Annotated in this window: 111 protein-coding genes, 3 tRNA genes and 1 other RNA gene (2 of these 115 cut by a window edge); 44 read left to right on the plus strand and 71 right to left on the minus strand. The window is 75.4% G+C overall.

The genetic code is table 11. From position 1 onward, the window contains the following. Together topA and ACI790_RS04610 are read right to left on the minus strand one after the other, a co-directional pair. On the minus strand, positions 1-1,533 hold the 5' portion of the coding sequence (topA, locus tag ACI790_RS04605; protein WP_456568613.1) for a type I DNA topoisomerase. It extends 1,335 nt beyond the left edge of the window; the window shows 1,533 of its 2,868 coding nt (coding positions 1-1,533); its start codon is at positions 1,531-1,533; its stop codon lies off the left edge, out of view. Between the two features lie 255 nt (positions 1,534-1,788). Then, positions 1,789-4,053 carry a sodium-translocating pyrophosphatase gene (locus ACI790_RS04610; protein ID WP_456568614.1) on the minus strand — a complete coding sequence of 755 codons (2,265 nt, stop codon included), beginning with the start codon at positions 4,051-4,053 and terminating at the stop codon, positions 1,789-1,791. Between the two features lie 278 nt (positions 4,054-4,331). On the opposite strand from ACI790_RS04610, the gene ACI790_RS04615 reads away from it, so the two are divergent. Next, positions 4,332-6,851 carry a DEAD/DEAH box helicase gene (locus tag ACI790_RS04615; RefSeq protein ID WP_456568615.1) on the plus strand — a complete coding sequence of 840 codons (2,520 nt, stop codon included), beginning with the start codon at positions 4,332-4,334 and terminating at the stop codon, positions 6,849-6,851. An 11-nt stretch (positions 6,852-6,862) separates the two neighbouring features. Here the strand turns inward: ACI790_RS04615 and ACI790_RS04620 are convergent, their stop codons facing one another. The 7 genes from ACI790_RS04620 to ssd form a co-directional block, all read right to left on the minus strand. Further along, entirely contained in the window at positions 6,863-7,216 is a 354-nt protein-coding gene (locus ACI790_RS04620) for an Rv3654c family TadE-like protein (RefSeq protein WP_456568616.1), read from the minus strand. After that, positions 7,213-7,551 carry a TadE family type IV pilus minor pilin gene (locus ACI790_RS04625; RefSeq protein ID WP_456568617.1) on the minus strand — a complete coding sequence of 113 codons (339 nt, stop codon included), beginning with the start codon at positions 7,549-7,551 and terminating at the stop codon, positions 7,213-7,215. The genes ACI790_RS04620 and ACI790_RS04625 overlap by 4 nt, the downstream gene beginning before the upstream one ends. A gap of 45 nt (positions 7,552-7,596) precedes the next feature. Beyond that, positions 7,597-7,758 carry a DUF4244 domain-containing protein gene (locus tag ACI790_RS04630; protein ID WP_456568913.1) on the minus strand — a complete coding sequence of 54 codons (162 nt, stop codon included), beginning with the start codon at positions 7,756-7,758 and terminating at the stop codon, positions 7,597-7,599. Between the two features lie 305 nt (positions 7,759-8,063). Continuing rightward, a complete protein-coding gene (locus ACI790_RS04635; protein ID WP_456568618.1) occupies positions 8,064-8,795 on the minus strand; it encodes a type II secretion system F family protein in 732 nt (243 codons plus the stop codon). After that, positions 8,792-9,580: a type II secretion system F family protein gene (locus ACI790_RS04640; protein WP_456568619.1), complete on the minus strand. Its 789-nt coding sequence runs from the start codon at positions 9,578-9,580 to the stop codon at positions 8,792-8,794. Before ACI790_RS04640 ends, ACI790_RS04635 begins: the two co-directional genes overlap by 4 nt. Continuing rightward, positions 9,577-10,716, minus strand: a complete 1,140-nt coding sequence (locus ACI790_RS04645) for a TadA family conjugal transfer-associated ATPase (RefSeq protein WP_456568620.1) — start codon at positions 10,714-10,716, stop codon at positions 9,577-9,579. The genes ACI790_RS04640 and ACI790_RS04645 overlap by 4 nt, the downstream gene beginning before the upstream one ends. Next, entirely contained in the window at positions 10,713-11,798 is a 1,086-nt protein-coding gene (gene ssd / locus ACI790_RS04650) for a septum site-determining protein Ssd (protein ID WP_456568621.1), read from the minus strand. Before ssd ends, ACI790_RS04645 begins: the two co-directional genes overlap by 4 nt. Positions 11,799-11,924: 126 nt before the next feature. Here ssd and ACI790_RS04655 point away from each other — a divergent pair, with 126 nt between their 5' ends. After that, complete coding sequence (locus ACI790_RS04655) at positions 11,925-12,767, plus strand: HAD family hydrolase (protein WP_456568622.1); 843 nt, start codon at positions 11,925-11,927, stop codon at positions 12,765-12,767. Between the two features lie 7 nt (positions 12,768-12,774). Here the strand turns inward: ACI790_RS04655 and ACI790_RS04660 are convergent, their stop codons facing one another. Next, entirely contained in the window at positions 12,775-13,743 is a 969-nt protein-coding gene (locus ACI790_RS04660; protein WP_456568623.1) for an aldo/keto reductase, read from the minus strand. 38 nt (positions 13,744-13,781) lie between these two features. Continuing rightward, on the minus strand, positions 13,782-14,570 hold the full coding sequence (locus ACI790_RS04665; protein WP_456568624.1) for an oxidoreductase: 789 nt from the start codon (positions 14,568-14,570) through the stop codon (positions 13,782-13,784). Between the two features lie 63 nt (positions 14,571-14,633). On the opposite strand from ACI790_RS04665, the gene ACI790_RS04670 reads away from it, so the two are divergent. Next, positions 14,634-15,185, plus strand: a complete 552-nt coding sequence (locus tag ACI790_RS04670; protein ID WP_456568625.1) for a histidine phosphatase family protein — start codon at positions 14,634-14,636, stop codon at positions 15,183-15,185. Between the two features lie 358 nt (positions 15,186-15,543). Here the strand turns inward: ACI790_RS04670 and ACI790_RS04675 are convergent, their stop codons facing one another. From ACI790_RS04675 to def, 5 genes are all read right to left on the minus strand, one after another. Continuing rightward, on the minus strand, positions 15,544-16,056 hold the full coding sequence (locus tag ACI790_RS04675; protein WP_456568626.1) for an FKBP-type peptidyl-prolyl cis-trans isomerase: 513 nt from the start codon (positions 16,054-16,056) through the stop codon (positions 15,544-15,546). 234 nt (positions 16,057-16,290) lie between these two features. Continuing rightward, positions 16,291-16,620, minus strand: coding sequence for a tetratricopeptide repeat protein (locus tag ACI790_RS04680; RefSeq protein WP_456568627.1), 330 nt, complete (start codon positions 16,618-16,620; stop codon positions 16,291-16,293). 41 nt (positions 16,621-16,661) lie between these two features. Further along, positions 16,662-17,840, minus strand: a complete 1,179-nt coding sequence (locus ACI790_RS04685; protein WP_456568628.1) for a glucose-1-phosphate adenylyltransferase family protein — start codon at positions 17,838-17,840, stop codon at positions 16,662-16,664. 72 nt (positions 17,841-17,912) lie between these two features. After that, positions 17,913-18,404: an FBP domain-containing protein gene (locus ACI790_RS04690; RefSeq protein ID WP_456568629.1), complete on the minus strand. Its 492-nt coding sequence runs from the start codon at positions 18,402-18,404 to the stop codon at positions 17,913-17,915. 94 nt (positions 18,405-18,498) lie between these two features. Further along, complete coding sequence (def, locus tag ACI790_RS04695; protein ID WP_456568630.1) at positions 18,499-19,056, minus strand: peptide deformylase; 558 nt, start codon at positions 19,054-19,056, stop codon at positions 18,499-18,501. A gap of 68 nt (positions 19,057-19,124) precedes the next feature. On the opposite strand from def, the gene ACI790_RS04700 reads away from it, so the two are divergent. The 4 genes from ACI790_RS04700 to ACI790_RS04715 all read left to right on the plus strand — a co-directional run bounded on the left by ACI790_RS04700 (position 19,125) and on the right by ACI790_RS04715 (position 23,504). Next, complete coding sequence (locus ACI790_RS04700) at positions 19,125-20,198, plus strand: cobalamin biosynthesis protein (protein WP_456568631.1); 1,074 nt, start codon at positions 19,125-19,127, stop codon at positions 20,196-20,198. 298 nt (positions 20,199-20,496) lie between these two features. After that, positions 20,497-21,204, plus strand: a complete 708-nt coding sequence (locus ACI790_RS04705; protein WP_456568632.1) for an ANTAR domain-containing protein — start codon at positions 20,497-20,499, stop codon at positions 21,202-21,204. A gap of 135 nt (positions 21,205-21,339) precedes the next feature. Continuing rightward, on the plus strand, positions 21,340-22,005 hold the full coding sequence (locus ACI790_RS04710; RefSeq protein WP_456568633.1) for a lysophospholipid acyltransferase family protein: 666 nt from the start codon (positions 21,340-21,342) through the stop codon (positions 22,003-22,005). Then, on the plus strand, positions 22,002-23,504 hold the full coding sequence (locus tag ACI790_RS04715) for a cobyric acid synthase (protein ID WP_456568634.1): 1,503 nt from the start codon (positions 22,002-22,004) through the stop codon (positions 23,502-23,504). Before ACI790_RS04710 ends, ACI790_RS04715 begins: the two co-directional genes overlap by 4 nt. Here ACI790_RS04715 and ACI790_RS04720 read toward each other — a convergent pair. Further along, entirely contained in the window at positions 23,491-23,880 is a 390-nt protein-coding gene (locus ACI790_RS04720; protein ID WP_456568635.1) for an acyl-CoA thioesterase, read from the minus strand. The genes ACI790_RS04715 and ACI790_RS04720 overlap by 14 nt on opposite strands. Positions 23,881-23,920: 40 nt before the next feature. On the opposite strand from ACI790_RS04720, the gene ACI790_RS04725 reads away from it, so the two are divergent. Further along, the gene (locus ACI790_RS04725; RefSeq protein WP_456568636.1) at positions 23,921-24,544 is read left to right on the plus strand and encodes an MSMEG_1061 family FMN-dependent PPOX-type flavoprotein; all 624 of its coding nucleotides are present in this window, start codon (positions 23,921-23,923) and stop codon (positions 24,542-24,544) included. Positions 24,545-24,583: 39 nt separating this feature from the next. Next, on the plus strand, positions 24,584-25,009 hold the full coding sequence (locus ACI790_RS04730) for a VOC family protein (RefSeq protein WP_456568637.1): 426 nt from the start codon (positions 24,584-24,586) through the stop codon (positions 25,007-25,009). Positions 25,010-25,037: 28 nt separating this feature from the next. Here ACI790_RS04730 and ACI790_RS04735 read toward each other — a convergent pair whose 3' ends face one another. Then, positions 25,038-25,235 (minus strand): hypothetical protein, encoded by a 198-nt coding sequence (locus tag ACI790_RS04735; protein WP_456568638.1) that lies wholly within the window; start codon positions 25,233-25,235, stop codon positions 25,038-25,040. A 169-nt stretch (positions 25,236-25,404) separates the two neighbouring features. On the opposite strand from ACI790_RS04735, the gene ACI790_RS04740 reads away from it, so the two are divergent. After that, positions 25,405-25,935 carry a type II toxin-antitoxin system PemK/MazF family toxin gene (locus ACI790_RS04740; protein WP_456568639.1) on the plus strand — a complete coding sequence of 177 codons (531 nt, stop codon included), beginning with the start codon at positions 25,405-25,407 and terminating at the stop codon, positions 25,933-25,935. A gap of 9 nt (positions 25,936-25,944) precedes the next feature. Here ACI790_RS04740 and ACI790_RS04745 read toward each other — a convergent pair whose 3' ends face one another. Continuing rightward, positions 25,945-26,304: a hypothetical protein gene (locus ACI790_RS04745; protein WP_456568640.1), complete on the minus strand. Its 360-nt coding sequence runs from the start codon at positions 26,302-26,304 to the stop codon at positions 25,945-25,947. Then, positions 26,301-27,362, minus strand: a complete 1,062-nt coding sequence (locus ACI790_RS04750) for an AbrB family transcriptional regulator (RefSeq protein WP_456568641.1) — start codon at positions 27,360-27,362, stop codon at positions 26,301-26,303. The genes ACI790_RS04745 and ACI790_RS04750 overlap by 4 nt, the downstream gene beginning before the upstream one ends. A 131-nt stretch (positions 27,363-27,493) precedes the next feature. Between ACI790_RS04750 and cobC the strand changes: the two genes are divergently transcribed. Together cobC and cobA are read left to right on the plus strand one after the other, a co-directional pair. Then, a complete protein-coding gene (gene cobC / locus ACI790_RS04755) occupies positions 27,494-28,612 on the plus strand; it encodes an Rv2231c family pyridoxal phosphate-dependent protein CobC (RefSeq protein ID WP_456568642.1) in 1,119 nt (372 codons plus the stop codon). Between the two features lie 11 nt (positions 28,613-28,623). Then, entirely contained in the window at positions 28,624-29,847 is a 1,224-nt protein-coding gene (gene cobA / locus ACI790_RS04760; protein ID WP_456568643.1) for a uroporphyrinogen-III C-methyltransferase, read from the plus strand. A 15-nt stretch (positions 29,848-29,862) separates the two neighbouring features. Here the strand turns inward: cobA and ACI790_RS04765 are convergent, their stop codons facing one another. The 4 genes from ACI790_RS04765 to ACI790_RS04780 form a co-directional block, all read right to left on the minus strand. Further along, positions 29,863-30,513 carry a class F sortase gene (locus ACI790_RS04765; protein ID WP_456568644.1) on the minus strand — a complete coding sequence of 217 codons (651 nt, stop codon included), beginning with the start codon at positions 30,511-30,513 and terminating at the stop codon, positions 29,863-29,865. Then, positions 30,491-31,384: a hypothetical protein gene (locus tag ACI790_RS04770; protein WP_456568645.1), complete on the minus strand. Its 894-nt coding sequence runs from the start codon at positions 31,382-31,384 to the stop codon at positions 30,491-30,493. The genes ACI790_RS04765 and ACI790_RS04770 overlap by 23 nt, the downstream gene beginning before the upstream one ends. Before the next feature lie 171 nt (positions 31,385-31,555). Continuing rightward, positions 31,556-32,407, minus strand: coding sequence for a 4,5-DOPA-extradiol-dioxygenase (ygiD, locus tag ACI790_RS04775; RefSeq protein WP_456568646.1), 852 nt, complete (start codon positions 32,405-32,407; stop codon positions 31,556-31,558). Between the two features lie 79 nt (positions 32,408-32,486). Further along, positions 32,487-33,197, minus strand: a complete 711-nt coding sequence (locus tag ACI790_RS04780; protein ID WP_456568647.1) for a (2Fe-2S)-binding protein — start codon at positions 33,195-33,197, stop codon at positions 32,487-32,489. A gap of 132 nt (positions 33,198-33,329) precedes the next feature. On the opposite strand from ACI790_RS04780, the gene acs reads away from it, so the two are divergent. The 3 genes from acs (at position 33,330) to ACI790_RS04795 (ending at position 36,878) form a co-directional block, all read left to right on the plus strand. Beyond that, a complete protein-coding gene (acs, locus tag ACI790_RS04785) occupies positions 33,330-35,279 on the plus strand; it encodes an acetate--CoA ligase (protein WP_456568648.1) in 1,950 nt (649 codons plus the stop codon). Between the two features lie 163 nt (positions 35,280-35,442). Next, positions 35,443-35,943, plus strand: a complete 501-nt coding sequence (locus ACI790_RS04790; protein WP_456568649.1) for a phage holin family protein — start codon at positions 35,443-35,445, stop codon at positions 35,941-35,943. 5 nt (positions 35,944-35,948) lie between these two features. After that, the gene (locus tag ACI790_RS04795; protein WP_456568650.1) at positions 35,949-36,878 is read left to right on the plus strand and encodes an alpha/beta fold hydrolase; all 930 of its coding nucleotides are present in this window, start codon (positions 35,949-35,951) and stop codon (positions 36,876-36,878) included. Positions 36,879-36,902: 24 nt separating this feature from the next. Here the strand turns inward: ACI790_RS04795 and ACI790_RS04800 are convergent, their stop codons facing one another. The 5 genes from ACI790_RS04800 to nth are packed head-to-tail and all read right to left on the minus strand — an operon-like array spanning position 36,903 to position 40,685. After that, positions 36,903-38,084, minus strand: a complete 1,182-nt coding sequence (locus ACI790_RS04800; protein WP_456568651.1) for a MarP family serine protease — start codon at positions 38,082-38,084, stop codon at positions 36,903-36,905. Positions 38,085-38,090: 6 nt separating this feature from the next. Continuing rightward, positions 38,091-38,552 (minus strand): cupredoxin domain-containing protein, encoded by a 462-nt coding sequence (locus ACI790_RS04805; protein WP_456568652.1) that lies wholly within the window; start codon positions 38,550-38,552, stop codon positions 38,091-38,093. Next, on the minus strand, positions 38,549-39,310 hold the full coding sequence (locus ACI790_RS04810; protein WP_456568653.1) for an NUDIX hydrolase: 762 nt from the start codon (positions 39,308-39,310) through the stop codon (positions 38,549-38,551). Before ACI790_RS04810 ends, ACI790_RS04805 begins: the two co-directional genes overlap by 4 nt. Next, complete coding sequence (locus ACI790_RS04815) at positions 39,307-39,885, minus strand: TlpA family protein disulfide reductase (protein ID WP_456568654.1); 579 nt, start codon at positions 39,883-39,885, stop codon at positions 39,307-39,309. Before ACI790_RS04815 ends, ACI790_RS04810 begins: the two co-directional genes overlap by 4 nt. Continuing rightward, positions 39,885-40,685: an endonuclease III gene (gene nth / locus ACI790_RS04820; RefSeq protein WP_456568655.1), complete on the minus strand. Its 801-nt coding sequence runs from the start codon at positions 40,683-40,685 to the stop codon at positions 39,885-39,887. Before nth ends, ACI790_RS04815 begins: the two co-directional genes overlap by 1 nt. Before the next feature lie 101 nt (positions 40,686-40,786). On the opposite strand from nth, the gene ACI790_RS04825 reads away from it, so the two are divergent. Further along, positions 40,787-41,029 carry a hypothetical protein gene (locus ACI790_RS04825; RefSeq protein WP_269191750.1) on the plus strand — a complete coding sequence of 81 codons (243 nt, stop codon included), beginning with the start codon at positions 40,787-40,789 and terminating at the stop codon, positions 41,027-41,029. A 141-nt stretch (positions 41,030-41,170) separates the two neighbouring features. After that, entirely contained in the window at positions 41,171-41,845 is a 675-nt protein-coding gene (locus ACI790_RS04830; protein WP_104526541.1) for a Crp/Fnr family transcriptional regulator, read from the plus strand. 204 nt (positions 41,846-42,049) lie between these two features. On the opposite strand, the gene ACI790_RS04835 is transcribed toward ACI790_RS04830, so the two are convergent. The 3 genes from ACI790_RS04835 to ACI790_RS04845 are packed head-to-tail and all read right to left on the minus strand — an operon-like array spanning position 42,050 to position 43,484. Then, the gene (locus tag ACI790_RS04835) at positions 42,050-42,841 is read right to left on the minus strand and encodes an NUDIX hydrolase (RefSeq protein WP_456568656.1); all 792 of its coding nucleotides are present in this window, start codon (positions 42,839-42,841) and stop codon (positions 42,050-42,052) included. Next, entirely contained in the window at positions 42,838-43,317 is a 480-nt protein-coding gene (locus ACI790_RS04840) for a RidA family protein (protein ID WP_456568657.1), read from the minus strand. Before ACI790_RS04840 ends, ACI790_RS04835 begins: the two co-directional genes overlap by 4 nt. Next, positions 43,314-43,484 (minus strand): hypothetical protein, encoded by a 171-nt coding sequence (locus ACI790_RS04845; protein ID WP_456568658.1) that lies wholly within the window; start codon positions 43,482-43,484, stop codon positions 43,314-43,316. The genes ACI790_RS04840 and ACI790_RS04845 overlap by 4 nt, the downstream gene beginning before the upstream one ends. A 103-nt stretch (positions 43,485-43,587) precedes the next feature. Between ACI790_RS04845 and ACI790_RS04850 the strand changes: the two genes are divergently transcribed. Genes ACI790_RS04850 through ACI790_RS04860 form a run of 3 tightly spaced genes read left to right on the plus strand, consistent with a single transcriptional unit; the run spans position 43,588 to position 48,089 of the window. After that, a complete protein-coding gene (locus ACI790_RS04850; RefSeq protein WP_456568659.1) occupies positions 43,588-44,580 on the plus strand; it encodes an ArsA-related P-loop ATPase in 993 nt (330 codons plus the stop codon). Further along, positions 44,580-45,797 (plus strand): ArsA family ATPase, encoded by a 1,218-nt coding sequence (locus ACI790_RS04855; RefSeq protein ID WP_456568660.1) that lies wholly within the window; start codon positions 44,580-44,582, stop codon positions 45,795-45,797. Before ACI790_RS04850 ends, ACI790_RS04855 begins: the two co-directional genes overlap by 1 nt. 42 nt (positions 45,798-45,839) lie before the next feature. Next, a complete protein-coding gene (locus tag ACI790_RS04860) occupies positions 45,840-48,089 on the plus strand; it encodes a transglycosylase domain-containing protein (RefSeq protein WP_456568661.1) in 2,250 nt (749 codons plus the stop codon). A gap of 16 nt (positions 48,090-48,105) precedes the next feature. Here the strand turns inward: ACI790_RS04860 and ACI790_RS04865 are convergent, their stop codons facing one another. Then, positions 48,106-48,558: a GatB/YqeY domain-containing protein gene (locus tag ACI790_RS04865; RefSeq protein WP_456568662.1), complete on the minus strand. Its 453-nt coding sequence runs from the start codon at positions 48,556-48,558 to the stop codon at positions 48,106-48,108. A gap of 52 nt (positions 48,559-48,610) precedes the next feature. Here ACI790_RS04865 and ACI790_RS04870 point away from each other — a divergent pair, with 52 nt between their 5' ends. The 5 genes from ACI790_RS04870 (at position 48,611) to ACI790_RS04890 (ending at position 54,016) form a co-directional block, all read left to right on the plus strand. Then, positions 48,611-49,522: a metallophosphoesterase gene (locus ACI790_RS04870; protein ID WP_456568663.1), complete on the plus strand. Its 912-nt coding sequence runs from the start codon at positions 48,611-48,613 to the stop codon at positions 49,520-49,522. Between the two features lie 59 nt (positions 49,523-49,581). Continuing rightward, positions 49,582-49,655 (plus strand) — tRNA-Pro (locus ACI790_RS04875). A gap of 92 nt (positions 49,656-49,747) precedes the next feature. Then, the gene (locus ACI790_RS04880; protein ID WP_456568664.1) at positions 49,748-51,112 is read left to right on the plus strand and encodes a hemolysin family protein; all 1,365 of its coding nucleotides are present in this window, start codon (positions 49,748-49,750) and stop codon (positions 51,110-51,112) included. Further along, a complete protein-coding gene (locus ACI790_RS04885; RefSeq protein ID WP_456568665.1) occupies positions 51,109-52,218 on the plus strand; it encodes a hemolysin family protein in 1,110 nt (369 codons plus the stop codon). Before ACI790_RS04880 ends, ACI790_RS04885 begins: the two co-directional genes overlap by 4 nt. Before the next feature lie 4 nt (positions 52,219-52,222). Then, positions 52,223-54,016: a prolyl oligopeptidase family serine peptidase gene (locus ACI790_RS04890; RefSeq protein ID WP_456568666.1), complete on the plus strand. Its 1,794-nt coding sequence runs from the start codon at positions 52,223-52,225 to the stop codon at positions 54,014-54,016. 21 nt (positions 54,017-54,037) lie between these two features. On the opposite strand, the gene ACI790_RS04895 is transcribed toward ACI790_RS04890, so the two are convergent. Genes ACI790_RS04895 through ACI790_RS04905 form a run of 3 tightly spaced genes read right to left on the minus strand, consistent with a single transcriptional unit; the run spans position 54,038 to position 56,885 of the window. Next, a complete protein-coding gene (locus ACI790_RS04895) occupies positions 54,038-54,529 on the minus strand; it encodes a hypothetical protein (protein ID WP_456568667.1) in 492 nt (163 codons plus the stop codon). 38 nt (positions 54,530-54,567) lie between these two features. Next, a complete protein-coding gene (locus tag ACI790_RS04900) occupies positions 54,568-55,623 on the minus strand; it encodes an aspartate-semialdehyde dehydrogenase (RefSeq protein ID WP_456568668.1) in 1,056 nt (351 codons plus the stop codon). Further along, the gene (locus tag ACI790_RS04905) at positions 55,620-56,885 is read right to left on the minus strand and encodes an aspartate kinase (RefSeq protein ID WP_456568669.1); all 1,266 of its coding nucleotides are present in this window, start codon (positions 56,883-56,885) and stop codon (positions 55,620-55,622) included. Before ACI790_RS04905 ends, ACI790_RS04900 begins: the two co-directional genes overlap by 4 nt. Before the next feature lie 75 nt (positions 56,886-56,960). Here ACI790_RS04905 and ACI790_RS04910 point away from each other — a divergent pair, with 75 nt between their 5' ends. From ACI790_RS04910 to leuA, 3 genes are all read left to right on the plus strand, one after another. Then, the gene (locus ACI790_RS04910) at positions 56,961-58,553 is read left to right on the plus strand and encodes a phospholipase D-like domain-containing protein (RefSeq protein WP_456568670.1); all 1,593 of its coding nucleotides are present in this window, start codon (positions 56,961-56,963) and stop codon (positions 58,551-58,553) included. A 337-nt stretch (positions 58,554-58,890) separates the two neighbouring features. Beyond that, positions 58,891-59,544 (plus strand): helix-turn-helix domain-containing protein, encoded by a 654-nt coding sequence (locus ACI790_RS04915; RefSeq protein ID WP_456568671.1) that lies wholly within the window; start codon positions 58,891-58,893, stop codon positions 59,542-59,544. 171 nt (positions 59,545-59,715) lie between these two features. After that, on the plus strand, positions 59,716-61,449 hold the full coding sequence (leuA, locus tag ACI790_RS04920; protein ID WP_456568672.1) for a 2-isopropylmalate synthase: 1,734 nt from the start codon (positions 59,716-59,718) through the stop codon (positions 61,447-61,449). Between the two features lie 25 nt (positions 61,450-61,474). On the opposite strand, the gene mnhG is transcribed toward leuA, so the two are convergent. The 8 genes from mnhG to ACI790_RS04960 all read right to left on the minus strand — a co-directional run bounded on the left by mnhG (position 61,475) and on the right by ACI790_RS04960 (position 69,697). Then, complete coding sequence (mnhG, locus tag ACI790_RS04925) at positions 61,475-62,005, minus strand: monovalent cation/H(+) antiporter subunit G (protein ID WP_456568673.1); 531 nt, start codon at positions 62,003-62,005, stop codon at positions 61,475-61,477. Next, the gene (locus ACI790_RS04930; protein WP_456568674.1) at positions 62,002-62,313 is read right to left on the minus strand and encodes a monovalent cation/H+ antiporter complex subunit F; all 312 of its coding nucleotides are present in this window, start codon (positions 62,311-62,313) and stop codon (positions 62,002-62,004) included. Before ACI790_RS04930 ends, mnhG begins: the two co-directional genes overlap by 4 nt. Continuing rightward, positions 62,310-62,897, minus strand: a complete 588-nt coding sequence (locus ACI790_RS04935; RefSeq protein ID WP_456568675.1) for a Na+/H+ antiporter subunit E — start codon at positions 62,895-62,897, stop codon at positions 62,310-62,312. The genes ACI790_RS04930 and ACI790_RS04935 overlap by 4 nt, the downstream gene beginning before the upstream one ends. Further along, positions 62,894-64,657, minus strand: a complete 1,764-nt coding sequence (locus tag ACI790_RS04940) for a Na+/H+ antiporter subunit D (protein ID WP_456568676.1) — start codon at positions 64,655-64,657, stop codon at positions 62,894-62,896. Before ACI790_RS04940 ends, ACI790_RS04935 begins: the two co-directional genes overlap by 4 nt. After that, positions 64,654-65,181, minus strand: coding sequence for a Na(+)/H(+) antiporter subunit C (locus ACI790_RS04945; protein ID WP_456568677.1), 528 nt, complete (start codon positions 65,179-65,181; stop codon positions 64,654-64,656). Before ACI790_RS04945 ends, ACI790_RS04940 begins: the two co-directional genes overlap by 4 nt. Further along, a complete protein-coding gene (locus tag ACI790_RS04950; RefSeq protein ID WP_456568678.1) occupies positions 65,178-68,063 on the minus strand; it encodes a Na+/H+ antiporter subunit A in 2,886 nt (961 codons plus the stop codon). Before ACI790_RS04950 ends, ACI790_RS04945 begins: the two co-directional genes overlap by 4 nt. An 87-nt stretch (positions 68,064-68,150) precedes the next feature. Further along, a complete protein-coding gene (locus ACI790_RS04955) occupies positions 68,151-68,810 on the minus strand; it encodes a response regulator (RefSeq protein ID WP_456568679.1) in 660 nt (219 codons plus the stop codon). Continuing rightward, positions 68,807-69,697, minus strand: coding sequence for a sensor histidine kinase (locus ACI790_RS04960; protein WP_456568680.1), 891 nt, complete (start codon positions 69,695-69,697; stop codon positions 68,807-68,809). Before ACI790_RS04960 ends, ACI790_RS04955 begins: the two co-directional genes overlap by 4 nt. On the opposite strand from ACI790_RS04960, the gene ACI790_RS04965 reads away from it, so the two are divergent. Next, entirely contained in the window at positions 69,651-70,376 is a 726-nt protein-coding gene (locus ACI790_RS04965; RefSeq protein ID WP_456568681.1) for a hypothetical protein, read from the plus strand. The two genes, ACI790_RS04960 and ACI790_RS04965, sit on opposite strands and share 47 nt — an antisense overlap. A 96-nt stretch (positions 70,377-70,472) precedes the next feature. On the opposite strand, the gene ACI790_RS04970 is transcribed toward ACI790_RS04965, so the two are convergent. The 3 genes from ACI790_RS04970 to ACI790_RS04980 are packed head-to-tail and all read right to left on the minus strand — an operon-like array spanning position 70,473 to position 74,256. Beyond that, entirely contained in the window at positions 70,473-72,293 is a 1,821-nt protein-coding gene (locus ACI790_RS04970) for an ABC-F family ATP-binding cassette domain-containing protein (RefSeq protein WP_456568682.1), read from the minus strand. Positions 72,294-72,319: 26 nt separating this feature from the next. Then, positions 72,320-73,612 carry an MFS transporter gene (locus ACI790_RS04975; protein WP_456568683.1) on the minus strand — a complete coding sequence of 431 codons (1,293 nt, stop codon included), beginning with the start codon at positions 73,610-73,612 and terminating at the stop codon, positions 72,320-72,322. Next, a complete protein-coding gene (locus tag ACI790_RS04980) occupies positions 73,609-74,256 on the minus strand; it encodes a helix-turn-helix domain-containing protein (RefSeq protein ID WP_456568684.1) in 648 nt (215 codons plus the stop codon). The genes ACI790_RS04975 and ACI790_RS04980 overlap by 4 nt, the downstream gene beginning before the upstream one ends. A gap of 130 nt (positions 74,257-74,386) precedes the next feature. On the opposite strand from ACI790_RS04980, the gene ACI790_RS04985 reads away from it, so the two are divergent. The 3 genes from ACI790_RS04985 to ACI790_RS04995 are packed head-to-tail and all read left to right on the plus strand — an operon-like array spanning position 74,387 to position 76,842. Beyond that, positions 74,387-75,421: a pirin family protein gene (locus tag ACI790_RS04985; protein WP_456568685.1), complete on the plus strand. Its 1,035-nt coding sequence runs from the start codon at positions 74,387-74,389 to the stop codon at positions 75,419-75,421. Between the two features lie 30 nt (positions 75,422-75,451). Then, positions 75,452-76,420, plus strand: coding sequence for a pirin family protein (locus tag ACI790_RS04990; RefSeq protein ID WP_456568686.1), 969 nt, complete (start codon positions 75,452-75,454; stop codon positions 76,418-76,420). Continuing rightward, positions 76,420-76,842 carry a PPOX class F420-dependent oxidoreductase gene (locus tag ACI790_RS04995; protein WP_456568687.1) on the plus strand — a complete coding sequence of 141 codons (423 nt, stop codon included), beginning with the start codon at positions 76,420-76,422 and terminating at the stop codon, positions 76,840-76,842. Before ACI790_RS04990 ends, ACI790_RS04995 begins: the two co-directional genes overlap by 1 nt. 48 nt (positions 76,843-76,890) lie before the next feature. Here the strand turns inward: ACI790_RS04995 and ACI790_RS05000 are convergent, their stop codons facing one another. Beyond that, complete coding sequence (locus ACI790_RS05000; protein ID WP_456568688.1) at positions 76,891-77,649, minus strand: VOC family protein; 759 nt, start codon at positions 77,647-77,649, stop codon at positions 76,891-76,893. A gap of 76 nt (positions 77,650-77,725) precedes the next feature. After that, complete coding sequence (locus ACI790_RS05005; RefSeq protein ID WP_456568689.1) at positions 77,726-79,801, minus strand: TPM domain-containing protein; 2,076 nt, start codon at positions 79,799-79,801, stop codon at positions 77,726-77,728. 145 nt (positions 79,802-79,946) lie between these two features. Between ACI790_RS05005 and ACI790_RS05010 the strand changes: the two genes are divergently transcribed. Beyond that, the gene (locus tag ACI790_RS05010; protein ID WP_456568690.1) at positions 79,947-80,321 is read left to right on the plus strand and encodes a Rieske (2Fe-2S) protein; all 375 of its coding nucleotides are present in this window, start codon (positions 79,947-79,949) and stop codon (positions 80,319-80,321) included. Positions 80,322-80,328: 7 nt separating this feature from the next. Here ACI790_RS05010 and ACI790_RS05015 read toward each other — a convergent pair whose 3' ends face one another. The 9 genes from ACI790_RS05015 to ACI790_RS05055 form a co-directional block, all read right to left on the minus strand. Then, the gene (locus ACI790_RS05015) at positions 80,329-82,014 is read right to left on the minus strand and encodes a dipeptide ABC transporter ATP-binding protein (protein ID WP_456568691.1); all 1,686 of its coding nucleotides are present in this window, start codon (positions 82,012-82,014) and stop codon (positions 80,329-80,331) included. Further along, positions 82,011-83,093 (minus strand): ABC transporter permease, encoded by a 1,083-nt coding sequence (locus ACI790_RS05020; RefSeq protein ID WP_456568692.1) that lies wholly within the window; start codon positions 83,091-83,093, stop codon positions 82,011-82,013. The genes ACI790_RS05015 and ACI790_RS05020 overlap by 4 nt, the downstream gene beginning before the upstream one ends. A gap of 1 nt (position 83,094) precedes the next feature. Next, positions 83,095-84,198, minus strand: a complete 1,104-nt coding sequence (locus tag ACI790_RS05025; RefSeq protein WP_456568693.1) for an ABC transporter permease — start codon at positions 84,196-84,198, stop codon at positions 83,095-83,097. Positions 84,199-84,300: 102 nt separating this feature from the next. Continuing rightward, positions 84,301-85,944, minus strand: coding sequence for an ABC transporter substrate-binding protein (locus ACI790_RS05030; RefSeq protein WP_456568694.1), 1,644 nt, complete (start codon positions 85,942-85,944; stop codon positions 84,301-84,303). 349 nt (positions 85,945-86,293) lie between these two features. Beyond that, positions 86,294-86,893 (minus strand): recombination mediator RecR, encoded by a 600-nt coding sequence (recR, locus tag ACI790_RS05035; RefSeq protein ID WP_456568695.1) that lies wholly within the window; start codon positions 86,891-86,893, stop codon positions 86,294-86,296. 43 nt (positions 86,894-86,936) lie between these two features. Next, positions 86,937-87,275, minus strand: a complete 339-nt coding sequence (locus ACI790_RS05040) for a YbaB/EbfC family nucleoid-associated protein (RefSeq protein ID WP_166533398.1) — start codon at positions 87,273-87,275, stop codon at positions 86,937-86,939. 52 nt (positions 87,276-87,327) lie between these two features. Next, positions 87,328-89,718, minus strand: coding sequence for a DNA polymerase III subunit gamma and tau (locus ACI790_RS05045; RefSeq protein ID WP_456568696.1), 2,391 nt, complete (start codon positions 89,716-89,718; stop codon positions 87,328-87,330). A gap of 78 nt (positions 89,719-89,796) precedes the next feature. Then, an RNA gene (ffs, locus tag ACI790_RS05050) (signal recognition particle sRNA small type) lies at positions 89,797-89,892 on the minus strand. 184 nt (positions 89,893-90,076) lie between these two features. Further along, positions 90,077-90,161: transfer RNA gene (locus tag ACI790_RS05055), tRNA-Ser, on the minus strand. A gap of 165 nt (positions 90,162-90,326) precedes the next feature. On the opposite strand from ACI790_RS05055, the gene ACI790_RS05060 reads away from it, so the two are divergent. Next, positions 90,327-90,674 (plus strand): hypothetical protein, encoded by a 348-nt coding sequence (locus ACI790_RS05060; RefSeq protein WP_456568697.1) that lies wholly within the window; start codon positions 90,327-90,329, stop codon positions 90,672-90,674. Between the two features lie 19 nt (positions 90,675-90,693). After that, a complete protein-coding gene (locus ACI790_RS05065) occupies positions 90,694-92,421 on the plus strand; it encodes a serine/threonine-protein kinase (RefSeq protein WP_456568698.1) in 1,728 nt (575 codons plus the stop codon). A gap of 61 nt (positions 92,422-92,482) precedes the next feature. Here the strand turns inward: ACI790_RS05065 and ACI790_RS05070 are convergent. The 5 genes from ACI790_RS05070 to ACI790_RS05090 all read right to left on the minus strand — a co-directional run bounded on the left by ACI790_RS05070 (position 92,483) and on the right by ACI790_RS05090 (position 95,300). Next, positions 92,483-92,570 (minus strand) — tRNA-Ser (locus ACI790_RS05070). 10 nt (positions 92,571-92,580) lie between these two features. Further along, on the minus strand, positions 92,581-93,045 hold the full coding sequence (locus ACI790_RS05075; protein ID WP_456568699.1) for a nucleoside deaminase: 465 nt from the start codon (positions 93,043-93,045) through the stop codon (positions 92,581-92,583). A 397-nt stretch (positions 93,046-93,442) separates the two neighbouring features. Beyond that, entirely contained in the window at positions 93,443-94,090 is a 648-nt protein-coding gene (locus ACI790_RS05080) for an HAD-IA family hydrolase (RefSeq protein ID WP_456568700.1), read from the minus strand. Beyond that, entirely contained in the window at positions 94,087-94,590 is a 504-nt protein-coding gene (locus ACI790_RS05085) for a tRNA adenosine deaminase-associated protein (protein WP_456568701.1), read from the minus strand. Before ACI790_RS05085 ends, ACI790_RS05080 begins: the two co-directional genes overlap by 4 nt. Then, positions 94,587-95,300 carry an O-methyltransferase gene (locus ACI790_RS05090; RefSeq protein ID WP_456568702.1) on the minus strand — a complete coding sequence of 238 codons (714 nt, stop codon included), beginning with the start codon at positions 95,298-95,300 and terminating at the stop codon, positions 94,587-94,589. The genes ACI790_RS05085 and ACI790_RS05090 overlap by 4 nt, the downstream gene beginning before the upstream one ends. A 64-nt stretch (positions 95,301-95,364) precedes the next feature. Between ACI790_RS05090 and ACI790_RS05095 the strand changes: the two genes are divergently transcribed. After that, positions 95,365-96,258: a prephenate dehydrogenase gene (locus ACI790_RS05095; RefSeq protein ID WP_456568703.1), complete on the plus strand. Its 894-nt coding sequence runs from the start codon at positions 95,365-95,367 to the stop codon at positions 96,256-96,258. Between the two features lie 46 nt (positions 96,259-96,304). Continuing rightward, positions 96,305-96,538, plus strand: coding sequence for a DUF2630 family protein (locus ACI790_RS05100; RefSeq protein ID WP_456568704.1), 234 nt, complete (start codon positions 96,305-96,307; stop codon positions 96,536-96,538). 28 nt (positions 96,539-96,566) lie between these two features. Here ACI790_RS05100 and ACI790_RS05105 read toward each other — a convergent pair whose 3' ends face one another. Continuing rightward, complete coding sequence (locus ACI790_RS05105) at positions 96,567-97,787, minus strand: PucR family transcriptional regulator (RefSeq protein WP_456568705.1); 1,221 nt, start codon at positions 97,785-97,787, stop codon at positions 96,567-96,569. 460 nt (positions 97,788-98,247) lie between these two features. On the opposite strand from ACI790_RS05105, the gene ACI790_RS05110 reads away from it, so the two are divergent. From ACI790_RS05110 to ACI790_RS05140, 7 genes are all read left to right on the plus strand, one after another. Further along, complete coding sequence (locus ACI790_RS05110; protein ID WP_456568706.1) at positions 98,248-99,048, plus strand: ABC transporter ATP-binding protein; 801 nt, start codon at positions 98,248-98,250, stop codon at positions 99,046-99,048. Then, positions 99,041-99,805 (plus strand): ABC transporter ATP-binding protein, encoded by a 765-nt coding sequence (locus ACI790_RS05115; protein ID WP_456568707.1) that lies wholly within the window; start codon positions 99,041-99,043, stop codon positions 99,803-99,805. The genes ACI790_RS05110 and ACI790_RS05115 overlap by 8 nt, the downstream gene beginning before the upstream one ends. Positions 99,806-99,839: 34 nt before the next feature. Further along, positions 99,840-100,724, plus strand: a complete 885-nt coding sequence (locus tag ACI790_RS05120; RefSeq protein WP_456568708.1) for a branched-chain amino acid ABC transporter permease — start codon at positions 99,840-99,842, stop codon at positions 100,722-100,724. A gap of 2 nt (positions 100,725-100,726) precedes the next feature. Then, positions 100,727-101,914 (plus strand): branched-chain amino acid ABC transporter permease, encoded by a 1,188-nt coding sequence (locus tag ACI790_RS05125; protein ID WP_456568709.1) that lies wholly within the window; start codon positions 100,727-100,729, stop codon positions 101,912-101,914. 89 nt (positions 101,915-102,003) lie between these two features. Further along, positions 102,004-103,356, plus strand: coding sequence for an ABC transporter substrate-binding protein (locus ACI790_RS05130; RefSeq protein ID WP_456568710.1), 1,353 nt, complete (start codon positions 102,004-102,006; stop codon positions 103,354-103,356). Positions 103,357-103,580: 224 nt separating this feature from the next. Continuing rightward, positions 103,581-104,570, plus strand: a complete 990-nt coding sequence (locus ACI790_RS05135; protein ID WP_456568711.1) for a UDP-glucuronic acid decarboxylase family protein — start codon at positions 103,581-103,583, stop codon at positions 104,568-104,570. A 119-nt stretch (positions 104,571-104,689) separates the two neighbouring features. Beyond that, on the plus strand, positions 104,690-106,321 hold the full coding sequence (locus tag ACI790_RS05140; protein ID WP_456568712.1) for a substrate-binding domain-containing protein: 1,632 nt from the start codon (positions 104,690-104,692) through the stop codon (positions 106,319-106,321). A gap of 42 nt (positions 106,322-106,363) precedes the next feature. On the opposite strand, the gene ACI790_RS05145 is transcribed toward ACI790_RS05140, so the two are convergent. The 7 genes in view from ACI790_RS05145 to ACI790_RS05175 are tightly spaced (at most 11 nt apart) and all read right to left on the minus strand, a layout consistent with a single transcriptional unit that may run on beyond the window. Beyond that, positions 106,364-107,293 (minus strand): glycosyltransferase family 9 protein, encoded by a 930-nt coding sequence (locus ACI790_RS05145; protein WP_456568713.1) that lies wholly within the window; start codon positions 107,291-107,293, stop codon positions 106,364-106,366. Beyond that, positions 107,290-108,687, minus strand: coding sequence for a D-glycero-beta-D-manno-heptose 1-phosphate adenylyltransferase (gene rfaE2, locus ACI790_RS05150; protein WP_456568714.1), 1,398 nt, complete (start codon positions 108,685-108,687; stop codon positions 107,290-107,292). The genes ACI790_RS05145 and rfaE2 overlap by 4 nt, the downstream gene beginning before the upstream one ends. Then, positions 108,684-109,352, minus strand: a complete 669-nt coding sequence (locus tag ACI790_RS05155) for a D-sedoheptulose-7-phosphate isomerase (protein ID WP_456568715.1) — start codon at positions 109,350-109,352, stop codon at positions 108,684-108,686. The genes rfaE2 and ACI790_RS05155 overlap by 4 nt, the downstream gene beginning before the upstream one ends. A gap of 11 nt (positions 109,353-109,363) precedes the next feature. Next, complete coding sequence (locus ACI790_RS05160; protein ID WP_456568716.1) at positions 109,364-110,608, minus strand: glycosyltransferase; 1,245 nt, start codon at positions 110,606-110,608, stop codon at positions 109,364-109,366. Beyond that, the gene (locus tag ACI790_RS05165; protein WP_456568717.1) at positions 110,605-111,585 is read right to left on the minus strand and encodes a glycosyltransferase; all 981 of its coding nucleotides are present in this window, start codon (positions 111,583-111,585) and stop codon (positions 110,605-110,607) included. The genes ACI790_RS05160 and ACI790_RS05165 overlap by 4 nt, the downstream gene beginning before the upstream one ends. Further along, positions 111,582-112,652, minus strand: a complete 1,071-nt coding sequence (locus ACI790_RS05170; protein ID WP_456568718.1) for a glycosyltransferase family 9 protein — start codon at positions 112,650-112,652, stop codon at positions 111,582-111,584. Before ACI790_RS05170 ends, ACI790_RS05165 begins: the two co-directional genes overlap by 4 nt. Further along, positions 112,649-112,721, minus strand: partial view of an HAD-IIIA family hydrolase gene (locus ACI790_RS05175; protein ID WP_456568719.1) — the final stretch only. It continues 1,448 nt past the right edge of the window; only the last 73 of its 1,521 coding nucleotides appear in the window; its start codon lies beyond the right edge, outside the window; its stop codon occupies positions 112,649-112,651. The genes ACI790_RS05170 and ACI790_RS05175 overlap by 4 nt, the downstream gene beginning before the upstream one ends.

Consider the following 112,721-nt stretch of genomic DNA (forward strand, 5'->3'; position numbering starts at 1 on the left):
CCGGCGCTCGGCGTCGTCGCTGCCGTGGTCCTCGTCGCCGTCCTTCTGCGCGCCCTCGTCGCGGGACTCCACGTAGGCGCGCAGGAAGCCGGGGAAGGTGATCGTGCGGCCGCTGGCGGTGAACTCGACCGCCTCGTCGGTGCTGCTGCGGCCGGCCAGCCGGACGCTGACGGTCTGGCCGACGGCGTCGGCCATCTGCGAGGCGACGGTGCGCTGCCAGATCAGCTCGTAGAGCCGGAACTCGTCGCGCGCCAGCCCGGCGGCCAGCTGACCCGGGGTCCGGAAGCTGTCGCCGGCCGGGCGGATGGCCTCGTGCGCCTCCTGCGCACCCTTGGACTTCTTGCTGTACACCCGCGCCTCCGGCGGCACGTACGCGTCGCCGTACAGCTCCCTGGCCTGGGTGCGGGCGGCGTTGACCGCCTCGGCCGACAGGTTGGTCGAGTCGGTCCGCATGTAGGTGATGTGGCCGTTCTCGTACAGCCGCTGGGCCACCCGCATGACCTGCGCCGAGGACCAGCCGAGCTTGCGGCCGGCCTCCATCTGCAGCGTGGAGGTGGTGAACGGCGCGTACGGGCGACGGCGGTAGGGCTTCTCGTCGACCCGGCTGACGCTCACCTGCCGGCCCTCGAGCCGGGCGGCCAGGCCGCGGGCGCCGGCCTCGTCGAGGTGCACGACGTCGCCGGTGACGCGGCCGGTGGCGGCGTCGAAGTCCTTGCCCGTGGCGACCCGGCTGTCGTCGACGCTGACCAGCTTCGCGCGGACGGTGGTGGGCTCCCCCGCGTCGGCGCCGTCGGCCTTGCCGGGGACGGCGAAGGTGCCCTCCAGCGACCAGTAGTCGGCGGCGTGGAAGGCCATCCGCTCGCGCTCGCGCTCCACGACGATGCGGGTGGCCACGGACTGGACGCGGCCGGCCGAGAGCTTCGGCAGGACCTTCTTCCACAGGACCGGGCTGACCTCGTAGCCGTAGAGCCGGTCGAGGATGCGGCGGGTCTCCTGGGCGTCGACGAGCGCGGCGTCGAGCTCGCGCGGGTTGGCGACGGCGCGGGCGATCGCCTCGGGGGTGATCTCGTGGAAGACCATCCGGCGCACCGGGACGCGCGGCTTGAGGGTGTCGATCAGGTGCCAGGCGATGGCCTCGCCCTCGCGGTCCTCGTCTGTCGCGAGGTAGATCTCGCTGGCGTCCTTGACCAGCTGCTTGAGCCGGCTCACCTGCTGCTTGCGGTCCGGGCTGACCACGTAGAGCGGCTCGAAGGAGTTGTCGACGTCGACGCCGAGCCGGGCCCATGCCGCGCCCTTGTGCTCGGCCGGCACGTCGGCGGCGTTGCGCGGCAGGTCGCGGATGTGCCCGACGCTCGCCTCGACCACGTAGCCGCTGCCGAGGTAGCCGGCGATCTTGTTGGCCTTGGTCGGCGACTCCACGATGACCAGCGGCCGGCCGCCGGACGCGGCCGAGCCCCGGCGGGCAGGCTTCTTGGCCGCCCCGTCGGTCGTCGGGTCGCTGTCGGCCGCGGGCTTCGTGGTCTTCGTGGGCACGGGACTCCTGTCGGTGGTGCTGAGGTGGTGCGGGCGCGGCGTGCCGTCCGGACCAGGTGGCCTCGGTGCGCCGGCCCCGGGGTGCGGGGCCGGACGGGCGCCACCGCGCCACGCCCCTCGGCGGGCCACGGTAAGCCACCCCGCGGCCGGGCCGCCGGGCGCGACCCTCCGTGGGCGTGCCGCCACCCCGACCAACGAGCAGGCTGCGGCGGTGTTCCCGGCCCGGGGACGGCGGCGCCGGCCGGGGGCGAGCGGTCAGGGGGCGGTGGTGGTGAGCCGGGTGTCGTCGGGCTCGGACGCCGTCTCGCCGACGACGACCGAGCGGCGCTTGGAGATCACCACCGCGACCACGACGACGACCACCGCGCCGAGCGCGATCGCCAGCCGGACCGGGGTGTTGGCGTCCTCCCCCACCGACAGGGCGACCACCGCGGGCGCGATGAGCAGCGCGACCAGGTTCATCACCTTGATCAGCGGGTTGATCGCCGGGCCGGCGGTGTCCTTGAACGGGTCGCCGACGGTGTCGCCGATGACGGTGGCCGCGTGGGCCTCGCTGCCCTTCCCGCCGTAGCTCCCGTCCTCCACCATCTTCTTCGCGTTGTCCCAGGCGCCGCCGGAGTTGGCGAGGAACACCGCCATGAGCGTGCCGGCGGCGATGGCGCCCACCAGGTAGGCGGCCAGCGGGCCGATGCCGAGCCCGAAGCCCACGGCCACCGGGGCGAGCACGGCCAGGAGGCCGGGCGTGGCCAGCTCGCGCAGCGAGTCCCTGGTGCAGATGTCGACGACGGCGCCGTAGTCCGGCCGCTCGGTGTAGGTCATGATCCCGGGGTGCGTGCGGAACTGCTCGCGCACCTCGAACACCACCCGCCCGGCCGCCCGCGACACGGCGCTGATGGCCAGCCCGGAGAAGAAGAAGACCACCGCGGCGCCGAGCACCGCGCCGACGACGTTGTCCGGGTTGACCAGGCTGAAGGCGTCGTCCAGGGAGGTGCCGGCGTCCTCCAGCGCGACGAGCACCTGCGCGTTGTAGGAACCGAAGAGCGCCGTGGCCGCGAGGACGGCGGTGGCGATGGCGATGCCCTTGGTGATCGCCTTGGTGGTGTTGCCGACGGCGTCGAGGTCGGTGAGCACCTGGGCGCCGTCGGCGTCGATGTCGCCGGACATCTCGGCGATGCCCTGGGCGTTGTCGCTCACCGGCCCGAAGGTGTCCATCGAGACGATGACGCCGGCCGTGGTGAGCAGCCCGCAGCCGGCGAGGGCGACCGCGTAGAGGGCCGCTCCGCCGCCGATGAGGAAGGCGCCGTAGACCGCCCCGCCGATGAGCAGTGCGGCGTAGACGGCCGACTCCAGCCCGAGCGAGATGCCGGAGAGGATCACGGTGGCCGGCCCGGTCAGGGAGCTGCGGCCGACGTCCTTGACCGGCTTGCGGCTGGTCTCGGTGAAGTAGCCGGTGAGCTGCTGGATGGCCGCGGCCAGGACGACGCCGACGAGCACGGCGACGAAGCCGAGCACCTGCGGGCTGACCGGCAGGTCGGTGCCGCCGCCGGTGCCGGGGAGGACGGTGAACGAGGCGACGGCGACCAGCAGCAGCGACACCGCGGCGGAGACGAAGAAGCCCCGGTTGATCGGGGCCAGGCCGTTGCGGTCGTTCTTGGCCGGATTGGTGGCCAGGACGCCCACGACCGAGGCGATGACGCCGATCGCGGCGACCACGAGCGGGAAGACCATGCCCACCGAGCCGAAGAAGACCTGCCCCAGGATGAGCGCGGCCACCAGGGTGACGGCGTAGGACTCGAAGAGGTCGGCGGCCATGCCGGCGCAGTCCCCGACGTTGTCCCCCACGTTGTCGGCGATGGTCGCGGCGTTGCGCGGGTCGTCCTCCGGGATGCCGGCCTCCACCTTGCCGACCAGGTCGGCGCCGACGTCGGCGGCCTTGGTGAAGATGCCGCCGCCCACGCGCATGAACATCGCCAGCAGCGCACCGCCGAACCCGAAGCCCTCGAGGACCACCGGTGCGGTCTCGTCGAAGAGCAGCAGGACCAGGGCCGCGCCGAACAGGCCCAGCCCGATGGTGATCATCCCGCAGACGCCGCCGGTGCGGTACGCGATGCGGAAGGCGGGCCGGTAGCCGCCGCCGCGCGCCGCCGCGGCCATCCGGACGTTGCCGCGGGTGGCCAGGGTCATCCCGATGAAGCCCACCAGCGCGGAGAACAGGGCGCCGACGAGGAAGAACACCGCCCGGCCCAGCCGCGTGCCCAGCCCGCCGTCGGCCACCGGGAGGATCAGCAGCACCGCGAAGACGATCACGGCGAAGACGGCGAGCGTGCGGAACTGCCGGCGCAGGTAGGCCGCCGCGCCCTCCTGCACCGCCCGCGCTATCTCCCGCATCTTCTCCGTGCCCTGGTCGGCGGCGAGGACCGCGCGGACCAGGTAGGCGGCGAAGACGAGGGCGGCCAGGGCGATGGCGAGGATGACGGCGACCAGCGCCGTCTCCCCGCCGGAGAGCGAATCGTCGAGCATGTGTCCCCCAAGCATCGGCGGCCGCCCGGGAGGCGCCGTGCTCCCCGGGATCGGCGGAGGTCGGCGTCCTGCGTCCCGGCCGGACCGGCCGGGGCGAGAACGCGGGAAGTGTAAGGGAAATCACACTTGGTGAGACCGTCTCGGCCCCCGCTTCCTCGATGGCCGTGCCGCGCGCTTGCGGCGGGGTGTGAGAGTGGATGGGTGACCGAGCGTGCGAGGTCACTCGAGGAGACAGCACCCGTGGGCACGCGGACGACGAGCGCCAGCGAGGAGGATGCGTGACCACGCTCCACCCGGTCCGGTCGGCTCCCCCTCCCGGCGCGGACGACGACCTCGCGCGCGAGGACGGGGCGGGCGGGGCCCGGCCGGCCGCGGGCGCGGTGCCGCCCGGCGGCGAGCTGCTGGCCGCCGTCCTGGCCGCGACCGCCGAGGACGAGCAGCCGGTCACGCACGTGCACCACGTCCCGGTGCGGGAGAGCCGCACCCTCGACTGGCCGGCGTGGACCGAGCCCGGGCTCCGCGATCGGGTGCAGGCCCGGGGCGTGCAGGCGCCGTGGCAGCACCAGGTGGCGGCCGCGGAGCTGGCCCGGGAGGGGCGGCACGTCGTCGTCGCGACCGGCACCGCGTCGGGGAAGTCGCTGGCCTACCAGCTGCCGGCGCTCACCCGGCTGGCCGAGGACCCGCGGGCCTGTGTGCTCTACCTGGCGCCGACCAAGGCGCTGGCCCGCGACCAGCTGGCGTCGGTGGCCGCGCTGGCCGACCCCTCGGTGCGGCCGGCCGCCTACGACGGCGACACCCCCGCCGAGGAGCGCGACTGGGTCCGGCGGCACTCCCGCTGGATCGTCACCAACCCCGACATGCTGCACCGCGGGATCCTGCCGGCCCACCAGCGCTGGTCGAGCACGCTGCGGCGGGTGGCCTACGTGGTCATCGACGAGTGCCACGCCTACCGGGGCGTCTTCGGCTCGCACGTCGGCCACGTGCTGCGCCGGCTGCGGCGGATCTGCCGGCGGTACGGCGCCGAGCCGGTGTTCGTGCTGGCCTCGGCCACGGTCGCCGACCCCGCGGCCGCCGCCACGCGGCTGGTCGGCGAGGACGTGGTGGCAGTGACCGACGACGGCTCCCCGCGCCCGGGAGCCACCTTCGCGCTGTGGGAGCCGCCGCTGACCGAGCGCACCGGCGAGCACGGGGCACCGCTGCGCCGGTCGGCCGCGGCCGACGCCGCCGGCCTGCTCGCCGACCTGGTCGAGCGGGGCGCGCGGACCCTGGCGTTCGTGCGGTCGCGGCGCAGCGCCGAGTCGGTGGCCGAGCAGGCCCGCCGGATCCTGGCCGACCGCGGCCGCGGCGACCTGGTGCGCCGGGTCGACTCCTACCGCGGCGGGTACCTGCCCGAGGAGCGGCGCGAGCTCGAGCGCGCGCTGTCGGCCGGTGACCTGCTCGGCGTCGCCACCACCAACGCCCTGGAGCTCGGCATCGACATCGCCGGGCTGGACGCCGTCGTGCTCGCCGGCTACCCGGGCACGCTGGCCTCGCTGTGGCAGCAGGCCGGCCGCGCCGGCCGGGCGCAGCGCGAGTCGCTGGTCGTCTTCGTCGCCCGCGACGATCCGCTGGACCACTACCTGGCCCACCACCCGCGGGCGGTCTTCGGCCGGCCGATCGAGGCCACCGTGACCGACCCCGCCAACCCCTACGTGCTCGGCCCGCAGCTGTGCTGCGCCGCCGCCGAGCTCCCGCTGACACCGGCGGACCTGGCCGACTTCGGCGGGCCGGTGGCCGAGGCGCAGCTCGACGAGCTGGTCGCCGCCGGTCAGCTCCGGCGCCGGCCCACCGGTTGGTACTGGGCCGGGCGCGGCCGCCCCGACGTCGACATCCGCGGCAGCGGGGACCAGCCGGTCGCGATCATCGAGGGGGGCACCGGGCGGCTGCTCGGCACCGTGGACGGGGGTGCGGCGCACTCGACCGTGCACGAGGGCGCGCTCTACGTGCACCGGGGCGACACCTTCGTCGTGGACGAGTTCGACGTCGACGACGCCTGCGCCGTCGTGCACCCGGAGAGCCCGGAGTGGACCACCGTGGCGCGGGACGTCACCGACCTCGCCATCGTCTCGATCGAGCAGACCCGGCGGCTGGGTGCGGTGACCGCGCACACCGGCGTCGTCGACGTGACCAACCAGGTGGTCGCCTACCAGCGCCGGCGGCTGGGCACCGGCGAGGTGCTCGCCGAGTTCCCGCTCGACCTCCCCGCCCGCCAGCTGCGCACCAAGGCGGTGTGGCTGACCCTGGACGAGCGGGCGGTGCAGCACGCGGAAGTCGACGACGCGGCGCTGCCCGGCTCGCTGCACGCCGCCGAGCACGCGGCGATCGGCATCCTGCCGCTGCTGGCCACCTGCGACCGCTGGGACCTCGGTGGCCTGTCCACCGCGCTGCACCCGGACACCGGCACCGCGGCGGTCTTCGTCTACGACGGCCACCCGGGCGGGGCCGGCTTCGCCGAGCGCGGGTACGCGGCGCTGCGCCGGTGGCTGCAGGCGACGCGGGCCACGGTGGCCAGCTGCGAGTGCGAGAGCGGCTGCCCGTCGTGCGTGCAGTCGCCCAAGTGCGGCAACGGCAACGATCCCCTGGACAAGGCCGGCGCGGTGCGGGTGCTCGACGTCGTCCTCGACGAGCTGGCCGCCGCCGACGAGCGCGGTGAGGCCGAACCCGACGACGGCGTGCAGGACGCGGCCGACGACGCTCCCACCGACGCGACCGGCGAGGCGGCGGACGAGGCGGCGGACGAGGACGACCTGGTCTTCTGAGCCCGGGGCCCTCACGCCGGCGCCTCCGGCCCGGCGCGGGCGCGGCCGTGCGCCCTGTGGTCCCCGAGCCGGCCCAGCCGCACGGGCACCGCGACCGCGACCTCGACGACGCCGCCCGCTGCCACCCGGCAGCCGGTCAGCTCGGCGCCGTTGGCGGCGGCGACGTCGGCGGCCGCGGTGCAGGCCGCCGGATCGCCGAGGACCGCCCGCCCGGCCGCGGCCAAGGCGGCGAGGTCCGCCGCCGCCCCGGCCCGGTGCCGGGCGACCGCCGCCACCCCGACCAGGACGGCGGCCGTGGCCAGCAGCGCCAGCACCGCCGCCAGCGCGAGCACCCAGATCGTCGCCGACCCCCGCTCGCCGCTCATCCGGGCGGCTCCGCGCCGGGCTCCCACCGCGCGGCCGCCTCGGCGGTCACGGTGATCCGCCAGGGCAGCGGCCCCAGCGGGGCGACCGCCGCACTCACCCGGACCCGGACCTCGTCCGCCGCGGTGGTGACGGTGGTGCGCGCGCCCTGCGGTGCGGCCCGGCCGGCCCAGCCGGTCACCGTGGCGAGGTCCTCGCCCCGCGACGCCGCCCGCACGCCCTCCCGGGCCGCGTCGACGCAGCGCAGCTGGGCGCCCACCACGGTGACCGCGGCGAGGGCGCCGACGAGCACCAGGAGCAGCACCGGCAGGACGACGGCGGTCTCGGCGGTGACCATGCCGGCCTCCGCACCCCGGCCCCGCCGGCGACGACCGCGCACGGCTCAGGAGAGCGTCGCGAGCGCGGCATCGACGAGGCCGGTCAGGCCCGAGACGATCGAGTCGCCGGTGACCACCCGGTAGAGCACCGCGGCGAAGGCGCACGCCGCCACGGTGCCGACGGCGTACTCGGCGGTGCTCATGCCGGCCTCCGCGGCCAGCTGCAGCCGCGCCCACCGGCGGGCCGGCCCGCCGCGCCGGCGGAGCGTGGCGGGGTTCCGCTACGCCGGGGGGGCCACGGCCCGGTGCGGGGCATACGGGTGCGTGGGGTCCGGGTGCGCGGGGTCCGGGTGCGCGGGGTCGAGCTGGGGCGAGTCGGCGTCGGGCAGGCGTGCGGTCACGGAGTTCCTCCTCGGTCGGGGCCCCGGCGGGGCCGTGGGACCGAGCCTCGGCGCTGCACCGGCCCCGGCCGAGGGCCGCGCGGCATCTGTGGAGAGCGCCGCCGGCTGTGGACGGCGCCCGCAGGACCGCGTCAGCCGAAGACGTCGCCGGCGATGCCGAGCACGAGCGGGACGACGCCCAGGCAGACGAAGGCCGGCAGGAAGCAGACGCCCAGCGGGGCCAGCACCCACACCCCGGCCCGCTGGACGGCTGCCTCCGCACCGGCCCGGGCCGCCGCCCGGGTCTCCGCCGCGAGGGCGGCCAGCGCGGGCACCGCGGCCGCGCCCGACTCCCCCGCCCGCACCAGGGCCCGCCCCAGCCCGCCGAGCTCGGCGGGGACGTCCGCCCACGCCTGCCGGGGCGCCGCGCCCAGCCGGTACAGGGCGGCGGCCGCGCGCAGGTGCGGCCCGAGCGGCGCAGGCACCGCGTCGCCCACCGCGGCGAGGGCCCCGGCGACCGGCAGGCCCGCGGCCAGGCAGGCGGCGAGCAGGTCGCAGGCCGCGGGCAGGTCCCGCGCCAGGGCCGCCCGCGCCTCGCCGTCCGGATCGGGACCCCGGCGGAGCAGCCGCTCGCTGGCCACCCCCACCCCGATCGCGGCGAGCACCCCGGGGACGCCCCCGACGAGCAGGCCGGCCGCGAGCCCCGCGCCCCCGGCCAGCGCCCACCGCCGTCGCCGCGCCCCGGCGTCACCAGCCCCGGCCTGCGCCGGGCCCCCCGGGCGGACCAGCCGGCGCACCCGCGCACCGGCGAGCGCCGCCCCCGGGACCCAGAGCGCGCACGCCACCGCGAGCAGCAGCACCGGCAGCTCGGGGGCCGGCGTCATCGGCCGATCCGGCGCACCAGCCGGCCGGTCCAGGCGATCCCGGCGACCTCCAGCAGCACGCCCGCGACCAGCAGGAGCTGCCCCGGGCCGGTGGCGGTGAGCACGTGCCACGGGTCGGCGCCGACACCGCTGCCCATGGCCAGCCCCAGCACCGGCAGACCGGCCAGCAGCCGGGCGCTGGACCGGGGGCCGGCGGTGGCGACCAGCAGCGCCCGCCGGTGCCGGAGCCTGGCCCGCAGGTCGTCCTCCACCGCGGCGACCACCGTGGCCAGCGAGCACCCGGTGCGGACGCTGAGCGCCACGGCCGCCGACAGCCGGGCGAGCTCCGCGGCGAGCCCGTCGCCGCCGGGCTCGCCCGCCGCCGCCACCGGGATGCCCGGAGCACGCACCGCCCCGACGAGGCCGGCGCCGGACCGCTGGTCGGGGCAGGCCGCGGCCGCCGTGCGGACCGCGACCTCCAGGGACCGGCCGGCGCGCAGCTCGCCGGAGAGCGCGCCGAGCGCCTCGGCCAGCGCCGCCACCCGCGCCTCTCCCGCCGCGGCGGCGCGGCGGGACGTCCAGGCGCGGGCGCCCAGGGCCGCGCAGCCACCGGCGAGCAGGGCCACCAGCGGGGTGCTCAGCACGGCCGCGAGTCCCCCGGCGCCGACGGCGGCCACCAGGGGCAGGGAGAGGCGGCCGGACGCGGGGGCCCGACCGGCGACCGCGCGCAGCCGTTCCCGCAGCTCGGCCCGCCCGTCCGGCCAGAGCAGGGCGGCGCCGGCCGCGGCGAGCAAGGCCGCGGTCACCGGCCGGACAGCCGGGCGCGCAGCGCGTCACCGGCCGGGCAGGGCCCGCCGTCGGCCCGCCAGCCCGGCTCGACCGTGACCAGCTCGCCCGCCCGGCGGAGCAGCCCGATCTCGTCCAGCCGCCGTCCTCCGGCGGTCCGCCGCAGGTGCAGCACGACCTCGAGCCCGGCGGCGGCCTGGCTGTGCACGGCCGCGCGCCCGAGGCCGGCCGCGACGCCGAGCGCCTCCAGCCGGGCCGGCACCTCGGCGGAGCGGTTGGCGTGCAGGGTGCCGCACCCGCCGTCGTGCCCGGTGTTGAGCGCGGCGAGCAGGTCGACCACCTCCGCGCCGCGGACCTCCCCCACGACCAGCCGGTCGGGGCGCATGCGCAGCGCCTGCCGCACCAGGTCGCGCAGGCCCACCGCACCGGCGCCCTCCACGTTCGGCGGTCGGGTCAGCAGCCGCACCACGTGCGGGTGCGGCGGGGTCAGCTCGGCGGCGTCCTCGCACAGCACCAGGCGCTCGGCCGGGTCGACCTCGCCCAGCAGGGCGGAGAGCAGGGTCGTCTTCCCCGATCCGGTGCCGCCGGTGACCAGGAAGGCCGACCGGCGCGCGAGCACCGCCCGCACCAGCGCCGCGCTCTCCCCGGGCAGCGTGCCCCGGTCCCGGAGGTCGGCCAGCGTCTGCGCGCACCGGCGCAGCACCCGCAGCGACAGGCAGGTGCTCCCACCCGACACCGGCGGCAGGACGGCGTGCAACCGGGTGCCGTCGGCGAGGCCGACGTCCACCCAGGGCGCCGCGTCGTCGAGCCGGCGCCCGCCCGAGGCGGCCAGCCGGACGGCCAGCCGGCGCACGGCCTCCTCGTCGGCGAACCGGACCCCGGCGGCCCGCTCCAGCCCGGCGCCGCGGTCCAGCCACACCTCGTCGGGCCCGTTGACCAGCACGTCGGTGACGCCGGGCAGCCGCAGCAGCGGCTCCAGCGGGCCCGCGCCGGCCAGCTCGTCGACGGCGTCGCGCACCGCGCGCAGGACCTCGCCGTCGCCCAGCAGGCCGCCGGCCTCCTGGCGCACCAGCGCGGCCACCCCGGCCCGCGACGGCGCCTGCTCCTCCACGGCCAGCCGCGCCCGCACCCGGTCCAGCAGCGACGGCGCGCTCACCGGCCGCCCTCCCCGTCCAGGCTCGCGAGCACCCGGCGGGCCAGCCCGGCCAGGGGTGACCGGGCCGCGGCGCCCGGGGGCTGCCCGCGCTCGCCCCGGGCCACCGCGCCGCGGTCGTGCGCCAGCTCGGCCAGCACGGGGCGGCCCACCACCTCCGCGACGTCCTCGGGGGCCAGGCCGCCCGGGAGGGTGCGCACCACCAGCCGGGCCGACGACCACGGGGCGTCGTCGGCGTCGACCAGCTGGCGGGCGGCCGTCGCCGCCCGGAGCCGGGCGGGCACCACCAGCAGCGCGAGGTCGGCGTCGGCGAGCACGTCCTGCGGCCCGCGCCCGACGCCGTCCGGCCCGGGCCGGGGCAGGTCCACGACGACCGGGCGGCCGGTCGCCCGCGCGGCGTCGACCACCGCCGTCAGCGCCTCGCCGGGGATCGGCGTGGCACAGCCCCGGTCGGCCGAGAGCAGGTGCACCCCGCCGACCTCGGGCAGCGCGGCGAGCAGCGCCTCGCCCGCCACTCCCCCGCGCAGCCCGGTCAGCCCCGGCCAGCGCAAGCCCTCGGCGAGCTCGGCCCCCAGCAGGAGGTCCAGCCCGCCGCCCCAGGGATCGGCGTCGAGCAGCACCGCGCCCCGCGGGGCGGCGACGGCCAGCGCGGCCGCCACCGTGCTCGCTCCCGCGCCACCGCAGGCGCCGCCCACCGCGACCAGCGGACCCCGCTCGGCCGGGGCGCGGACCGCGGCCGCGCAGCGGGTGAGCAGCCACGTCTCGTCGGCCGGCAGCACGGCGACCCTCTCCGCGCCGACCTCCACCGCGGCCGCCCACTCCGTCGGGGGCAGCTCCCTCGGGGCGACCACGACGACGCCGGCGCGGCGGGGCAGCGCGCGGACGGCGCCGGCGGTCAGCGCGTCGGCCCCCAGCAGCACCAGCGGCGCCGCCCGGTGCGCCCGCCGCAGCGCCGGGCCGCCGGTGGCCAGCTCCGGCTCGGCCCCGGCGGCCGCGAGCAGCCGGAGCAGCTCGTCGAGCAGCTCCTCGTCGCAGCTGACGACCAGGGGGCGGGGAGGCCGGGGCACCGGCGGCAGGACGGGCACGGCGCCGACTCCACCGTGCAGTGGGCAGACACTGCCAGAACGGGAGCGGAACTGTGGATGACTCCATCGGGTGTGGACGGAGTGCGCGCTCCGTTCCACCCTGCCGATCGACCTACAGTGACTTCCGTGTCCCGCGCCGCGGCGTTCTTCGATCTCGACAAGACGGTCATCGCCAAGTCCAGCACCCTGGCCTTCGGCCGGCCGTTCTTCCACGGCGGGCTGATCAACCGGCGCGCCGTCCTGAAGACCGCCTACGCCCAGTTCGTCTTCTCCGTCGCGGGCGCCGACGCCCAGCAGATGGACCGGCTGCGCGCCCAGCTCACCGCCATGGTCACCGGCTGGGACGCCGCCACGGTGCACGAGATCGTCCACGAGACCCTGCACGAGATCGTCGATCCGCTGGTCTACGCCGAGGCGGCCGACCTGATCGAGGAGCACCGCGCCGCCGGCCGGGAGATCGTCATCGTCTCCAGCAGCGGGGCGGAGATGGTCGAGCCGATCGGGGAGATGCTCGGCGTCGACCGCGTCGTCGCCACCCGGATGGTCACCGTCGAGGGCCGCTACACCGGCGAGATCGAGTTCTACGCCTACGGCGAGCACAAGGCCGAGGCCATCCGCGCCCTGGCCGCCGAGGGCGGCTACGACCTGGCCGACTGCTACGCCTACAGCGACTCGATCACCGACCTGCCGATGCTGGAGGCCGTCGGCCACCCCACCGCGGTCAACCCCGACCGCGGGCTGCGCAAGGCCGCTCTGCAGCACGGCTGGCCCGTGCGGCGCTTCGAGCGCCCGGTGAGCATGCGCGCCCGTTTCTCCGTGCCGCCGGCACCGGTGGTGACCGGCGCGGCCATGGGCGTCGGCGCGGCCGTCGTCGGTCTGGCCTGGTACGCCCGCCACCGGGCGGTGCGCGCCGGGCTCCTGCCCGCCGAGGGGCCGGCGCCGGGGCGCCGTCGGCGCCCCGGCGCCTGACCGCAGGTCAGCGCCCGAACCGCTCCCGCACCCCGTCCAGGAGCGAGCGGACCCCCGAGACCGGGGAGAACGCCCGGGCCGCCGTCGTCAGCGCGGCCACCTCGTCGTCGGCCAGCCGCAGGTCGTCGGCCGCGGCGTTGAACTCCAGCTGCTCCACGCTCGACGCCCCGGGGATCACCACCACCCGCGGCTGCGCGATCAGCCACGCCAGCGCCACCTGGGCGGGGGTGGCGTCGTGGGTCGCGGCGACCTCCCGCAGCACCCCGAGCAGCGGCTCGACCCGCCGGAGGTTCTCCGTGCCGAACAGCGGGTTGACCGCCCGCACCCCGCCCGGCCGGTTCGCCACCGAGTACCGCCCGCCCAGCAGGCCCTGCGCGAGCGGGCTGTAGGCGATGACCAGCCGGTCCTCGCGCTCGGCGAAGGGGACCAGGTCCTCCAGCGGGGCGGCGTGCGCCAGGGAGAACTGCACCTGGTTGGCCAGCACCGGCACACCGAGCGCGCCGTCGGCGGCGCGCCAGCGGTCCAGCGAGTAGTTGGAGACGCCGGCCGCACCGATCCGCCCCTCGTCCAGCAGCGCCCGCATCCCCGGCATCGTCACGCTGTCGGGCACCACCGGGTTGGGCTGGTGCACCTGGTAGAGCGGGATGCGGTTCAGCCCCAGGCGGCGGGCGCTGCCGGCCCAGCGCTGCCGCACGACCCGCGGGAACGGGGCGACCGGGAAGATCTTGCTGGCGACGACGACCTGGTGGCGATCCTCGCCCAGCGCCTCGCCCAGGATCGTCTCGCTCCGCCCGAAGCCGTAGATCTCGGCGGTGTCGAACAGGGTGATGCCCAGCTCGCGCGCCCGGCGGACGATGTCCCCGGCCGCCCGGTCGGCGTAGGCGTCGCCGTAGCCCCACTCGCGGGAGCCGAACTGCCAGGTGCCCAGGCCGATGCGGCTGACGGGCCCGAGCCCGGGGACGTCGAGGGTGCGCATGCCCCCAGTGTCCCGTCCCGGCGCGCCCGGCGCCGGGTTCAGCCCCGGAGCAGGCTCTCGCAGATGGCCAGGCCCTCCAGGGCGCCGTGCTCGGTGGCCCGGCAGCAGTGCACCAGCCAGGCGGCGACGCCCTCGGGCGTGCCGGCGGCGTAGCCGGCCAGCGCCTCGCCGTAGGCCTCGCGGCCCAGCTCGACGAAGCCCACCTCGGGCACCGACACGGCCTTGGGGTCCAGGCCCCGTGCGATGCCGGTCAGCCGGGCGGCCCCGCGGGCGAGGACGCCGTCGGCCACCCCGAAGGGCGCCAGCGCGGCCAGCTCGCCGTGCACCAGGCCGGCGACGACGACGGCCGGCGCGGCGGTGGCGCCGGTGATGATCGAGAACAGCCCGGACAGCCGGGCCCCCGCGTGGGCGGCCGGGCGGCCCAGGTCGGCCGGCGCGGCCAGGTCGGCGGCCGCCAGCACGTGCAGGCGGGCGAGCACCTGCCCGGGCGCCCTGGCCCAGGTCTCGACCATCGACCCGAGCGCCGCGGACACCCGCAGCGAGCCCTGCACCACCGGGTCCTCGACCGAGCCGGCCCGCAGCTCCGCGAGCGGCACGTCCACGCCGGCCAGTGCCGCCGAGGCGCGGGCCCCGCGCAGGGCGGACTCGGTGCTGACGCCGGCCGACTCCCGGCGCAGCACGCGGTGGCCCAGCAGCCGGTCGATGCCGGCGCGGGCGGCGTCGGCGGCCTCCCGCACCCCCGGCAGTTCGAGCAGGGGGGCCAGCGGGTCGGGGGCACCCGGGCGGGCGGCCGGGCGCGCGGCACCGGAGCGGACGGGGATGGTCACGGCACGACGGTACGAGGCGGGCCGGAACGTCCGCCCACCCCCTGCCCTACGCTGCCTCCTGCCATGGCCCGCCCCATCACCCTCCTGCTCGTGCGCCACGGGCAGAGCGAGTGGAACGCCGCCGGCCTCATGCAGGGGCAGATCGCGCACGTGCCGCTGACGCCGCTCGGGCACACGCAGGCCGAGGCAGCCGCCGCGGAGCTGGCCGCGCTCCGGCCGGGCGTCCTGCTGTCCAGCGACCTGCTCCGCGCGGTGCAGACCGCCGAGCACTGCTCCCGGGCCACGGGGCTGCCGTTCCGCACGACCCCCGCGCTGCGCGAGCAGGGCTACGGGGTGCTCGAGGGGCGGCCGTCGCACGAGCTGTGGGACGTCGTCGACTGGTCCGACGCGCACTGGTCCGCCGAGGGCGGCGAGAGCCTGGCCGAGCTGCACGCGCGGGTGGCGGCGTTCCTGGCGCAGCTGTGCGCCGAGCCACCGGCCGACGTGGTCGCCCTCGTCACGCACGGGGACACCATCCGCGCGGCCCAGGCCGTGGCGGCCGGGCTCGGGCCGGATGCGATGCCCGCGATCACCCCGCACAACGGCTCGGTGACCCGGCTCGAGGTCTGCGAGTGACGACGACCCGGCCGCGAGGACCGGGTCGTCGTGCCGCTCATCGCCGGCGGAGGAAGCTCTGCACCATGCGGCCGATGCCGCCGCCGGAGCTCGCGGGAGCCCCGCGCCCGCGTCCCGTGCCCCGGCCCATGCTGCCGCGCGTGGTGGCGCGGCCCATGCCACGCCCCGGCCGTGCGGCGCCCCGTCCACCCCGGGCCGCACCCCGGGTCGCGCTCTGCGCCGTGCCCATCAGCTTTCCGAGAATGCTCATGGAGGGCACGTGCCCACGGCTCTCCAGACCGACGCGGCGACGGCGCGTCAGCCCGGCGTGACGCGGCGTGCCGTCACTGCGGGCACGCCGGCGCGCACCGTAAGCCGATCAGCCGCTGACCTCCACCAGGTCGATGACGAAGACCAGCGTCGAGCCGGCCGGGATGGGCCCGCGGGGCTGGTCGCCGTAGCCGAGGTCGCTGGGGATGGTGACCACCCGGCGTCCGCCGACCTGCATGCCGGTGATGCCCTGCTCGAAGCCGGCGATGACCTGGCCCGCGCCGAGGGTGACCGGCAGCGTCTCGTCGGCCCCGCGGCTCCAGGACGAGTCGAACTCCTCGCCGGTCTCGTAGAACGCACCGACGTACTTCACCGCGACGGTGGTGCCCTCGACGGCCTCGGCGCCGTCCCCGACGACGACGTCCTCGACGACGAGCTCCGTCGGCGGCTCGGCGTCGGACGCCGGCACCTCGGGGGCGACCGAGAGGTCGGTGGAGACCTCCTCCGCCACGGCCGCCGTCGACCCGCCGGACGACTCCGCTCCGTCCTCGCCGCCGCAGGCGGTCAGGACGACGGAGAGGAGCAGGGCGAGCAGCGCCCCGGGAACGGTGCGGCGGGTCATGGGAACTCCTGGACGAGCGCGTGCTCGGATCGGGGTCGGGACGGCGGGCAGCGCGGCCCGGGCGACTGCGGAGGGGGCGTCACGGCCCCGTCCGGCCCATCGTCCCAGAACCGCCGGATGCCCCCTGGCCCGGCATGATCACCGCATGCCGCGCACCGGTTCGCCGTCCCCGTCCGCCCGGCCCGTCGGGTGAAGGTCGTGGTGGCCGGTGGGTCCGGTGCGCTGGGCCGCCGGTCAGGCGGCGCCGAGGGCGTCGGCCATCCGGTGGTGGACGACGGCCTCGGCCGCCCGGCTCTGCCGCTCGAGCGTGCGGGCCAGGGCCCGGCGGGCCCAGCCGTTGCTCGGCGCCAGGTCGACCAGCCGGGTCAGGGACTCCTCGGCCGGGCCCAGCTGCGCCGAGCCGTAGTAGGCGCGGGCCAGCAGCTCCAGGGCCGCCTCGTTGCGCGGCTCGGCGTCGACGACCGGCTGCAGGAGGCGCGCGGCCTCGGTGGGCTGACCCATGTTCAGGCAGAGGTCCGCCCGGAGGAACTCCGAGTGCAGGTCGAACTCGTTCGGCTGGGACATGCCCCGGCCAACGCGCCCGGCACCCGGCCGCTTCCCCGCGCTCACTCCTCCGGTTCCGGGAACCGGGCGCCCGCGGCCAGCTCGGTGCCGTCGGCCACCCGCGCCGCACGGCCGACCAGGGTGATGTCGCCGTCGCCGCCGACCGACGCCCCGCTGCCGATGTCGACGCCGTCGTCGAGCACCGCCCGGGTCACGGTCGCGCCCGCGCGCACCCGGACGCCGGGCAGCAGCACCGAGTCGACGACGGTCGCCCCCCGCTCGATCACCACCCCCGGCGAGACGACGGAGCCGCGCACCTCACCGCCGACTCGGGTGCCACCGGAGATCAGGCTGTCCTCGACGACGGCCCCGCCGAGCACGCGGGCGGCGCTGTGCCGGCCGCCGCGGGTGCGCACCGGCCACCGCGGCGCGTCGAGGTCCAGCGGCGGCTCCTCGGCGATGAACTCGCGGTGCGCCTCCCAGTAGGCCGGGATGGTGCCGACGTCGCGCCAGTAGCCCTGCAGCGGGTAGGCGCGGGCCAGCCCCTCGGCCGTCTGGGCCGGCAGCAGGTGCGAGCCCAGGTCCTCCAGGCCCTGCTCCCCGACGTCCGCGTTGAGCGCCTCGAGCCGGTCGAGCGTGGGGGTCGGGGAGAACACGAAGACCTCGTTGGTGGCGGTCGTCGTCGCCGGCTCGTCCGGCTTGTAGGCGTACCCGCTGACCGTGCCGCCGTCGCCCACCTCGACGATGCCGTAGCGGGAGGCGTCGTCGGGCGCGACCTCGGTGGTGACCATCGTGACCTCGGCGCCGGAGCCCAGGTGCGCCTCGACGACCTCCCGGTAGTCGAGCTTGTAGACGGCGTCGGCGCTGACGACGACGAGCGCGTCGGCGCCGAAGGCGCGGATGAGCTCGGCGTGCCGCCACAGCGAGTCGGCGGTGCCGGTGTTCCAGCCGCCGCGCTCGGTGCCCTTGTACGGGGGCAGGGTCAGCAGCCCGCCGGCCGTCCGGTCGAGGTCCCAGGGCCGGCCGTTGGACAGGTGGTCGTGCAGCGAGGTGGGGTGGAACTGGATGGACACCCACACGTCGGCGATCTGGGAGTTCTGGCAGTTGCTCAGCGGGAAGTCGATGAGCCGGTAGACCCCGGCGAACGGGACGGCCGGCTTCGCCCGCTGCTCGGTGAGCAGTTCGAGGCGGCCTCCGGCGCCACCGGCGAGGACGAGGACGAGGATCCGCGGGAGCGCCATGCCCCCCTCGCTACCCCGCCGCGGGCCGGCACACCCACGCCGTGCGGACCGGACGGAAGGCGCCCGGCCGGGTCAGCGCCGGACGGAGGCGACGAAGCCCCGGACCCGGTCCTGGAGCTCCCGCGCCCGCTCGGCGACCACCTCCGCGGGATCCCGCTGCTGCAGCCACGGCGGGATCTCCGTCCGCACCCGCTCGGAGCACCGCAGATCGGCGCAGATGTAGGTGCCCACCGTGTTGCCGTTGCGCCCGGCCGCGCCGCTGCGGCGGGCGGTGAACAGCGAGACGCCGTCGCCGGACCGCGCCGTCTGGCAGAGCAGGCACATCGCCGCCGTCCGGCTGGACATGCTCGTGTCGGCGGCCCGCACCGCGATGCCGACGGTCTCGCCGTCGACCTCGGTGACCAGGTAGCCGCGCAGGGGCGCCTTCGGGTCACGCCAGCCGAGCACCTCCTGCTCCGCCCACTCCAGCGAGCCGAACTCCTCGGGCAGCGTGAGGACCGTGGCCTCGCCGCGGGAACAGTTGATGAACGAACGCCGGACCTGGGTCTCGGACAGGGGTCTCACCGGAGTGCCTCTTCCTGGGGTGGTGCATGCGGCCGGCGACGATCATCGGTGATCGGCCCGCCCCGCTCACCCGGTTTTCCGGGCGCCGCCCTCATCAGGCGGGCAGCTCGCCGCCCGGTCCGGCGGCCTCGGCGAGCAGCCGCTCGCGGTGCTCCTCGGGCAGCAGGTCGACGTAGACGGTGCCGTCGAGGTGGTCGACCTCGTGCTGGAGGCAGCGGGCGGCCATCCCGGTCGCCTCGATGGTCACCGGGTCACCGTGCAGGTCGACGCCGTCCACCCGGGCCCGGAAACTGCGCGGGAGCACGGCGTACGGGCCGGGCACCGACAGGCAGCCCTCCTCGGTGACCTCCTCCGCGGGCTCCTCCCCGACCGGCGGCAGCAGGGTGAGCAGCGGGTTCACGACGTAGCCGACGACGTCCTCGCCGTCGGCGTCCGGGCAGTCGATGACGAAGACCCGGGCGTCCACCCCGATCTGGTTGGCGGCCAGCCCCACCCCGTCGGCGGCTTCCATGCTGGCGAACATGTCGAGCACCAGCCGGCGCAGCGCGTCGTCGAAGGCGGTCACCTCGGCGCACCGGCGGTGCAGGACCGGGTTGCTGCCGTAGGTGACGATCGGCCGGGCGACGCCGTCGTAACGGCCGAACAGGCGCATGCCGATCGATCCTAGGGACGGGCGTCCCGGCCGGCGGACGGCCCCGGCGCACTTGGCAGCATGACGCGGTGCCCCGCCCCGCCCCCGATCCCGCGACGACCCTGGGCCTCGCCCTGGGCGCGCTCGCCGACCTCGCCCTGGCCGATCCCCGCCGGGGCCACCCCGTCGCCGGGTTCGGCACGCTCGCCGCCGCGCTGGAGCGGCGGACCTGGCGCGACTCGCGTGCCGCGGGGGCCGCCCACTGGGCCGTGCTGGTCACCGGCACGACCGCCCTCGGCGTCGCGGCCGACCGCGCCACCCGGCGCCGTCCGGTCCTGCGCACGGCGGTCACCGCGGCGGCGACCTGGGCGGTGCTGGGCGGGACGTCGCTGGGCCGGGCGGCCGGCCGGATGCACGGCGCCCTGGCCGCCGGCGACCTCGCGGCGGCCCGGGCCACGCTGCCGAGCCTGGCCGGGCGCGACCCGAGCGCCCTGCACGAGCCCGGCCTGGCCCGCGCGACGGTGGAGTCGGTCGCGGAGAACACCTCCGACGCCGCCGTCGCCCCGCTGTTCTGGGGTGCCGTGGCCGGGCTGCCCGGCCTCCTCGGGTACCGGGCGGTCAACACGCTGGACGCGATGGTGGGCCACCGCTCCGCCCGGTACCGGCGCTTCGGCTGGGCGGCGGCCCGCGCCGACGACGTCGCCAACTGGGTGCCCGCCCGGCTGACCGCAGCCCTCACCGTGGCCTGCGCGCCGCTGGTCGGCGGCTCCGCCGGCGGGGCGTGGCGGGTGTGGCGCCGGGACGGCGCCGCCCACCCCAGCCCCAACTCGGGGCGGTGCGAGGCGTCGCTGGCCGGCGCGCTCGACCTCCGACTGGGCGGCCGCAACGTCTACGGCAGCCGGGTGGAGGACCGGCCGGCACTGGGGCACGGCCGGGCCCCGGCTCCCGGCGACATCCCCCGGGCGGTCGCGCTCTCCCGCGCGGTGTGGACGGCGGCGGCGATCGCGGCGGTCCTGGCGCGCCGTCCGCGCTTGTGCACCACGCCGCGGGGCTGCGGGACCACCGGGAAGCCGGCCGGATCCACCCGCGGGTGGCTGGCCGGCGGGTCGGCCGGTCCGCTGCCACCCCGCAGCCTGACCAGGACCGTGGCCACCGACAGGTAGCCCAGCCCGAGCAGCACCAACACCGTCACCGCGACGCCACCTGTCTCCATGGCGCGCTCACCGTCGTCTGAGCGTCGGGGCCCGGCTCCGCCGCGTCGCGACACCCCGGGCAACGGCACGCGGGCTCACCGGCCCCGGTCCCGGTGAGCCCGCGTGCTGCTGCGACCACCCCGGTGGCGGCATACCGTCGCGGCATCGGACGGGCCGCCCCCGCGGGGCCGGAGCACCGCGGGGTCGAGCAGCCGGCGCGCGGAGCCTGCCGGGACACCGGCACGCCCTCCACCGAGGAGGCCGACAGATGTCGACACCCGCACCGCCCGGCACCCGCTCGGCGGCCTCCTCCGGCCGGGGCTCCGGGTCCGCCCGCACCGTCACCCGGCCCCCCGCCGCCCCGTCCGCCGCGGCGGGTCGCTACCGCTTCGACCGGCGCACCGGGAGCTGGTGGTGGTCGCCGGAGATGCACGAGGTCCTCGGTCTCGACGCCACCGTGACCGAACCCGGCACCGCGGCGCTGTTGAGCGTGCAGCACCCCGACGACGGCAGCCGGTTCCTCGCCGCCCTCACCGCCTGCGGGGCGGGGCGCCCGTTCGTGCTCGAGACCCGGGTCGTCCACCCGGCACGGGCCCAGCGCTCGGTGGTGCTGCTGGGCGAGCCGGCCCGCGACGACACCGGAGACGTGCGCGCGGTCGAGGGGATCTGCGTCGACATCACCGACTGCCGTCCGCCGGTGCGCGCGCCGGAGGGGGCCGACGAACTGCGGGCGGAGATCGCCCAGCTGCGGACGGCCATGGCCAGCCGGGCGGTGATCGAGCAGGCCAAGGGCGTCCTCATGGTGCTCACCGGCTGCACGGAGCAGGTCGCGTTCGACCTGCTGGCCCACATCTCCAGCCACACCCACCGCAAGGTGCGCGAGGTCGCCGAGGTGCTCACCGGCTCGGCGGCGCGGCACGGCGGGCTGCCCGAGGACGTGCGCGCCATCCTCCGCGACGCCTGCCCGCCGGCGTAACCGCCGACGGGCGCACGCCCGCCGGGGCCCGCCGCCGGAGCCGCCGCCCCGTCGCCGGGTGGGTTCCGGCAGGATCGCCGGCAACCCGTGGTGTCCGGGGTCGCGGCTACCGGAGCCGCCGAGGAGGGAGCCCCGATGTTCTACGTCCTGGCCACGTTCGTGCTGCGACCGCTGCTCTTCCTCCTGTGCCGGCCGCAGATCACCGGCCGCGAGAACGTGCCGCTCGACCGCCCGGTGATCCTCGCCAGCAACCACTTGTCCTTCATCGACAGCATCGTCATCCCGCTGGCCGCCCCGCGCCGGGTCGCCTACCTGGCGAAGGCCGAGTACTTCACCGGCCGGGGGGTCAGCGGGTGGCTCACCCGCACGCTGTTCACCGCGCTGGGCGCGTACCCGGTCGAACGGGAGACCCACCGGGCCGCGCAGGCGGCGCTGGACACCGCCCTGGGGATCCTGCGGGGCGGCACCGCCTTCGGCCTCTACCCGGAGGGCACCCGCTCCAAGGACGGCCGGCTGGCCCGCGGCAAGACCGGGGTCGCCTGGCTCGCGCTGACCGCCGACTGCCCCGTCGTCCCGGTGGCGGTGCACGGCACCGACAAGGTGCAGCCGGTGGGCGCCCGCTGGCCGCGGCCGCACCGCATCGCCATCACCTTCGGCGAGCCGCTGACCTTCCCCGAGCTGGCGGGGCAGGCCAACCGCAACCGGGCCCGCCGCGAGGTGACCGATCGGATCATGGTGGCGATCGCGGAGCTGTCCGGTCAGGAGACGGCCGGCTGGGACCTCCCCCGCGACGCCGCGTGAGCGGCGCGCTCCTCGTCGCCGGCACCACCTCGGACGCCGGGAAGTCCGTCGTCACCGCCGGCATCTGCCGGTGGCTGGCGCGCCAGGGCGTGTCGGTGGCGCCGTTCAAGGCGCAGAACATGAGCAACAACTCCGTGGTCACCCCGGACGGCGCCGAGATCGGCCGGGCGCAGGTGATGCAGGCGGCCGCGGCGGGGGTGCCGCCGGAGGCGGCCATGAACCCGGTGCTGCTCAAGCCGGGCGGCGAGAACTCCAGCCAGGTGGTGGTGCTCGGTCGCGCCGTCGCCGACGTGACCGCGCTGTCCTACCGGCCGATGAAGGCGGCGCTGCTGGAGCAGGTGCTCGAGTCGCTGGCGGACCTGCGGTCGCGGTTCGACGTCGTCGTCTGCGAGGGCGCGGGCTCCCCCACCGAGATCAACCTGCGGGCCGACGACATCGCCAACATGGGCCTGGCCACCGCGGCGGAGCTCCCGGTGGTGGTCGTCGGGGACATCGACCGGGGCGGGGTCTTCGCCGCCCTGCACGGCACGGTGGCGCTCATGCCGCCGGCCGACCAGCGGCTGGTCGCCGGCTTCCTGGTCAACAAGTTCCGCGGTGACGTGCGGCTGCTGCGCCCCGGGCTGGACCAGCTGGCCGCGCTCACCGGCCGGCCGGCCCTCGGGGTGCTCCCCTGGCTCGGCGGCCTGGAGCTGGACGTCGAGGACTCGCTGAGCGCGCCGCCGGCGTCGTCGGGGGCCCCTCCGGTCGGGGACGACGTCCTGCGGATCTCGGTCGCCCGGCTCCCCCGGCTGTCGAACGTGACCGACCTCGACGCGCTGGCCGCCGAGCCCGGGGTGCTGGTGCGGTACGCCACCCGCCCCGAGGAGCTCGCCGACGCCGACCTGGTCGTGCTCCCCGGCACCCGCGCGACGGTGGCCGACCTGGCGTGGCTGCGCAGCACCGGCCTGGCCGACGCCGTGCTGCGCCGGGCCGCGGACGGAACGCCGGTGCTCGGCATCTGCGGAGGGCACCAGATGCTGGCCCGGACGATCACCGACGAGGTGGAGTCGCGGGCGGGCACCGTGCCCGGGCTGGGGCTGCTGCCGGCCGAGGTCCGCTTCGCCCCGGAGAAGACCCTCGCCCGCCCGGTGGGCTCCGCGCTGGGCGAGCCGGTGCGGGGCTACGAGATCCACCACGGCGTGGTGACCGTCGACGGCGACGCCGTGCCCTTCCTCGACGGCGCCCGCGCCGGCGCCGTCTTCGGGACGACCTGGCACGGCGCGCTGGAGAACGACGGCTTCCGCCGGGCCTTCCTCACCGAGGTCGCCCGCATCACCGGCCGCCGGTTCGTGCCGGCTCCGGGCACCGACTTCGCGGCCGTGCGCGAGGCCCGGCTGGACCGGCTCGGCGACCTGATCGCCGAGCACGCCGACACCGAGGCCCTGTGGCGGCTGATCGAGTCGGGGCCGCCGGCCGGCCTGCCGCTGCTGCCGCCAGGGGCCGACTTCAGCCCTCGGTGAGCCGCGCTCGCACGTCGTCCGGCCAGGGGGTGGCGCGGCCGTCGGTCACGGAGACGTAGGTGGTTCGGACGACGCAGCAGATCCGCTCGCCCACGCGCACGGTGAAGCGCACCGTCGCGCTGGTGCGGCCGACCTTCTCCGTCTCGGCGTCCACGGCGACGGTGTCGCCCCAGCGGGCGGACGACGCCCACTCCAGCGAGCTGGCCTTGACCACCGGGTCGATCCCGCGGGTGACCAGCTCGTCCCAGGCGAACCCCTGCGCGGCCCACCACCCGTTGGAGGCCTCGTCGGCCCACGTCAGGTAGTGGGCGTTGAAGACGACGCCCTGCTGGTCGCACTCGACGTATCGGACGGGGGAGCTCCACACCTGCGGCACGAGGCGCCACGCTAGCCCGGGCACCGTCTACGGTCGTCGCGTGCCCGCCGCTCCCCCGCCTCCGCCCCCCGCCGACGAACCCGCGCTCGCCGGCTACCGGACGCCGGGCGGTCTGGTGCTGGACAAGGTGATCGACCACCTGGACGCGCACTGCCGGGAGTTCATCGCGCACTCCCCCTTCGCCACGCTGGCCACCGCGGACGCCGAGGGCTGGCCCGACGTCTCACCGCGCGGGGGCGACCCGGGCTTCGTGCACGTCCTCGACGAGCGCCGGCTCCTGCTCCCCGACCGGCCGGGCAACAACCGCGTCGACAGCCTGCGGAACGTGGCCGCGAACCCGCGCGCCGCGCTGATGTTCCTCGTCCCCGGCGTCGAGCAGACCCTCCGCGTGTACGGCACGACGACGCTGGTCGCCCCGGCCGACCTGCCCGTGGACCTCACCGAGTTCGGCCGCGCCCCGCTGTCGGTGCTCGTCCTCGAGGTGCGGCGGGCTTACTTCCAGTGCCCGAAGTCGGTCATGCGCTCGGGCCTGTGGGACCCGGCGAAGCGGATCGACCCGAAGGCGCTGACCCCCTTCGGCCGGGTGCTCCGGGACCACTGCGCGCTGGCGGACGACCTGCCCGACGACGCGACGATCCGGGCGGGGCTGGCCGAGGAGCTGTAACCCGCCCCCGATGTCGGCCCCTGGCCCTAGCCTCCGGCCATGGCGTTCGACGTCCAGATCACGATCGACTGCTCCGCGCCCCACGAGCTCGCCGACTGGTGGGCCGAGGTCCTCGGGTGGCAGGTGGAACCGCAGGACGAGGCGTTCATCCGCCGGATGGTCGAGACGGGGGCCGCGGCGGAGGAGGAGACCACCCGGCACCGCGGCGCCCTGGTGTGGCGGGTCGGGGCGGCGGTCCGGTCACCGGATCCCGATCGTCCCCGGCTGCTCTTCCAGCGGGTGCCGGAGCCCAAGGCGGGGAAGAACCGGCTGCACCTGGACGTGCGCGTGGGCCCCGAGCGGCGGGAGGCGGAACTCACCCGGCTGCTGGGCCTGGGCGCCACCGAGCTGTGGCGCGCGTCGCAGGGGCCGTTCGACTGGGTCACGCTGGCCGATCCCGAGGGGAACGAGTTCTGCCTGGCCTGAGCCTCCGGACGGGGCCCGACGGTCGGTCTCAGCCGGCGCGCAGGTCGCGGGCGAGCTTGCGGTCGGCCACCGCCCGCTCGGCGAGGGCGCGCACGCGCAGCCGCCGGCGTCTGCGGCTGGAGCCGAAGTAGCGGGCATCCTCGACCAGCTGGAAGGCCGCGAGGACGCTCGCCTGCACCTCGCGTGCCCGCGGGACGGCGGGTCGGGCCGGCTCGGCCGAAGTCATGGAGACCCCCTTCTCCGGGGCCCGCCAGCACGCGCCCCGCGTCCATGGTGCCCCCCTGCCGGCCCCGCCAACCCCGACCGTCACCGATTGGTGCCGATGTGTCACGTGTGACACCTCGTGACCTCGCCGTGCTCCGGCCCGTCCGGCGGCGCTCCGTACGGTGCTGCGCATGGCAGCTGCGGCACGACCGGTCCGGACGGTGGTGCGCGCGGTCGGCCGCGTGCTGGGCACGCTGCGCCGCGCTCCCCGGGCTGCCCGGGCCCCCCGGGCCCGCCGGGCCCGCGCCACCGGGCGCGGGACGTCGTCCGCCCGGCCGGCGCCCGACGTCAGCTACGCGCCGCACGACGACGACCGCCCCGACCCCGGGGAGGTGGTGTGGGCCTGGGTGCCGTTCGAGGAGGACGACGGCCGGGGCAAGGACCGCCCGGTGCTGGTCATCGGCCGGCGCGGCGACGAGTTGCTGGGGTTGATGCTCAGCAGCCAGGACCACGACCGGGACGCCGAGGAGGAGGCGCGCCACGGCCGGCGGTGGATTGACGTGGGCACGGGCGCCTGGGACCCCCGCGGGCGCCCCAGCGAGGTGCGGCTCGACCGGCTGCTGGTGCTGGACCCGGCGATGGTCCGCCGGGAGGGCGCGGCGCTGGACCGCGTCCGGTTCGAGCGCGTCGTCGGCGAGGCGCGCCGCGTGCAGGGCTGGTGACCCGCTCGGTCAGTCGGCGGCCGACTCGTCGCGGGCGGGCCGGCGCGCCTGCGGGCGCAGGTTGTAGACGCCGACCCCGTCGCTGAGCGGCTCCAGGTCGTAGCGGTGCACGACCTTGGGCCCACCGTGCAGGTGGACGTGGGTCACCGTCGGCAGCGGGTCGCCGTGCCGCGCCGCGCGGATCTCGACCCGCCCGTCGAGGGGGCCGCCGACGAACAGCAGCACCGCGTCGTCGGTGCCGGCCTCCGCAGCGGCTGGCTTCTGCTCGGACAGCTGGGTCTCCTCCCCCTCGTGCGCCGACCCACGAGGGTAGGCGCGGACCGGCCGCTCGTCAGGGCCGGCCGCGCACCCGTGCCGACGGGGCGTCACCCGGACGGCGACCGCCGGAGCCAGCGGGCCACCAGCGGCGCGCTGAAGAGCATGACGAACAACCGCAGCACCTGGACCGACAGGACGAACGTGGTGTCGGCGCCGGAGCCGCGTGCGGTGGCCAGCACCGCGTACAGGCCGCCCGGGGTGGTGGCGAGGTAGCCGTCGAGCGCGGTCGCCCCGGTGGCCGCGGCGAGCAGGCCGCCGAGGCCCGCGCAGGCGAGCACCAGGAGCAGGATGATCGCCAGCGCGAGCGGCAGGGCGCGGCCGATCGCGCCGAGGCTGTCCCGGGTGAAGCTGACGCCGACCTGCACCCCGATCACCAGGAAGGCGGCGCTCTCGACGAGGCCGGGCACCTCGGCGCCGCGGGAGAGCCCGGTCAGGTCGGCGACCGCGGCGACGACGAGCGGGCCCAGCAGCGCCGCGACCGGCACCCGCAGCAGCCGGCCCGCGACCAGCCCGACCACCGAGCAGCCGACCGTGAAGGCCAGACCGGCGGGCCAGCCGGGGCCACCGGCGCCGGTTGCCGGCCCGGCACCCGCGGTGGCGCCGTAGGCGGTCGTGGCGACGACGGGCATCAGCAGCACGATGAGCAGCACCCGGAGGTACTGCAGGACGGCGACCATCCGCTCGTCCGCGCCGAGGTCGCGGGCCATCACCACGATCCCGGAGGCGCCGCCGGCGATCATCGCGAACGCACCGGTCACCGGGCTGATGCCGCGGTGCAGCCGCAGCGCCGCCCCGGCCAGCAGGCTCAGCAGGAGGGTGCCGACGGTGACCAGCAGGACCGGCAGCCAGTTGGCGGCCACCGCCCGCAGCGTGCCGAGGTCGACGAGCGCACCCAGTGCCACCCCGATGACCGCCTGCCCGGCCGTGGCGGCGGTCCCCGGCACGCGCGCCGGGGACCGCACGGCCAGCGCCCGGACCAGGCCGGCCACCAGCCCGCCGAACAGCGCGGGCGAGGGCAGCCCGGCGAGATCCAGCAGCAGGGCCAGGCCCGCGGCGCCGGCGACGACGGCGGCCGCGTCCAGCAGCCTCGCGCCCCACCTGTCCCGCACCCGTCCCCCGCTCCACCGCCGGTCCGCCGGCGATCACTCTGCCGGGTGCACCCACCTCGTCGCTTCCCCGCCGAGGAGGCAGAGGTCCCCGTCCGGTCGGTCGGGTCACGCCACACTCCCGTTACACGCCCGTGCTCTCATGGCGGTCCGCCCCACGACCGCGAAGAGGAGCCGTGACCGATCTGCGCCACCACGGGGACGCCGAGCTGGCACCCGGCCTGATCGACCTCGCCGTCAACGTGCGGGCCGGCACGCCGCCGGTGTGGTTGCGGACCGTGCTGCACGACGCGCTGGACCGCAGCGCCGGCTACCCCGATGCCGGCCCCGCCCGGTCGGCCGTCGCCGCGGCGCACGGCCGCGACCCGGCGGAGGTGCTGCTCACCGCGGGCGCCGCCGAGGCGTTCGTGCTGCTGGCCCGCGCGCTGCGGCCCCGGAAGGCCGTCGTCGTCCACCCCTCCTTCACCGAGCCGGAGGCCGCGCTGCGGGCCGCCGGGCACCCGGTCACCCGGCTGCTCCTCTCCCCCGCCGACGGCTACCGGCTCGACCCCGCCGCCGTCCCCGAGGACGCCGACCTCGTCGTCGTCGGCAACCCGACGAATCCGACGTCGGTGCTGCACCCGGCCGCCCGGGTGGCCGCGCTGGCCCGCCCGGGCCGGGTGGTGCTGGTCGACGAGGCGTTCGCCGACACCGTTCCCGGCGAGCCCGAGTCGCTCGCCGGCCGGGCCGACGTGCCCGGGCTGCTCGTCGTGCGCAGCCTGACCAAGACGTGGGGCCTGGCCGGGCTGCGGGTGGGGTACGCCCTCGGCCCGCGCGAGCTGATCGCGGCGATGGCCGCCCAGCAGCCGCCGTGGCCGGTCAGCACCCCCGCGCTCGCCGCACTGGTGGCCTGCAGCACCCCGGCCGCCCGCGCCGAGGCGCACGCGGCCGCCGTCGCGCTGACCGGGCACCGGGCGGCGCTGCTGGCCGCCCTCCCGCCCGGCGTGGCGGTGCTCGGCGAGCCGCGCTCGTCGTTCGTCCTGCTCCACCTCCCGGACGGCGCGGGGGTGCGCGCCGCGCTGCGGGACGCCGGCTGGGCGGTGCGCCGCGGCGACACCTTCCCGGGCCTGACGACCGACCACCTCCGGGTCGCGGTGCGGGATCCGCGGACCTCGCGTGCGTTCGCCGGAACCCTCGCTGGGATCCTGGCGGGGACGCACGGGCCCGGATCCGCACCGGGAACCGCCCCCGGCATCCCCGAGGAGATCCGCTGAACGCCACCCCGGTGCCCCCCGAGTCGGGCACGGTCTACCCGGTCGGCCTGCGCCTGCGCGACCGGCTGGTCGTGGTCGTGGGCGGCGGCCGGGTGGCCCACCGGCGGGTCGCCGGCCTGCTCGAGGCTCGGGCCCGCGTCACCGTGGTCAGCCCGGAGGTGACGCCGGCGCTCGAGTCGCTCGCCACCGCCGGGGGCACGACCTGGCACCGGCGGACCTACCGGCCCGGCGACCTCGACGGCGCCTGGTACGCCGTCGCCGCGACCGACGACCCCGCGGTCAACGCCGCCGTGGCCGCGGAGGCCGAGCGGGCGCGCATCTTCTGCGCCCGGGCCGACGACCGCGCGGCGTCCAGCGTCTGGACGCCGGCCATCGGGCGGCAGGGCGACCTGGTCATCGGCGTGCACGGCGGCGGCGACCCGCAGCGGGCCATCGGCGTCCGGGACGCGATCGTCGCCGGGCTGACCGACGGCAGCGTCGGCGACCGGGCGGCCCGCCCGGCCCCCGGCGGCAGCGTGGTCCTCGTCGGCGGCGGCCCCGGCGACCCCGGGCTGATCACGGTGCGCGGCCGGCAGGCGCTGGCGCACGCCGACGTCGTCGTCGCCGACCACCTGGGCCCCCAGTCGCTGCTCGCCTCGCTGCCGCCCGAGGTGGAGGTCATCGACGCCTCGAAGCTGCCGCGCGGCCGGTCGATGGCCCAGGAGCGGATCAACCAGCTGCTCGTCGAGCACGCCCGCGCCGGCCGGCGGGTGGTCCGGCTCAAGGGCGGCGACCCGTTCGTCTTCGGCCGCGGCTTCGAGGAGCTGCAGGCCTGCGCCGCGGCCGGCATCCCGGTCGAGGTCGTCCCCGGCATCACCAGCGCCGTCGCGGTGCCCGCCCTCGCCGGCATCCCGGTCACCCACCGCGGGCTGACCCACGAGTTCGTCGTCGTCTCCGGCCACCTGCCGCCCGGCCACCCGCAGTCGCTGGTCGACTGGGCGGCGCTGGGCCGGCTTCGCGGCACGCTCGTCGTCCTCATGGGCGTCGACACGGCCCCGGCGATCGCCGCGGCGCTGGTCGAGCACGGCCGGGCACCCGGGACGCCGGTGGCGGTGGTCAGCGACGGCTCCACGGCCACCCAGCGCACGGTGCGCACCACGCTGGCCGAGCTGCCCCGCACCATCGCGACGGAGGCCGTCCGTCCCCCGGCGGTCTGGGTCGTCGGCGAGGTGGTCGGCCTGGGCACCGACGGCTGACCAGCCGCTCCCCCGTCAGCCGGCGGCGGCCACGGTCGCGAAGACGACGGTGTTGTCGGTGCTGGTGCCCGCGGCGTCGTCGAACTCGCCGCCACAGGTCACCAGGGCGACGTCGGCCCCCTCGGGGTGCCCGTTGAGGGCGTCGGCGAGCGCGCTGGTCGACTTGTCCAGGCCGGTCAGCGGCTCCCCCAGCACCGCCAGCCGCAGCACCGCGCCGCTGCCGTCGCGCAGCAGCACCTCGTCGCCGGGACGCAGCTCGTGCAGCCGGTCGAACACCCCCGGCCCGTCCTCCTGCTGGTGGCCGAGGACGACCGCCATGCGCCCGGAACCGGGGGGCGGCCCGTCGGACCACCACGACGTCGTCTCCATCGACTCCGGCACGCCGTAGCCCGCGACGGTCTGCCCGGTGAAGGGGTTCTCGTAGGTCACCGTGCCGCGCGATTCCACGACGGTGTCCACGCCGATCGCGGGGATCGCCAGCCCGGCGGGGACGATCGGCCCTGCGGCCGCCACCTCGGAGACGGCGGGGGCGGGGCCGGCTGCGCCCGGGCCGGCACCGGCCGGGCCCGGGCGGGCGGTCACGACCCAGAGCACCGCGAGGCCGGCCGCCAGGACGACGAGGAAGGCCCCGGCGGTGCGCAGGTCAGCGCTGCGGATCGGCCGCACGCCACTGCCTCCGGTACGCGGCCACGCCGGCGCCGGTGCCGGCCGCGAGCAGCAGCGCGCTCCCCAACGCGACCGGGAGCACGTCGGCACCGTCGTCCCCGGCTCCCGTCGGCGCGTAGCCGGGGTAGACCACGGGGTGCGCCACCGGCTCGGCCACCGGCGGGGCCGGTGCGGCCGGGACGTGCGGCTCGGGGGTGTCCGCGGGGGGCTGCTCCGCGGGGAGCGCGGGCACGCAGCCGGGGAGCGTCTCCGCCAGCAGCGTCAGGCCCTCGACGATCGACGACTCCTGGAGCGTCGCCGGGTCGAGGACCTCCTGCAGCTGCTCGCCCAGCCCCAGCAGGCCGTCCGGACCGCCGGCGGCCAGCCCCTCGAGCGCGCCCTGCAGCTCCCCGACCAGCGCCTCGAGCTCGGCGGGGAGCTCGGCCAGGCCGCCGGCGAGGAGCTCCAGGCTCTGCGTGACACCGTCCACGCACTCCTCCGGGAGGTGCAGCGCCGCCGCCAGCTCCCGCAGCGCCGACTCGAACTCGGCGGGCAGCTCCAGTGGGACCTCCGGGCCCGCCCCGGGGTCCGCCGCCCCGTCGCCGCCGGCGTCCCCACCGGGGAGCGGACCGGCGTCCCCACCGGGCAGCCCGGGCAGCGGACCGGCGTCCCCACCGGGCAGTCCCGGCAGCCCGCCGGCGTCCCCGGCACCGCCGGCACCGCCGGTCAGGCCGCCGAGCAGGTCGGTCACCGGCGGCAGCGGACCGGGCGGGGCGGCCTCGTCGGCCCACGCGAGGCCGGGGACGACGACGAGCGCCGCGGCCATGCCGGAGACGGCCAGCGCCCGGCGGCCGCGCGGCCTCGGGGAGCGGGTGGGGAACTGCGGCGACATGGCGGACCTCCGGCGACGAGACGTGCGTGGCATCACTGCGCAGCGCAACGACGACCGGACGGACCGGTCACGCCGCTCCTCGGCGCCACCCGAGTGTCATCACCAGCCGTTACCCGTCGGTCACTGATACCGGACGTACACACCCATCTCTCGCCCGGGTGACCGCCCCGCTCAGATGTTGGCGCCGTCCGGTGGCGGCCCGTCGGGGAGCTTCGCGGCGACCCCGGACCCGGACAGCTCCGGGGCGTCCATGCCGACGGTGTACGCCGTCATCGACAGCGAGCCGTAGGCGTAGCCGTCGACGAGCACGTCGACGGAGGCGTCGGTCGCCCCGGCGATGCCGGCGACGTAGAGCAGCGGCAGGAAGTGGTCCGGGGTCGGGACGGCGAGGTCGAAGTCGCGGTGCCCGTCGAGGCGGCCGGCGTCGGTCGGGTCGGTGAGCATGCACTCCTTCGCCGCCTCGTCGAACCGCTGCGCCCAGTCGAACCCGGCGTCGGGCAGCGCCCGGCTCACCCCGCCGAGGTTGTGCACCACGTTCCCGCTGCCGATCACCAGCACGCCGTCCTCGCGCAGCGGGGCCAGCGCCGCGCCCAGCTGCAGGTGGTAGTCGAAGGACTTGAGCGCGTTGATCGACAGCTGCACGACCGGGATGTCGGCGTCCGGGAAGGCGTGCGCGAGCACCGACCAGGCGCCGTGGTCGATGCCCCAGCTGTCCAGGTCGGCCCCCACCCAGGTGGGGTGCACGATGTCGGCCACCTCCTCGTACAGCCCCGGCAGCCCCGGCGGCTCGTAGCGGACGTCGAAGAGCTCGCGCGGGAAGCCGAAGAAGTCGTGGATGGTGCGCGGCCGGGGCATCGCGGTGATCGCCGTCGCCTGCACGTACCAGTGGGCGGAGACGACCAGGATCGCCCGGGGCCGGGGCACCGCACGGCCGAAGGCGCGCCAGGCCTCGGTGTACCGGTTGCTCTCCAGCGCGTTCATCGGGTTGCCGTGGCCGAGGAACGCGGCGGGCATGACGGGCATCGCTGACCTCCCTCTGCGTCGCCGCCGATCATCTCCCGCGCGGTGCCGCGCGGCGACACGCGCCGCAGCCGCGCACCGCTCAGGCCCGCGGCACCCGGGTCGCGGCGTCCTCCAGCAGCACCCGGCGCTCCGCCGCCGGCCGGCGCGGGCAGGACAGGCAGGTCGGCCCGGACGGCAGCCGGTCCATCAGGCAGCAGGACACCCGGGCGGTGAACCGCGCGCCGGCGACGTCGACGTAGCGGGGCACCGGCAGCGGGAACCCGACGGCCGCGGCCAGTGGACCGGCCAGCGCGGTGACCGCCGGGACGTCCCCCAGCGTCCGGCCGAGGCCCAGCAGCCCGTTGGCCAGCGAGTCCGTCGCGACGGCCCACAGCGGCCGCTGCCGCATCCGCCCCGCCTCGGCGAGCGCGGGGACGACCGCCGTCAGGCACTCCCGCAGGCCGGCCGCGGGGTCCCCGCCCGGCACCGCGGACACCGCCGCCACCGGCAGCCCACCGGGGCCCAGGTAGGCGGTCATGTGGGCCGGCCGGGCCGAGAGCGGGCGCGCCACGGCCAGGCCGGCCAGCACCGGGACCAGGAGCACCGCCGACGCCGAGTACCACCACACCGTCGCGTGCACCCGGAGGTCCCCGGCCCGCTGGCGGGCGGCCCGGGCGGCCAGCAGCTCGGCCAGCCGGCGGGGGTCCGCGAGCTGCGTCACCGGTACCGGCACGGCACCGGGCGGCGGTACCAGGCCGAGCGCGGCGGCACCGGGGATGCGCGCCGCCACCTCCGCCTGCGGACCGCTCACCGGGCCAGTGTGGCCGGTCGTCGCTCCGCACGTCGCGTGGGGCAGACGACCGAGCGCTACGGCCATACGGTGTGTCCTGGACCACGCTGCACCGTCGCGGACCCAGGCGACGCCGGACCCGGGAGGACCCCCATGAGCGAGACGACCCAGGCAGACGGCCGGACCTTCGCGCCGCCCGAGGCCCTGGCGGCGCAGGCCAACGTCGGTCCCGAGGTGTACGACGAGGCCGCCCGCGACCGGCTGGCGTTCTGGGCCTCGGCCGCCGGGCGGCTGAGCTGGGCGCAGCAGTGGGACGAGGTGCTCGACTGGAGCAACCCGCCGTTCGCGAAGTGGTTCGTCGGCGGCCGGCTCAACGTCGCCTACAACTGCGTCGACCGGCACGTCGAGGCCGGCCACGGCGAGCAGGTGGCCTACCACTGGGAGGGCGAGCCGGGCGACACCCGCACGATCACCTACGCCCAGCTCAAGGACGAGGTCTGCAAGGCCGCCAACGCGCTCACCGAGCTCGGCGTCGGGGCCGGTGACCGGGTGGCCATCTACCTGCCGATGATCCCCGAGGCGATCATCTCGATGCTCGCCTGCGCGCGCATCGGCGCGGTACACATGGTGGTCTTCGGCGGCTTCTCGGCCGACGCGCTGGCCAGCCGGATCACCGACGCCGGCGCCCAGGTGGTCATCACCTCCGACGGCGGCTACCGCCGCGGGGCCCCGAGCGCGCTCAAGCCCGCCGTCGACGAGGCGGTGGACCGCACCGAGAGCGTGCGGCACGTGCTGGTCGTCAAGCGCACCGAGCAGGACGTCGCCTGGAACGACGACCGCGACCTGTGGTGGCACGACGCCGTGGGCCGGCAGTCCACCGAGCACGAGTGCGAGTTCTTCGACGCCGAGCACCCGCTCTACATCATGTACACCTCGGGCACGACGGCGAAGCCGAAGGGCATCCTGCACACCAGCGGCGGCTACCTCACCCAGGTCGCCTACACCCACTGGGCGACCTTCGACCTCAAGCCCGACACCGACGTCTTCTGGACCGCGGCCGACGTCGGCTGGGTCACCGGCCACAGCTACATCGTCTACGGCCCGCTGGCCAACCGGGCCACGAGCGTCATGTACGAGGGCACCCCGGAGACCCCGCACCGCGGCCGCTGGTTCGAGCTGATCCAGAAGTACGGCGTCACGATCCTGTACACCGCGCCCACGGTCATCCGCACGTTCATGAAGTGGGGCGAGGACGTCCCCGCCGGCTTCGACCTCTCCTCGCTGCGGCTGCTCGGCTCGGTCGGCGAGCCGATCAACCCCGAGGCCTGGCTCTGGTACCACGAGCACATCGGCGGCGGCCGCTGCCCGATCATGGACACCTGGTGGCAGACCGAGACCGGGGCGCACATGCTCACCCCGCTGCCCGGCGTCACGAACCTGACCCCCGGTTCGGCGCAGCACCCCTTCCCGGGCATCTCCGCCAAGGTCGTCGACGACGAGGGCAACGAGCTCACCGACGACTCCACCGGGCTCCTCGTGCTCACCGAGCCCTGGCCGGCGATGCTGCGCACCATCTGGGGCGACGACGACCGCTACGTCGACACCTACTGGTCCCGCTTCGGGAACGACGTCTACTTCGCCGGCGACGGCGCGAAGAAGGACGCCGAGGGCAACATCTGGCTGCTGGGCCGGGTCGACGACGTCATGAACGTGTCCGGCCACCGCATCTCCACCACCGAGGTCGAGTCCTCCCTGGTCGGGCACCCCGCGGTCGCGGAGGCCGCGGTCGTCGGCGCCAGCGACCCGACCACCGGTCAGGGCATCGTCGCGTTCGTGATCCTGCGCGAGAGCGGCACGGACTCCGGCGACGAGCTGGTGCAGACGCTGCGGACCCACGTGGCCCGCGACATCGGCCCGATCGCCAAGCCGCGCCAGATCATGGTGGTGCAGGAGCTGCCCAAGACCCGGTCCGGGAAGATCATGCGCCGGCTGCTGCGCGACATCGCCGAGAACCGCGAGCTGGGCGACGTCACCACGCTCACCGACTCCTCGGTGATGAACATGATCAAGGACAAGCTGCCCGCCGCACCCGCCGAGGACTGACCTCGCGGGCAGCGGAGGCCCTGCCCACGTCCCGCCCCGGCGCGCCGTGGGCAGGGCCTCCCGCGCTCCCGCTCAGCCCCTTGCCGGGTCACCGGGACGCGGACACGGTGGTCATGGGGCACGATCGTCCCGACCAGCAGTTCCACCGAAGGAGGAGCCACCCGTGGCCCACAGTGTGTCGTCGACCCGCACGGACGGGGCCAGCCCGGCCGTCGAGCCCTCCATCGGCACGCTCGTGCAGAGCGCGATGGCCGACGTCTCGACGCTGGTGCGCAACGAGATCGAGCTGGCCAAGGCGGAGATCGGCGCCTCGGCGAAGAAGGGCGGCATCGGCGCCGCCTCCTTCGCCGCGGCCGGCGTGTTCGCCGCCTTCGCCGGCATCTTCTTCTTCATCGCGCTGGCCGAGTTCCTCACCTGGCTCGGCCTCGCCCGGTGGATCTCCTACGCCATCGTCTTCCTCCTGCTGATCGCGCTGGCCGGCGTCGCGGCGCTCGTCGGGAAGAAGATGATCAAGAAGATCGAGAAGCCCGAGCGGACGATGGAGTCGCTGCGCGAGCTGCCCGAGGTGATGCACCGCGAGGCCCCGGGGGCCCGGCACCGGGAGGTCCCGGTGGTCAGCGGCGGCAAGGTGGAGCTGCGCAGCAACGAGCCCTACCGGGTCTGAGGCCGATGACCGTCCCCCCGGACGGCCGTCCCGACGCCACGAGCGTCCTGCTCCCCGGGCCGTGGACCCACCGCGACATCTCCGCCAACGGCGTGCGGCTGCACGCGGCGGAGGCCGGGGAGGGGCCGCTCGTCCTGCTGCTCCACGGCTTTCCGCAGTTCTGGTGGACCTGGCGCGCGCAGCTGACCTCGCTCGCGGAGGCCGGGTTCCGCGCGGTCGCCCCGGACCTGCGCGGCTACGGGGCCAGCGACAAGCCACCCCGCGGGTACGACCTGCCCACCCTCTCCGCCGACGTCGCGGCGCTGGTGCGGGCGCTCGGCGAGCGCGACGCCGTGGTGGTCGGCCACGACTGGGGCGGCCTGCTCGGCTGGACGATGGCCGCCCTGCACCCCCGGGTCGTGCAGCGGCTCGTCGTCGTCTCGATGGCCCATCCCCGGCGGCTGCGGGCCGGCATGACCGATCGCCGGCAGCGCCGGGCTCTGCGGCACGCCCTGGGCTTCCAGGTGCCCCGGCTGCCCGAGCGCCGGCTGACCCGCCTCGACGACGACCCGGTCGCCGACCTGATGCAGCGCTGGGCCGGCCCGGACTGGGCCCGCACGCCCGACTTCGCCGCCGCCGTGGACCGGTACCGCGCGGCGGCACGCATCCCGCAGGCCGCCTACGGCGCGATGGAGTACTACCGCTGGGCCGGCCGGTCGCAGCTGCGGCCCGACGGACTGCGCTACGCGCGCCGGATGGCGGCGCCGATCACCGCGCCGACGCTGCAACTGCACGGCGCGCTGGACCCGTACGTCCTGCCGGAGACCGCGCGCGGATCCGGCCGGTACGTCGCCGGTGCCTACGAGTGGCGCGAGCTGGCCGGGGTGGGCCACTTCCCGCAGGAGGAGGCCCCGGAGGAGATCGGCCGGGCCGTCGCCGCCTGGGCCCGCGGCTGACCGCCCCTTTCCGGGCGGGAACCCCTACTCGCAGGGGCCGGTGCCGACCTCGGCCAGGGCCCGGCTGCCCTCCGCCGCCGCGTCGGCCACCTGCGGGCCGGTGAGCGCGTAGCCGGTGTCCGGGTCGTCGATCGCCGAGGCGAAGACGACCCCGAGGACGCTCCCGTCGGGGGCGAACAGCGGGCCACCGGAGTTGCCGGCGCGCACCTGGCCGTAGAGCGCGTAGACGTCGCGGACGACGGTGCGCGTGTTCCGGAAGTCGGGGCCGCTGATCTCGCCGCGGTCCCGGACGCGGGCCGGCCCGACGTAGAAGGGGCCGCCGCCGGGGTAGCCCATGATGATCGCGTCGTCGCCCGAGTCGGCCGACTCCGCCGTGAAGCGCAGCGGCACCTGGGGCAGCCCGGGCACCGCGAGCACCGCCACGTCGATCTCCTCGTCGACCAGGACGGGGATCGCGTCGTACTCCTCGCCCTCGGCGACGACGACCGGATCGGTGACGCCGGCCAGCACGTGGGCGTTGGTCATGACCCGCTGGGGGGCGTAGACGAACCCGGACCCGTCGATCTGCCGCGAGCAGGAGGGCGCGACCCCGCGGATCTTCACCACCGAGCCCTGCACCGACGTGACGACGTCGCTGCTCTGCAGCGACGGGTCCGGCGCCGGCACGGCCCGCGCATCGGTCGGGGTGAGCGGATCGAGGACGTCGGGCAGCCCCCGCCGGTCGATCGCCTCGCGCAGGCTCTCGTAGACGTTGCGGACCCCGTCGGGGACCGCCCGGTCGACGGCCTGCACCAGCGCCGACTGCCGCACCTGGCTGGCCACCTGCGGGAACGGCGAGCTGGCCAGCGGCGAGGCGACCATCCACGCGACCAGCAGGACCGACGCCGCCGAGACCACGGCACCGGCGACCGAGTCGACCATCTCGGCCGGCTCCCAGGTGACCCGGGAGCGCACCGCCCGGCCGATCGCCCCGGCCAGGATCTGCCCCAGCAGCGCCCCGGCGAGCACCACGACCAGAGCGGCGAAGACCCGCGTGACGCTGGAGCCCTCGATGCGGTCGGCCACCGGGCCGGCGAGCTGCGCGCCCAGCACGGCGCCGCCGAGGAAGCCGAGGATCGAGGTCGCCGAGACGAGCAGCCCCTGGCGGAACCCGGAGAGCGCGAAGAGCAGGGCGAGGACGATCAGGACCAGGTCGACCAAGGACACCGGCGGCTACCCGCTGACCGTCATCGTGCCCACCTGCCCGAGCTGCAGGTGGAACGTGCAGGCGAACGGGTAGTCGCCCGGCGTCGTCACCTCGAACTCGATGGTCTCCTCCTGCCCGGGGGCGAGGAAGGCGACGCCTGCGTCGATCGGGGCCGGCAGCTCGTCGTCAGTGTATTCGAGGTTGTGGGTCATCTCGTCGGCGAGGTTGACCACGGTGAGCCGCACGCGGCCGGGGGCGACGGTGAACCGGTCGGGGTAGAACTCGTAGTCGTCCCTGGTCTGGACGGTGACCTCCTGGACGCCGTCCTCGGCGACGGTCACCTCACCCAGGCCCTGCGTGGAGCCCGGGCCCTCGGTGGACGGTGCCGGGGCCTCCCCGCCACCCCCGCAACCGGTCAGCGCTCCGGCGACCAGGGCCGCGCCGACGCCCACCGCGGCGGCCCGCCGTCGCCACATCCACCCGCTCATCGGGGCCGAACCGTACGCGTCGGAGCACCGTCGGGCGCGGGATCGGCCACCGTCGGCGCGGCGGCGTCCCCCGTCTCGTCGTCGTCCCCGGAGCCCGGCAGGGTGTAGGGGCGCAGCATCGACTCGGGGATCGGGCGGACGTCGCGCTGGTTCCACGGCCGGGCCAGCCCGGCCGCCTCGAGGATCGCCTCCAGCAGCCCGGCCGTGAAGCCCCAGACCAGCATGTCGGCCACCGTGAACGCCGGCCCGATGTGGCCCGACGGGTGCCGGAGCCGGAACCGGTTGCCCGGGTCCGCCAGCTCGGCGAGGGGCACCCGGGCCACGCGGGCGACCTCGTGCGGATCGCCGACGCTGACGTCGCGCGGGTCGTCCCACCAGCCGACCACCGGGACGACCAGGCGGTCCGACGGGGGCAGGTAGAGCTCCTGCAGCGTCGCGAGCACCCGCACGCCGTCGGGGTCGATCCCGGCCTCCTCCTGCGCCTCGCGCAGCGCCGTCCCCACGGGGAAGTCGTCGCCTGGGTCGACCCCGCCGCCCGGGAAGGCCGGCTGGCCGGCGTGGCTGCGCAGGTGCGCGGACTTCTCGATGAGCAGCACGTCCGGCCCCCGGGCGCTCTCGCCGAAGAGGATCAGCACCGCTGACCGCCGGGCGGTGGCGGTGACCTTCGGCATCCGGTGCCGCAGCGGCAGGTCGGCCGCGGCGTCCAGCAGCCGGTGGAGGTACTCCGGGAGCCCGTCGACGTCCGGTGCGGCGCTCACAGCTGCACCCCGAGGTGCTCGGCGACCAGGCCGCGCAGCTCGTCCAGCGAGCTCACCGGACCGGCCTCGGTGTGCACCAGCGCGCCGTCGGCGTCGACGAAGTAGGTGAACGGCAGCACGTTCAGGCCCAGCTCGGCCATCAGCTGCCCCTCGCCGTCGAACGCACTCGGGAAGGTGACGCCCACGTCGTCGGCGAACGAGGCCGCCTGCGGCAGCCCGTCCTTGCTGATCACGCCGACCATCCGCACCTGGTTCCCCGCCACCTCGGCGAACTCCTGGAGGATCGGCATCTCCTCCCGGCACGGCGCGCACCAGCTCCCCCACAGGTTCACCACCATGGGGACGCCGGGGGCGCGGCCGAGGTCGAGGGAGCCGCCTCCGGGGCAGTCGAAGGAGAGCGCGGGCAGCCGCTCGGCGCCCGCCGCCGCGGTGCCGGGCTGCTCCGGGCAGGCGGCCAGCGCGGCGACCGGCGTCGTCGTGGCCGGCGCCGCGGCCGGGCCGTCGTCGTCGGCGGCGGCGCAGCCACCCAGCAGCATCGCGGCCACCAGGCCGAGGAACGGCAGAGCGCGGCGCATCACTCGGTGTCCGAGGCGGTCGGGGTCTTCACGAGCTTCAGCGCGACCTCCGGATCGACCGGGCCGATGCCGAACGACGGGCACCACTGCGCCAGCCCGCACGCGCCGCAGGCCGCCTTCTTGGCGTGGCAGACCCGCCGCCCGTGGAAGATCACCCGGTGGCTGAAGTCGGTCCACTCCTTCTTCGGCACCAGCTTCGCGATCTCGGCCTCGACCTTGACCGGGTCGTCCTCCGCGGTCCAGCCGAACCGGCGCACCAGCCGGCCGAAGTGGGTGTCGACCGTCAGCCCCGGGACGCCGAAGGCGTTGCCGAGGACGACGTTCGCCGTCTTGCGGCCGACCCCCGGCAGGGTGACGAGGTCGGCCATCCGCGGCGGCACCTCGCCGTCGAAACGCTCGACCAGCGCCTGGCTGAGCCCCAGCACCGAGTTCGCCTTGGCCCGGAAGAAGCCGGTGGGCTTGAGGACGGCCTCGAGCTCCTCGCGGTCCGCGCCGGCGAGGGCGAACGCGTCCGGGTACCTCGCGAACAGCGTGGGCGTCACCTTGTTGACCATCTTGTCGGTGGTCTGCGCGGACAGGACGGTGGCCACCAGCAGCTCGAAGGGGTTGGTGAAGTCCAGCTCGCAGTGGGCGTCCGGGTGGATGACCGCCAGCTCCCGGGCCATCCGCCGCGCCCGGCGGGTGCGCCCGAGCGGCGACTCGCCCGGGTCGAACGGGGAGGCCCCGGTGAGCGCCGCGCGGGTGGGTCGCCGGGTTCGGGTCGGGCGCGCGTAGGCCGGTGGGGACGCGGGTGCGGACACGCGGTCGAGGGTATGCGGCCCTGCCGACCCTCTTCCGCCGTGCCATCATCGAGGACGGACCGCTCCCCCCGAGTGCCGCCGACGACGCAGAGGAGGTCGGGATGGTCGCCCTCAGTGTCATCCTGTTCCCACCGCTGCTGATCGCGTTCCTGCTGGTCATGGAGCGCGTCGAGGAACCCCTGCGCCGCCCGGCGTCGCCCCGCGAGGTCAGCGAGTTCCTGAACACGGCCACGCCCGGCGAGGTGGACACCCTCGCCACCTCGGGCCTCCGGCGGGCGCTGTCCCGCTGGCGGCGCCGTCGCAGTGGCGGCCGGCGCCGGTCCGAGAACCCCCCGATGGTCTGAGCGGCGGGGACCCGGCGACCGCTCCCTCCCCCGGAGTGGGCACGTTCCGGACCACCGATCGGGTGACCGACCGCACAGCCGCCTAGACTCGCCGTGGGCACGGGCATCCCTGTGCCCGCAGACAGTGTGAGAGGACGTGCAGTGGACGAGGTGCTGGCTCAGTCGGGGCTCTTCCAGGGGCTCTCCGAGGACGCGGTGGACCCCGTCATCAGCCGGCTCGAGACGATCACCCTGCCCCGGGGCCGGGTGGTCTTCAACGAGGGCGAGCCGGGCGACAGCCTCTACATCGTCATGACCGGCAAGATCAAGCTCTCCCGCCGCTCGCCCGACGGCCGGGAGAACGTGCTGGCGGTCATGGGTCCCTCGGACCAGTTCGGCGAGCTGTCGGTCTTCGACCCGGGCCCGCGCACCGCGACCGCGACCGCGGTCACCGACGTCAAGCTGGCCCGCATGCCGCAGTCGGTGCTGCTGCCCTGGATCGAGGCGCACCCGGAGATCGGCGAGCAGCTGCTGCGGGTCCTGGCCCGGCGCCTGCGCCGCACCAACGACAGCGTCGCCGACCTGATCTTCACCGACGTCCCGGGCCGCGTGGCCAAGGCGCTGCTGCAGATGGCCGACCGCTTCGGCAGCCGGGACTCCGACGGGCTGCGCGTCAAGCACGACCTCACCCAGGAGGAGCTGGCCCAGCTGGTCGGCGCCTCCCGCGAGACGGTGAACAAGGCCCTGGCCGACTTCGTGCACCGCGGCTGGATCCAGCTGCAGGGCAAGTCCGTCGTCGTCCTCGACGAGGAGCGCCTGCGCCGCCGCGCGCGCTGACCCTTCCCGCGTCGAACCAGCGAGGCCCGGAACCGCTCAGGTTCCGGGCCTCGCTGGTTCGTCCCCGCTCCTGCCCAGCTCGCGGCCGCCCGCTCTGGGGGTCGATCTCGCGTACTCGGGGTCCTGCAGGACCCCCACAGCGCGAACACGACCCCCAGAGCCGGGGTGCCGGCGGTGGACTCGTGCCGCGGCGTGGCGAGCGGGCTACGAGGGGAGCGGCACCGCCAGGCGGATGCGGGTGCCGTCGGGCAGGACCGCCCAGCGACCCTCGGGGGTCTCCTCGAACCGAGGGCTGATCGGGTGCAGCGGGTCCGGCGGGGAGCCGGCCAGCGCGGCCGCCACGTCCGGGAAAGCGACCAGCTGACCGAGGGTGTGCGACGTCGGCGGCAGCATCGGGCGGGTGCCCGCGTCGAGCTCGGCCAGCGCTGCGGCCGGGCTGAGCCACGCCGCCTCGTCGGCCTCCCCGGAGACGTCCCGCGCCTCCTGGCCGACCGGCAGCGCCGCGGCGAAGAACTTGGTGTCGTAGCGACGCGGCTCGACCGGCGGGGTGATCCAGTGCGCGAAGGGGCGCAGCAGGTCCGACCGGAGCACGAGGCCGCGGTCGGCCAGCAGGCCGGCCAGGGAGATCTGCCGGCTGAGCAGCGCCTGGCGCTGCTCCTCCCAGTCGTTCCCCGAGACGTCGGGGACGACGGAGCCGTCGGGCAGTCCGGCCAGCAGGACCCCGGCCTCCTCGAACGTCTCGCGCACCGCGGCGCACACCAGCTCGCGGGCGGTGCGCTCGTCGCAGCCGAAGGCGGTCGCCCACTGCGCCGGCGCGGGCCCGGCCCAGCCGATGTCGGTGTCGCCGTCGCGCGGGTCGACGCCGCCGCCGGGATAGGCGGTCATCCCACCGGCGAAGGGCATCCCCTTGGTGCGGCGGAGCAGGTACACCTCGAGCCCGGGCGTCCCGTCCCGCAGCAGCAGGACCGTCGCCGCCTGCTTCGGTTCGGCGCTCACCGAAGCTCGACGGTGAGCTCGACCTCCACGGGGGCACCCAGCGGCAGCTCGGCCACCCCCACGGCGCTGCGGGCGTGCCGGCCCGCCTCGCCGAAGATCCGGCCCAGCAGCTCGCTGGCGCCGTTGACCACCCGCGGCTGCCCGGTGAAGCCCTCGACGCTGGCCACGTAGCCCACGACGCGCACGACGCGGGCGACGGAGTCCAGGCCCACGAGGTCGTCGATGGCGGCCAGGGCGTTCAGCGCGCAGAGCTTGGCGTCGGCCGCGGCCGCCTCCGCGTCCACCGAGCCGCCGACCTTGCCGGTGCGGCGCAGCCCGCCGTCGACGAACGGCAGCTGGCCGGAGGTGAACACCAGCGAGCCGGTGCGCACGGCCGGGACGTAGGCGGCGACGGGCGCGGCCACCGGCGGCAGGCGGATGCCGAGCTCGGCGAGCCGGGCGTGCCAGCTCGGGGCCGCCTCGGAGGAGGCGGTCATACCGGGCGCTTGAGGTAGGCGACCAGCTGCTGGGCCCCGCCGGGGCCGGGGAGCACCGTCACCAGTTCCCAGCCGTCGACGCCCCAGGAGTCGAGGATCGCCTTGGTGTTGTGGACCAGCAGGGGGATGGTCGCGTACTCCCACTTCTGGCGCGCGGCTTCGCTCATGGGCGCGACGCTACTGCAGCCGCGCGCCGTGGCGGGCAGCGCCGCCGCCGTCCCGGCACCGCCGCGGCGGGCCGACCCGCTCACCAGCTCCTACGCTGGTGCCGTGCCCCCCGAACTGTCGCCCGCGCGCCTGCACGTGGTCACCGGCAAGGGAGGGACGGGGAAGACCACCGTCGCCGCCGCCCTGGCGCTGGCGCTGGCCGCCGACGGGCGCTCGGTGCTGCTGGTGGAGACCGAGGGCCGGCAGGCCATCGCCCAGCTGTTCGACACCGCACCGCTGCCCTACGAGGAGCGCCGGATCGCCGTCGCGCGCGGCGGTGGCGAGGTGAAGGCGCTGGCCATCGACGTCGAGGAGGCGCTCCTCGACTACCTCGACATGTTCTACAACCTCCGGCGGGCCGGCCGGGCGCTGCGCAAGATGGGCGCGATCGACTTCGCCACCGCCATCGCACCGGGTCTGCGCGACGTGCTGATCACCGGGAAGATCAAGGAGGCGGTGACCCGCCGCCAGAACGGCCGGCCGGTCTACGACGCCGTGGTCGTCGACGCGCCACCCACCGGGCGGATCACCCGCTTCCTCGGCGTCACCGGTGAGATGTCCCAGCTGGCCCGGTCCGGCCCGATCAAGACCCAGAGCGACGGCGTCATGGCGGTGCTGCGCTCCCCGCAGACGGCGGTCCACCTGGTCACCATCCTGGAGGACATGCCCGTGCAGGAGACCGCCGACGCCATCGCCGAGCTGCAAGCCGCCGGGATGCCGATCGGCTCGGTCGTGGTCAACATGGCGGCCGAGCCGGTGCTGCCGGCCGCGGCCCTCGCCCGCGCGGTCGCCGGCGAGCTGACCGGCGCGGACCTGTCCCCCGCCCTCGCGACGGCGCAGCTCCCGGGCGGCCCCGAGCTCGCCGACGCGCTGGCCGCCGAGGTGGTGGAGCACGCCCGCCGCTGGGCCTCGCAAGACGCGCTGCGCCACCAGGTGACCGCGCTGGACCGCCCCACGCTGGAGCTGCCGCTGCTGCCCGGCCCGATCGACCTCGGCTGCCTGTTCGAGCTGGCCGGGCGGCTCGAGGAGCACCTGCGCGCGGAGGTGACCCGCTGATGGCCGCCGACACGACCACCGAGCCGCGCACCCGCGCACCGCGGCAGGCTCCGGCGATGGACCTGGACGCCCTGATCGCCGACCGGGAGACCCGCATCGTCGTCTGCTGCGGCGCCGGCGGCGTCGGGAAGACGACGACGTCGGCGGCCCTCGCGCTCGCCGCGGCCCAGGCCGGGCGCACCGTCGTCGTGCTCACCATCGACCCGGCCCGGCGGCTCGCGCAGTCGCTCGGCCTCGTCGAGCTGGACAACGAGCCGCGGCGGGTCGACGTCCCGGGGGCGCCGGGCGAGCTGCACGCGATGATGCTGGACATGAAGCGGACGTTCGACGACATCGTCACCGCTCACTCCACGCCCGAACGGGCCCAGGCGATCCTGGACAACCCCTTCTACCAGGCGCTCTCCTCCTCCTTCGCCGGCACGCAGGAGTACATGGCGATGGAGAAGCTGGGCCAGCTGCGGGCCAGCGAGGAGTGGGACCTGGTCATCGTCGACACCCCGCCGTCCCGCTCCGCGCTGGACTTCCTCGACGCCCCCAACCGCATGAGCCGGTTCCTCGACGGCACGATGATCCGGCTGCTCATGGCGCCCAGCCGGACCGGGTTCAAGTTCGCCAGCGCCGGTTTCCTGCTGTTCAGCCGGATCGTCAGCAAGATCCTGGGCGGCCAGCTGCTCCGGGACATCTCCGCCTTCGTCGCCGCGCTGGACACCATGTTCGGCGGCTTCCGCGAGCGGGCGACGGCGACCTACGAGCTGCTGCGCCGTCCGGGCACCTGGTTCGTGGTGGTCGCCGCCCCCGAGCCGGACGCGCTGCGGGAGGCGTCCTACTTCGTCGACCGGCTCTCCGCCGAGGGCATGCCGCTGGCCGGGCTGGTCCTCAACCGCACCCACCCCCCGGCGACGACCGGGCTCTCGGCGACCCGCGCGGAGGGCGCGGCCGAGAACGTCGCCGAGGCCGGCGGCGACGCGGCCGACCTGGTGGCGGCGGCGCTGCGGGTGCACGCCGAGCGGATGCAGCTGGCGGGGCGCGAGCAGCACCTGGCCGACCGGTTCACCAGCGCCCACCCCGACGTCGCGGTGCGCACCGTCCCGGCCGCCGCCGGGGACGTGCACGACCTCGAGGGGCTACGGGTCATGGCCGAGGCGCTCATCGGTCCGGACGGCGACACGCCGACGGGCACGCCGAGGACGCGCGTCCTGCCCGCGCGCCGCGGCTGAGCGCGGCGCCCCGGCAGCGCCACCCGACGTACCCTGGCCGCGATGTCGGAGAACGCGCGCGTCCGGACCCGTCTGCTCGCCAAGCTCGCCGCGACGATCGTCGTCGCCGGCGCGCTCGTGGCGGGACTCATGCTGCCCTGGATCGGCGGGACGGGGCTGGCGGCACGCAACTCCGTGTCGCTGCTCGACGCGCTCCCGGTGGAGCTCACCGACAAGACCCCCGCGGGGGTCACCCGGGTGCTCGCCGCCGACGGCACGCTGATCACGAACTTCTACGAGCACAACCGCATCCCGGTGACGTCGGACCAGATCGCCGAGGTCATGAAGCAGGCCCTCGTCGACATCGAGGACTCCCGCTTCTACGACCACAACGGCCTCGACGTGCAGGGCACCGTGCGGGCGCTGATGAAGAACCTCGCCGCCGGGTCGGTGCAGGAGGGCGGCTCGACGCTCACCCAGCAGCTGGTGAAGCAGACCCTGCTGCAGACGGCGACCACCCCCGAGGCCCGCGAGGCCGCCGACGCGCAGAACGTCGGCCGCAAGCTGCGGGAGGCGCGGCTGGCCCTCGCCCTGGAGGACACCTACTCCAAGGACGAGATCCTCACCCGCTACCTGAACCTGGTGTACTTCGGGCAGGGCGCCTACGGCATCCAGGCCGCGGCCCAGCGGTACTTCAGCGTCGACGCCGCCGACCTCACCCTCCCCCAGGCGGCCATGCTCGCCGGGCTGGTGCAGAGCCCCTTCTACGACGAGCCGATCAACAACCCGGAGAACGCGCAGATCCGGCGCAACCAGGTGCTGCAGCGCATGCACGACCTGGGCCACATCACCGACCAGGAGCTGGCCGACATCGCGCCGCAGCCGGTCCAGGTGGCCCCCGGGCAGCCGCCGGCGAACGGGTGCATCGACGCGGTGATCGGCGGGTTCTTCTGCGCCTTCGTCCAGCAGTACGTGATCGGCACGCTGGGCCTGACCCAGGCCGACCTGAACAAGGGCGGGCTGACCATCCAGACCACGCTGCGCCCGGACATGCAGCTCGCCGGTGACCAGGCCGTGCTGAACACCGTGCCCATGGGTGACGAGACCGTCGGTGTCTACGACGCGATCGAGCCGGGCACCGGTCACGTGCTCGCGATGAGCGTCAACCGCCGCTACGGCTGCGACGGCCCCGAGTGCGAGTCGGTGAACTTCGCCGTCGTCCCGACCAAGGGTTCCGGCTCGACCTTCAAGACCTTCGTCGCCGCCGCCGCCCTGGAGATGGGGCTCCCGGCGAGCCACACCATCACCACGAGCGAGCCGTACACCTCCCGGGTCTACGAGGCCTACGACCCCGAGACGCAGGAGATCGAGCCCTACTCGATCGGCAACGTGGGCAGCTCGTACCCGCGGACGCTGACCATGACGCAGGCCCTGTACATGTCCTCCAACACCTACTTCCTGGCGCTGGAGGACGCGCTCGGCTCCATCGAGCCGGCCGTCGAGATGGCGCAGCGGCTGGGCATGACCTTCGACTACTCGGTCACCCAGACCCCGGCCCAGACGATCATCGACGAGAACCGCCCGTCGTTCGCCTACGGCACCGACGGCGTCAGCCCGCTGGACCTGGCGAACGCCTACGCGACGATCGCCGCCCGCGGCGTGAAGTGCACGCCGACGCCGATCGTGGCGATCACCACGCCGAACGGGAAGCCGTTCACCGGCGCGGACGGCGAGCCGGTGGTCCAGGAGAACAGCTGCGAGCAGGTGCTCGAACCCGGCATCGCCGACACGCTGAACCAGATGATGATCAAGGACGTCGAGCCGGGCAACCGGCTGCAGACCGGCTCGCGGGCCCACATCCCCGGCCACCAGATCGCCGGCAAGACGGGCACGGTGAACGACAACGACTCGGTGACGTTCGTGGGGTCCACCCCCGAGTACACGGCCAGCGTCATGGTGTTCCGAGCGCGGGACAACCTGAGCGTGGGTGGCTTCGGCGGCGGCAAGCCGGCCGGCATCTGGCGCGACGCGATGGCGCCGATCCTGGGCAACCAGCCGGCCGCGGCGTTCCCGCCCGCCGATCCGAAGTACGCCGGCCGCGGCGTCGACGCCGCACCCACCGGCCCCGTGCGGGACGACTCGAACCGTCGCAACCGGACCGGGACGACGCAGCAGCGCACCACCACGCCGCCGCCCGCGCCGGCGCCCCCGCCGCCCGCGGAGCCGCCGCCGGCCGACACCGCGACGGGCACGGAACCCACGCCGGGCGCCATCGACGAGCCGGAGCCGCAGACTCCGCCGCCCGTCGACTAGGGGGAGCGAGCCGCCGTCAGCCCAGCTGGCGGCGCACCTCGGCGGCGATGCGGGAGCCCTCGGCCCGCCCGGCGACGACCGCGTTCGCCGCACCCATGACCTTGCCCATGTCCTTCATGCCCGAGGCGCCGGTGCGGGTGACGACGTCGGCGACGATCGCGGCCAGGTCGGCGTCGTCGAGCTGCGCCGGCAGGTAGCCGGCGAGGACGTCGCCCTCCGCCTGCTCGCGCGCGGCCTGCTCGGCGCGGCCGGCCGAGCCGAACGCCTCGGCGGCCTCCCGCCGCTTCTTCGCCTCGCGGCGCAGCACCGCCTGCACCTCGTCGTCGGTGAGCGCGCGGGCCTCCTTGCCCGCCACCTCCTCCGCGCTGACGGCGGCGAGCACCATGCGCAGCGTGGCGGTGCGCAGCTCGTCACGGGCCTTCATGGCGGTGGTCAGGTCGGCGCGCAGCTGTTCCTTGAGGTCGGGCACGGGGACCAGCCTGACACGACGCCGTCGCGGTCCGCGCCCGTAGGCTCGGCGGGTGCGCTGGTACACCGCCGTCCCCACCGCCGCCGTCGCCTCGGGCGCGGCGGTCACCGCATACGCGAGCCTCTACGAACGCACCCGCTGGACGCTGCGCCGCTTCGACGTCCCGGTGCTGGCGCCCGGCTCCGCGCCGCTGACGATCCTCCAGCTGTCGGACCTGCACATGACCGCCGGGCAGCGGAGCAAGCAGGAGTGGATCGCCGGGCTGGCCGAGCTCGAGCCCGATCTGGTGATCAACACCGGGGACAACCTCGCCGGCTTCGACGCCGTCCCGCCGACCCTGCGCGCCCTCGACCCGCTGATGGACCGGCCGGGCGCCTTCGTGCTCGCCAGCAACGACTACTACGCGCCCCGGCCGAAGAACCCCCTCAAGTACTTCAAGCGCGACCACAAGCGGGTGCACGGCGACGAGCTGCCCTGGCGCGACCTGCGCGACGGCATGCGCGACCGGGGCTGGCTGGACCTCACCAACGGCCGCGGCGAGCTGACCGTCGGCGGCCGGCGGATCGTCTTCGCCGGCGTCGACGACTCGCACCTCAAACGGGACCGCTACGACCTCGTCGCCGGTCCGGCCGACGCCGGCGCCGACGTGCGGATCGGGCTGGCCCACTCCCCCGAGCCGCGGGTGCTCGACCGGTTCGCCGCGGACGGCTACGACCTGCTGCTCTGCGGGCACACGCACGGCGGGCAGCTGCGGGTGCCGTTCTACGGGGCGCTGGTGACCAACTGCGGCATCGACCGTGACCGGGTGCGCTGGCTGCACCGCTGGGCGCCGCCCTCGCCCGCGCGCCCGGCCGGCACCTGGCTGCACGTGTCGGCCGGCCTGGGCACCAGCCCGTACGCCCCGGTGCGCTTCGCCTGCCCGCCCGAGGCCACGCTGCTGACCCTCACCGCGCGCCCGGCCTGAGCCGCGGTCCCCCGCCGCCGAGAGGTCCGGCGTCTAGCGCTAGACTCGACGACGCACCTCGGGGTGTGGCGCAGCTTGGTAGCGCGCGTCGTTCGGGACGACGAGGCCGCAGGTTCAAATCCTGTCACCCCGACCCTCCGCTCGGGGGCCGCCGGAAGGCGGCCCCTGAGTCGTTCCGGCCACGTTCCGGTTGGCGCGCCGCCCCGGCGGGCACCGGGTGCCGCGATGACCGAATGGCTGCTCCTCCTCGCCGCCGTCCTCCTGACGGCACTCACCGGCTTCTTCGTCGCAGCCGAGTTCTCCCTCACCACCGTCGACCGCGGTCGCGCCGAGGAGGCCGCCGCCGCCGGTGACCGCCGCGGGCGCGGCGTCGTCCGCGCGCTGCGGACGCTGTCCACCCAGCTGTCGGCCGCGCAGCTGGGCATCACGCTCACCACGCTGCTGGTCGGCTACCTGGCCGAGCCCGCGATCGGCCAGCTGCTCCGCGGGCCGCTGGAGTCCGCGGGCCTGACCGGCGCGTCGACCACCGCCGTGTCGGTCGGCCTGGCGATCGCGCTGGCGACCACGCTGCAGATGCTGCTCGGCGAGCTGGGGCCCAAGAACCTGGCCATCGCCAACCCGCTGTCCGTGGCCGGCTTCATCGCGCCGGGGATGCGGGCGTTCACCCGCCTCACCGGCCCCGTCGTCCACACGCTGCAGCGGCTGTCGAACGCGATCGTCCGGCGGCTGGGCTTCGAGCCGCGGGAGGAGCTGGAGACCGCCCGGGACGCCGACGAGCTGGCCGCCGTCGCCCGCCGGTCGGCGGCCGAGGGCGACCTCTCCCCCGTCGCGGCGCGGCTGCTGCAGCGCTCGCTCCAGCTCGGCGGCAAGTTCGCCACCGACGTCATGACCCCGCGGACGCAGCTGTGGACGCTGCGGGCCAGCGCCACCGCCGCCGACGTCATCTCCGCCGCGGTCAGCTCGGGCAACTCCCGCTTCCCGGTGTACGGCTCCGACCTCGACGAGGTCACCGGCGTGGTGCACGTGAAGCACGCCGTCGCGGTGCCGGAGGCCGAGCGCGGCCGCCGCACCGCCGGCGAGCTCGCCGTCCCGGTGCTCGCCGTCCCCTCGTCGATGCACCTGGAGCGGCTGCTGGACCTGCTGCGCGACCAGGGCCTGCAGCTGGCGCTCGTGGTCGACGAGTGGGGCGCCACGCACGGGGTGGTGACGCTGGAGGACATCGTGGAGGAGCTCGTCGGCGAGATCACCGACGAGACCGACCGGCCGCTGCGCACGCTGCGCCGCGTCGGTGACGACGCCTGGCTGCTCTCCGGGCTGCTGCGCCCCGACGAGGTGCTCGAGCGCACCGGCATCGCCGTGCCCGAGGGCCGCTACGAGACCCTGGCCGGCTTCCTCACCGAGCAGCTCCAGCGGATGCCGGAGGTCGGTGACTGCGTGACCGTGGACGACGTCCGGCTGCGGGTGGAAACGCTGGAGGGACGCCGGGTGGCGCGGGTGCGGGCCGAGCGGCCGGCCGAGGTGGCCGACCCGCCGGAGCCCGACGCCGGCGGCGCCACGGCGTCCCGCCTCCGGGTGGAGGTGCCGGCATGACCGCCGTCAGCCTGCTGATCCTGGTCGCCCTGCTGCTGGGCAACGCCTTCTTCGTGGCCGCCGAGTTCGCGCTGGTCTCCACCCGCGCCGACCAGATCGAGCCGCGGGCGGAAGCCGGCTCGGCCCGCGCCGTAAAGACCCTCGCCGCCATGCGGAACGTGTCGCAGATGATGGCCGGGGCCCAGCTGGGCATCACCCTGTGCTCGCTGGGGCTGGGCGCCGTCGGGGAGCCGGCCGTGGCGCACCTGATCGAGGTCCCGCTGGAGGCCGCCGGCATCCCCGAGGGGCTGCTGCACCCCATCGCGCTGGTGATCGCCCTGTCGATCGTGACCGTGCTGCACATGGTGATCGGCGAGATGGTGCCGAAGAACATCACCATCGCCGGGCCGGACCGGGCGGCGCTGGTGCTGGGGCCCCCGCTGGCGGTCATGGTGCGGCTGCTCAAGCCGTTCATCTGGTTCTTCAACACGATCGCCAACGCCTTCGTGCGGCTGTTCGGCGTCCAGCCCACCGACGAGGTGGCCGCCAGCTTCGACGCGGCGCAGATCCGTTCGATGGTCACCCAGTCGCAGCAGGAGGGGCACCTGGGGGCGGGGATGGGCGAGCTCGCCGCCGGTGCGCTCACCTTCGAGCACACCGACCTCTCCTCGGTGGTCCTGCCGCTGGACCGGCTGGTCACCGTGCCCCGCAGCACCACCCCGCGGGAGCTCGAGGCGGTCGTCGCCCAGCACGGTTACAGCCGGTACCCGGTGCGCGGCGCCGACGGCGAGCTGGCCGGGTTCGTGCACGTGAAGGACGTCCTCGACGTGCCGGGTGCCCGCCGCGACGAGCCGATGCCCGACCGGGACGTGCTGCCCCTCGTGGAGCTGCGGGCCGACGAACCGCTGCCGGAGGTGCTGGCCGCCCTGCGGAAGGGCGGCGCGCACCTCGGCCGGGTGGTCGACGGTGGCCGCACCACCGGCATCGTGGCGCTGGAGGACGTGCTGGAGCAGCTGATCGGCGACGTCCGCGACGCCGCCGCCGAGCGTCGCCGCGTCGAGGAGCGGCAGGCGGCCGTGCCCGACGGGGCCGCCCCGGTCGCCGGTGCGGGCGCCGGGGGAAGATGAGCCGGTGACCGCCGACCCCACCACCCCTGTGCTTCCCCCCCAGGTCACCGCCCGCTGGCAGGCCCGCTTCCGCGCCCCCCGCGTCTCGCTGCCCGACTGGGCCGAGGAGGCGCCGCACCGCAACCTCTACTCCTCCGACGTCAGCGGCGTGGTCGAGCAGTACGCGTGGGACCGGGAGACCGGCACCCACCGGCAGGTGACCGACCGGCCCAACGGGACGCTGATCGCCACCCTCAGCCCCGACGGCGGCACCATCTGGTGGTTCGCCGACGACGACGGCGACGAGTTCGGCGTGTGGATGACCCAGCCGTTCGCGGGCGGGGCGGACACCGTCGCGGTCGCCGAGGTGGGCCCGGCCTACCCGGCGGGCCTGGAGATCGGGCGGTCCGTGGTCGCCATCGGCCGCAGCACCGACGACGGCAGCGAGCTGTGGCTGGCTCCCTCCGGCGGCACGCCGCGGGTGGTCTACCGGCACCCCGATCCGGCGTCGGTGGACGCGCTGACCCGCGACGACGAGCTGCTGGTCATCTCGCACTCCGAGCACGGCGACCCGCGCTACCCCGCGCTCCGGGTGCTGCGGACCGCGGACGACTCGGTGGTGGCCGAGAAGTGGGACGGCGAGGGCCGGGGGCTGCACGCCCTCGAGTTCGCCCCGCTGCCCGGTGACCGGCGGCTGCTGGTCGGCCACGAGCGGCGCGGTCGCGAGGAGCTGCTGCTCTGGGACGTCGCCGCCGGCACCGAGACCGAGATCGTGCTCGACCTGCCCGGTGACGTGACCGCCGGCTGGTACCCCGACGGCTCCGCGCTGCTGGTCGGGCACGACCACGCCGCTCGCAGCGAGCTGTACCGCTACGACCTGGGCTCCGGTGCGCTGGAGAAGCTGGAGACGCCGCCGGGCGTCGTCCGCGGCGCCACCGCCCGCCCCGACGGCACGGTCGAGCTGGCCTGGTCGAACGCGGAGCGGCCGCCGGTGATCCGCCGGGCCGACGGGCCGGTCGTGCTGACGGTGAGCGACGAGGAGCCGCCGGCTGCCTACCCGGTGGAGGACCGCTGGGTCCCCGGGCCGGGCGGCGACGTGCACGCGCTGCTGGTCCGCCCGGCCGGGCCGGGGCCGTACGCCACCGCCTTCCTGGTGCACGGTGGGCCCGAGGCCGCCGACGACGACTCCTACCGCGCCCGCCGCGCCGCCTACGTCGACGCCGGGTACGCGGTCGTGCACGTGAACTACCGCGGGTCCACCGGCTACGGCTCGGCCTGGCGCGACGCGCTCACCGGCCGCCCGGGCCTGACCGAGCTCGAGGACATCGGCGCGGTCTACGACGCGCTGGTCGCCGAGGGCGTGATCGACCCGCAGCGGGTGCTGCTGACCGGCGGCTCGTGGGGCGGCTTCCTCACCCTGCTGGGCCTGGGCACCCAGCCGGAGCGCTGGGCGGCGGGGATCGCCGAGGTCCCGGTGGCCGACTACCTGGCCGCCTACGAGGACGAGATGGAGGGCCTGCGGGCCTACGACCGGGCGCTGTTCGGCGGCTCCCCGGACGAGGTCCGCGACGTGTACGTGCGCTCCTCGCCGCTGACCTACGTCGACGCCGTGGCCGCACCGGTCCTGGTCGTGGCCGGGGCGAACGACCCGCGCTGCCCGATCCGGCAGATCGACAACTACCTGGGCCGGCTCGAGGAGCTCGGCAAGGAGCACGAGGTGTACCGGTTCGACGCCGGCCACGGCTCGCTGGTCATCGAGGAGACCATCCGGCAGGTGGAGGTCGCCCTGGCCTTCGCGCTGCGGCACGTCCGGCCCTAGCGGCCGGCCCGGCCGGCGCGGCTACCTGTCGCGCCGGCCGGCCACCCGCGGACGACGCGGTTCCAGCAGCGCCCGGCGGGCGTTCTCCGCCCGCCGGCGCACCGCCCGGGAGAACGCGCGCCGCCCCCCGTGCGGGTCGTCCGGCGAGAACGCCGACCACACGAGGTGCGCCTCCGGCGGCTCCGGCGCCCGGTCGTCGGCGCCCCTCCGCTCGTGCAGCACCGCGAGCACCCGGTCGGCGAGGTCGTCGTCGTCCAGCAGGACGGCGAGGTCCTGCGGGTCGCGCCCCTCCGCGGCCAGGGCCTCGGCCAGCCGGCCGAACATCCCGGGGCCGAACGCCCGCACGACCGCGTCGCCGAGCACGGCGTGCGCGGCGTCGACCCGGACGCCGCCCTCCAGCGCCAGCTCGAGCTCGACCCAGCCCAGGAGCGTGTACCGGTCGGGCCCCGGGTCCGGCCGCGGGTCCGGCGGGAACGCCGGCCCGCCGCCGGGCAGGAGGTCGTCGCCGGTCACCGGGGGATCCTGCGGTCGCCGCGCGCCGGTCGCGGGCCTCAGCGGCCGCGCGCGGCGATCAGCTCGGCGATCTGGACGGTGTTGAGCGCGGCACCCTTGCGCAGGTTGTCGTTGCTGACGAACAGCGCGAGGCCGCGGCGGTCGTCGACGCCCGGGTCCTGCCGGATCCGGCCCACGTAGCTCGGGTCGCGACCGGCGGCCAGCAGCGGGTGGGGGACGTCGACGAGCTCGACCCCGGGGGCGGCCGACAGCAGCTCGGTCGCCCGCTCGACCGGGAGCGGCCGGGCGAACTCGACGTTGAGCGACAGCGAGTGCCCGGTGAAGACCGGCACGCGCACGCAGGTGCCCGACACCCGCAGCCCGGGGATGCCGAGGATCTTGCGGCTCTCGTTGCGGAGCTTCTGCTCCTCGTCGGTCTCGAACGTGCCGTCGTCGACGACCGAGCCGGCCATGGGCAGCACGTTGAACGCGATCGGCCGCACGTACTTCTGCGGCTCGGGGAAGCTCACGGCCGAGCCGTCGTGGGTCAGCTCGGCGGCCTTGTCGGCGACGGCCTTGACCTGGCCGTCGAGCTCGTCGACACCGGCCAGCCCGCTGCCCGACACCGCCTGGTAGGTGCTGGCCACGATGCGGACCAGCTGCGCCTCGTCGTGCAGCGGCTTGAGCACCGGCATCGCGGCCATGGTGGTGCAGTTCGGGTTGGCGACGATGCCCGTGCGGATCTCGGCCAGGGCGTGCGGGTTGACCTCGCTGACGATCAGCGGGACGTCGGGGTCGCGCCGCCAGGCCGAGCTGTTGTCGATGACCGTGACCCCGGCCGCGGCGAACCGGGGGGCCTGCGCGCGGGACGTGGTCGCGCCCGCGGAGAAGATCGCGATGTCCAGACCGGTGGGGTCGGCGGTCGCGGCATCCTCGACGGTGATCTCGCCGCCGGCCCACGGCAGGGTGCTGCCGGCCGAGCGGGCCGAGGCGAAGAAGCGCAGCTCGGCGAGCGGGAACTCCCGTTCGGCGAGCAGCCGGCGCACGACGGCGCCGACCTGGCCGGTGGCCCCGACGATGCCGACCCGCAGGCCGTCGCTGCTGGACGTGCTCATCGTCCGGTCCCTCCGTAGACGACCGCCTCGACGTCGGAGCCGAGGTCGAACGCGTCGTGCACCGCGCGGACGGCGATGTCCACGTCGGTGTCGCGGCAGACCACGGAGATGCGGATCTCCGAGGTGCTGATCAGCTCCAGGTTCACGCCAGCGTCGGCGAGCGCGCCGAAGAACTTGGCGGAGACACCGGGGTGCGAGCGCATGCCGGCGCCGACCAGGCTGACCTTGCCGATGTGCTGGTCGAAGCTGACGTCGGTGTAGCCGACGGTGTGCTTGACCTTCTCCAGGGCGGCCAGCGCCGCGGGGCCGTCGCTCTTGGGCAGCGTGAAGGAGATGTCGGCGAGCTTGCTGGCCTCGGCCGACACGTTCTGCACGATCATGTCGATGTTGACCTCGGCGTCGGCGAGGACCCGGAACAGCTGCGCCGCCTCACCCGGCCGGTCCGGCACCCCGAAGACGGTGATCTTGCCCTCCGAGCGGTCGTGCGCGACGCCCGTGATGATCGCCTGTTCCACCGGGAGGTCCTCCATCGAGCCGGTCACGATCGTGCCGGGGAGCTGTGAGTAGGAGCTGCGGACGTGCACGGGGATGCCGTAGCGGCGGGCGTACTCGACGCAGCGGAGCATGAGCACCTTGGCCCCGGAGGCGGCGAGCTCGAGCATCTCCTCGTAGGTGATGGTGTCGAGCCGCTGGGCGTTCGGGACGATGCGCGGATCGGCGCTGAAGACGCCGTCGACGTCGGTGTAGATCTCGCAGACGTCGGCGTTCAGCGCGGCCGCCACGGCGACGGCGGTGGTGTCGGAGCCGCCGCGCCCCAGCGTGGTGATGTCCTTGGTGTCCTGGCTGACGCCCTGGAAGCCGGCCACGATGACGACCGAGCCCTCGTCGAGCGCCGACTTGAGCCGGCCCGGGGTGACGTCGATGATCCGCGCCCGGCCGTGGCTGGACGTGGTGATGACGCCGGCCTGGGAGCCGGTGAACGAGCGGGCCTCGTAGCCGTGCTCGGAGATCGCGATCGCCAGTAGCGCCATGGAGATCCGCTCACCCGCGGTGAGCAGCATGTCGAGCTCGCGACCGGGCGGGGCGTCGGTGATCTGGCTGGCCAGATCCAGCAGCTCGTCGGTGGTGTCCCCCATGGCGGAGACCACGACGACGACGTCGTCGCCGTTCTTCTTCGCGGCGACGATCCGCTCGGCGACACGCTTCATGTGCGCTGCGGAGGCGACGGAGGAACCGCCGTACTTCTGGACGACGAGGGCCACGGGTCCACAGACTACCGGCGTCGCGCGCGGGACCGGTGGTTGCGTCCGCCGGTTCCCGCAGGATGAGATCAGCGGGTGGACGATCCGTCGGACTGGCTGCTGACCCTCGAGGAGCGCGGCAACCCCGCGTCCGACCTGTCCGCCTGGACCGAGGGGAACCTGGCCGAGCCGCTCGTCCACGGCGCCGCCTACTTCGACCGCCTGGTCGACGTGGTGGACGGCATGGGTGCCGGTGACCACCTGTACTTCACCGACTGGCGCGGGGACCCCGACGAGCGGCTCCGCCACGGCGGCCCCACCGTTGCCGAGCTCTTCGCCCGGGCGCTGGATCGCGGAGTGTGCGTCCGGGGACTGGTCTGGCGCTCCCACATGGACCGGATGCAGTTCAGCAAGGAGCAGAACCGCGCGCTGGACCGCGAGGTCGAGCAGTCCGGTGGACGGGTGGTCCTCGACCAGCGGGTGCGGTGGATGGGGTCGCACCACCAGAAGTTCGTGGTCGCCCGGCACCGCCGGGACCCGACCCGCGACGTCGCCTTCGTGGGCGGCATCGACCTGTGCCACGGCCGGCGGGACGACGCCGACCACGCCGGCGATCCGCAGCCCGTGCCCATGGCGGGCCTGTACGGGGACCGCCCCGCGTGGCACGACGTCCAGCTGCAGATCCGCGGACCGGCGGTGGCCGCGATCGAGACCGTCTTCCGGGAGCGCTGGAACGACCCCACCAACCCGCTGGCGCACAACCCGATCGCCTGGGTGCGCGGCAAGCTGCACAGCGCCCGGCTGCAGCCGGAGCGGCTGCCGGATCCGCTGCCCCCGCCGCCGCCGTGCGGGCCGCACCTGGTCCAGCCGCTCCGGACATACCCGACGATCCGCGCGTCCTACGAGTTCGCGCCCGAGGGCGAGCGTTCGGTGGCCCGCGGCTACCGCAAGGCCGTGACCCGGGCCCGGCGGCTGGTCTACATCGAGGACCAGTACCTGTGGTCGGCCGACGTCGCCCGGCTGTTCTGCGACGCGCTGACCGACTCACCCGACCTCCACCTGGTCGTGGTGGTCCCGCGCGCCCCGGACCACGAGGGCCGGTTCTCCGAGGTGCCGCAGTACGTCGGGCACCGGCAGGCGATCCAGCGGTGCAAGGAGGCCGGGCCGGGCCGGGTGCACGTCTTCGACGTGGAGAACACCGCCGGCCTGCCGGTGTACGTGCACGCGAAGGTGTGCGTCATCGACGACACGTGGGCGGCGGTCGGCAGCGACAACTTCAACCGGCGGTCGTGGACCCACGACAGCGAGCTGTCCGCGGCGGTCCTCGACACCACCCGGGACGCGCGGGAGCCCCGCGATGCGGCGGGTACCGGCGACGGCGCCCGCACGTTCGCGCGGGACCTGCGGCTCCGGCTCGCCCGCGAGCACCTGGGCCTCCCCGACGACGGCAGCCAGGACGACCTCGCGATCGACCCGGCCGCGTTCGTGGCCACGCTCGAGGCGCGTGCCGCCGCCCTCGACGGCTGGCACCTGGGCGGGCGACGGGGTCCACGGCCGCCGGGCCGGCTCCGACCGCACCGCGCCGAGCCGCTCCCGCTCGTCACCCGGCTGTGGGCGACGCCGCTCTACCGGTTGGTCGTCGACCCCGACGGCCGGCCGCTGCGCATGCGCCTGGCCAAGGATTTCTGACCCGGCACCCCGCCGGGACCGCTGCCCTCGCCGCCACCGGGTCGCTCGGGACAGTCCGTCTCTGCCCACCCCGCCCGGGCACGGACGGAAGACCAGCGGAACACCACCCCGGCACAGTCCGCCTCTGCCCACCCCACCCGGGCACGGACGGAAGACCAGCGGAACACCACCCGCCACAGTCCGCCTCTGCCCACCCCACCCGGGCACGGACGGAAGACCGGCGGAATCCCACCCCGGCACAGTCCGTCTCTGCCCAGCCCCTGTGGGCAGAGACGGACTTTCCACAGAACAGGAACACGGCTCGCGACCGGCCCACGTCGGGGGCCACGCTCGGCCGGTGCCCGACGCCTCTCCTCCGCCGCGCTTCGATCTGAGCGGCCTGCTACGGCGGATCCGCCGCCGAGCCGATCTGTCGCAGCGGGAGATCGCGACCGAACTGCACGTCTCGAAGTCGACGGTCGCTGCCGTCGAGGCGGGCACCACGGGCATGGACGCGCGTCTGCTCGCGGTCGCCGCGGGGCTGGCCGGGCTGCGACTCGGGCTGCTCGACGGCGACGGACGCGAGGTGGGCGGCATGGACCCCGAGGCGGTGCGGGACCGGGCCGGGCGGCGGTTCCCGGCCCACCTGGACACGGTGCTGAGCGACGAGCGACCCCAGCGGTGGGCCGACCGGCGCGACCGGGCCCGGCCGATCTACACCTTCGCCCGCCGCTCCCCGTGGGATCTCCCGGGGAGCCGCACGGAGGACCGCCCGGCCGACCACCTCCGCCCCCGGCCCGGAGACTCCCCCGAGGAGCGCGCCGAGGCTCGCCGGGCGGCGCACCGGCGCCGGCACCGGGAGGAGCTCGAGCGGCGGTTCCTGGCCGGTGAGCTGGCTGGGTTGCCCGACGCGTTCGCCTGCACCTGCCCGCCGGCCTGCGACGAGCTCGACGACTGGGACGGCCGCCCGGTCCACGCCGACGGCTGCCCGTGTCGCTGCGACATCGGCTGACCCGCTGCTACCGTGGGCCCCGTGCGCGGCAGCCTCCTGCTTACCCGCCGCGGCGAGGCCCTCTCCTAGGTCGGCTTCCTCGCCGCGGGGTCCAGGCGTTCCCGACGCCCGCTGACCGTCCCGGAGCCGTGCGCACTTCGCGCACGAGCAGCCCGCACCAGGAGCCTCCCCATGAGCGACACCCACCCGCACGCCCGCCATCCCCAGCAGCCCTCCGGGATGCCGGTCCACCGCTATGCGCCCTTCACGCCCGTGGTGCTGCCCGACCGCACCTGGCCGGACACCGTCACCACCGTGGCCCCGCGCTGGTGCGCGGTCGACCTGCGCGACGGCAACCAGGCGCTGATCGACCCGATGACGCCCGACCGCAAGCGACGCATGTTCGACCTGCTCGTCCGCATGGGTTACAAGGAGATCGAGGTCGGCTTCCCGGCGGCCAGCCAGACCGACTACGACTTCGTCCGTCAGCTGATCGAGGACGACCTGGTCCCCGACGACGTGACCATCCAGGTCCTCACCCAGTCCCGCGACGAGCTGATCGAGCGCACCTTCGAGTCGCTGCGCGGCGCCAAGCAGGCCATCGTGCACCTCTACAACTCGACGTCGACCCTGCAGCGGCGGGTCGTGTTCGGCTCCGACCGGGCCGGGATCGTCGACATCGCCGTCCACGGCGCCCGGCTGGTGCGCAAGCTGGCCGAGCAGATGCCCGAGACCGACATCCGGTTCGAGTACTCCCCCGAGTCGTTCACCGGCACCGAGCTCGACTTCGCCGTCGAGATCTGCAACGCTGTCACCGACGTCTGGGAGCCCACCCCCGAGCGGCCGACGATCCTGAACCTGCCCGCGACCGTCGAGATGGCCGAGCCGACCGTCTACGCCGACCAGGTCGAGTGGATGCACCGCAACCTGGGCCGGCGCGACTCGGTGGTGCTGAGCCTGCACCCGCACAACGACCGGGGCACCGCCGTCGCCGCCGCGGAGCTGGGCTACCGCGCCGGCGCCGACCGCATCGAGGGCTGCCTCTTCGGCAACGGCGAGCGCACCGGCAACGTCGACCTGGTGACCCTCGGCCTCAACCTGTTCAGCCAGGGCATCGACCCGCAGATCGACTTCTCCGACATCGACGAGATCCGCCGCACCGTCGAGTACTGCAACCAGCTCGGCGTGCACGAGCGGCACCCCTACGGCGGCGACCTGGTCTACACGGCCTTCTCCGGCTCGCACCAGGACGCGATCAACAAGGGGTTCAAGGCCCTGGAGGCCGACGCGCAGGCGGCCGGGGTCCCCGTCGCGCAGCAGGCGTGGGCGGTCCCCTACCTGCCGATCGACCCCAAGGACGTCGGCCGCAGCTACGAGGCCGTCATCCGGGTGAACAGCCAGTCCGGCAAGGGCGGCGTCGCCTACATCATGAAGACCGAGAACCACCTGGACCTGCCGCGCCGGCTGCAGATCGAGTTCAGCGCCGTCGTCCAGCGGCACACCGAGGACGAGGGCGGCGAGGTCACCGCCGCGCAGATGTGGACCGCGTTCAGCAACGAGTACCTGCCCGACCCCGCCGCGCCCTGGGGCCGCTTCTCGCTGTCCGGCCACCGGCACACCGCGCAGGGCGACTCCCTCGACGAGATGGTCGTGGAGCTCGTCGACCAGGGCGTACCGGTGACGGTGGAAGGCCGCGGCAACGGCCCGATCGCCGCGTTCGTGGACGCGCTGAGGAGCGTCGACGTCGACGTCCGCGTCCTCGACTACGCCGAGCACGCCATGTCCGCCGGCGGCGACGCCCGCGCGGCGGCCTACGTCGAGTGCGCCGTCGGCGACCGGGTGCTGTGGGGCGTGGGCATCGATCCCAACATCGTCACCGCGTCGCTGCGCGCCGTCGTCTCCGCGGTGAACCGGGACCAGCGCTAGGCACGCACCGCCGCGGAGGGCGGGGTCAGCCGGGCTGCTCCCGGCCGGCCCCGTCCTCGCGGCGGACCCCGTCCTCGCGGCGGACCTGGTCCTCGCGGCGGGCCTTGTCCACCCGGTCGACCTCGTCCTCCCGGCGGTTCTCCGCCAGGGACCGGCCGGGCTCCTCCGGGGGCGCGTCGGCGGGCTCGTCCCCCCGGTAGACGCTGTCGCGCGCCTCGCCCCCGGTGCGCAGGTCGTCGACCAGCAGCAGGTCCCGCCGGACGTGCCGCCGCCGGTAGGCCACCCGGCTGATCATGTGCGCGCTCACCGGGGCGGTCAGCATCTGGAACGCCGCGACCAGCAGCAGCATCCAGGTCGTCGACCAGCCCTGCAGCCGGATCGCGCCGCCGAGCATGACCAGCAGGAAGCCCAGGACCTGCGGCTTGGTCCCGGCGTGCATCCGGGTCAGGACGTCGGGGAACCGCAGCAGCCCCAGGCCGGCGGTGAGGCACAGGAACGACCCGATGAGCAGCAGGACGACGGCGACGACGTCGCCGGCGGTGGAGATGTCGTTCACCGCGGCACCTCCCCCGCCGGCCGGTCCACGGAGTCGTCCTGCGGCGAGCGCAGCATCATGCCGCCGATGTAGCGCGCCACCGACACCGAGCCCACGAACGCCAGCAGCGACACCACGACCAGCACGGGGACGACGGTCGGGTCCCGCTCCAGGGCCGCGTGCACGGCCAGCCCCGCCGCGATGATGACCAGCAGGGTGTCGGTGGCCACCACCCGGTCCAGCAGCGACGGGCCGCGGGCCAGCCGGACCAGCGCGAGCAGCGCCCCGACGCCGAGCATCCCGTAGGCCAGCCAGTAGACGACGGTCACGGCGTCCGCCTCCCCGGGGCATCGGCCCGCTCACCCGGCGGCAGGCCGAGCGCGGCGATCTCGGTCGCGGACCCGAACGCCCGCACCACCCGCTCCTCCTGGGCCAGGACCGACTCCCGCTGACGCGTCACGTCGCTCTCGTCGTCGACGTGCAGCACGTGCACGGCCAGGGTCCGCCGCTCGCGGTCCATGTCGACCACCATCGAGCCCGGCACCAGGGTGAGCGACTCGGCCAGGATCGTCAGCAGCAGGTCGGAGTCGGTGCGCAGCTGCACCCGGATGATGGCGCTGTGGCCGATCCCGCGCGGCCGGACGGTCTGCCACGCGACCTCCGCACCCGAGGTCACCAGGTCGACGAGGAAATAGCCGAGGAAGCGCAGGAAGGCCAGCGGGCGCAGCCGGGTGCCGCCGACGACCGGTGGCAGCGGCAGCAGCACGGTCACCAGCAGGGCGACCACGATCCCGCCGAGCAGGTTGGCCCACGACCACGTGCCCCACAGGAAGTTCCAGACGAGCACCAGCCAGACCAGCAGCGGCAGCTGGTGCCGCAGCTGGTGGGAGATGCCCGACGGCTCGTCGGTCACGGCACGTCCTCCCCGCCGAAGACGGCCCCGACGTAGGGGTTCCGGTCGCGGAGGTCCTCGGCCGCGCGCTCGGCGACGCCGTAGAGGGGCCCGGCGATCGCGGTGAGCCCGACGGTCACCACCACCATCGCCGTCGTCGCCGCGAGCATCACCCGCGGCAGCGGCCGCGCGGACGCCATCCCCTCCTCCAGCTCCCCGCCGAACCCGTCGGTGGGCGGGGTGGCGGCGGTCGCGACGGCGGTGTGCCGCGCCCACGCCGCACGCGCCGCCACCCGCCGCGGGGTGCCCGTCAGCACGGAGGCGGCGTCGTCGTCCTCCGCGGTCTCCTTCTCGCCGGCAGGCTGCTGCTCGTCGACCGTGCCGGGCACCGGTGCGGGGGCGAGCTCGGGCCCGGCGTCGGCCGCGGCCGCGGCGTCGGTGTCGGCGGCCGGTGGCTGCGCCGGCGGCCGCCAGAAGGCCCGCGTCCACACTCGGGAGATGGCCAGCAGGGTGAGCAGGCTGGCCACGACGCCGGCCACGACCACGACGACCGGCAGCCCGCCGCCGTCGGCGATGCCGGCCTGGAGCAGCCCCAGCTTGCCGATGAACCCGGAGAACGGCGGGATGCCCGCCAGGTTCATCGCGGGCACGAAGAAGAGCACGGCCAGCAGGGGCGAGGCGGTGGCCAGCCCGCCGAGGCGGTCGACGGACGTCGACCCGCCCTGCCGCTCGATCAGCCCGGCGACGAGGAACAGCGTGGTCTGGATGGCGATGTGGTGGACGACGTAGAAGATCGCGCCGGCCAGGCCCGCCGCCGAGGCCAGCGAGATCCCGAAGATCATGTAGCCGATGTGGCTGACCAGCGTGAACGACAGGATCCGCCGGATGTCGGTCTGCGCCACCGCGCCCAGGATGCCGATCAGCATCGTGGCCAGCGCCGCCCACATCAGCACCCGGTCCAGCCCGCCGCCGGGGAACAGCAGCGTCTGGGTGCGGATGATCGCGTAGACACCGACCTTGGTGAGCAGGCCGGCGAACACCGCCGTCACCGGCGCCGGTGCCGTCGGGTAGCTGTCGGGCAGCCAGGCCGACAGCGGGAACACCGCGGCCTTGATGGCGAAGGCGATCAGCAGCATCGACTGCAGCAGCAGCTGGGTGCCCTCCGGCAAGGCCGCCAGCCGGCCGGCCAGCTGGGCCATGTTGACCGTTCCGGTCGAGGCGTAGACCAGCGCGATCGCCGCCAGGAACAGCAGCGAGCTGAGCAGGCTGACGACGATGTAGGTGATCCCGGCGCGGATGCGCGCGGCCGAGCCGCCGAGGGTCAGCAGCACGTAGCTGGCGGTCAGCAGGATCTCGAAGCCGACGTAGAGGTTGAACAGGTCGCCGGCCAGGAAGGCGTTGGCCACGCCGGCGATGAGCACGAGGAACGTCGGGTGGAAGATCGAGATCGGCGTCTCCTCGTCGCCGTCGGCCGCGCCCTGCCCGACGGCGAAGACCAGCACCCCGAGCGCCACCGTCGCCGCCACCACGATCATCAGCGCCGACAGCCGGTCGACGACCAGCACGATGCCCAGGGGCACCGGCCAGCCGCCCAGCGACACCGCCACCGCGCCCTCGGCGTCCGCGAGCACCAGGAGCGCCACGGAGACGGCGAGCACCGCGCTGAGCACGAGCACGCTCAGCGTCCGCTGCACGTGCGGGTGCCGCCCACCGACCAGCAGCGCGGCCGCGGCGCCCAGCAGTGGCAGCAGGACGGGGAGCGGGGCGAGGACGCCGGTCACCGGCGCCTCCGCCGGGTCGGGGGCAGCTCGACGTCGTCCGAGGGGATGCCGGCGTAGTCCCGCTCGAGCCGCGCCACGACGTCCTCGTCGCTCACCCCGGTGTCGGCGTGCGCGGCCGACCGGTCCTCGGGCGCCAGGTCGTCGGGGTCGATCTCGTCGGCGTCGGTGCCCGAGCGCTGGGCGACCCGCCGGTCCTCCTCGTCCACCTGCACGACCTCCTGCCGGACCAGCCGCCAGGACCGGTAGATGATCGCCAGTACGAACGAGGCGATGCCGAAGGTGATCACGATGGCGGTGAGGATCAGCGCCTGCGGCAGGGGGTCGCTCATCTCCGCCGGCTCGGCGTACCCGACGATCGGCGCGAGGCCGGCCGGGCCGCCGCTGGTCAGCAGCAGCAGGTTGGTGGCGTTGCCCAGCACCAGGAAGCCCAGCAGCACCCGGGTAAGGCTGCGGTCGAGCAGCAGGTAGACCCCGGCGGCGTAGAGCACGCCGATGACCACCGGTAGGACGACGGTCGGCGTCATCGCAGGATCACCTCGCCGGGAACGGAGTCGATCGGGTCGTGCTCGTCGGCCTGGCGGTCCAGTTCGGCGCCGAGGCTGCGGAGGATGTCGAGGACCAGGCCGACCACGATCAGGTAGACCCCGACGTCGAAGAAGAGCGAGGTCACCAGCTTGACGTCCCCCAGCACGGGGAGCGCCGTCTCCAGGATCGCCGTCTCCAGGACCTCCGCCCCGAGCAGCAGCCCGGCGACGCCGGTCCCGCCGGCGATCAGCAGCCCGACGCCGAGGAGCAGCCCCGGGTCCACCGGTGCGGCCTCCCCCAGCTCGTAGCGACCACCGGCCAGGTACCGCAGCACGAGCGCGAGCCCGGCGACGAGGCCGCCGGCGAAGCCGCCACCGGGCTGGTTGTGCCCGCTGAACAGCAGGAACACCGAGAAGACGACGATCGAGTGGAACAGGATCCGGGTGACCACCTCCAGCACCACCGAGCGCCGCTCGGGCGCCAGCGCGGCCGACGCCGCCAGCCACTGCCGGCGCGGGGCCCGGCGGGACCGCTTCTCCTGGCGGGCCAGGCGCACGGGGTCGAGCCGGTCGACGCTCCCGGTGCGCCGGCGCAGGAACACGAGGCTGGCGATGCCGGTCGCCGCGACGACGAGCAGGGAGATCTCCCCGAGCGTGTCCCAGGCCCGGATGTCGACCAGCGTCACGTTGACGACGTTCTGCCCGCCCCCGAGCTCGTAGGCGGCGTCCGGGTAGGCGAGGGAGACCGGCTCGGCGTTGCGGGCCCCCAGGGCGACCGCCCCGGCTCCGGCCATCACCAGGCCGACGGCGACGGCGAGCGCACCGCGCAGCGCGCGCTCGCGGGGCCGGTGCCGCTCGGTGATGTCCTTGGGCAGCTTGCGCAGGACCAGCACGAAGACCACCAGCGTGAGCGTCTCGACCAGGAACTGGGTGAGCGCCAGGTCGGGGGCTCCCTGCAGGGCGAACAGCACCGCGAGCCCGTAGCCGGAGACACCGACGACGATCACCGCCGACAGCCGCTGGTGGATGCGCAGGGCCAGCGCCGCGGCGATGACGACGACCGCACCGACGAGGGCCTGGACGGGGCTGTCCCACGCCCGCCACTGCCCCGGCCACGGCGCCTGGAAGAGCAGCACCGAGCCGGGCAGGGCCAGCACGACGACCAGGATCGTCCCGAGGTAGGCCGGCAACGACCCGCGCTGCGTGGTGCCGGTGACGAGGACGGCGAGGCGGTCGAGCGCCTGCATCGTGTTCCAGTAGCCCTCGTCGGCCGAGGCCCCGACCGCCAGCCGCCGCTGCACGCGGAACACCCGGCGCCGGGCGGCGAACAGCGCGGCGCCACCGAGCAGGGTGAGCGCCGACAGGCCCAGCGCAGGCTGGACGCCGTGCCAGAGCGCCAGCTTCTCCGCCTCGGGGGCGATCAGCGGCATGCGGTCGGCGTAGCCGGCGACGAGCGGCTCGAGCAGCGGGCTGGCCGGCCCGGCGACCAGCCCGGTCAGGGCCAGGACCGTGGGCGCGGCGAGGAACAGCGGCCCCGGCGGGTGGACCAGCTCGGCCGGCTCGGTGGGTGTGAGACCGTCCTTGCGGGCAAACGCTCCCCACAGGAAGCGGGCCGTGTAGCCGGCGGTGAGCGCGGACCCGACGACCAGCCCGGTCAGCACCAGCACCGCGGCGGTGCGGTCGGGGAGCCCGCCCTCCCACAGCGCGGTGAACGCCGCCTCCTTGCCCACGAAGCCGAGCAACGGCGGCAGCCCCGCCATGGAGGCCCCGGCCAGGCCGCCGATGACCGCGAGCACCGGCAGCCGGCGGCCGAGCCCGGAGAGCCGGCGCAGGTCGCGGACGCCCGTGGCGTGGTCGATGACGCCCACGGTCAGGAAGAGGGTGGACTTGAACAGCGCGTGCGCCAGCGTCATGGCCAGCCCCGCGGCGGCCAGCTCCCGGGTCCCTGCGCCGACCAGGACCATGAGGAAGCCGAGCTGGCTGACCGTGCCGAAGGCGAGCAGCAGCTTCAGGTCGTTCTGCCGCAGCGCCCGGTAGCCGCCGACGAGCATGGTCGCCACGCCGAGCCCGAGCACCACCGGCCGCCAGCCCGGCACGTCGGCGAAGCCGGGGGCGAACCGGGCGACCAGGTAGATGCCGGCCTTCACCATCGCCGCGGCGTGCAGGTAGGCGCTGACCGGGGTCGGCGCCTCCATGGCGGCGGGCAGCCAGAAGTGGAACGGGATCATCGCCGACTTCGTGACCGCCCCGGCGAGCACGAGCATCGTGCCGGCGACCAGGAACGGCCCGCTGCCGGGATCGGCGACGACCTCCGACAGCAGGTAGCTGCCGCTGGTCTCGCCGATCATGATCAGCCCGATCAGCATGGCCAGGCCGCCGGCCGTGGTCAGGATCAGCGCCTGGCTCGCGGCCCGCCGGGCGGCGAGCTTGGTGCCGGTGCCACCGATGAGCAGGAAGGAGAAGACGGTCGTCAGCTCCCAGAACACGTAGAGCAGGAGCAGGTCGTCGGCGAGGACCAGCCCGAGCATGGAGCCGGCGAAGGCGGTGAGCTGACCGGCGAAGCGGCCGGCCCCGTCGTCGTCGGGCTCGAAGTAGCGCGCGCAGTAGAGCAGCACGAGCGCACCGACGCCGGTGACCAGCAGCGCGAACAGCAGCGCGAGGGCGTCCAGCCGCAGCGCGACGGCCAGGTCGAGCGCCGGCACCCACGGCACGGTCTCGGCGACCTCGCCGCCCCCGGTCACGGCGGGCAGGCGGGTCAGAACCCAGCCGAAGCCCGCTGCCGGCACGAGCGCGAGGCCGAGGAACGCCGGCCGGCCCCACCACCGCACGAGCACGGGTGCCAGCACGGCGGCCAGCACGTGGAGCACCAGGACAGCGAGCACGGGTCTCCGGGAGTCTGGATGGGCTCGGGGACGACCACAGACGTCCAGGGACAGCCGGCGGTGGTGACCTCAGATTACGGGCGGACGTCAGCGGGCGCCCGGTGTGACCAGGCCGCTCTCGTAGGCGAACGCCACGGCCTGCACCCGGTCCCGGAGATGGAGCTTGAGCAGGATGCGGCTGACGTGGGTCTTGACCGTCGCCTCCCCGAGGTAGAGCCGGGCGGCGACCTCGGCGTTGGACAACCCGGCGGCCACGAGCGCCAGCACGTCGGTCTCCCGGTCGGTCAGCTGGGCCAGGGCGCCCGCCCGGGCCGGGTCGGGCACCGGTGCGGCGGCGAAGGACTCGATCACCCGCAGGGTCACGGCCGGGTCGAGCAGCCCGTGTCCGGCGGCGACCGTGCGGACGGCGGTGACGAGGTCCTCCGGCGGCGCCACCTTGAGCAGGAAGCCGCTCACCCCGGCCCGCAGGGCGGCGGTCACGTACTCGTCCTCGTCGAAGGTGGTGAGGACGACGACACGGGTGGGCAGCTCGGCGGCGAGCATGCGCCGCGCCGCCTCGAGGCCGTCCATCCCGGGCATGCGGATGTCGAGCAGGACGACGTCGGGCCGCAGCTCGGTGACGACGCGGATCCCCGTCGCCCCGTCGGCCGCCTCCCCCACCACCTCGTTGTCGGCCTCCGCGGCGAGCACCATGCGCAGCCCGGTCCGGATCATCGCCTGGTCGTCGACGAGCACCACGCGGATCACGCCGGCACCTCATCGCCGGCCGCCGTCGCGCCGGCCGCCGTCGCGCCGGCCGTGGTCGCGCCGGCCGCCGTCGCGCCTGCCCGTCGCACCGGCAGCGGGAAGGTCGCCCGCACCCGGTAGCCGCCACCGCGCACGGGGCCGACGTCGAGGTGCCCGCCGACGACGCCGGCGCGCTCGCGCATGTGCAGCTGGCCGTGCCCGCCGGGGCCGGCCGGGGCGGGAGGTGGCACCGGCACGCGGGCCCGGCCGTCGTCGGTGACGGTGACGGTGAGCCGGTCGGGCGCCCAGCCGAGCTCGACGCGGGTGGCGGCGGCGCCGGCGTGGCGCAGCACGTTGGACAGCGCCTCCTGCACGATCCGCACGGCGGAGACGTCGACCAGCTGCGGCAGCTCGACCGGCCGGCCGGTGACGACCAGCTCGATCGGCATGCCCCCGGCTCGCAGCTCGTCGAGGAGGGGCTCGAGCCGGCTCAGCGACGGCTGTGGCGCGGGCGCGCCGCCGGCCCCCTCGCGGAGGATGCCCACGACCCGCCGCATCTCGTCCACCGAGTCCCGACCGAGGCGTTCGAGACCGAGCAGCACCTGCTGGGCCTCGGGGTGGTCGGGCAGCAGCCGGCGCAGCCCGCCCATCTGCAGCACCATCACGCTGACCGCGTGGGCCACCGAGTCGTGGACCTCCCGGGCGATGCGGGCCCGCTCGGCGACGGCGGCGGAGGCGGCGACCGCCTCCTGCTGCTCGGCCAGCCGCGCCGCGAGCACCTGCAGCTCGCGCGAGCGTTCCTGGGCCTGCCGGACGAGCACCCCCACGCCCCAGCCCGCGCCCGTGACCAGCAGGTAGAACATGCCCTCCCACGGCGACACCGCGAACAGCGCTCCGCTGACGAGCACGACCACCCCGGCCGCCACCGAGCGCCCGGCCCGTTCCGCCGGATCGCTGCTCATCCCCGTCGCCGGCGGTGCGCTGATCGCCGGCTCGCTGCTCTACGTCGCCGGCATGGCGACCTCCCCGCCGCAGGGTTCCATGGCGAACGCGGACTACATCGCCGCGCTGGGCCGCGACGAGGGCCGCACCGCGCTGTCGGCGATGCTGCTGCACTACGGCAACATGGCGCTGGCCCTGGCCTGGCTGGCCGCACCGGCGCTCGTCCGCGGCCGCCGCGGCGGCGCCACCACCATCGCCGGGGCTCTCCTGCCGGCGATCGGGCTGGTCAGCGTGACAGGCATGGTCATGTACGACTACTGGACCGGTGCCATCGGGCGCGAGCTCGACCCGGCCACCGCGCTGGCCCTGTTCGAGGACGTGTCCGGCTCCGCGGCGGTCGGCGTGGCCGGCACGCTGACGCTGTTCGGCCTGCTCGGCCCGCTGGTGGTCTACGCGGGCCTCGCCCGCGCCGGTGTCACCAGCTGGTGGCTGTTCGTCCCGGCCGTGGCCGCGCTCGTCGCGTCCTCGTCGATGGCCTTCCAGCCGCTGCCGTTCGCGGCGTTCGCCCTGGTGGGGGCCGTCCCCGGCATCGTGGTCGGCCTGCGGCTGATCCAGCGCAACCGCGCCGAGGCGGCCGTCGCCTGACCCGACCGGGACCACTCCCCACGGACAGTCCGTCTCTGCCCAGCCTGGCTGGGCAGAGACGGACTGTCCGTGGATGGTTGTGTGGTGGGGGCAGGCTCAGCCCTCGGCGGTCTCGGAGGCGATCAGCCAGGCCTCCTCGACCTCGCCCTTCTCCGCCTGCAGCGCCTGGAGCTGGGCGTCCAGCTCGGCCGCCTTCGCGTAGTCGGCGGCCGCGGCGGCGAGCTGCTCGTGCAGCTTCTTCTCGTCGGCGTCCAGCTTGAGCATCCGCCGCTCGAGCCGGCTGGCCTCCTTCTTCGCCGCCCGCACCTCGGCCGCGGACACCGCGGGGGCCGACGTCGAGGGCGCACCCACCGGGCGCGGCCCGCCGTCCCCCGACGCCGTGGTCAGCGGTGCGCCGCCGGCCGCCCGGCGGCGCAGGTACTCGTCCACCCCGCCCGGCAGCTCCGCCAGCGTGCCGTCGCCCAGGAGCGCGACGACCTTGTCGCACACCCGGTCGACGAAGTACCGGTCGTGGCTCACCACCAGCACGGTGCCGGGGAAGCTGTCGAGCAGGTCCTCCAGCGCGGTCAGGGTGTCGATGTCGAGGTCGTTGGTCGGCTCGTCGAGCACCAGCACGTTGGGCTCGGCCATGAGCAGCCGCAGCAGCTGCAGCCGGCGGCGCTCACCGCCGGAGAGGTCGCCGACGGGGGTCCACTGCCGATTGGCCGCGAAACCGAACCGCTCGGCCAGGGTGGAGGCCGAGATCTCCTGGTTGCCGATGCGCGCGATGCGGGCGACGTCCTGCACCGCCTCCAGCACCCGGGCACGCGGCGGCAGCTCGGTGACGTGCTGCGACAGGTAGGCCGGCGCCACCGTCTGGCCGACGACGATCGATCCGGCGTCCGGCCTCGTCTCGCCCACGAGCAGCTTGAGCAGCGACGTCTTGCCCGCGCCGTTGACCCCGACGATGCCGATCCGGTCACCCGGGCCGACGTGCCACGTCAGATCCTTGAACAGCGTGCGCGGGCCGTCGTCGGTGGGCACGGCGTAGTCGACGTCCTCGACGTCGTAGACGGTCTTGCCGAGCCGCCGGGCGGCGAAGCCCTTGAGCGCCATCGAGTCGCGAGCGGGCGGCTCGTCGCCGATCAGCGCCTGCGCGGCGTCGATGCGGAACTTCGGCTTGCTGGTCCGCGCCGGCGGTCCACGGCGCAGCCAGGCCAGCTCCTTGCGGACCAGGTTCAGCCGGCGCTCCTCGGTCACCGCCGAGATCCGCGCCCGCTCCGCCCGGGCGAGCGTGTACGCCGAGTAGCCGCCGTCGTAGGCGTGCACGTTCCCGTCGGCCACCTCCCACGTGGTGGTGCAGACCTCGTCGAGGAACCACCGGTCGTGGGTGACGACGACGAGGCCGCCGGCCCGCTGGTTCACGTACTCGGCGAGCCAGGCCACCCCCTCGACGTCGAGGTGGTTGGTGGGCTCGTCGAGGACCAGCAGGTCCAGCGGCCGGATCAGCTGGGCGGCCAGCGCGACGCGGCGGCGCTCGCCACCGGACATCGGGGCCACCGGGGCGTCCAGGCCGAGCCGGTCGAGCTCCAGCCCGGTGAGCACCGAACGGACGGCGGGGTCGCCGGCCCACTCGTGCTCGGCGGCGAACATCGAGGTGGGCAGGACGACGTCGCGCACCGTCGTCCCCGGCGGGAGGGTCCCGGACTGGTCCAGGACGCCCATCGCGAGGTCACCGCGGCGGGTGACCCGGCCGGAGTCGGGCTCGTCCGTGCCGGTGAGCAGCGACAGCAGCGTGCTCTTGCCGCCGCCGTTGCGGCCGACGACGCCGATCCGCTCGCCGGCGGCGACGCCGAGGGAGACGTCGTCGAGGATCACGGTGGTGCCGTGCGCCTTGTGCACCCGCTCGAGGTTGACCAGGTTCAGGGGTGCGCTCATCGGCTGCTCGCAGAAGTCATGGGCCCTCAGTATCCGACGGTCGCCTCCGCGGGGGCCACGGCGGTGTCCGCGACGGTCGACCGGGGCAGCCGCAGGCAGCCCAGGAGGCCGAGCGCCACGACCCCGGCGACGACGAGGAAGCCGGTCGCGGTGCTCGTCGCCGCGGCCAGCGGTGGGACGGTGAGGTTGCCGACGATCCCGCCGAGCGCCAGCGCCAGCGACATCGCCGAGACGGCGGTGGCCCGGTGAGCTGCGTCGACCCGCGTGTGCAGGACCGCGCTCAGCAGCGGCCAGACGGAGCCGTGGGAGAGGTAGTACAGGGCGAAGCCCGCGGCGGCCGGGACGAGCGCGTCGGGCCCGGCGACCAGGGCGAGCGACAGGCTCCCGAAGGCGAACAGCAGGGCGCCGGCGGCGCGGGTGGAGCCGCGGAGCAGCCGCCGCAGGGTCGGGGCGAGCACCGAGCCGACCGCCGACGCGGCGAACGCGATCGCCAGGACCACGCCGTAGACGGCGGCGCCGTCGTCCCGCCCACCGGTCAGCTCGGCGAACCGGACGGGCCCCAGCAGCTCGCACACGACCAGCCCGACGCCGGTGACGGCGGTCAGGGCCAGGACCAGCCGCAGGGGGCGGTCGCTGACCGACAGCCGCACCGACTCCCCGACGGTCGCCGGCACCGCACGCGCCCCGGCGGCCAGCGCGCCGAGGACGCTCCCCTCGCGCGGTGGCCGGTGCTCGGTCAGCAGCCACAGCACCGCGCCCACGTACCCGACGTCGAGGACGGCGGCGCCCAGGTAGGAGAGCGCGAGACCCTCGGCGCCGCCGCCCCCGAGCAGCGCCGGGAGGAACCCGCCGACGACCGCGCCGACGGCGAGGCTCGCCCCGTCGGCCGCCGAGTGCTTGGCCAGACCGGGGGCGACGTCGGCGCCGGGCTCCAGCCGGTGGACGGTGTCCACGTACCAGGCCTCGAGCGGGCCGGAGTCCAGCACGCGGCCCACCCCGAGGGCCACGACCCCCGCCAGGAAACCGCCGAACGACGTCGCCGTCGCGATCAGCAGGCACGAGGCGATGTGCAGCGCGGCGCCGGCGACCACGACGGGACGGCGGCCGAGCACGTCGGCCAGCCCTCCGGTGGGCAGCTCCAGCACCACGACCAGCACCCCGTGGACGGTGAGCAGGACGCCGATCTCGGCGAGCGAGAGACCCCGCGCCTGGGCGAGCAGGACGGTGATCGGCGTCGTGAGCCCGACCGGCAGCCAGCGCAGGCCGGTCAGCCAGACGAGTCGCCGGGTGGCGGAGCGGACGGTCTGCGGCGCGCTCACGTCGGCCACTCCCGCAGCGGCACCAGGTCGAGCAGCACGCAGATCTGCTCGGTGCCCTCCGCCGGTGGCGCATCGCCGGGGTGCTCGGCCATCCAGCGCCGCAGCGTGGCGTGCAGCTCGCCGATCAGCTCGCGCGCCTGGGCGGGGCTCAGCCGGAGCCCGTAGTCGTTGAGCGTGGCGGCGTCGGTCCAGCCGGGATCGAGCTGGTCCTTCTGCTCGAACCAGGCGTCGAGCACCCGGGCGTGCTGGTCGATCTGCAGGCGGCTCATCTCGTCCTGCACCTCGGCGCCCCCCTCCTGCGGGAGGAGCTCCCCGGCCTGCCAGCTGGTCATCCGGTGCCGCGCCCGCCACCACCGCTCGCGCGCCGTCCCCTGGCCCTCGACCTCCTCCACGAAGCCGTACGCGGCCAGCTGGCGCAGGTGGTAGCTGGTCGACCCGCTGCTCTCCCCCACCTCCCGCGCCAGTCCGCTCGCCGTCGCGGGACCGTGCACCCGCAGTCGGCCGAGCAGGCGGCTGCGCAGCGGGTGCGCCAGCGCGCGCAGCGCGCGGACGTCGGTCACCCGGACGGCGGGATCCGGCGGCAAGGGATCCGGCGGCGAGGGATCCGGCGGCGAGGGATCCGGCGGGGTGCGATCGGCGGGCACGACACCACGGTAGGAATGCAAAGAGTTCTTTGCAAGAATCTCTTTGCAACCGATCGACGGGACGGGAAGAGAACGGGCTCACCGCGCGCTACGGTCAGCATTAGTTGAGCCCTCAACCAAGGAGGCCGGCATGCCTGCCGTGACCGTCGAGGACACCACCACCCTGCCGCGGGTCCCGCTGCCCGCGCCACGCACGGTCCGCCGCCGCACCCGCTCGGTGACGACGGCGCCGTCGGGCTTCGAGGGCGAAGGCTTCCCCGTGCGCCGCGCCTTCGCCGGCGTCGACCTGCGCGCGCTGGACCCGTTCCTCCACATGGACCAGATGGGCGAGGTCGAGTACGCCCCCGGCGAGCCCAAGGGCACCAGCTGGCACCCGCACCGCGGCTTCGAGACCGTCACCTACCTGCTCGACGGCACCTTCGAGCACGCCGACTCCCACGGCGGGGGCGGCACGATCAGCGACGGCGACACCCAGTGGATGACCGCCGGCGGTGGCGTCCTGCACATCGAGCGCCCGCCGGAGCAGCTGGTCGTCAGCGGCGGCTTGTTCCACGGGCTGCAGCTGTGGGTGAACCTGCCGCAGGCGCAGAAGTGGGTGGAGCCGCGCTACCAGGACCTGCGCGCCGAGTCCGCGGTGCTGCTGGCCAGCCCCGACGCCGGCGCCTTCCTCCGGGTCATCGCCGGGGACGTCGCCGGTCACACCGGTCCGGGGTCCACGTACACCCCGATGGCGATGGTGCACGCGACCGTCTCCCCCGGCGCCACGCTCGACCTGCCCTGGCGGCCGGACTTCAACGCGCTGGTCTACGTGCTCTCCGGCGCCGGCTCGGTCGGCATCGACGGCGCCCCGGTGCGCACCGGCCAGCTGGCGGTGCTCGGTCCGGGCGACACCGTCACCGTGCGGGGCGCGGTCCACCAGGAGTCGCGCACGCCGGCCCTCGACGTCGTCGTCCTCGGCGGCCGGCCGATCAACGAGCCGATCGCCATGTACGGCCCGTTCGTCATGAACACCCGGCAGGAGGTGGCCGACGCGTTCGCCGACTTCTCCGCCGGCCGGCTCGGCTCGATCCCCGCGCAGCGCGTCGAGGGACCGGTTCCATCTTTTCGCCCGCCCACCGTCCCCCACGCCGACGTCCGAGGCGAGACTGGGCAGACGCCGGCCTGACGCCGCGGCGGCCGGAGGAGAGGACGCGCGATGAGCAACCTGGACCGACGGCCGCCCGCACGTGACGTCGGCGGCCTGGCGGGCACCACCGCGGGGCCGGCGCTCGACCTGCTGCCGGGCAAGGAAGTGCTGCTCGGCGAGAGCACCCGGGTGCGCCGGCTGCTGCCGACGCTGGGCCGGCGGATGGTCGGCGCCTGGGTGTTCGTCGACCACTACGGCCCCGACGACATCGCCGCGGGCCCCGGCATGCAGGTGCCGCCGCACCCGCACACCGGGCTGCAGACGGTGTCCTGGCTGCTCGACGGGGAGGTGCACCACCGGGACTCGCTCGGCAGCGACGTGCGGTTCCGGCCCGGCGAGCTGGCGCTGATGACGGCCGGGCACGGGATCGCGCACTCCGAGCAGTCGCCGGCGACCCACCCGCGGTACCTGCACGGCGCCCAGCTCTGGGTGGCGCTGCCCGAGGCCGACCGCGAGGTGGACCCGCACTTCGAGCACCACGGGGTGCTGCCCGGCTTCAGCTCCGACGGGCTCACCGCCACGGTGCTCATGGGCGGCTTCGGCGGCGCGACGTCGCCGGGGCGGGCCTACACCCCGCTGGTCGGGGTCGACCTGGAGCTGGCCGCGGGTGCCGACGTCGAGCTGCCGCTGGAGGCCGAGTTCGAGTACGGGCTGCTGGCGTCGGCCGGATCGGCCACGGTGGACGACGTCGTCCTCGAGCCGGGCGCGATGCTGTACCTGGGCACCGGCCGCCGTGCGCTGCGGGTGCGCGCCGCGACGGGGTCGCGGTTGCTGCTGCTGGGCGGGGAGCCGTTCGAGGAGCACCTGGTGATGTGGTGGAACTTCATCGGCCGGTCGGGCGAGGAGATCGCCGACTACGCCGAGCAGTGGAACGCCGAGTCGCGCCGCTTCGGCGCGGTCGTCGGCTACGACGGCGACCGGCTGGCGGCCCCACCGCTGCCACCGGCCGGGCTGCGACCGCGCGGCCGGGTGCACTGATGCCCGCGGACCCGCGGCTGCTGGCCTTCGTCGCGGAGCAGCGCTGGGGAGTGCTGGCCACGGTCAAGCGCGACGGCCGGCCGCAGCTGTCCAACGTCGGGTACGCCTGGGACGACGGCCTGGTCCGCGTCTCGGTGACCGCCGACCGGGCGAAGACCCGCAACCTGCAGCGCGATCCGCGGGTGACGCTGCACGTGGCGTCGAGGGACTTCTGGACCTGGGTCGCCGTCGAGGGCACCGCCGAGCTGACCCCGGTCGCGCGGGAACCGCACGACGCCACGGTCGAGGAGCTGATCGCCTACTACCGCGGCGTCTCCGGCGAGCACGAGGACTGGGACGCGTACCGGGCGGCGATGGTGGCCGATCGCCGGCTCGTCGTGCGGTTCCGCCCGGAGCACGCCTACGGCCGGCTACCGGGGTGAACCCGGCGTCGCCGGTGCGCCCCGCTCGCACCGGCGACCGGGCCCGGATCACCCGGCCGGGACCTCCATGACCGAGAACGACGCGCCCCACGGGTCGGCGACGACCGCGAACCGGCCGTACTCGGTGTCCTCGGCCGGGAGGAGCACCTTCCCGCCCGCGGACGTCACCGTGGCGACCGCGCCGTCGGTCGAGGCGACAGCGAAGCAGGTCGACCAGCCCTTCGGCACCCCGGGGGCGACGCCGCCGAGCCCGCCGAGCGGGTCACCCCCGGTGGCGAAGGTCGTGTAGCCCTCCCCGCCGGGGATCTCCTCGAACCGGAACCCGAAGACGGCGGTGTAGAACGCCCGGGCCGACGCCGGATCGTCGACCGCCGCCTCGTTCCAGACCAGCGAGCCGGGTTCGTTGTACCGCTGCACACCGGTGTGCTCGCCGGACTGCCACAGGCCGAACGGATTCCCCTGCGGGTCGAGGGCGACGACCATCGTGCCCATCGGCCCGATCTCCATCGGCTCGACGAGGACCGTGCCGCCGGCCTCCCGGATCCGCGCGACCGTGGCGGCCGCGTCGTCCGTCGCGAAGTAGGTCGTCCAGCGGGGCGGGTCGTCCGGATCCATCTGCGGACCGAGCCCGGCGACCCGCTGCCCGTCCTTCTCCGCGTTCAGGTAGCCGCCGAACTCGGGATCCCCGCCGGTGTACGCCCAGCCGAGCAGGGCGGTGTAGAACTCCCGCGCCGCCGCCAGGTCGGCTGCGCCGTAGTCCACCCAGCACGGCGTCCCGGCCGGCCAGGGTGTGTCTCGCGTGGGCATGGTTGCCTCCTCCGGTTGTGAGGTAGGTCACCGTCCCACCGGAGTACGACAGTTCGGGGCGCCGGCTGCGCGCCGGTCAGAACCGCCCGCCGCCGGAGCGGCCACCGCCGCCGAAGGAGCCGCCGCCCGCGCGGCCCCCGCCGAACGAGCCGCCGCCGGAGCGCCCGCCGAAGCCGCCCCCTCCCCCGAAGCCGCCGCCGAAGCCACCGCCGGAGAAGCCGCCGCCGAACCCGCCGCGGCGCCCGCCGCCGAGCAGGATGCCGCCGAGCACCAGGCTGCCGAGGTCCACCCCGCCCCGCCGGTACCCGCCGCCGTAGCCGCCGCCCATGCCGCCGGGGCCGTAGCCGGAGTTCCACCGGTCGACGTCGTCCTGGGCCAGGTCCAGGGCGTGCGAGGCGAGCAGCCCGGCCTGCTGGGCCTCCCGCAGCGCGCTCACCGGCTCGCTGCGGCCGAGGTCGACGGCGGCCTCCAGGTGCCGCTGCGCCTCGGCCAGCCGGGTGCGGGCCTCGGGGCCGACCGCCCCGCGCCGGGTGTCGATGAAGTCCGCCGCCGCGGCCACCGCCGAGCGGGCGGTGAGCAGCGCCTGGTCCAGCGCCGCCGCGGCCCGGCGGGCCTGGGTCTGCGCGTCGCGGGCCGCGGAGAGCGTCTCCTCCAGCGCGGCGTCGGCGTCCTCGAGCTGGCGGAGCGCGGCCAGCGGGTCCCCCGGCGTGCCACCGGAGGGCCGCAGGGCCGCGTCGGCGGCGGCCAGCGCCGCCTCGGCCCGGGCGATCTGCGGCTGCAGGCCGCTGCGGTCGCCGCCGGCCACCAGGGCCCGGGCCTCGGCGAGGTCCTTCTCCGTCTCCGACCGCGCGGCCGCCACCCGGCCGGCGGCCGCGTCGAGGTCGGCGGCCAGCCGGCCCACGGCGTCGAGCAGGGTGCCGGTCTGCGCGACCGCGTCCTCGGCCGCGCGGATGTCGCCGACGGCGTCCCCGGTGCGGCCGGCGGCGAGCGCCTCCCGGGCCTCGCGCACCTCCTGGTCGGCGGCGTCGAGCCGCGCCCCGGCCTCGCGCACGTTGTCGGCGACGGCGGTGACGGCGGACCCGGAGAACCGCTGCCGGATCCCGGTGAGCCGCTGCTCCTCCTGCGGCAGCCGCGCGCGCAGCGCCGCGATGCGCGGCTCGAGGCCGGCGAGCACCTGCGGAGCGGTCCGCTCCAGGTCGCGCAGCTCCTCGAACGCCGCGCGCTGCTCGTCGAGCCGGGCGTCGGCGGCCTGGGTCAGCGCGAGGATCTCCGCGAGCATCCGGCGGGTGGTGGGCTCGTCCTCCGGGACGTCGTCGTCGAGCTCCTGGCGCAGCGTGAAGGCGCGGCCGACCTCGGCCTTGGACTGCGCGAGCGCGGCGTCGAACCCGGCGACGGCGTCCTCGCCGTACTGCGACCGCGCGAAGTCCAGGTCGAGCTGCGAGGTCTTCACCGCCTCGTCCATCTCCAGCAGCGCCTCGCTGGCGCGGCCCTGGAGCTGGTCGGTGGGCACGCCCTCGTACGGGTCGGGCGCCGGGCGCCGCCGGCCCGCGGGCAGCGCGCTCCCGGCGCGGTTCCGGCGCGAGCGGCTCATCAGGTAGGCGCCGCCGCCGACGACCGCGATGCCGCCGAGCACCAGCAGGGCGCCGGCACCGCCGGAGCCGCCGTCGGACGCGGACTCCGCCGGCTGCGCCGGAGCCGTGCCGCCCGATTGCAGCAGCTGGGCGAAGGTGGCCACGCCACCTGCCCAGTCGCCGGCGCCGAACTGCGGCGCCACCTGCTCGTCGGCCAGCGCCTCGAGCTCCTCGCGGGAGAGCGGAGAATCCGCCGGCCGGAGGAAGCCGTACCGCCGGTCGTCCACGGCGACGGCGAGCAGCGCGTCCTCCTCGGAGAGCTGGCTGAGCTCGGCGGTCGCCTGCGCCCACTCCGACTCGTTCGCACCGTCGAAGCTGGACACGAACACCACGGAGAGGTCGGTGCCGGTGGCCGCGCGCAGGTCGTCGATCGCGTCCTCGACCCGCGCCGTGTCGCCGTCGAGCGCGCCGACCTCGTCGACGATCTGCTCCGGCAGCCGGAACGGGGGCACCGCGTAGGCCGGCCCCCCGGTGACCAGGAGGACGGCGAGCACTCCCAGGACGACGCACAGCCGGCGCACGGATACCTCCTGGAAGGGCGAAGTCGAACCCGGACGACCCTACCGACGGTCGAGGGGTCCGGCCCGGCCGCGGTGGGTAGTGCGGAACCGCCGCCGCCGCACCGCACCGCACCGCACCGCACCGCACCGCACCGAGGAGATCCCCGTGACCGAGCCCGACGCCGTCCCCGCCGCCGAGCTGCCACCGGGGGCGGTCCGCCGCGTCGGCGGCTGGGCCGTGGGCAACCAGGGGCCCGGGCCCGACGGCGGCGACCGCTACTTCGCCGTCTCCCGGCGCTGCCGCCACCAGCTGGCCGACCTCGCCGAGGGCAGCGTCGACGCCGACGGGTGCCTGGTCTGCCCCTGGCACCAGAGCCGCTACGACGTGCGCACCGGCGAGATGGTCGAGGGCCCGCGCGGGTTCCTCGGCTACCACGGGCCGACGCCGGTCTACACCCAGCTGGTGCGGGCGCTCGGTCAGCTGGCGCGGCTGCGGGTGCGCCGGGCCACCCGCACCGGCGACGACGTCGTCCTGGGGTGAGGCCTCCTCAGCTGCCCTGGAGCTGCTCCCAGACCGACCGGCGCCGGGCCTGCTCGTCGGGGTCGGGCACCGGCAGGGAGGCCAGCAGCCGCTGCGTGTAGGCGTGCTGCGGGTTCCCCAGCACTTCCGCGCCGGTGCCCTCCTCGACCAGCTCGCCCTTGTAGAGCACCGCGATGCGGTCGGCCAGCAGGTCGACGACGGCGAGGTCGTGGCTGATGAACAGGCAGGCGAAGCCGAGCTCGCGCTGCAGCTCGTCGAACAGCTCCAGCACCCGCTTCTGCACCGACACGTCCAGCGCCGAGGTGGGCTCGTCGGCGATGAGCAGCTCCGGGTCCAGGGCCAGCGCGCGGGCCAGGCTGGCGCGCTGGCGCTGACCGCCGGACAGCTCGTGCGGGAACCGGTCGCCGAAGGCCCTGGGCAGCTGCACCGCCTCCAGCAGCTCGTCCACCCGGCCGCGGGCGTCCTGCGGGTCCGCCGCCCGGCCGTGCACCACCAGCGGCTCGGCGACGGCGTCGGCGATGGAGAGCAGCGGGTTGAAGCTCGACGCCGGGTCCTGGAAGACGAACCCGATCCGCTCGCGCACCGGGCGGAACCGCTTCTCCCGGACCCCGTTCATCTCGGTGCCCAGCACCTGCAGGGAGCCGCCGGTCACCCGGGTCAGCCCGGCGATGGCCCGGCCGATCGTCGTCTTGCCGCTGCCGCTCTCCCCCACCAGGCCGAGCACCTCACCCGGCCGGATCGCGAAGCTGACGCCGTCGACGGCGACGAAGTCGGGCTTGCGCAGCCGGCCCGGGTAGACGATCCGCACGTCGCGCGCCTCGACCACCGGGGTGGCGTCCGACCACGCCCGGGTGCGGGAGTCGGCCCGGTGCTGGGTGCGCGCCCGCCCCTCGCCCAGCCGCGGCACCGAGGACAGCAGCTGCCGGGTGTAGGGGTCCTGCGGCGACGAGAACAGCGTCCGGACGTCGGCCTGCTCGACGATCCGCCCCTGGTACATGACCGCCACCCGGTCGGCGAGGTCGGCGACGACGCCCATGTTGTGCGTGATCAGCACGATCGCGGTGCCGAACTCGTCCCGGCAGCGGCGCAGCAGGTCGAGGATCTCCGCCTGCACCGTGACGTCGAGAGCGGTGGTCGGCTCGTCGGCGATGATGACGCCGGGGTCGAGCACCAGCGCCTGGGCGATGACGATGCGCTGCTTCTGCCCGCCGGAGAACTGGTGCGGGTAGTGGTCGACGCGGTGCTCGGGATCGGGGATGCCGACCCGCCGCAGCACGTCGATCGCCTTCTCTCGCGCCTCCTTCTTGCTGGACTTCCCGTGCGCGCGCAGCCCCTCGGCGATCTGCCAGCCGACCGGGTACACCGGGTTCAGCGCCGTCGACGGCTCCTGGAACACCATCGCCGCGTCGCGGCCCCGGACGTCGCCGAGGCCGGCGCGGCCGAGCGTGACGATGTCGGCGGTGCTGCCGCCGTCCTTGCTGGTGAGCAGCACCGCGCCGCGCGTGGTCGCGGTCTCGGGCAGCAGGCCCAGGATGCTGCGCGCGGTCACGGTCTTGCCGCTGCCGCTCTCGCCCACGATGGCCAGCACCTCACCGGCGGCCACCGACAGGGTCACGCCCTGGACGGCGGCGACGTCACCGGCGTCCGTGGCGAAGGAGACCGTCAGGTCCTCGATGCCGACGACGTCGCTCATCGCCGTCCCCCTTCCTGGTTGCCGGGTCGCTCGAGCTCGTCGGTGCCGCCCGGGCTGGTCACCGGGGCGGTGTACGGGCCGACCGCGACCGAGGTCTCGGCGACGTCGGACGGCGCGGTGCCGCCGCGGCGCCGGCTGCGCAGCCGCGGGTCGGCGAGGTCGTTGAGGCTCTCCCCGACCAGGGTCAGGCCCATCACCACCAGCACGATGGCGAGGCCAGGGAAGATCGAGGTCCACCAGATGCCGCTGGTGACGTCGGACAGCGACTGCTTGAGGTCGTAGCCCCACTCGGCGGCCGCGGTCGGCTCGATGCCGAAGCCGAGGAAGCCAAGCCCGGCGAGGGTCAGGATCGCCTCGGAGGCGTTGAGCGTGAGGATCAGCGGCAGCGTGCGGGTGGAGTTCCGGAACACGTGCCGCGACATGATCCGCCAGTGCCCGGCGCCGATGACGCGCGCGGACTCCACGAACGCCTCCGACTTGATCCGCACCACCTCGGCGCGCACCACCCGCAGGTACTGCGGCACGAAGATCACCGTGATCGACAGCGCCGCGGCGAGGATGCCGCCGAAGAGGCTCGACTGCCCCCCGTTGACGACGATGCCGATCACGATGGCCAGCAGCAGCGACGGGAAGGCGTAGATCGCATCGGCGACGACGACCAGCACCCGGTCCAGCCAGCCGCCGAAGTAGCCCGAGACCAGCCCCAGCAGGACGCCCAGGACCAGCGAGAAGACGACGGCCGCGACGATCACCAGCAGCGCGGTGCGCGAGCCCCAGATGACCCGCGACAGCACGTCGTAGCCGCCGACGGTGGTGCCGAGCAGGTGGTCGGCCGACGGCTCCTGCTGGGCGCCGAACGGGCCGGTCGCGTCGCGCAGCTGGTCGTACTCGTAGGGCGCCAGCAGCGGCGCGAAGATCGCCGTCAGCACGAAGACGCCGGTGAGCACCAGGCCGGCCACGAGCATGCCGCGCTGCAGGCCGACGCTCTGCTGCACCTGGCGGATCACCGGCAGCTCGCGCCAGCCGCGGCGCCGGCGGCCCGCGGGTGCGGTCTCGGGGGCGTGCACAGCAGTGGCCATCTCAGTACCTCACCCGCGGGTCGATCAGCGCCGCGATGACGTCGACGACGAAGTTGATGACCGCGACGATCACGGCGGCCAGCACGACGATGCCCTGGACGGCGACGAAGTCGCGCGCCTCCAGGTACTGGACCAGCTGGAAGCCCAGGCCCTTCCACTCGAACGTGGTCTCGGTCAGCACCGCGCCGCCCAGGAGCAGCGCGATCTGCAGGCCGATGACGGTGACGATGGGGATCAGCGCGGGCCGGTAGGCGTGCTTGCGCAGCAGCCGCCGCTCGCTCACCCCGCGGGACCGGGCCGCCTCCACGTACCCCATGCCCAGCGTGCCGATCACGTTGGTGCGCACCAGCCGGAGGAAGACCCCGGCGGTCAGCAGCCCCAGGGTGAGCGCCGGGAGGACGGCGTGCTCGAGGACGTCGGTGACCACCGCGCCGTCGCCGGTGGCGAACGCGTCGATCAGGTAGATGCCGGTGGACGAGTCCAGCGTCTGCAGCTGGATCTCCGAGCCGGTGGTGGCCCGGCCGGCGACCGGCAGCCAGCCCAGCTGGACGGCGAAGACGAGCTTGAACACCAGGCCGGCGAAGAAGACCGGGGTGGCGTAGCAGAGGATCGCGAACACCCGCAGCGCGGCGTCGGGCCACCGGTCGCGCAGGTAGGCGGCGAGCCGGCCCAGCGGGATGCCGACGAGGAAGGCGACGATCAGCGCGTAGAACGCGAGCTCGAGGGTCGCCGCGCCGAAGGTGGCGAGCACCTCGGTGACCGGGCGGTTGTCGCTCTGCGTCGTCCCGAAGTCGCCCTGCACCAGCGAGGTCAGGTACTCCCAGTACTGCACCAGGATCGGCCGGTCGTACCCGGCCTCGGTCACCCGCTCCCGCAGCTCGGCCGCCGGCAGCCGGCCGCCGAGCGCCGCGGTGATCGGGTCACCGGTCAGCCGCATGAGGACGAAGACCGTCGTCACCAGGATGAAGATGGTCGGGAAGATCAGCAGGAAGCGGACCAGCAGGTAGCTGCCCAGTCCCCCGCCGCCGCCGCGCCGGCGGCGGGGCGCCGGCTCGGCATCCGGGGCGTCCGTGCCCCCGGAGAGCTCGGTCGTGGTCGTGGTCATGTCTCCACCCAGGGTGTGCGGGTTCCGTACGTGGACGGCCCCGGGTGACCCGCGCGCGGCGGGTCACCCGGGGCCGGTGGTACAGCCTCTCAGCGGGCTCGGTCAGCCCTTGCTCAGGGCGCCGTACCGGAACTTGAACGACGCGTCGAGGGTGTCCTCGGCGCCGGACACGTCGGTGCCGGTGACGGCGACCTGCGCGCCCTGCAGGTACGGCACGGTGGACAGGTCGTCGGCGACGAGCTCCTGGATCTGCTCGATCAGGGCCTGGCGCTCGGCCGGGTCCTCCGTCGTGGCCTGCTGGAGGATCAGGTCGTTGACCTCCTGGTCCACGTAGTGGTTGCCCAGGAAGTTCTCCTCCAGGAAGAACGGCGTCAGGTAGTTGTCGGCGTCCGAGTAGTCCGGGAACCAGCCCAGCTGGTAGGCCGGGTAGACGTCGTTGGTGCGCTGCTCGGAGTACTGCGTCCACTCGGTGGTCTGCAGGTCGACCTGGAACAGGCCGCTGGACTCCAGCTGGTCCTTGATCAGCGCGTACTCGTCACCCGAGGACGGGCCGTAGTGGTCGTTGGAGTACTGCAGGCTCAGCTGCACCGGGGTGGTGACGCCGGCCGCCTCGAGCAGCTGCCGCGCCTGCTCGACGTCGGGCCCGCCCTCGCCGTCGCCGTACTTCTCCATGAGCGGCTGGATGGCGCCGGTCAGGCCCTCGGGGACGAAGGAGTACAGCGGGGTGTAGGTGCCCTTGTAGACCTGCTCGGCCAGCTCCTCGCGGTCGATCAGGCTGGCGACCGCCTGGCGGACGGCGAGCGCCTTGGCCGGGTCGGCCTCCGGCGTGGTCGCGCCGTAGGGCTGGGTGTTGAAGTTGAAGACGATGTAGCGGATCTCGCCGCCGGGCCCGTCGACGACCTGGACGCCGTCGTCGGCGCGCAGGTCCTCGATGTCGGTCGCGGACAGGCTCCGCCACGCGACGTCGATGTTGCCCTCCTGCACGTCGAGCTTCAGGTTCGAGGCGTCGGCGTAGTACCTGACGTTGACCTGCTCGGTCGCAGGCTCGCCCAGGAGACCCTGGTACTCGGGGTTCGCCGCGTAGGTGACCAGGTTGTTCTGGTCGTAGTTGGTGATCGTGTAGGGGCCGGCGAAGGCCTCGCCCTCGACGATCTCCTGGTCCGGGGTCAGCTCGGTGGCCGAGAGGACCTCCTCGTCGACGATCGGGCCGGCGGGGCTGGACAGGATCTGCGGGAACACCTGGTCGTTGGGCGACTTCAGGTTGAACACGACGGTCTGCTCGTCGGGGGTGTCGACGCTCTCCAGGTTGTAGAGCAGCGACGCGGGGCCCTCGGGGTCGTTGATCGCCAGCTGGCGGTCGAACGTGAACTTCACGTCCGAGGAGGTCAGCTCGTTGCCGTTGGCGAAGGTCAGCCCGTCCTTCAGCGTCACCGTGTACTCGGTGGGCGAGGTGAACTCGGCCGACTCCGCGATGTCCGGCTCGACCTCGGGGCTGCCGTAGGGGGTGTTCATCAGGAACGGGTAGACCTGGTTCATCACGGCGAACGAGCCGTTGTCGTACGAACCGGCCGGGTCGATCGTGGTGATCTTGTCGCTGGTGCCGATGGTGATGCTGCCGCCGTCACCGCTGCCGGAACCGCCGTTGCCGTCGCCGTCACCGCCGCCGCAGGCGCTGAGCACCAGGGCCGTCGCCGCGACGCCCGCCGTGGCGACCACGCGCCGACGGCTGATCGAACCGGAAGTCATCCGTTACCTCGTTCTCATCGACAGCGATCGCGGACGATTTCCACGCGGTCGCCCGGGGGACCAGAAGATCTCAAGGTTTAACACAGCGTTCCTCAGCGGTGAGAGGGCGCCGGAGCACCGTTACCGCGTCGTGACTGCGGACCGAGAGATGCCGCACAGCGGGGCCACCGATCGGGGAAGCGGCCGCCCGGCGGCCCCTGGCCGCGCAGGCTCGGCGCACCCGCCGGGCCCCGTACCTGTTCCGGCGGCAGTCCGTCTCTGCCCAGCCGGGCGGGGCAGAGACGGACTGCCAGCGGGACGTCCCGCCACCACCCGCACCGGCGCGGCACCGGCCCGCCACCGTCCGGACTCAGGCGTCGATGCGGCGGCGGCCCTCGAACGCCCGGCCGAGCGTGACCTCGTCGGCGTACTCGAGGTCACCCCCCACCGGCAGGCCGCTGGCGAGCCGGGAGACCGCGAGCCCCATCGGGCCGACCAGCCGCGCGAGGTAGGCCGCCGTCGCCTCGCCCTCGAGGTTCGGGTCGGTGGCGATGATCAGCTCGGTGACGGCGCCGTCCATCAGCCGGGTCATCAGCTCCTTGACCCGCAGGTCGTCGGGGCCGACGCCGTCGATCGGGCTGATCGCGCCGCCGAGCACGTGGTAGCGGCCGCGGAACTCACGGGTGCGCTCGATCGCGACGACGTCCTTGGGCTCCTCGACGACGCAGAGCACGTCGTCGGAGCGGCGCGGGTCGCGGCAGATGCGGCACTGCTCCGCCTCGGCGACGTTGTAGCAGGTCACGCAGAAGCGGACCGACTCCTGGACGCGCGTCAGGGCCGCGACCAGCCGGCTCACGTCGGCCGACTCGGACGACAGCAGGTGGAAGGCGATGCGCTGGGCGCTCTTCGGCCCCACGCCGGGCAGGCGACCGAGCTCGTCGATCAGGTCCTGGACGGCACCCTCGTACACGGGGCTCCTCGGGTTGCGAGAGGGATCGGGCGGGTGCGCCCGATCAGAGGCCGGGCAGCCCCAGGCCGCCGCCGAGACCACCGGCCAGCGGGCCCATGCGGCTGGCGGTCAGCTCGTCGGCGGCCCGCTTGGCGTCGCGGACGGCGGCGACGACGAGGTCCTGCAGCGTCTCGAGGTCGTCGGGATCGACGGCGTCGGGCGCGATGGTGAGTGCGGTCAGGTCGCCGTCGCCGGTCATCGTCGCCGAGACCAGGCCGCCGCCGGCGGTGCCGGTGACCTCGGTGGCCGCCAGCTCCTGCTGGGCGGCGGCGAGCTGCTGCTGCATCTGCTGCGCCTGCTTCATGAGCTGCGACAGGTCGGGCTGCTGGCCTCCGGGGAACATGCCACGAGAGTAGGCCGCGGGGACGACAGGTGAGGACGCGCCGCCCCGCCCGTCAGCTGTCGACCGGGCGGGCACCCAGCTGGGCGCGGAGCAGTTGCAGCGCCGCCTGCTCCTGGTCGACGGCCGGCTCGGGCTCGCGGTCGCCGCCGGCGGAGGTCTCCGCCGCCCGCTCGGCCATCAGCTCCCGGGCCTCGGCCGCCTCCGCCGCCCGCGCGGCCGCGCGCGCCTCCTCCGGCGCCGCGGTGCGGGCGCCGGCGGCCGGCCCGGCCCCCTCGACGACGGCGTCGACGCGCCAGCGCACGCCGAGCAGCTCGTTGAGCGCCTCGCGGAGGACGTCCTTGTTGAGGTCGTCGCCCAGCCGCCGGGCCAGCGCCGGCGACGACGTGGAGAGCGTGAGGACGCCGTTGGCCAGCTGGTGCACCTGGGCGTTCTTCAGCAGCGCCTCGGTGGTCCGCTTGTGCTTCTTGACCACGGCGAGCAGCTCCGGCCACACCCGGCGGACGTCGGTGGTGGTCAGCTCGCCGTCGGAGGCGGACTCCGGCGGGTTGGCCGAGACGACCGGCGTCGGCTCCCCGCCCCGCGGTGCGGGGGCGGACTCCGCGGCGGCGCGCGGCGGGGACGCCGGCGGGCGCGGCTGCTCGACCCGGGCGGCCGCGGCCTGCACCGCGGCCGGCCGCGACTGGTGCGGCCAGTCCTCGTCGTCGGTGGGCTCGGGCGGCAGCGGGATGTCCGGCTCCTCCGCCGTCACCCGGGGGCGCTGGGCGGGCTCGGGCGTGGGCGGTGCGGCGGTCGGCGCCGGCGGAGCGGCGCGCGGCCGGCTGCCCGGCCGGGCCGTCTCCGGCCAGTCGTCGGCCGAGGCGGCGGGGGCGGCCGCGGCGGGACGCGGACGGCTGCCCGGCTTGGCGGTCTCCGGCCAGCCGTCGCCCGACGCGGCGGGCGCGGGCGCCGCCGGTGCCGCCAATTCCGGTGCAGCCGACGTGGGTGCCGGTGCGGGCGCGGGCGGAGCGGGCGCGGCCGGAGCGGGCGCCGCCGCCTGCGGCGGAGGCGCGGCGGCCGGCGGGGCGGAGGCCGTCGGCGGCGCCTCGGGCCGCGCCGCCTGCTGCTGCTGCGCCTGCGACCTGCGGACGAACTCCCGCCGGGACGCCGCGGCTGCGGTGTCCTGTGTGGGGCCGGACACCGGAGCTGCCGGGGCCGCCGCGCGGGGCGTCTCGCGGGGCGTCTCGGCGGGGACCGCCTCGCGGTGCCCGACCTCCGCGACGGGGCGGCCGGCGTGCTCACCGGCGATCGACATCCGCCGCTCGAGCCGCTCCAGGCGCTGGAGGGTCGCGGCGGCCGAGCCGTCGGTGGCCGGCAGCAGCATGCGCGCGCAGACCAGCTCCAGCAGCAACCGCGGTGCCGTCGTCCCGCGCATCTCGCCCAGGCCCTCGTGCACGGTGTCGGCCATGCGCGACAGGGTGGCCGAGCCGAGCGCCTGGGCCTGGGAGTTCATCAGGTCCAGTCGGTCGGGCGGGCAGTCGAGCAGGCCGCTGCCGCCCGCGTCGGGCACGGCGTCGAGGACGATCAGGTCGCGCAGCCGGTCGAGCAGGTCGGTGGCGAAGCGGCGGGGGTCGTGCCCGGCCTCGACCACGCGGTCGACGGCGCGGAAGACACCGGGGGCGTCGGAGGCGGCGAGGGCGTCGATCGTCTCGTCGAGCAGCGCGTCGTCGGTGACCCCGAGCAGGCCGACGGCGCTCCGGTAGGTGACGCCCTCGGGGCCGGCGCCGGCCAGGAGCTGGTCGAGGATGGACAGCGAGTCGCGCACCGAACCGCCACCGGCCCGCACCACCAGCGGGAAGACCGTCGGCTCGACCTGCACGCCCTCGGCCTCGCAGGTCTTCTCCAGCAGCGAGCGCAGCGTCGTCGGCGGCACCAACCGGAACGGGTAGTGGTGCGTGCGCGAGCGGATGGTCGGGAGGACCTTCTCCGGCTCGGTCGTGGCGAAGACGAAGACCAGGAAGTCCGGCGGCTCCTCGACCACCTTGAGCAGGGCGTTGAAGCCCTGCGTGGTGACCATGTGCGCCTCGTCGACGATGTAGACCTTGTAGCGGCTGTTCACCGGGGCGAAGAACGCGCGCTCGCGCAGGTCGCGGGCGTCGTCGACGCCACCGTGGCTGGCCGCGTCGATCTCCATGACGTCCAGCGAGCCGGGGCCGTCGGGCGCCAGCGCGACGCAGGACTCGCAGACCCCGCACGGGGTGGACGTCGGCCCCTGCGCGCAGTTCAGCGAGCGGGCCAGGATGCGGGCGGACGACGTCTTGCCGCAGCCGCGCGGGCCGCTGAACAGGTAGGCGTGGTTGATCCGCCCGCCGTCGACCGCGTTCATCAGCGGGGTGGTGACGTGCTCCTGCCCGACCACCTCGGCGAAGGTCGCCGGGCGGTACTTGCGGTAGAGCGCCAGAGCCACGCCGAGGAGGTTACGTGGCAGGACCGACCGGACGGCGGTGCCGGTGGACGCCGGGCCGCGGGATCGGGCCCCGGAAAAGAAGAGGACCCCCCGCGCACCCGCCAGAGCCCGCTTATCCTTGCTGCCTTCCGGCCCTGGGGAGGTTCACAGGGTGACGCCACACGAGGGGTCGTCGACCACTGTAGGGCACACCGGTCGCCGCGTGCCGACCCCCTCGCCGCACCCCACCGCGAGCCGCGGACGCGGACGGGCCCCGGTGCGCGCACCGGGCGCCGGGGCCCACCCCCCGCCCCCCCCCCCACCCCCCGCCCGGGCCGGGGCGGGCCCCCGGGCCCCCCCCCGCGCCCCGTCCGTACTGCGGAGGATGGGAGATTCGAACTCCCGAGGGGTTGCCCCCAACCCGCTTTCCAAGCGAGCGCCATAGGCCACTAGGCGAATCCTCCAGGTACGGCAGCGATCCTACCGGTCGCCCGCGCGGCGGTCGCCGGGACACCACCGGGCGGGCCGTCCGACGCGTCGTGCGGCATCCTGCACCCGAGCGCGGTTCACCGGGCGGTCGGCGGGGAACGGCCTGGAACCGCGGGCCGGAGGACGAGGAGGGTCAGGACATGGGTGAGCACGACGAGGTGCGGCCGGACGTCGTCGAGGCGATCGTCGGCGTGCTCAAGGGTGGCGACGCCGGCGAGCTGCCGGCCGGGGCCACCGCCGCGGAGAAGACCGCGGCGAAGGACCGCTACCTGTCCGAGTTCGTCGCCGAGCGCAGCAAGCGCGACCGCCAGGCGCAGGCGTGGGAGCTGCTGCTGACCCGCAGCTACGACGACCCGCCCACGTGGCGGCAGCTCTTCGACGACCTCGCGCCCGAGGCGCACGCGGAGCTCGGCGAGCTCTACGACGTCCTCCCGGAGGGCGCTCGCGAGGAGTACGCACGCCGGTACGGCGTGCCCTCCACCGTCTGACCCGGCTGCCCGCCCGTCGATGACCCGTCCCGTCACCGGGCCCGGCCGGCTCATCGCCGGCCGCTACCGGCTGCAGTCCCAGATCGGCGGCGGCGGGATGGGCACCGTCTGGCTCGCGCGCGACCAGCTGCTGGGCCGGCAGGTCGCGGTCAAGCAGGTGCTGTCGCCGCTGGGCGCCGACGAGCAGCAGATCGACGAGCAGCGGCAGCGGGCGCTGCGCGAGGGCCGCATCGCCGCCCGGCTCAGCCATCCGCACGCGATCTCGGTCTACGACGTCGCGCTGGAGGGCGGGGCGCCCTGGCTGGTCATGGAGTACCTGCCCTCCCGCAGCCTCGCCGAGGTCCTCGGCGCCGAGGGCGTGCTGCCCGCCGGCCTGGTGGCGCAGATCGGTGCGCAGGTCGCCGACGCGCTGGCGGCCACGCACGCGGCCGGGATCGTCCACCGGGACGTCAAGCCGGCCAACATCCTGATCGGGGAGGGCGGCCGGGTCGCCGGCCTGGTCAAGATCACCGATTTCGGCATCTCGCACGCCCGCGGCGACGTCACGCTCACCCAGACCGGCCAGATCACCGGCACCCCGGCGTTCCTCGCACCGGAGGTCGCCCAGGGCCACGAGATGACCGAGGCCAGCGACGTCTTCTCCCTCGGCGCCACGCTCTACACCTGCCTCGAGGGCCTGCCGCCGTTCGGCATGGAGGACAACCCGCTCGGCATGCTGCACCGGGTGGCGGCGGGGCGGATCACTCCCCCGCACCAGGCCGGGGCGCTCACCGAGCCGCTGCTGCGGATGCTCGCCGAGGACCCGGCCGCGCGCCCGCCCATGACCGAGGTGCGCGACGAGCTGGCCCGGCTGGCCGCCGGCCGGGACGGCGACCCGACGACGGTGCTGCTGGCCCGCACCGACCTGCGCCCCGCGTCCGGGCCCGCCGGCACGGCGGTGTTCGCCGCCGGCGCCGCCTCCACCGCTCCGCCCGCTCCCACCGCTCCGCCCGCCTCCACGGAGACGCCCACGCCGATCCCGCCGGCCGCTGCCCCGGCGGCGTCCGCCGCGGCCCCGCCCACCCCGGTACCGGCCGGCCGCCGGGGACGGCGCCGGGGAGCGTGGGTGGCGGCCGGCGTCGTCGCCGTCGTGCTGCTGGGCGTGCTCGGGGTGTGGCTGGGCACCTCCGGCGACCGGGATCCCGGCGACACGGCCGCATCCCCCACGTCGGCCACCTCCGAGGCGCCCGCCGGCGAGGAGCCGGTGCCCCCGCAGCCCGAGCCACCGGCGGCACCCGTCGCCCCGGCCCCGGACGAGGACGACGACGGTGACGACGACGACGACGACGAGGGCAACGGCGACGGCGACGGCGACGGCAACGGCAACGGCAACGGCAACGGCAACGGCAACGAGGGGAACGGCAACGGGGGCGACGACGAGGAGTCCGGCGGCGATCCGCTGGCCGAGCAGAACGTCCGCGACTTCGTGCGCGACTACCACCGGCTGGTGCTCCGGGACCCGGCACAGGCGTGGGAGCGCACCGGTCCGACGCTGCGCGCGAACATAAGCCGCGAGAACTACATCCGCTACTGGGAGCAGTTCGAGGACGTGCGCCTCAGCGACATCCGGGCGGCGGACGGGCAGCCCACGGCGACCGCCACCATGGAGCTGCGCTACGCCGACGGCCGCCGCGAGACCGGCCCGCACGTGTTCACGTTCCTGGTCCGCGACGGGCAGCTGATCCTGGACAGCGACTTCCCCGCCTGAGCGACCCCGCGGACGACGAAACCCCCGCCCTCCGCAAGGGGAGGACGGGGGCTGTCACTGCTGGCGGTGGCGGTGGGATTTGAACCCACGGAGGCTTGCACCTCACACGCTTTCGAGGCGTGCTCCTTCGGCCGCTCGGACACGCCACCGCCGAAGAGACTACAGGCCCCGCTGGCGGCGGAAGAAGGCACGTAGCAGCGCGCCGCACTCCTCGGCCCGGACGCCGCCGGTGACCTGCGGACGGTGGTTGAGGCGCCGGTCGCGGACCACGTCCCACAGCGATCCGGCCGCCCCGGCCTTCGGGTCGTCGGCGCCGTAGACCACCCGGTCCACCCGCGCCAGCACGCTGGCCCCGGCGCACATCGTGCAGGGCTCGAGCGTGACCACCAGGGTGCACCCGCCCAGCCGCCAGCCGTCGCCGTGCACCTGCGCGGCCGCCCGCAGCGCCAGCACCTCGGCGTGCGCCGTCGGGTCGCCCCGCTTCTCCCGCTCGTTGGCCGCCTCGGCGAGGACCGCGCCGTCGGGCCCGAGGACGACGGCACCGATGGGCGTGTCGCCCCACTGCTCCGCGGCGGCCGCCAGCTCGAGCGCCCGGCCCATCGCGGCGTCGAGGTCGGCCGTCACCAGAACTCCTGGCGACAGTCCGTCTCTGCCCAGCGCGGGTGGGCAGAGACGGACTGCGCGGGGACCAGGTACCGGGCCCTGCTCACGCGGCCCCGTCCAGCGGGAAGCCGACCAGCTCGAGCCGCCCGGCCCATCGCGGCGTCGAGGTCGGCGTCACCAGAGCTCCTGGCGACAGTCCGTCTCTGCCCAGCGCGGGTGGGCAGAGACGGACTGTGCGGGGAACAGGTACCGGGCCCTGCTCACGCGGCCCCGTCCAGCGGGAAGCCGACCAGCTCGAGCCGCCCGACCCATCGCGGCGTCGAGGTCGGCCGCCACCAGGGCTCCCGGCGACAGTCCGTCTCTGCCCAGCGCGGGTGGGCAGAGACGGACTGCGCGGGGACCAGGTACCGGGCCCTGCTCACGCGGCCCCGTCCAGCGGAAAGCCGACCAGCTCGGACAGTTCGGCCAGCGCCGCCCCGGGCTCCACCACCTTGATGGTCGAGAAGCCCAGCGCACGAGCCGGCTTGAGGTTGATGCCTAGGTCGTCGAGGTAGGCGCAGTCGGTCGCCTCGATCCGGCGGCCCACCGCCTCCGACAGCCGGTCCAGCGCCCGCCGGTAGATCTCCGGCTCCGGCTTGCGCACCCCCTCGACCGACGACTCGACGACGGCGTCGAACAGGCCGAGCAGCTCCCCCAGCCGGCCGGTCCGCTCCATCGGCGCGACGTTGTTGGACAGGATCGCCAGCGGCAGCCCCGCCTCCCGCAGCCGCCGCACCGCGGCCACCATGGCCGGCCGCACCTCCCCGTGCAGGGCCGCGAGGACGCGCGCCGCCTCGAGCCGGTGCCCCTGCGCGGCGGCCTCGGCCTCGAAGGCGGCGCAGAACCCGGCGACGTCGAGCTCGTTGCGCTCGAACCGGGCCCAGGCGTTGGTGTCGGGATCGGTCGAGTTCAGCCGCCGGATCAGCCCCTCGGGCAGCCCGGCGTCGCGCTCGTAGGCGGCGAAGGCGGTCATCGGGCTCTCGGTGATGACCCCGCCCAGGTCGAACACCACCGCGGTGACGGTCACGACGTCACCGCCGCGGCCAGCTCGTCGGCGAAGCCCAGCCGGGTGGCGATGCGGGCCACCATCTCGTCGGCCCACAGGTCGTCAGCGGTCACGATCGGTCTCAGCTCCTCTGCCGGCAGGCCGTCGTCGGCGAAGATGTCCAGGTCGCCGCCGGGCCAGCCGGTCTCGTCGTCGTCGAAGGCGCCCTCGGTGTCGACGCCGATCCCGTAGCGCTCCACCACCTCGGCGGCGAGCACCCACTCGAGCATCGTCGCGTCGGAGATCAGCGCCCGCACCATGCCACCCGGGCCGTGCCGCAGCGCCACGAAGTACAGCCGCGAGTCCACGACGAGCACCAGCGGCGGCGGCCAACCGCCGGCGCCCGGCTCGCCCAGCGCCCGCTCGAGCACCGGCAGCTCGTCGCCGGCGTCGGCCGCGAGCAGCTCCACCTTCCACCGCGAATCGACGCGGCTGGCCCGCACCGCGTAGCTGGCCGGCCCCGTCGCTGCCCCGTCGCTCATCGCTTGCGCAGCAGGGTCAGGCCGTCGGCGAGCGGCAGCAGCGCCGTCTCCCACCGCGGATCGGCGGCCAGGGCGGCGTTGAGCTCGGCCAGCGCCCGGTCGGACTCGTCCTGCGGGTCGAGCACGCGCCCCGACCACAGCGTGTTGTCCAGCAGCACCACGCCACCGCGCCGCACCCGGGGGTGCAGCTCCTCCACGTAGGCGGCGTAGCCGGTCTTGTCCGCGTCGACGAACGCCAGGTCGAAGGTCTCCTCCGCCGGCAGCTCCCGGAGGGCGGGCAGCGCCTCCCCGATGCGCAGCTCGATCCGCGCGGCCACCCCGGCCCGCTCCCAGTGGCGCCGCGCGACCGCCGTCCACTGCTCGCTGCGGTCCAGGCACAGCAGCCGGCCGTCCTCCGGCAGGCCCTGCGCGATGCAGAGCGCGGAGAACCCGGTGAACGTGCCGATCTCGATCGCCGTGCGGGCGCCGATCGCCGCGGTGAGCAGCCGCATCAGCACGCCCTGCTCCGGGGCGATCTGCATCGTGCCCGAGGCCTCGCCGCGGGCGGCCATCTCCGCGGTCTCCCGGATCAGGTCGGCCATCACCTCGTCGAGCGGGTCGGAGGAGGCGCGGACGTACTCCGCGAGCTCCGGGGTGAGCAGGAACGAGCGGGGCGTCATGGCGCGTGGGGCGGCAGGAGCGGGCAGGTCGGCGTCATAGCCTCTGATCATGGCCGAAGCCGCACGTCCTGGGGGCGCACCCACCGGTGGAGGGCCGTCGTTCCCGGTCCCGACCATGCCCGCTCCCCCGGTCGGCGTGGTGGGGCTCGGCCAGCTGGGCGGCTCGCTGGCCGCCGCGCTGGCCGCCGCCGGGCGCCCGGTGTCCGGCTGGGACGTCGACCCGGCCGCGCGGGAGGCGGCGGCCGCGCGGGGGGTGCGCATCACCCGGGAGCTCTCCGGCGTCGTCGTCCTCGCCGTCCCGCTGGCCGCGATGACGACGGCCCTCGACGGGCTGACCGTCGACCCCGACGCGACGGTGACCGACCTGGGCTCGGTGAAGGTCCCGGTGCTCGACGCCGTCGGCCGCACCCTGGGCCGGCGCTTCGTCGGCGGGCACCCCATGTGCGGCACCGAGCGTTCCGGCCACGAGGCCACCGACCCGGCGCTGTTCGCCGGTGCCCGCTGGGCGCTGTGCCTGGAGCCGGACACGGAGCTGCCGCGGTGGCTCCGCGTCGCCGAGGTGGCGCTCGCGGTGGGCGCGGAGGTCGTGCCGGTGACCGCCGCCGAGCACGACGACGCGGTCGCCGCGATCAGCCACGTCCCGCACCTGCTGGCCGCCGCCCTCGCCGCGGCCGCCGCCGACGCGGGCCCGCTCGCGCTCGCGCTCGCCGCCGGCAGCTTCCGGGACGGCACCCGGGTGATCGGCAGCGACCCCGGCTTCGTGACGGCCATGGTCGAGGGCAACGCCGGCCCGACCGCCGCGGCGCTGGACCGGGTCCGCGCCCAGCTCGCCCGTCCCTGGCCGGAGCTCGTCGCGGCGGGCCACGCCGTCGCGACCCGACCGGCCGACCGGCGCACCGTCCGGGTGCCGCTGGAACGCGCCGCGCTGCTGGCCCTCGGCCGCGCCGGCGGGGCGGTGCACCGCCGGCTGGCCGCGTTCGTGGAGGGCTGGGTCCCCGGCCGGCGCTGACCGCCGTCCCGGTTTCGCTGCCGCCTCCCCGGGCACGGACCCAGGCATGGACGAGGACGACCTTCTGAAGCGCATCCACACCCTGGTGGACGAGGAGCACGCGCTGCGCGACAGCAGCGAGCACACCGACGAGACGCGGGCCCGCATGAGCAAGCTCGAGGCCGAGCTCGACCAGTGCTGGGACCTGCTGCGGCAGCGCCGCGCCAAGCGCCAGTACGACGAGGACCCGGACGAGGCCCGGGCGCGCCCGGAGCAGCAGGTGGAGAGCTACCTCCAGTAGCCGCCCCGCACGCGGGACGGGGGGTCGCTCAGGCCGAGCGCCGGACCGGCTCCCCGTGCTCGGTGCCCAGCAGGGCCAGCTGCCAGAGCAGCCGCGACCGGGGATCGGTCACCTTCCGGCCGGTCACCGACTCGATCCGCCGCAGCCGGTGCATCACGGTGTTCCGGTGGCAGTACAGGGCGTCCGCGGCGCGGGTCGGCGACCCGTCCGTCGCCAGGAAGGCCGCCAGCGTGTCCAGCAGCACCGCCCGCTCGTCCTCGGGCAGCTCGAGCAGCCCACCCAGGGACTGGCCCACCAGGCGGGAGCGGATCTCCGGCGAGTTGCTCAGCAGCGCCTCGGGCAGCCGGTCGTCGATGCTCACCACGCGGCTCGCACCGGCCGGCAGCGTGCGCACGGCCGTCTCGGCCAGCCGGTAGGCCGCACCGACCGCCGAGGCGCCGACGACGACGTCGGAGACCCCGACCGGGCCGGCCGCGACCCCCCGCAGCAGGGCCAGCAGGTCGCCGGGCCGGATCGCCGCCAGCACCACCACACCCACCTGCACGTCACCGCGCACGCCCCAGACCGACCGGACACCGCGCTTGAGCAGCGTCTCGCCGGGGGCGTCCAGCGCCGGTGCGCCGTCGGGGCCGGGCAGCGCGGCGACCGCCATCAGCCGGCCGTCGAGCGGCATGGCCAGCATCTCGGCGGCGCCGCGCACGAACGAGGGGTCGCTCCCCCGGCCGTCCAGCAGCCCGTCGAGCGCCTGCTGCCGGGCCTGCTCGTCGACGCCGTCGAGCCGGCGCTGCTCCTGCCGGTAGCCCTCGGCGACGGCGGCGCACTCCGCGTCGTTGGTGCGCCAGACCGAGCCGGCGACCTCCAGCAGCAGCGTGTCGTGCTGCCCGGTGCCGTCGCGGGAGACCGCCAGCAGCGCCTCCCAGGTGACCTGCCCGCCGAGCCGGTAGGCCCGCAGCACCGCCTCCAGCGGAAGGCCCTGCGCGGCGCGCCGGCGGCCCACGGCCCGCGCCGACGCCAGGTGGGGGGTGCCCGTGCCGGCCGCGGCGGCCATCAGCGACCGCAGCCCGCTCTCCAGGTTCGACCGGGTGGACACCCGCACGTCCTGCTCGGACTGCTCGACCAGCTCCCGGTAGGCCGGCTCGGTGCGGACCAGCACGTCGATCATCCGGTCGGTCATCGCGTCCAGCTCGTCCATCAGCCGGGGCGCCAGCTGCGCGAGCCTGGTCGCCACCTCCGGACGGAAGGGCTGCACGCGATCACCTCCTGCCGACGCCGCCGCCGACAGCACAACACGGGACGCACATGACTGTGCGGTCAGCCCATTGTGAGTGCGGACACAGCGCGGCAGGGTCGGCCCAGCACAGTCGTGACCCAATCGACGCCGGCCCCCGCGACCCGGCGGCCGTCGGCGAGCCCTCACGGCCTCCGTCCCAGCCGTTCCCACCCGGCTCCCCGGCGGCCGCGTACACCCTCCGTCCCGCCGTGCGAGACGCGGGACACACAGCACAACGCGATCTCGCGATCGCTGTGCGGTGCGCCCATTGTGACCGCCGACACGGCCGTGCACTCTCAGCGGGACGTACTCGCGACCCGACCGCCACCGCCCTGCCCTGGGGTGGTGGCCTCGCCGATGCAGAGGAGCAGTGGGCCCCTTGGCGCAGCCGCCTGGCAGCCAGCGAACGCACGAATCACCGCCCACGGCCCGGCTCGAGATGACCGGGATCAACGTCGCCTTCGGCGGCGTGCTGGCCCTCACCGACGTGTCCGTGACCGTCGAGCCGGGGCAGGTGCACGGACTGATCGGCCCGAACGGCGCCGGCAAGACCACCCTGTTCAACGTCGCGTGCGGCCTGGTCCGCCCGACGTCGGGCCGGATCGTCTGGCGCGGGGAGGAGCAGCGCCGGCTCAAGCCCAGCAAGCTCACCTCCCTGGGCATCGCCCGCACCCTGCAGGGGGTGGGCCTGTTCCCCGGCATGACCGTGCTGGAGAACGTCATGGTCGGTGCGCACCGCCACGCCCGTGCCGGCTTCTTCTCGGCCCTGGTGGCGCTGCCCACGTCCGACAAGGACGAGCGGCTGCTGCGCGAGCGCGCGATGCGGGCGCTGACCGAGCTCAACGCCGAGCAGTACGCCGGCCGCTACCCCGGCTCGCTGCCCTACCCGGTGCAGAAGCGGGTCGCGCTGGCGCGGGCGCTGGTCTCCGAGCCGGAGCTGCTGCTCCTCGACGAGCCCGCCAGCGGTCTCTCCGAGGACGAGATGAACGAGCTGGGCGAGCTGATCCGCTCGGTCGTCGGCCGGATGAGCGTGCTCCTGGTCGAGCACCACATGGACCTGGTCATGCGGGTCTGCGACCGGATCACCGTCCTCGACTCGGGCAAGCAGATCGCCGCCGGCACCCCGGCGGAGGTCCAGGCCGACCCGGCGGTCACCGAGGCCTACCTCGGCGACGCCGTGGACCCGGGGACCGACGCCGACGAGCTGACCCACGCCGACGGAGGACGCACCCATGCCTGAGACCCACGGCAGCACCGCGGCATCCGCCGCCGGCGGCACCGCCACCACGACCCGCCTGCTCGAGGTCGAGGGCCTCACCTCCACCTACGGGCCGGTGCGCGCGCTCGACGGCGTCTCCCTGTCGGCCGAGGCCGGGCGGATCACCGCCGTCCTCGGTGCCAACGGCGCGGGCAAGACGACGCTGCTGCGCACCATCAGCGGCCTGGTCCGCCCGGTCGCCGGCCGCGTGGTCCTCGACGGCGAGGACATCACCAAGGCCCCGGTCGAGGCCATGGTCGCCAAGGGCATGGCGCACGTCCCCGAGGGCCGCGGCGTGATCTCCGAGCTCACCGTCGAGGAGAACCTGCGCGTCGGTGCGCTGTTCCGCGGCAAGGTGGGCAAGGAGGAGTTCGACCGGGTCTACGACCTCTTCCCGCGCATCGCCGAGCGCAAGAACAACGCGGCGCACACGCTGTCCGGCGGTGAGCGGCAGATGCTCGTCATCGGCCGGGCGCTGCTGGCCCAGCCGCGCGTCCTGCTGCTCGACGAGCCGTCCCTGGGCCTGGCCCCCCGCATCGTCGCGCAGATCTTCGGCCTGCTCCGCAATCTCGTCGACTCGGAGAACCTCTCGGTGCTGCTGGTCGAGCAGAACGCCCGCAGCGCCCTGTCGGTCGCCGATGTCGGCGTCGTCCTCAACCTCGGCCGGGTGGTGGTCACCGACTCCGCCCGCACCCTGATGGCCGACGAGGACCTCCGGCACGCCTACCTCGGTTTCTGACCCTCCCCGCACTGCCAGGAAGGCTTCCTCCTCCGTGGACTACTTCGTCAACGTGACCCTCACCGGGTTGACCCAGGGCATGATCTATTCGGCCTTCGCCCTGGCCCTGGTGCTGATCTGGCGATCGACCCGCATCGTCAACTTCGCCCAGGGATCGATGGCCGCGGCCACCACGTTCATCGCCCTGGCCCTGATCCAGGCCGGCCAGTCCTACTGGGTGGCGCTGATCGTCGCCCTGCTCTCGGGCTTCCTGCTGGGGGCCATCGTCGAGCGGGTGATCATCCGCCCGGTCGAGGGCGGCCCCGAGCTGAACGCGGTCATCGTGACCCTCGGCCTCTTCGTCGCCATCCAGGCGCTCATCGCGATCATCTTCGGTTCGTCGTTCCAGTCGTTCCCCACGCCGTTCGGCGTGCGCGGCCTCGAGATCGGTGACACGACGATCCCGCTGACCCCGACCAGCATCTACGTCATCGGCTCGGTGCTGCTGACGATGGCGCTGCTGACCGCGCTGTTCCAGTTCACCCGGATCGGCCTGGCCATGCGCGCCTCGGCGTTCAGCCAGGAGGTCGCCCGGCTCCTCGGCGTCAAGGTCGGCAGCATGCTCACCCTCGGGTGGGGGCTGGCCGCCGTCGTCGGCTCGCTGGCGGGCCTGCTGATCGCCGGCGGCACGTTCGTCTGGCCGGCCTACATGGACGCGCTGATCGTGTTCGGCTTCGTCGCCGCGATCATCGGCGGCCTGGACTCGCCGGTCGGCGCGATCGTCGGTGGGCTGATCCTCGGCCTGGCGCTGAGCTACGTGAGCGGCTACGCCCCGCGCGGCAGCGCCCTGGTCAACATCTCGGCCCTGGTCATCCTGATCGTCGTCCTCCTCGTGCGACCGGGTGGCCTGTTCAGCAGCAGCACGGCTCGGAGGGCATGACGATGAGCGACCTGCAGAGCTCCACGTCCACGAGCGGCACGCCCGGCAAGGCGGGCAAGGCCACCGAGGAGGCCCCCGTCGAGGCCACCGCCGGCGGGGACACGCCCTCGGCCCCGGCGAAGTCCGGCCGCTCGTTCCTCCCCCAGTCCACGCTGCTGCGCCACCTGCTCGTGCTGCTCGGTGCGGCCGTACTCGCGGTCCTGCTGCTCGAGATGACCAGCCCGTACCGCAACTCGCAGCTGGCCACGCTCACCTACTACGCGATCGCCGCGGGCGGGCTGACCGTGCTCACCGGCATCAACGGCCAGATCTCGCTCGGGCACGGGGCGCTCATGGCCGCCGGCGCCTACACCACGGCGCTGTTCCTCGACGCCGAGGAGCCGCTCCCGCTGCCGCTGATCCTGCTGGTCGCCGTCGTGGTGGCCACGGCGATCGGCGCACTCGTCGGGGTGGCCGCGGCCCGGTTGCACGGCCCGTACCTGGCCGGCGCGACGCTCGCGCTGGCGGTCGGGCTCCCCGGGCTGGCGATCTACTTCCACGACACCTTCGGTGGCGAGCAGGGCATGCGCGTCCGCGCCCCGCAGGCGCCGGACTGGTTCGGCAGCTTCATCGACACGGTCTCGGGCAACTCCGCCTCGAGCACCAAGTGGCTGGCCTACGTCGGCGCGATCTCCCTGCTGATCACGTACTTCTTCCTGGCCAACCTGGTGCGCAGCCGCATCGGGCGCACCTGGCGGGCGGTGCGCGACCAGGAGGTGGCCGCGGAGCTGGCCGGCATCAACCTCGGTGCCTGGCGGGTGCTCGCCTTCGTCGTCAGCGCCGCGGCGGCCGGGCTCGCCGGCGGCGTGCTGGCCATCGTGGTGCGCCTGGCCGCGCCGAGCGGCTTCACGATCGTGCTGTCGCTGGCGCTGCTCACCGCGATCGTCATCGGCGGCCTGGGCAGCCTGCTGGGCGCCCTGCTGGGCTCGGCGCTGCTGGTCTTCCTGCCGCCGTTCGTCACCAACCTCGGCGGTGACTTCGGCCTGAGCCAGACCGAGGCGGCCCAGCTGGCGCCGTTCGTCTACGGCGTCGTGCTCATCGTCGTGATGATCTTCGTCCCGGCCGGGTTCGTGGGCACCATCCGCCTCCGCTGGATGACCCGCAAGGCCAGGCGGGCGATGGCCCAGGCCGACGGCGCCAGCAGGGGGTGAGCACGACCCGATCGACCTCTCGTCCCCGACTGCTCCACCCCACCCAGACTCCCGGGCATCCACGCCCGGGCCGCACCAGAGGAGAACTGTTGTCCAGATCCTCCCGTCGACTCCTGACCGCGATCACCGCGGCCACCGTCGCCTCCACCCTCGCCGCCTGCGGCGGCAGCGATGAGGGCGGTGGCTCCTCCTCCAACGGTGGCGGGGGTGAGAACGAGGCCTCCGACATCGGCGTCACCGAGACCTCGATCAAGATCGGCGCCCACTACCCGCTGACCGGTGTGGCCGCTCCCGGGTACAGCGAGATCCCGACCGGCGTCGACGCCTACTTCAACTGCCTCAACGAGGAGGGCGGCGTCTACGGCCGGGAGATCGACTGGATCTTCCGCGACGACGCGTACAACCCCACCCAGACCAGCCAGGTCACCAACGAGCTCGTCCTCGAGGACGAGATCTTCGCGATGATGAGCGGGCTGGGGACGCCGACCCACAGCGCCGTGGTCGACTTCCTCAACGACGAGGGCGTCCCCGACCTGTTCGTCTCCTCCGGCTCGCTGATGTGGGGTGACGACCCGGAGACCTACCCGATGTCCTTCGGGTGGCAGACCGACTACATGAGCGAGGGCAAGATCATCGGCGAGTACATCGCCGAGAACTTCCCCGACGCGCAGGTCGGCCTCTTCCTCCAGGACGACGACTTCGGCGAGGACGGCGAGGCCGGCATCCGCCAGTACATCGACGACCAGATCGTCGCGGCGGAGCGGTACACGCCGGGCAACACCAACGTCGGCCCGCAGATCGCGGCGCTGCAGGCGGCCGGCGCCGACTTCGTCGTCGGCTTCAACGTGCCCAGCTACACGGCCCTCTCGCAGCTCACGGCCCTGCAGCTCGGCTACCAGCCGCAGTGGTTCTACTCCAACGTGGGTTCGGACCCGACGCTGGTCGGCGGCCTGCTGAACCGCTTCAGCGAGGGCCAGGTGTCCGACGCGGCCCTGCTCGACGGCGCGCTGACCACCGGCTACCTGCCGACGGTGGACATGGCCGACAACCCGTGGATCCAGGAGTTCCAGCGGATCTGGGACGAGTGCGGCGGCGAGGGTGAGCTCACCAACTACCGCGTGTACGGCATGGCGCAGGCCTACACCATGACCCAGGCCCTGCAGGCGGCCGGCCAGAACCCGACCCGCGAGGGCCTGGTCGAGGCGGTCGAGCAGGCCGGTGGCGACTGGGAGGGCCCGGTCTTCGCGCCGTTCCGCTACTCCGAGGACAGCCACATGGGCACCAGCGGCATGACCATCGAGCGCATCGTCGGCAACGGCTCCGAGGAGGTGCAGGGCGTCCGCACCACCGACATCGGTGACGCCCCGATCGAGGAGTTCGAGGGCGAGGCGGCGACCCCGCCGGCCAACGCCATCCCGGACGAGGAGTCGGTCGTCGACTGATCGATCCGGCCCCTGACGGGGCACCCCTCGCCCGGCCCCTCGCGGGCCGGGCGAGGACTCAGCACCGGCGGGCCGCCGGTCTCCCTCGGGAGGCCGGCGGCCCGTCCGCCGTCCGGGACAGGGGACGTCCGAACACTTCGCGGCCGAAGTGTGTGCGCTGTTGATCTCCGGGTAGGGGGCGCTGGAGGCGCGCCACCGGTGCGCGAGCGTCGAGGAGGACAGCCATGGTCGAGGGGCCGGTACGCGAGGCGCGGACGATCCGGCGGGCGGTCGTCACCGGGGGCGCGGGGTTCCTGGGCTCGCACCTGTGCGAGCAGCTGCTCGAGCGGGGCGTGGAGGTGGTCTGCCTCGACAACTTCCTCACCGGCTCCCCCGAGAACGTCCTGCACCTCATGGAGCACCCCGGCTTCCGGTTGGTGCGCTGCGACGTCACCGACTACGTGCACGTGCCGGGCCCGGTGGACCTGGTGCTGCACTTCGCCTCCCCCGCCAGCCCCATCGACTACCTCAAGATGCCGATCGAGACCCTGAAGGTCGGCAGCCTCGGCACGCTGCACACGCTCGGCCTGGCCCACGAGAAGGGCGCCCGCTACGTGCTCGCCTCGACCTCCGAGGTCTACGGCGACCCGCTGCAGCACCCGCAGACCGAGGAGTACTGGGGCAACGTCAACCCGGTGGGCCCGCGCGGCGTCTACGACGAGGCCAAGCGCTTCAGCGAGGCGATGACCACCGCCTACCGGACGTCGAAGGGCACCGACACCGGCATCGTGCGGATCTTCAACACCTACGGGCCCCGGATGCGCGCCGACGACGGCCGCGCGATCCCCGCCTTCGTCTCCCAGGCCCTGGAGGGCCGGCCGCTCACCGTCGCGGGGGACGGCTCGCAGACCCGCTCGATCTGCTACGTCGACGACACGGTCGCCGGGATCCTCGCGATGGCCTTCTCCGGCCACGAGGGGCCGGTGAACATCGGCAACCCCGACGAGCTGTCGATGCTCCGGCTGGCCCGGTGGATCGTCGAGCTCACCGGCTCCGACTCCCCCATCGACTACATCGACCTCCCGGTCGACGACCCCAAGGTGCGCCGTCCCGACACCACGCGCGCCGAGCAGCTGCTCGGCTGGCGCCCCCGGGTACCGTCCGAGGAGGGGCTGCGCCGCACCGTCGACTGGTTCGCCGCGCAGCGCGCCGCGACGCACGCCTACGCTGTCTGACCCTCCGTCGCCGCGCGTACGGCTAGAGTCACGCCGAAGCGACGCAGGACACAACTACTCTTGAGCGGCGCGCTCCGGGGGAGCCGCACCCTGCCCGGAGTCGACCCCAGAGAGCGAGCATGGGCCGCCACGCCGATCCCACGACCCAGCGCCGTACGCTGCCACTCGTCCTCATCGCCGCGGGCCTCGCGGCCGTGCTGGTCCTCGGTGGCCTCGCGTGGTGGCTCACCGCGGGCGGCGGCTGCGAGCGCGTGACGGCCGACGTCACCGTCGCCCCGGAGCTGGGTGCGGTGACCGAGGGGCTGCTGACCGACCTGGAGACGTCCGACGGCGGGATCTGCGTCGACGCCGAGGTGACGGCCCAGGAACCGCTGCAGACCGCGGGCGCGCTCGGCGCGCTGGAGGAGGACGCGCTCCCCGAGGTCTGGGTGCCCGACTCCAGCCTGTGGGCGGCCCGCGTCAGCTCGGCCGACCTCGACCAGGCCGGATCGATGGCGGTCTCGCCGGTGGTGCTGGCCACCAGCGGCACGGTGGTCGACGACCTCGGCTGGGCGGAGTCCTCCCCCGGCTGGGCGCAGGCCCTGGGTACCGGCCGGTCGCTCGCGGTGCCCGACCTGGCCGCCAGCGCGGAGGCCCTCTCCGCGCTCGCCGCCGTGCGCACCGCACTGGGTGGCGACGCCGACGCGGACAACGCCGTGGTGCAGGCCGTGCTGTCCGCGGCGCGCAACACGGCCCTCACGCCGGGTGAGGCCCTGGCGGCCGGCAGCGAGGGCAGCGCCGACGCCCCGCTGGTGCCGGTGAGCGAGCAGGAGGTCTACTCCCTCAACGCGGAGGCGGAGACGGCCAACCTCGTCGCCGTCTACCCGTCCGAGGGGTCGCCGGTGCTCGACTACCCGGTGCTGCGGGTCGGCTCCCCCACGGGGCCGCAGCAGCAGGCCGTGGACGCCGTGGTCCAGCGGCTGCTCTCCGCCGACGCGCAGACCGCCGTCCGCGACGCCGGCTTCCGCGGCCCCGAGGGCGCCGCGCCGACCGGCGCCGGCGCCGGGACCGGCACGGTGGAGGCGAGCCCCGCGGTGCTGCCGCTGGAGGCCGAGCAGGTCCAGGGGCTGCTGGCCCGGCTGTCCAGCCTGGCGGCGCCGTCCCGGATCCTGTCGGTCTTCGACGTCTCGACGTCCATGGAGGCCCCGGTCGGCAACGGCAACCGGGCCACGCTGGCCCGCGACGCGGCCAAGGCGACGCTCTCCCTGGTCCCGGACAACTACGCACTCGGCTCGTGGGTCTTCGCCTACCAGCTCCAGGGAGACCGGGACTGGGAGGAGCTGGTGCCCACCCGCGAGCTGGACGACGTGGTGGACGGGCGGGTGCAGCGCGAGATCCTCGCCGAGCAGCTCGACACCATCCCCGAGCGGCTCACCCCGGGCGGGACCGGGCTGTACGACACCACGCTGGCCGCGGTCCGGGCGGCGCGGGACGACTACGACCCGACCGCCGTCAACAGCGTGCTGATCGTCACCGACGGCACCAACGAGGACGACGCCGCCGGCCTCACCCTGGACGAGCTGCTGAGCACGCTGGCCGAGGAGGCCGACCCGAACCGGCCGATCAAGGTCATCGGCGTCGCCCTGGGGCCGGACGCCGACCTCAGCGCCCTGGAGGAGATCGCCGGGGCCACCGGGGGCGCGTCCTACTCGGCGGTCGACGAGAACGACCTGCAGACCGTCCTCTTCGACGCCCTCCGCCAGCGCGGCTGAGCTTTTCCGCGGAAAGTCCCCCCGGACTTTCCGCGGAGAGGCTCAGGGGAGGGCGTCCAGGACCTCGTCGACGGTGATCTGCGCCAGCGCGGGGTCGAGCTCGGTGCCCCAGGGGTCGCCGGTGCCGTCGCCGTGCCAGAGGACGCGGTGCAGCGGTCCGTGCGGCCCGGTCCGGAGCGGCGGCCCCCACAGGTGCGGTGACACCGGGCCGAACAGCACCACCGAGGGCCGGCGGTAGGCGGTGGCCAGGTGCGCGACGCCGGTGTCGCCGCACACGACCAGGCGCGCGGCGGCGACGACGGCCGCGAGCTCCAGCGACGTGGTCCGGCCGGCCAGCACCGCGGACTCCTCCAGCCCGGCGGCGGCGGCCACCGCGCGGGCCAGCCCCACCTCGGCGGGGCCGCCGGTGATCCGCACGTCGTGACCGGCGTCGGCGAGGTGGCGGGCGACGGCGGCGAACCGGTCCGGCGGCCAGCGGCGGCCGGGGAACGCCGCACCCGGGTGGACGACGGCGGCGCCGCGCACCGGCGGCGCGACGGCCGGGACGGCGAGATCGAGGGCGTCGGGGTCGGCGGCCACCCCGAGCCCCTCGGCGACCAGCCGGCACCAGCGCCGGACCTCGTGCTCGTCGGGGTACCAGGTCGGCCCCGGGTATCCGGGGCTGGCGAAGGTGAGCAGCCGAGCCGGTCCCAGGTCGGCCACGACCACGTGCGAGGCGGGGCCCTTGCCGTGCAGGTCGACGGCGAGCTCCGGCGGGGGGCCGGACCAGTCAAGCGGTGCCAGCTCGCGGGCGGGCAGGACCTCGTCGACGGCGTCGATCAGCTCGGCCAGCGGGCGCAACGGCTCCGTGGTCGCGAGCACCAGCCGGTGACCGGGGACGGCGGCCCGCACCGCGCGGATGGCGGGCACGCCGGTGAGCAGGTCCCCCAGGCCGAGCGGCCGCAGGACGACGGCGGTCGGCTGTCCGTTCACACCCGCGAGCGCTCGACCAGGGCCGTGGTGGAGTGGCCGTCCAGGTAGGGCAGGACGACGGCCTGGCCGCCCCAGCTGCGCAGCACCTCCGCCTCGGGCAGGTCGGCCCCGGCGTAGTCGCCACCCTTGGCCCACACGTCGGGCCGCAGCCGGTCGAGCACCTGCGCGGGGGTGTCCTCGCCGAAGACGACGACGGCGTCGACGAACTCCAGCGCCTCCAGCACCCGCGCCCGGTCCGCCGCGGTCACCAGCGGCCGGGAGGGGCCCTTGAGCCGGCGCACCGACTCGTCGGAGTTGATGCACACGACCAGGCAGTCACCCAGCCCGCGGGCGGCCCGCAGCGTCGCGACGTGGCCCGCGTGCAGCAGGTCGAAGCAGCCGCCGGTGGCCACGACGGTGCCCCCGGCCGCCCGCACCCGGGCGATGACCGCGTCGGCGCCGGGCTCGGGGACGACGTCCGGCTCGGGCCGGTCGGCGGCGTCCCAGGCCGCCGCCCCGCCCCGCGCCACGAACGCCGAGGCGAAGGCGACCGCCGCGGCCACCGCCTCACCGGTCACCGCGCCGTCGGCGAGCGCCAGGGCCGCCGCGGCGGCGAACGAGTCACCGGCGCCGCACGGGTCGCCGCCGCTCACGGCCACCGCGGGCACCACCATGGGCGCGCCGGAGCCGTAGGAGAGCAGCGCGCCGCGGGCACCGAGGGTCACCGAGACCGCACCCACGCCCCAGTACCGGATCAGTGCCTCGGCGCGGGCCCCCACGGCGGCCAGGCCCGAGCCCTCGGCCGGGACGCCGGCGGCGGCCGCCACGCGGGCGGCCTCCGCGCCGTTCGGGGTGACCAGCCGGGCGTTCGGCAACGGGTCGGCGCCGCGGGGGTGCGGGTCCCAGACCACGGGGCCGCGGGCGGCGGCCAGTGCCTCGCGGACGGCCGGGTCCGCCGTCGTCCCGCGGCCGTAGTCGGCCACCAGCACGGCGGCGGCGTCGCGGATGAGCGTCGCGGCCTCGGCCGGCAGCTCGCCCAGGACGGCCACCGGTGCGCCGCTGTCCAGCCGGGCCACGGAGTGGTCGCCCACGCGCACCCGCTGCTTCACGGCGGTGCCGCCGCCGGCCGGGATCGCGACCAGCCGGACCCGGCCGTCGAGCAGCGCCCGCAGCCGGTCGGCGCCCTCGTCGGAGTCCAGCGGCGCGACGAGCACGACCTCCCGGGCGGAGGCCGCGGCCGCGATGACGGCGGCGAGCGCCGCGCCGCCCGGGCGCTCCCGCCGCTCGATGTCCTCGACCACCGGCACGGGCGCGTCGGGGGTGAGGCGCGAGGCGGTGCCGACCAGGTCGACGTCGAGCAGCGCGTCGCCGACGACGACCAGCGGCCGGGACGCGGGCGGGGTCCGGCGGCTCACCGGGCGGCGCCCAGCGTCGGGCCGGAGGGCACCCGCGAGGGCTCGGCGAGGACCGCGGCGTCGAACGCCGCGCAGACCAGGTGCAGGGCGACCAGGTGGCACTCCTGCACGGTCGCCGTCCAGGGCGAGTCGATGCAGACCGCCTCGTCGGCGGCGGCGGCCAGCGGATTGGGCGCCGGGCCGGTGATCGCCAGCACGGTGATGCCGCACTCCCGGGCGCGGCGGGCGGCGGCGACGGCGTTGGGCGAGCGGCCCGACGTCGACAGCAGGACCAGCACGTCGCCGGCCCGCCCGTGCGCCTCCACCTGGCGGGCGAACAGCTCGTCGGCCGGGTAGTCGTTGGCGATGGCGGTCAGCGACGACGTCTCGGCGGTGAGGCAGATGGCCGAGAACGGCGGCCGGTCGGCGCGGTAGCGGCCCACCAGCTCGGCGGTGAGGTGCTGGGCCTGGGCGGCGCTGCCGCCGTTGCCCGCGGCCAGCAGGCGCCCGCGGGACTCCCCGCAGAGCACGTCGGCGAGCAGCCGGCCCCAGCGGTCGAGCACGGGCACCTGGGACTCCACCGACCGCAGCGCGGCGGTCAGCGAGGCGACGTGGTCGGCGCCGGTCAGGTGGGTGCAGGTGTCGGGGGACACGATCTCGGCGGCGGTGTTCGGAGCCGCGCTCATCGGCACACCGGTCATCGGGCGACCTCCACGGGACGGCGGCGGGCGAGGACCTGCCGGTAGACGGTTTCGGTGTCGGCGACGACCCGCGCCCAGCGGTAACGGGCGCGGGCCCGCTGCACGCCCGCGGCGCCGTAGGCGGCGCGCCGGTCGTCGTCGGCGAGCAGCGCGGCGAGCACCTCACCGAGCCGCTCCGGGTCGCGCGGGGGCACGAGGTCGCCGGTGACGCCGTCGGCGACGGTGTCCTGCAGCCCGCCGACGGCGGTGGCGACGACGGGCCGCCCGCAGGCCATGGCCTCGAGCGGGGTGATGCCGAACGGCTCGTACCACGGCACGGCGAGGACGACGTCGGCCGACCGCACCCAGGCGGGGACCTCGGCGCGCGCGACCGACCCGGCGAACACCAGCCGGTCGGCCACCCCCGCCTCGGCGGCGATGCCGCGCAGCCGGCGCACCTCGGGGTCGGCGTCGATCGCGTCCGGGGCCGGGCCGCCGACGACCACCAGCTCGGCGTCGGGCACCGCGCGCAGCGCCCGGACGGCGTCGTCCTGGCCCTTGCGCTCCACCAGCCGGCCGAGGACGAGCAGCCGCTTGCGGTCGCCGCGCGGGGCGACCGGGCCGCGCGGGGTGAAGACCGAGGTGTCGACGCCGCACGGCACGATCGAGACCCGGTCGCTGGACAGGCCCAGCCGGCGCAGCTCGAACACCTCGTCGGAGCAGGTGGCCACCACGTGGCTGACGGCGCGGCACAGGCCGCGCTCCAGGTCGATCCGCTCGGCCGGGGAGGTGTCGGCGTCCCCCTGGTGGCGGCGCTTGACCGAGCCGAGGGCGTGGAAGGTCTGCAGGACCGGCACGGGGGCGAGCAGGCCCGCCGACGCCTCGACCGACGCCAGGCCGCTCATCCAGAAGTGCGCGTGCACGACATCGGGGGCCTGGGCGGCCCAGCCGTGCCGCAGCACCCGGGCGAAGGCCGGCATGTGCTCGAGCAGCTCGTCCTTGGGCAGCACCTCGGCCGGGCCGGCCGGGACGTGGACGACGTCGTAGCCGTCCTCGGTGGTCACCCGGTCGGGCAGCGCGGGGTCGTCGCGGCGGGTGTGCACGGTGACCTCGTGGCCGCGCCCGGCCAGCCCCGCGGCCAGGGCGGCGACGTGCACGTTCTGCCCGCCGGCGTCGACGCCGCCGATCGCGGCGAGCGGGCTGGCGTGCTCGGACACCAGGTCGATCCTGAGCCGGTACGTGGCCGGCTGGTCGCTCCTCATCGGGTCACCTCCGCCAGGAGCCCGTCCCAGTCGCGCAGGAAGCGGTCCAGCCCGTAGCGCTCCAGGACGGCGGCACGGGCGGCCTTCCCGGCGAGCCGGGCGGCGTCCTCGTCGTGCAGGAACTCCCGGACCGCGGCCCACAGCCGGTCGGGCCGGGTGGAGAGCACCCCCGCCTCGGCCGGGACCGCCTCGACGGCCTCGGTGGTGGCCAGGCCGACGACCGGCAGCCCCAGGTGCATCGCCTCCAGCAGCGAGAGGCCCAGCGACGTCCAGCGGACCGGGTGCACGTAGACCCGGCGGCGGGCCAGCTCCGCGTGCATGGCGGCCTGCGGTGGGTCGTCGTGCAGGGCGACCCGGTCGGGGTCGAGGCCGTACCGCTCGTGCAGCCCGGCCAGCCCCATGCCGAAGACGTCGACCGGTGCGGCGGCGGCCAGCCCCGGCAGCAGGTCGGCGCCGACCGTGCGGCCGCGGCGCACCGGCTCGTTGGTGACGACGGCGGCGCGAGCCAGCTCGCCGGTGTACCGCTCCCCCGGGTCGACGATGCCGTGCTCGATCACCGTCGTCGGCGCCCGGCCGTTGTCGTAGAAGAGCTCGTTGAAGAAGGTGACGTGCGCGATCGGGATGTCCGCCTGGTCGGCCATCGGGTGCCGGGTGTGCGGGACCGGCCCGTCACCGGGCTCCAGGCCGGGAGCGTTGTGCTCGAGGAAGACGGCGGGCAGGTCGCGGCCGGGCTCGCGGCCGAGCCACTCCCGCACCAGCTCCAGGTCGCGCGGCCGCTGGAGGACGACGACGTCGACCTGCTCGTCGCGCAGCTGCGCGGGCGTCACCTCGCGGGCCGACGCCGGCCAGTCCCAGGTGCGGGCGCGGCCGAGACCGTCCGGGCCCCGATCGGGCACCACCGGCAGGAGGTACTCGTGCCGGCCCTGGACGAACGCCGTCGTCCACGAGCCGTGCACGTGCCAGAGCAGGATGTTCACGCACTCACCTGGATCCCCGCCGCCGCCGTTCCGGCCGCGACGTCAGGACGGAGGACGGCCGGGTGCTCGACCGTGCGGAGCTCCTCGACCGCGGCGACCACGTCCTGCGCGGTCACCGAGGTCAGGCAGGGGTGGCCGGGCACCGGGCACTCGCGGGCCCGCGTGTCCCGGCAGGGTGCGTCCTGGTCGCCCAGGAGCACCGTGGGCACGCCGTAGGGCGCCCACCGCGCGGCCGGGACCACCGGCGCGAACAGCGAGACCACCGGGGTGCCGACGGCGGCGGCCAGGTGCGCGGGCCCGGTGTTGCCGACGACGACCGCGACCGCGCCGTCGAGCAGCGCGGCCATCTCGGCCAGCGAGGTCTCCCCGCCCAGGTCGACGCCCCGGCTGCCCGCGACGGCAGCGGTCAGCTCCCGCTCGCCCGGCCCGCCGGTGACCAGCACCCGGTGCCCGGCGTCGGCCAGCGCCTCGACCGCCTCGGCGCAGCGCTGGGCCGGCCAGGCACGGGCCGGGACCGAGGCCCCGGGGTGCAGCACCACGTAGCCGGCTTCGTGCGCGACCGGGGGCAGGGGTCGTCGCACGGCGAGCCGGCCGTCGTCACCGGCCGGCAGGTCGAACCCCGCGGCCCGGGCGAGCGAGAGCGCCCGCTCGGGCTCGGGGAGGTCGTCGTCGACGCGGTGGCGGACGTCGAGCAGCGTGCCGGGGTAGTCGACGCTGATCGCCGAGATGCGGGGCACGCCCGCCGTGCGCAGCACCAGGGCCAGGGGCAGGGGCGACTGGTGGAACGACGTGGAGAGGACCGCCTCGTCGGGCGCGAGCGCCCGGACGCGGTCGGTGAGCGCGGCGAGGTCGGCGGCGTCGACCGCCGGTGGATCGCCGAGGATCCAGGGGCAGGCCCAGGTCCACACCTCGTCGACGCCGGGCAGCAGCGCGGCGGCGGCGGCGCCGGCCGGGCCGGCGAGCAGGACGACGCGGTCGGCGCCGGCGGCGACGGCTCGCACCAGCGGCCCCTGCAGCAGGACGTCGCCGGCGTTGTCGAGGCGGGCGACCAGGACGGTGCGCGTCACCAGCGGCCTGCCAGGACGTCGTCCACCGCTCCGGGCAGGGTCGCCGCGACGTGCGGGGCGGCGTCGACC

It is taken from the genome of Blastococcus sp. SYSU DS0539 (assembly GCF_054050855.1).

Coding starts and splice junctions, on each gene's coding strand:
- ACI790_RS04945 (WP_456568677.1), bottom strand. CDS start 65,181: ATGACGCCGACCGTCGTCCTACCGGTGGTCATCGGCGTGCTCTACGCC.
- ACI790_RS04990 (WP_456568686.1), top strand. CDS start 75,452: ATGAGCAACCTGGACCGACGGCCGCCCGCACGTGACGTCGGCGGCCTG.
- ACI790_RS04710 (WP_456568633.1), top strand. CDS start 21,340: ATGTTCTACGTCCTGGCCACGTTCGTGCTGCGACCGCTGCTCTTCCTC.
- ACI790_RS04815 (WP_456568654.1), bottom strand. CDS start 39,885: ATGCGCCGCGCTCTGCCGTTCCTCGGCCTGGTGGCCGCGATGCTGCTG.
- ACI790_RS05135 (WP_456568711.1), top strand. CDS start 103,581: ATGGTCGAGGGGCCGGTACGCGAGGCGCGGACGATCCGGCGGGCGGTC.
- ACI790_RS04965 (WP_456568681.1), top strand. CDS start 69,651: ATGCCCTCCCACGGCGACACCGCGAACAGCGCTCCGCTGACGAGCACG.
- ACI790_RS05030 (WP_456568694.1), bottom strand. CDS start 85,944: ATGACTTCCGGTTCGATCAGCCGTCGGCGCGTGGTCGCCACGGCGGGC.
- ACI790_RS05160 (WP_456568716.1), bottom strand. CDS start 110,608: ATGAGGAGCGACCAGCCGGCCACGTACCGGCTCAGGATCGACCTGGTG.
- ACI790_RS04840 (WP_456568657.1), bottom strand. CDS start 43,317: ATGACCGCCTCCTCCGAGGCGGCCCCGAGCTGGCACGCCCGGCTCGCC.
- ACI790_RS05110 (WP_456568706.1), top strand. CDS start 98,248: ATGACCGGGATCAACGTCGCCTTCGGCGGCGTGCTGGCCCTCACCGAC.
- ACI790_RS04705 (WP_456568632.1), top strand. CDS start 20,497: ATGTCGACACCCGCACCGCCCGGCACCCGCTCGGCGGCCTCCTCCGGC.
- ACI790_RS04675 (WP_456568626.1), bottom strand. CDS start 16,056: ATGACCCGCCGCACCGTTCCCGGGGCGCTGCTCGCCCTGCTCCTCTCC.
- ACI790_RS05020 (WP_456568692.1), bottom strand. CDS start 83,093: ATGGCCACTGCTGTGCACGCCCCCGAGACCGCACCCGCGGGCCGCCGG.
- ACI790_RS04685 (WP_456568628.1), bottom strand. CDS start 17,840: ATGGCGCTCCCGCGGATCCTCGTCCTCGTCCTCGCCGGTGGCGCCGGA.
- ACI790_RS05065 (WP_456568698.1), top strand. CDS start 90,694: ATGACCCGTCCCGTCACCGGGCCCGGCCGGCTCATCGCCGGCCGCTAC.
- ACI790_RS05100 (WP_456568704.1), top strand. CDS start 96,305: ATGGACGAGGACGACCTTCTGAAGCGCATCCACACCCTGGTGGACGAG.
- ACI790_RS04860 (WP_456568661.1), top strand. CDS start 45,840: ATGTCGGAGAACGCGCGCGTCCGGACCCGTCTGCTCGCCAAGCTCGCC.
- ACI790_RS04970 (WP_456568682.1), bottom strand. CDS start 72,293: ATGAGCGCACCCCTGAACCTGGTCAACCTCGAGCGGGTGCACAAGGCG.
- acs (WP_456568648.1), top strand. CDS start 33,330: ATGAGCGAGACGACCCAGGCAGACGGCCGGACCTTCGCGCCGCCCGAG.
- ACI790_RS04625 (WP_456568617.1), bottom strand. CDS start 7,551: ATGGTCACCGCCGAGACCGCCGTCGTCCTGCCGGTGCTGCTCCTGGTG.
- ACI790_RS05025 (WP_456568693.1), bottom strand. CDS start 84,198: ATGACCACGACCACGACCGAGCTCTCCGGGGGCACGGACGCCCCGGAT.
- ygiD (WP_456568646.1), bottom strand. CDS start 32,407: ATGCCCGTCATGCCCGCCGCGTTCCTCGGCCACGGCAACCCGATGAAC.
- ACI790_RS05155 (WP_456568715.1), bottom strand. CDS start 109,352: ATGAGCGCGGCTCCGAACACCGCCGCCGAGATCGTGTCCCCCGACACC.
- ACI790_RS04735 (WP_456568638.1), bottom strand. CDS start 25,235: ATGACTTCGGCCGAGCCGGCCCGACCCGCCGTCCCGCGGGCACGCGAG.
- ACI790_RS05060 (WP_456568697.1), top strand. CDS start 90,327: ATGGGTGAGCACGACGAGGTGCGGCCGGACGTCGTCGAGGCGATCGTC.
- ACI790_RS05000 (WP_456568688.1), bottom strand. CDS start 77,649: ATGCCCACGCGAGACACACCCTGGCCGGCCGGGACGCCGTGCTGGGTG.
- ACI790_RS05140 (WP_456568712.1), top strand. CDS start 104,690: ATGGGCCGCCACGCCGATCCCACGACCCAGCGCCGTACGCTGCCACTC.
- ACI790_RS04620 (WP_456568616.1), bottom strand. CDS start 7,216: ATGAGCGGCGAGCGGGGGTCGGCGACGATCTGGGTGCTCGCGCTGGCG.
- ACI790_RS04985 (WP_456568685.1), top strand. CDS start 74,387: ATGCCTGCCGTGACCGTCGAGGACACCACCACCCTGCCGCGGGTCCCG.
- ACI790_RS04845 (WP_456568658.1), bottom strand. CDS start 43,484: ATGAGCGAAGCCGCGCGCCAGAAGTGGGAGTACGCGACCATCCCCCTG.
- leuA (WP_456568672.1), top strand. CDS start 59,716: ATGAGCGACACCCACCCGCACGCCCGCCATCCCCAGCAGCCCTCCGGG.
- def (WP_456568630.1), bottom strand. CDS start 19,056: ATGCGCCTGTTCGGCCGTTACGACGGCGTCGCCCGGCCGATCGTCACC.
- ACI790_RS04740 (WP_456568639.1), top strand. CDS start 25,405: ATGGCAGCTGCGGCACGACCGGTCCGGACGGTGGTGCGCGCGGTCGGC.
- ACI790_RS04770 (WP_456568645.1), bottom strand. CDS start 31,384: ATGTCGCCGCAGTTCCCCACCCGCTCCCCGAGGCCGCGCGGCCGCCGG.
- ACI790_RS04670 (WP_456568625.1), top strand. CDS start 14,634: ATGGCCCGCCCCATCACCCTCCTGCTCGTGCGCCACGGGCAGAGCGAG.
- ACI790_RS04900 (WP_456568668.1), bottom strand. CDS start 55,623: ATGAGCACGTCCAGCAGCGACGGCCTGCGGGTCGGCATCGTCGGGGCC.
- ACI790_RS04995 (WP_456568687.1), top strand. CDS start 76,420: ATGCCCGCGGACCCGCGGCTGCTGGCCTTCGTCGCGGAGCAGCGCTGG.
- ACI790_RS04730 (WP_456568637.1), top strand. CDS start 24,584: ATGGCGTTCGACGTCCAGATCACGATCGACTGCTCCGCGCCCCACGAG.
- ACI790_RS04825 (WP_269191750.1), top strand. CDS start 40,787: ATGGTCGCCCTCAGTGTCATCCTGTTCCCACCGCTGCTGATCGCGTTC.
- ACI790_RS04885 (WP_456568665.1), top strand. CDS start 51,109: ATGACCGCCGTCAGCCTGCTGATCCTGGTCGCCCTGCTGCTGGGCAAC.
- ACI790_RS05015 (WP_456568691.1), bottom strand. CDS start 82,014: ATGAGCGACGTCGTCGGCATCGAGGACCTGACGGTCTCCTTCGCCACG.
- ACI790_RS04805 (WP_456568652.1), bottom strand. CDS start 38,552: ATGAGCGGGTGGATGTGGCGACGGCGGGCCGCCGCGGTGGGCGTCGGC.
- ACI790_RS05095 (WP_456568703.1), top strand. CDS start 95,365: ATGCCCGCTCCCCCGGTCGGCGTGGTGGGGCTCGGCCAGCTGGGCGGC.
- ACI790_RS04635 (WP_456568618.1), bottom strand. CDS start 8,795: ATGACGCCGGCCCCCGAGCTGCCGGTGCTGCTGCTCGCGGTGGCGTGC.
- ACI790_RS04880 (WP_456568664.1), top strand. CDS start 49,748: ATGACCGAATGGCTGCTCCTCCTCGCCGCCGTCCTCCTGACGGCACTC.
- ACI790_RS04660 (WP_456568623.1), bottom strand. CDS start 13,743: ATGCGCACCCTCGACGTCCCCGGGCTCGGGCCCGTCAGCCGCATCGGC.
- ACI790_RS04680 (WP_456568627.1), bottom strand. CDS start 16,620: ATGTCCCAGCCGAACGAGTTCGACCTGCACTCGGAGTTCCTCCGGGCG.
- ACI790_RS05085 (WP_456568701.1), bottom strand. CDS start 94,590: ATGAGCGACGGGGCAGCGACGGGGCCGGCCAGCTACGCGGTGCGGGCC.
- ACI790_RS05115 (WP_456568707.1), top strand. CDS start 99,041: ATGCCTGAGACCCACGGCAGCACCGCGGCATCCGCCGCCGGCGGCACC.
- ACI790_RS05040 (WP_166533398.1), bottom strand. CDS start 87,275: ATGTTCCCCGGAGGCCAGCAGCCCGACCTGTCGCAGCTCATGAAGCAG.
- ACI790_RS05125 (WP_456568709.1), top strand. CDS start 100,727: ATGAGCGACCTGCAGAGCTCCACGTCCACGAGCGGCACGCCCGGCAAG.
- ACI790_RS04795 (WP_456568650.1), top strand. CDS start 35,949: ATGACCGTCCCCCCGGACGGCCGTCCCGACGCCACGAGCGTCCTGCTC.
- ACI790_RS04855 (WP_456568660.1), top strand. CDS start 44,580: ATGGCCGCCGACACGACCACCGAGCCGCGCACCCGCGCACCGCGGCAG.
- ACI790_RS05090 (WP_456568702.1), bottom strand. CDS start 95,300: ATGATCAGAGGCTATGACGCCGACCTGCCCGCTCCTGCCGCCCCACGC.
- ACI790_RS04610 (WP_456568614.1), bottom strand. CDS start 4,053: ATGCTCGACGATTCGCTCTCCGGCGGGGAGACGGCGCTGGTCGCCGTC.